Origin of the sequence: Methylobacterium sp. 22177, assembly GCF_052045615.1 — a bacterium.
Taxonomy (GTDB): domain Bacteria; phylum Pseudomonadota; class Alphaproteobacteria; order Rhizobiales; family Beijerinckiaceae; genus Methylobacterium; species Methylobacterium radiotolerans.
Map to the genome: position 1 here is coordinate 217,330 of NZ_JBQEPK010000003.1, position 103,560 is coordinate 320,889.

The following is a 103,560-nucleotide window of genomic DNA, read 5'->3' on the forward strand; positions in this document are numbered from 1 at the left end:
GCGCTGCGCGCGGCGCTCGCGGCGGACTCGGTCGAGCGGCTCGTGGTCGTGTGCGGGCTGCAGGGGGCCGGCAAGTCCACCTGGATCGCCCGGCAGCGACCTCAGCTCGGCCGCGTCTATTTCGACGCGGCCTTGCCTGGCCGGCAGCACCGCGCGCCGATCCTCGCCATCGCGCGAGCCCGCGGTGTCGCCGCGGAGGCGGTCTGGATCCGCGCGCCGCTCGCGGTCGCCCTCGAACGGAACCGGCGGCGCACCGCCGACCGGCAGGTTCCCGAGGCGAGCGTCCGCTCCGTCGACCGACTGTTCGAGCCGCCCTCGCGCGCGGAGGGCTTCGCGGCGGTCCGGATCGTCGACGCGGCGTCCCGGGCGGACTGACGGCCCGGGACGCCGCCGTCATCCGCCGTAGCTCTGGACCAGGGATCCGGCGACGAGGGTCCAGCCGTCGACCAGCACGAAGAAGATCAGCTTGAACGGCAGTGCGACCGTGGCCGGCGGGACCATCATCATGCCGACGGCCATCAGCACCGAGGCGACCACGAGGTCGATGATCAGGAACGGGATGAACAGCAGGAAGCCGATCTCGAAGGCGCGGCGCAGTTCCGAGATCATGAAGGCCGGTGTCACGATCTCCAGGCCGACATCCTCGGGGCCCTTCGGCGCCGGCACCTTGGCGAGGTCGAGGAACAGCTTCAGGTCCTTCTCGCGGACGTTGCGCAGCATGAAGGTCTTGAACGGTGCCGAGGCGCGCTCGAACGCCTGCGCCTGCGTGATCCGGCCGGCGATCAGCGGCTCGATGCCGGCGCTGTAGGCGGCGCGGCCGGTCGGGGCCATCACGAAGGCGGTCAGGAACAGCGCGAGGCTGACGAGCACCGCGGTCGGCGGCGCCGTCTGGGTGCCCAGCGCCGACCGCAGGATCGACAGCACCACGACGATGCGGGTGAAGGCCGTGGCCATCACCAGCACCGAGGGGGCCACCGCCAGGACGGTGATGAGCGCCACGAGCTGGAGAGCGCGCTCGGTGGTGCCGCCGGCACCGAGATCGAGGGTGACGCTCTGCGCGACGGCCGGTCCGGCGGCGAGCAGTCCTCCGGCCACCGCGCCCAGTGCGGCGAGCGCGATCCGCAGCAGGCGCGGCTTCGGGACCTCGCGCGTCCGGCGCATCGGGCGTGTCGGCACGGGAAGGTCTCGGGTCACGGACGGTCGCAACTGGGTGTGGCCGCGCGCACGCCGGCGCGGCGGGCCTCGAGGTTCTGCCAGACGAGCAGGGCCGGCAGGCCGAGCACCACGTCGGGCACGCGGCGCGCGAGCGACAGGGCGAGGGCGGTCCCGGCGTCGATGCCGAACAGGCCGCAGACCAGCACGAGCCCGCCTTCCTGGACGCCGAGCCCGCTCGGAACCAGGAAGGCAGCGGCCTTGATCGCCTGGCTCAGCGCCTCGATCACCAGGATGTCGGCCCAGCCGACATGGTCCACGCCGATGCAGGCGAGGACGACCGCGACCTCGGCCGTGCCGAGCAGCCAGGCCAGGGCGTGAAGGGCGAAGGACTGGGCGAGATGGCCCCGGCGACCCGGAGCCCAGACCGCGTCCAGCGCGCCCTGGATCCGGCGGTTCGGCTCGGGGCGGGCCTCGGCCTCGCGCACGAAGCGCCGTCCGAGGGCGGCGACGCGGTCCTCGAGCACCCGCACGATGCCGGTCCGCTGGAGGGCGAAGAACGCCGCCACCGCCAGCCCGGCCACGACGAGCGTCCGCAGCGTCCAGCTGGCGAGGGCGGCCGCCTCGGCGCCCTCGACCCGGCTCAGGAGGCCGGCGCCGAGCCCGGCGAACAGGGCGAGGGTTCCGACCTGGAACAGCATGTCGGCCAGGACGGAGGCGGCCGCCAGGGAGCCGGCGACTCCCCAGAAGGTGAGGAGACGGGCGCCCAGGACGTCCCCGCCCACCGAGGCCACGGGCAGGAGCACGTTGATGCCTTCGCGGACGAAGCGCAGGATCAGGCAGGCCGGAGCCGTCGCGGGCGCCAGACCGTCGAGGATGCGCGCCCAGGCGAGCCCGCAGAGCAGGATGACCAGGATCCGCACCAGCGTGACGCCGGCGAAGCCCGCCACGCCGATCCGCCCGAAGGCCGCGGCCACGGCGGCGAGATCGTTGGTCGCCACGAGCCAGACCGCGAGGCCGAGGCCGATCAGGGTGCCGAACAGCGGCAGGCGACGCAGCGCGGCGTGGGCCGCCCGCCGCTTCCGGGAAACGCGGTCGCCGGTCACGGTGTGAGGGCCTCGCGTCGAGAGGCGGGCAAGAGCGCGCTCCAGGTTGTGCCGGTCAGCGGACCGGCGGCGATTCGTCGGGTGGTATCGCCGCTAGAGTCGTATTGGGGCCGAATTCGGGGACCGCGCGGCGCGGCAGGACGGGATTGAGCACCGCGGCGAGCGCCTCGGCGGAATCGGCCGCGGGGTCGAGCAGGACGACCCGGCCCGCGGCCAGGCTCGCGCCGGTCGCGACCGCCACGGCGCGCTTCGGGCAGGGACCGAGGCAGCCCGATTCCACGATGCGGAGCTTCTGCCGGCGCCCGGCCCCCCCGTCGCGGGCGGCCCGCTTCCCGGCCTTCTTCAGCAGCGCGCGGAGATCGCGCCCGCGCAGGCCCTGCCGCTTGGCGCATTTGGAGCAGACGACCACGATCTCGGACAGGTTGGTCTTGGCCGTGCGGCCGGCCGGGCGGCCATCCGGGGCCGCGGCACGCGGTTCTGTCATCATTCAGAGACTGTAGGACGCGATACCCGTCCCGGGCTACGGCCCCCGTCGCCGCGGTGCAGCAGCCGAGAGGCGGTCGGGCCGGGCGCCATAAAAAGGGCCTAAAAGAACGGGATCCCGGTCACCGCGCACGGGCCGCCCCTCGGCCGGCGCCGCGGCAGCGGAACCGGCGCAGACCCAGGAACAAAGAGCGGATGAGCTTCGACGACGTCAAGGACGACACGCGCGAAGGCGAGATCGTGACGTTCGCCGCTCCGACCATGACGGAGTTGCGGCGCAGTGCGGAGACGATCCGGCCGGTGCCGGAGAAGCGCACCGCGCGGGCCCTCGTGACCACGGTGCGGCAGCGTCTCGACTGGAGCCGTCTGCCGGGCCTGCGCCCCCGCGAGGAGGACACCTCGACCTACGGCGCGCGGATCATCCGCCGCGTCGGCCTGTTCGTGCTCCTGCCGACCCTCGTGGTCGGGCTCTACCTGTTCGCGTTCGCGTCCAACCAGTACGTCGCCGAAGCCCAGTTCGCGGTCCGCGGCAATGTCGAGCCGATGGAGAACATCTCGCTCGGCCAGTACACGAACCTCATTCAGAAGCACAACAGCCAGGACAGCTTCATCGTCCGCGACTTCATCAACAGTCAGACGCTGGTCGAGGCGCTCGAGAAGAGCATCGGCATCTCCAAGATGTTCTCCCGGTCCGAGGCGGATTTCTGGGCCCGCTTCGACCCCAGTGATCCCATCGAGGACCTGACCAAATACTGGCGCAAGCACGTCGAGGCGCATATCGACTCGATCTCGGGCGTGATCCGACTGTCCGTGCGCGCCTTCACGCCCGAGGACGCCCTGACCATCGCACAGGCGGTGGTGTCGCGCTCCGAGGCGCTGATCAACGACATCTCGAAGCGCGCGCAGGCCGACATGGTCGCCCAGGCCGAGGCCGACGCGAAGACCGCGCAGGACCGGCTGCGCAAGGCGCACGTGGCGCTCCAGGCGTTCCGCAACCAGTGGGGCGTGATCGATCCGATCAAGACCGCCGAGGGGACGCTGACCACGCTGACCCTCCTGCGGAAGGACAAGCTGAAGGCCGAGAACGACCTGCAGGTCCTGCGCAGCTCCAATCTCGACGAGCGCTCGCGCTCGATCCAGACGCTGGTCGCCAACATCGCGGCCATCGATCAGCAGATGAAGGCGCTTCAGGACGAGCTGACGAGCGCCAACGCCGCTGCCGGCGGCCAGAACATGACCGAGGCGCTGCTCCAGTACGAGGGCCTGCTGGTCGAGCGGACCATCGCCGAGAAGCTCGAGGAGTCGGCCCACAGCCTGCTGGACCGGGCCCGCATCTCGGCCAGCAAGCAGCACATCTTCCTGGCCACGTTCGTGCCGCCGGTCCTGCCGACCGACAGCCTCTATCCCGAGCGGGGCCACTCCCTCTTGGTGTCGTTCTTCTGCTTCCTGGTGATCTGGAGCTCGTCCGCGCTGCTGATCGCCGGCATCCGCGACCAGCGGATGTAGTCGCGGGGACCGCGGCCGCGGGATCTGGATCCCGGGGCGCGCGATCTGTAGAGGGGGGCGGCCCGGCGAACCGGGCGCCCCTGGATGAGCGAAGTCTAACGGTCCATGTCGGATTTCTCCGATCTCGTCGCGAAGGCGATCCAGCCGTCGATGACCCGTGAGGAGCGCGAGGCGGTCTACACGGTCGTGCGGCAGGCCGTGCTCCGGCTGCAGGAGCGGGAGGCGTTCCCGCCCGACGATCCGCGGGTCGCCCTTCAGCGCCACCTCGTCGAGGAGACGATCCGCGACGTCGAGGGCGACGTCGCCCGCTACGAATCCCTGCGCAAGCTCGACGCCGCCTTCGCGGCCCAGGCCGAGGCCCACAAGGCGGCCCAGGGCGGGCGGCGCTAGAGCGTCTCTCCCGCTCCGCTCCCGTCACGGCCCGGGTCCGCCCTGCGCTGGCGCGTCGGGATCCCGGGCTCCGCCGCCCGGCCCCGGGATGGCGGGGTGAAGCCGATCCCGAAGCCCCTACAGGGACACGCGCGTCAGCCGCAGGCGACGCTCGCCCGGACGCTGCCGGGCTCGGCCACGTCGAGACCGGCCGAGACGTACTCGTTGAGCTTGTTGCGCAGGGTCCGGATCGAGATGCCGAGGATCTTGGCCGCGTGGGTCCGGTTGCCGAGGCAATGGTCCAGCGTGTCGAGGATCAGGTCGCACTCGACCTGCGCCACGGTCCGGCCCACCAGCCCGCGGGTGGCGGCCTCGGCGACCTGCGCGGCGCGCGCGGCCGGCCCCTCCGCCGCGAAGGTCTCGCCCTCGGGCGAGAGGATCGCCTCCGGGCCGATCGCGTCGCCCGAGGCGAGCAGCACCGCCCGGTGCAGGGTGTTCTCCAACTCGCGCACGTTGCCGCGCCACGGGTTCCGCAGCACGAGCGCCCGGGCCTCCGCGGAGAGCGGGCGGACCGGCATCCCGTTCACGGCGGCGTATTTCCGGGCGAAGTGAGTGGCGAGTTCGAGGATGTCGGCCGGTCGCTCGCGCAGCGGCGGGAGCCGCAGCCCGACGACGTTGAGGCGGTAGAGCAGGTCCTCGCGGAACGTGCCCTTGCGGACCTCCTCGGCGAGGTTGCGGTTCGAGGTGGCGAGCACGCGGATGTCGACCCGGACCGGGGCGGTGCCGCCGACCCGGTCGATCACCCGCTCCTGCAAGGCGCGCAGCAGCTTGGCCTGCAGGCGCACGTCCATCTCGGAGATCTCGTCGAGGAGCAGCGTGCCGCCGTTGGCCTCCTCGAACCGGCCGATGCGCCGGGCGACCGCGCCGGTGAACGCGCCCTTCTCGTGGCCGAACAGCTCGGACTCGAGCAGGGCCTCGGGGATCGCCGCGCAGTTCACCGAGACGAAGGGCTTGCCCGCCCGGTTGGACTTCTGGTGGACGTGCCGGGCCAGCACCTCCTTGCCGGTGCCGCTCTCGCCGGTGATCAGCACCGAGGCCTCGGAGCGGGCGACCTGCTCGGCGAGCTTGACCACCCGCTCCATGGACGGGTCGCGCCAGACGAAGGCGGCGCGGTCGGTGGCGACTGCCTCCAGCACCGCCGCGATCATCTCGGGATCGGGCGGGAGCGGGATGTATTCCTTGGCGCCCGCCCGGATCGCCGCCACGGCGGCTGAGGCGTCCGCCGAGACGCCGCAGGCGACCACCGGCGTGCGGATCCGCTCCCCCTCCAACGCGGTGACGAGCTCCCGGATCGGCAGCCCCACGTCGATCATGATGAGGTCGGCGCCCCGCGCGCGCAGGACGGTGAGGCCCTGCGGAACGGCGTCGGCCTGCGTGACGGCGGCGCCGCGCTGCATGGCGATCTTCGAGGCGGTGATCAGCTCGCCGTTGAGCCGCCCGATCATCAGGAGCCGCATGGTTCGTCCCTCTCAAAACCCGGGCGCGGACAGCCCCCCGGCATCCGCACCGAACAATCACTCACCCTTGACGATCTCGGTCATCGTCACGCCGAGGCGGTCCTCGACGAGGACGACCTCGCCGCGGGCGACCAGCCGGTTGTTGACGAACACGTCGATCGCCTCGCCGACCTTCCGGTCGAGTTCGAGCACCGCGCCGGGCGCGAGCCGGAGCAGGTCGCCGATCGGCATCCGGGCGGAGCCCAGCACCGCCGAGACCATCACGGGCACGTCGAAGAGCTGCTCCAGGTCGGCCGCCGTCTTCGGCGTGGTGGGCGCGTCGCGGATCGAGCCCGCCGCGTAGTCGGTGTCGTGCTCGCCGAGCTGGGGCAGGCTGAAATCGTCGGACATCAGGATCTCCTCACGGGCTCGTCGGCAGGCCGAGGGCGTCGAGCACCGCCGCCTCGATGCGGGCGCGCTCCCGCACGATGCCGCCGTCCGCCCACTCGATGCGGGCGTCGCCCGCCGCCATGTCGGGATCGCCCAGCACCACGAGCCGGCCCTCGTAGCCGCGCTCGCGGGCGAGGCGCTTCACCAGGGCCTCGGCGTCCTCGACGAGGCTGTCGTGCACCCGCACCACCAAGTGCGGCACGCCGCGCAGGTGCTGGAGCGCCGTCCGGGCCGCCTCGCCGATCCCGGCGAGCGGGGCGGCGTCGAGGGCGTCGCCGGCCACCTTCCGGGCGATCAGCATGGCCACCTCGACCGCCTGCGCCTCGCGCTCGAGGTCGCGCGCGTCGGCCTGGGCGATCAGGCCCGCGGTGGCCAGCGCCAGGCGGGTCATGGCATCGGCGAGCCGGCCCTGGACCTGCGCCTCGGCCTGGACCCGGCCCTCCTGCATGCCGCGGGCGTGGGCCTCGGCCTCGGCGCGGGCCGCGGCCTCGGCGGCGCGCTGGGCCTCGGCGCTGGGGCGGGCGCTGCGGAAGTCGGTCTCGAACAGGAACGGCTTCGCGCTCCGGGCGGATTGGGCGCTCAATAGACCAGCTCCTCCTCGGCGCTATTCTTCGCGATCATGATCTCGCCCTTCTCGGCGAGGTCCTTGGCGATCTCGGTCATCTTGGCCTGCGCCTCGTCCACCTCCTTGAGGCGGACCGGCCCGAGCGAGGCCATCTCGTCCGTGAGGTTCTTGGCCGCGCGGGTCGACATCTGCCTCAGGAAGAAGCCGCGGGTGGGCTCGTTGGCGCCCTTGAGCGCGCGGCACAGGGTCTCGTTGTCGATGCCGCGCAGCAGCGTCTGGACGCTGCCCGGATCGAGCTTCAGCAGGTCCTCGAAGGTGAACATCAGCTCCCGGATCCGCTTGGCCGAGCCGCGGTTGGCCTGGTCGAGCGCGGCGAGGAAGCGGCCCTCCGTCTGCCGGTCGAAGGCGTTGAACACGTCGGCCATCATCTCGTGGGCGTCGCGCCGCTGGGTCTGGGCGATGGTCGACACGAACTCGACTCGCAGGGTCTCCTCGATGTGGCGCAGGGCCTCCTTCTGCACCGTCTCCATGCGCAGCATCCGGTTGAGGACGTCGATGGCGAAATCCTCGGGCAGGATGGTCAGCACCTTGGCGGCGTAGTCGGCCCGCACCCGCGACAGCACCACCGCCACGGTCTGCGGGTACTCGTTGCGCAGGAACGAGGCGAGGATCTCCGGATCGACCTGGGCGATCGAGGCCCAGACCCGCTTGCCGGACGCGCCCTTGATCTCCGCCATGATCAGCGAGACCTGGTCGCTCGGGAAGATCTTCAGGAGCAGCGCCTCGGTCCGCTCGAAGTTGGACGAGATGCCGCCGCTGTTGCTGAGCTTCGTCACGAACTCGATGATCAGCTTCTCGACGGTGGTCGCCTCCAGCGTGCCGAGCTGGACCATCGCGTGGCTGACCTTCTTGATCTCCTCCTCTTCGAGCATCTGCCAGATCGGCGCGCCTTCCTCCTCGCCGAGCATCAGCAGGAGCGCGGCGGCGCGCTGCGGGCCGGGCATCGACGCGAACGAATCGCCGCCCGCCGTCGCCAGCGTGTTCGCCAGACCCTGTCCCGCACCTGCCGCCATCGTGTTGCCCTCGACGCCCTACGCTTCACTCTTCCTGGATCCAGGTGCGCAGCACCTCGACGGTCTCGGACGGGCTCGCCCGGACCATGTCGACCACGCGCTGGACCGTCTCGGCCTGGACCTGGCCGTTGATCTTGGCGAACTCCATCAGCCGCGCGGTCGGGCTGTCGCGGTCGATGACCGTCACGGTCCCGCCCGGACCCGCGACCGCGGCGGCGTCGCCGGGGATCGCCAGTCCCGACGCGGTCAGGGCCGGCGCTTCCGGCACCGGCGCGAGCACCTGGCGCACCAGGGGGCGGACCACCGTGAGGAGGACGATCAGGGTCAGCAGCGCCAGGACGGCGAGCTCGGCCATGCGCAGCACGTCGTCCTTGGTGGGGGCGAGCAGCGACTCGATCAGCGTCGGCTCGGTGAATTGCGGCACGCTCGGCGCTTCCGCGAAGCGCAGGTTCACCACCTCGATCTGGTCGCCGCGGGCCTTGTCGAAACCGACCGCGCCGCGGACCAGGGCGGTGATCCGCTCGATCTCGGCGGGCGTGCGCGGGCTATAGGTCTGCTTGCCGTCGGGCGCGGCGGCGTAGACCCCGTCGAGCACCACCGCGACCGACAGGCGCTTGATCCGGCCGCCCTCGGCGATCTCGGTCTTGGTGACCCGGGAGATCTCGTAATTCGTGGTTTCCTCGTTCTTGTTGGTCGCGTCCTTGGGCGTCGGCGCCTTGTCGCCGCCATTGGCGCCGGGCAGCTCGTTGCCGACGCTGACCTGCCCCTCGGCATTGCCGGTGACCGCCGATTCGGTGCGGGTCTGGGCGGAGCGCACGACGCGGCTCTCGGGATCGAACGTCTCGGAGCGGCTCTCGACCCGGTTGAGGTCGAGTTCCGCGTTGACCTGGACGCGGGCCCGGCCCGGGCCGACGATGCCGGCGACGACGTCCTCGATCTGGCCGCGCAGGCGCCGCTCGAGGGCGACCTGCCGGTCCTCGAACCCGCTGGCGACGTCGGTCGCGGCATCCCGCGCGCCGTCCGCCAGGAGCCGGCCGCGCTCGTCGACGATCGAGATCCGCTCGGGCTTGAGGCCCTCCACGGCGGAGGCCACGAGATGGCGGATCGCCCGGACCTGCCCGGCATCGAGGTCGCCCATCAGCTTCAGCACGATCGCCGCGCTCGGGCTTTCCCGGTCCCGCTCGAACAGGCGGCGCTCCGGCAGGACGAGGTGGACACGGGCCGCCTGGACCCGGCCGATCGCCCGGATCGAGCGCGCCAGCTCGCCCTCCAGGGCGCGCAGGTGATTCACGTTCTGAACGAAGTTGGTGGACGAGAACGCGTCGCCCTTGTCGAAGATCTCGTAGCCGACGCCGCCCTGGGTCGGCAGCCCCTTGCCGGCGAGGTCCATGCGCAGCTTGGCGAGGTCCGGGCGCGGGGCCAGGATCGTCTGCCCGGCATCGCCCCGCGTCTCGTAGCGGATCCCGCGGCTGTCCAATTCCCGGACCACGGACGCGGAGTCCTGCATCGACAGGTCGGAGAACAGCACGCCCATATCGGGGCGCGAGACCCGCAGGATGATGAAGGCGAAGAAGCCGATGAGCGTCAGCGTCACCGCCGCCATGGCGGCGATTCGGGCCGGTCCGAACTTCGTGACGAGATCGAGAACCGGCTTCACGGGAGGATTCGCTGCACTCTAACGCTGGCGGACCCCGGCGGTCCGCTCGGCAGAAATTGCCCAGGTCGTGGTTAGCGGGTCGTTAATGCCGACGGTCCGGCCGGTCCGGAGGCGGGCCCGGAACGGCACGAAGCCGCGCCCGGGGTCCGGACGCGGCTTCGTGGGATCTCGGAGTCGACCGGGCCAGTCCCTGGGCGCCGTCTCGGGTCGTCGCTGCGGGCGTGAGGCCTTCGCGTCGGTCCGGGGCCGCGAGGCGAGTCCCTCGACCAGAGCCGCCGATGCGCCGGGTCTCGGCACCCTCGGTCTCGATGGGCCCCGGGATCGCCTGCGGCGTCCCGGGACGATGGCGCCCGGCAGGGGCGTCGCGTATCAGTGGCGGTAATGCTGGATCCGGGTCGTCCGCAGGCCGGCAAGGCCGTGCTGGTCGATGGAGAACTGCCAGCTCAGGAATTCCTCGGTGGTCAGCGTGTAGCGCTTGCACGCCTCCTCCAGGCTGAGGAGACCGCCGCGCACCGCGGCCACGACCTCGGCCTTGCGCCGGATCACCCAGCGACGGGTGCTCGGGGGCGGAAGGTCCGCGATCGTCAGGGGGCTGCCGTCGGGCCCGATCACGTACTTCACTCTCGGGCGGCTCGGTTCGGTCATGATACGCTCTACACTCGACTGACCTGTCGAGCATTGAAGGTACTTGTGCCCGCTTAAGAGATGTTGAAGCGAGTCACTCGGATGTGATTCGTTAAGTGCCACTTGTGGACAACCCGATGGTCTGCACGCTGGACAGCGGCACTCTCTGCGAGCCGATCACCAGCACCGGCGACGTTCCGCTGAGATCGACCTCGTCGACGGCCCCCGTCAGGCTCGTATCGACCGCGACGCTCGAGCCGGTGGCGTCCGTGGCCGCCACCTTGATCGAGTAGTTCCCGTCGGGCGCGGTCAGGCCGGCCGAGGTCTTGCCGTTCCACGTGTAGGTCTGGCTGCCGGCGCTGAGGGCGGTGGTCTGCGTGGCCACGACGTTGTTCTTCGAGTCCAGGACCGTGATCACCGCCTTCGAGGCGGCCCGGGCCGGGTTCAGCGTCCAGGAGGCGGAGCCGCCGGACAGCTGCGACGCGCTGCCGTCCGCCGTCACGGTCTTCCCGATGTAGCTCGTGGCCGAGGCCGAGCTCGCCGACTGCGACGCGCTGAGGATGCTGTCGAGGCGGTCGTTGGTCTTCAGCTGCTGCTCGACGCCGGCGAACTGCACCAGCTGCTGCGTGAACTGGTTGGTGTCCATCGGGTCGAGGGGGTTCTGGTTCTTGAGCTGCGTGGTCAGCAGCGTGAGGAACTGCGTGAAGTTGCTGGCGATCTCGGTGGCGTTGCCGCTGCTGCTCGTCGACGAACCCGTGGTGTTCGTCGTGCTGGTCAGGCTGGATATGCCGCTCGTCATGCTGATCTCTCCCGTGCCGCGTCCTGGCGCAGGGGCCGGATGCGCGCTGTGTCGGTGTCCGTGTCGGTCCGCGATGCGGGCGCCCTGCGCCCCGCCTAGATTCTCATGTCGACGCCGCCGTAGCCGCGCAGGTGGCGGATCGGGGCGATCTCTTGCGGGGCGTCCGCCTGATCGCGCGACCAGCCCGTGCCGCCCCCGCGCGGGGAATCGCCCGGCTGACCACCGCTACCGCCGCTCTGGGCGCTTCCGTCGCCCCGCAGCGACAGGTTGATGCCGCCGGCCGCGGGATCGAAGCCGGCCTGGGACAGCGCCTGCTGCAGCTGGCCGGAATCGCGCTGGAGCAGCGCGAGGGTCTCGGGCCGGTCGACCACCAAGTGGGTCATGACGCGGCCGTGCGCCTTGTCGATCTCCAGCTTGACGTCGATGCGTCCCAGTTCGGCCGGATCGAGGCGGATCTGGAACTCGTTGGATCCGCGCAGGGACCTCAGGCCGATGGTCATCGGCACCTGGCCGATCGGGATGGGCGGATCGGTCCGGACCGACGCGGCGCTCTGGTTCGGCGCGGCAGCCTCCTGAGCGGCACGCGACGTGTCCACGGCCTGGCCGGTCGGTATGGGCGGTGTCGGACCGCCCTGCGCCGCCGCGGGCATCGTCTGAAGCGGGCCTGCGCCCTGGCCCGCGTCGGTCAGAACGGTGAGGAAGTCCTGGGTCGCCGCGTCGGACGTCGCGGCCGCCGCGCCGCCGGCACCGGCCGTCGGGCCGTCGACGGGGACGCTGCCCGGCCCGACCTTGCCGGGTTCGTGACCGCCGGCCGACGCTGTGGCGGGGCCGGATCCGGCGACCCCCGAGACGGCTCCGCCCGCGCGGCCGCTGCCCCGCGCGTCCGTGCCGGGAGGACCCGCGGCCACGCCGGTTCCGGGGAGCGCCGCCGCGCCGTCCTGCGCCGGCGCGGTGCCGGTGTCCCCGTCCGCCTCGACCTTGACCGTCCCGGTCGCGGCGCCGCCCTCGGACAGCGCGGCGATGAGGGCCAGCAGGGAGGCGGACGGGCTCGACCCCGCCGGCTGCGCGGCGGTCTCGGCCTTCTGCGGCAGCGCCGCCGCGTCGATCGACGCGGCCTCGTGGTCTGCCGTGGCGGCCATTTCGGAGGCCGGAACCTCCCCGGCCGCGGCGGCCTCGGAACCCTGCCGACCGGCGGTTTCGGTCCGTCCGGTCTCGGCGGTGCGCGCACCCGCGACGGAGGGCTGCCCCTCGGCCTGCCGGGCCCGCGCCGCCGGAGCCGCCGCGTCCGCCGGAGCCGCGGCTTCCGCCGGGGCCGCGGCGTCCGCCGGCTTGGCGAGGCTGGCCTTCTTGTCTGCGGCCCTGGCCTCGCTCCGCAGCGCCGCATCCCGCGCGCGGTCGCTGGCCACCCGCGCGGCGTCGGCCTGATCGCGCAGGTCGGCCTGCCGGGCGCGGGCCGCGTCGGTGACGTCGCGCTGATCGGCGGCGCGGGCCCGCGCCGCGGCGGCGGCGTCGCGGGCCTGGGCCGCGCTCAGGGCGGCGCCGAAGCGCTCCTGCGCGGAATTGCCGGCGCGGGCCGCCACGCCCGCGGCCTCCCAGCCCGAACGCGGCGCCTGCGCGCTCCGCGCGGACGGAATCCACGTGGTGACATCCAACCGATCCGCCGCGCCGCTCGCCATACCGGACTCCTCTGAGCCGCTCCGCAGCAAGGCGCGCGCCACCGGGACGGTCCGCTAAGGTGCTGGAAACGTTCGTTCTCTTCCCGCGATGCGCGGAGCGGGCCTGATCGAAGCTGCCGCCCGCCCGGCAGGATCTGCCGAGTGTCCGGCCCGGCCGCCCTGGAAAGCCGGGCGAAGTCCCGCTATAGACGGCCCGTGCAGCCGGGGAGCTTCCGGGCCGGCGGCTGCGGACCCTCGCGATGAACGCCCTCGATCTTCCCAAAGCCCCCCACGAGACGCGCGTCGTCGTCGCCATGTCGGGCGGCGTCGATTCCTCCGTGGTCGCGGGCCTGCTGAAGCGGCAGGGCTTCGACGTGGTCGGCGTGACGCTCCAGCTCTACGACCACGGCGCGGCGAGCCACCGCAAGGGCGCCTGCTGCGCCGGCCAGGACATTCACGACGCCCGGGCGGCGGCGGAGCATCTCGGCATCCCGCACTACGTCCTCGACTACGAGGACCGCTTCCGCGACGAGGTGATCGAGAAGTTCGCCGAGAGCTACCTCGCGGGCGAGACGCCGATCCCCTGCGTCGAGTGCAACCGCACGGTGAAGTTCCGCGACCTGCTGGGCCTCGCCCGGGATCTCGACGCCGACGCGCTCGCCACCGGCCACTACGTGGCCAGCCGGGCGCTTCCTGGCGGCGGCCGGGCGCTCCACCGCGCCCTCGATCCCGCCCGCGACCAGAGCTACTTCCTCTACGCGACCACGGCGGAGCAGCTGGACTTCCTGCGCTTCCCCCTGGGCGAGATGGAGAAGACCGAGACCCGCGCGCTCGCCAAGGAACTCGGCCTGTCGCTCGCCGAGAAGCCGGACAGCCAGGACATCTGCTTCGTGCCGCAGGGCCGCTACAGCGACGTGATCGCGCGTCTGCGCCCCGACGCGGCGCGGCCCGGCGAGATCGTCGATCTCGATGGCCACGTTCTCGGCCGGCACGACGGGATCGTGCACTACACGGTGGGCCAGCGGAAGGGCCTCGGCCTGTCCGGACCCGAGCCGCTCTACGTGGTGCGGCTGGAGCCGGACGCGGCCCGGGTGGTGGTCGGGCCGCGCACGGCGCTGGCCACGACCCGGATCCGACTGTCGGACCTGAACTGGCTCGGCGAGGGGCCGGCGGAAGCCGTGCGCGACCTGCCCGTGGCGGTCCGCGTGCGCTCGACCCGGCCGCCGCGCCCGGCGACGCTGACGGTCGGGCCGGACGGCGCGGCCGAGGTCGTGCTCGCCGAGCCCGAGGACGGCGTGTCGCCGGGCCAGGCCTGCGCGATCTACGCGGATGACGGCCCCCGGGCCCGGGTCCTGGGCGGCGGCACCATCCGGCGTGTCGACGCGTTGTCGGCCCGGCCCCGCGAGGCCGCCTGATCTCAACCTCTGGAAATTGCGAACGATGCTGAGCGAGCCGCAGATGGCCGGGCCGAGCACGGCCCTGATGCGCAAGGCCTATGCCCGCTGGGCCCCCGTCTACGACGTGGTCTACGACAAGCTCACCGAGCCCGCGGCTCGCGCCGCCGTGGAGGCGGCGGCCGAGCACGGGCCGCGGATCCTGGAGGCCGGCGTCGGCACCGGGCTGGCGCTGGGCTACTATCCGAAGGCGAGCTTCGTCTGCGGCGTCGACCTCTCCGAGGACATGCTCAAGCGTGCCCGCGCCAAGGTCCGGCGCCGGAACCTGGCGCACGTGAAGGGCCTCCAGGTGATGGACGTCTGCCACCTGGGCTACGCCGACGCGAGCTTCGACGCCGTCGTGGCGCAGTTCCTGATCACCCTGGTTCCCGATCCCGAGGCCGCGCTGTCGGAGTTCCTGCGGGTGGTCCGCCCGGGCGGCGGTATCGTGCTCGCCAACCATTTCGGCCAGAGCGAGGGCCCGGTCGCGCGGGTCGAGGAGATCGTGGCGCCGCTCTGCACGAAGATCGGCTGGTCGTCGGACTTCAAGGCGACGCGGATCGAGGCCTGGGCCCGGCGCAACGGCGTCGAGGTCCTGGGCCTGAAGCCGACCTTCCCGGGCGGGTTCTTCAAGATCCTGCGGATGCGCAAGCCCGGGTGAGCGAGACCGGCAACGCGCCTGTCGCCGAGGGTCGCGCGGAGAGCCGCGAAGGACGCTGGAAGCGGCTGCGGCGCTGGCTCCCGCTCGTGCTGCTCCTGACGGTGTCGGCGGTGGTCCTGGTTTCGGGGGCCGCGCAGCTCCTCAGCCTCGACCGCCTGCTCACCTCGCGCCTCTGGCTGCGCGGCTTCGTCGAGGCCGGCTATCTCCGCGCGCTGGTCGCGGCCTACTGCCTCTATGTCGGGGCCGTCGTCGTGTCTGTGCCGGCCACGCTGATCCTGACGATGGTCTGCGGCTTCCTGTTCGGCATCGTTCCGGGGGCGCTCACCGCGGTCTGTGCCGCCACCACCGGAGCGGCCATGGTGTTCGCCATCGGCCGCGGGCCGGGCGCCGACCTCCTGCGGCGCATGGGCGGCACGCGCCTCGCCGGGCTGGCCGAGGGCTTCCGGCGCGACGCCTTCGGCTACATCGCCGTGCTGCGCCTCCTGCCGCTGTTCCCATTCTGGGTGACCAACCTCGCACCCGCCGCCTTCGGGGTGAAGATGCGGGTCTTCGTGCTCGCGACGTTCCTGGGGTTGCTGCCGGGGGCTCTCGTGTACGCCACCACGGGCGCCGGCATCGAGGACGTCGTCGCCGCCCACGAGGCCGCGAAGGCCGCCTGCCTGGCGGCGGGGTCGGGCGGCTGCGACACGGCTCTGACCCTGCGCGCCCTGGTCACGCCGAAGATGGTGGCGGGTCTCGGGATGCTGGCCGCCTTCGCCCTGGTCAGCATTCTGCTGAGCCGGCGCGCCAAGCGCGGCTGACAGGCACGGCTGACAGGCGCCGCCGGGATACGCGATCCACCGCCGGATCCGTTTTTCCGTGTCTAAGGTCACATGCAACCGCGTGGGGGTGGATATCGTATAGTGCTCGCCGCCGAGAGCCTGTATTCCCGCCTGCGAATCTGTGGCTTGCGAACATGTATCCCGCGAAGGCCGGACCCGGCTCGAGCTTTCTCAATCCTCTCTCCGCCGATCCTCATCCGCGATGCCCGCGCGGAGCGTGACCGGCGTGTCCGTCAAGTCCGATCAGGCCGCGGCACCGGCGACGCCGGCGCCCGCTCCGGCCCGCGACCTGCCCGAGCGGCGCACGGCGCGCCTCGGCCTGTCCGGGCGGCTGTTCCTCGTGACCGTCGCGTTCGTGGTGGTGGCCGAGGTGCTGACCTACGTGCCGGCGGTGGCCAACTACCGGATCGAGTGGATGTCCGACCGGCTGGCGGCCGCGCAGGTCGCCGCCCTGGTCCTCGATGGCCGGACCGGCGAGCCGGTCTCCGAGCCGCTCGAGAGCCGCCTCCTGGCCGGCGTGAACGCCCGGGCGATCGCGGTCCGCGGGGGCGGCGCCCAGCGCCTGCTCGCCATCGAGCCGATGCCCGAGCAGGTCGCCGACACCGTCGACCTGCGCGACGTCACGGCCCTGTCGGCGATCCGGGGCGCGTGGCGCACCCTCGTGGCGCCGGTCCACGAGCCGATCCGCGTGGTCGGGGAGGGCGGGATCGGCTTCGACCGTGTCGAGATCCTGCTCGACGAGGCGCCGCTGCGCACCGCCATGATCGACTACGCGCTGCGCCTGCTGGTCTCCTCGCTGATCATCGCGGCCGCCGCGGCCGGTCTCGTCTTCGTGGTGCTGCAGGTGCTGATCGTGCGGCCGGTGCGGCGCCTCGCCACCAGCATCACGGTCTTCGCGGACGATCCGGAGGATGCCGGCCGGATCATCGCCCCGTCCCGCCGCAGCGACGAGATCGGCCAGGCCGAGCGGGCGCTCGGGCGGATGCAGCGCAGCCTCGCCGACCAGCTCCGGCAGAAGCGGCGTCTCGCCGAGCTCGGCCTCGCGGTCAGCAAGATCAGCCACGAGCTGCGCAACCTGCTGACCGGCGCGCAGCTCCTGGGCGACCGCCTGGAGGGTACCGAGGATCCGACGGTGCAGCGCGTGGCCCCCCGCCTCGTCGGGACGCTGGCCCGCGCGATCCGCTTCTGCGAGGCGACCCTCGCCTACGGGCGCGTCTCCGAGCGGACGCCGCTCCTGACCAGCACGCCGCTGGCGCCGATCTTCGCGGAGCTCCCGGATCTCGCCGCGCTGGCGGCGCACCCGGTCAGCGTCCAGGTCGCGGCGGGCGATCTCTCCGTGCAGGCCGATCCGGAGCAGCTCGGTCGGGCGCTGGCCAATCTCGTGCGCAACGCCGTGCAGGCGCTGGACGGGGCCGCCGTGCCGGAGGCCACCGTGAGCGTGGTCGCCTCGCGCGCGGCGTCGGGTCGGATCACGATCCTGGTCACCGATAACGGCCCCGGCCTGCCGGCGCGCGCCCGGGAGAACCTGTTCGCGCCGTTCCAGGGATCCATGCGGTCCGGCGGCACGGGCCTCGGTCTGCCGATCGCCGCCGAACTGATCGGGATCAACGGCGGAACCCTCACCCTCGACACCTGCCAGGACGAGGGGACGAGCGGGGCGCGCTTCCGGATCGTGCTGCCGGAGGGCTGACGCGATCGCCCGCGGGCGACCGCCGTGAACCGGGAGGGGCCCGGTCGGGGGGCGAGGCCGGGCTCCGTGGCGCCGCTGAGGCGCCGCGCGCAGGGGCCGGGAAGGGCGAGACGGCGACCTGTTGCCTACTCGGCCGCGGCCCGGACGGGCTCGCCGACCCGGATGCCCAGATCGGCCAGCAGAGCCGCGTCGTCGTCCTGGCCGTTATTGGCCGTGGTGAGCAGCCGCTCGCCGTAGAAGATCGAGTTGGCACCGGCGAGGAAGCACAGAACCTGGGCCTCGCGGGTGAGGCTCTTGCGGCCGGCGCTGAGCCGCACGCGGGAGCGCGGCATCACGATCCGCGCGGTGGCGCACATGCGCACGAGATCGAACGGATCGACCGCCGGCTGATCCTCCAGCGGCGTGCCGGGCACCGCCACGAGGGCGTTGATCGGCACGCTCTCCGGATGGGGGGCGTGGTTGGCGAGCACCTGGAGCATCGCGGCGCGGTCGGTGACGCCCTCGCCCATGCCGACGATGCCGCCGCAGCACACGCCGATCCCGGCCTCGCGGACGTTCGCGAGGGTCTGCAGACGCTCGTCGTAGGTTCGGGTGGAGATGATGTCCTCGTAGAAGTCCGGGCCGGTGTCGAGGTTGTGGTTGTAGGAGGTCAGCCCGGCCTCGGCGAGGCGCCCGGCCTGCGAGGGCGTGAGCATGCCGAGCGTCACGCAGGCCTCCATGCCGAGGCCGCGCACGCCGCGCACCATGGCGAGCACCGCGTCGAATTCCGGGCCGTCCTTCGGCTGGCGCCACGCGGCGCCCATGCAGAAGCGCTGGGCGCCGGCGGCCTTGGCGGCGGCCGCCTCGGCCAGCACCGTCTCCACCGGCATCAACCGCTCGCGGGCGACGCCCGCGCCCTTGTGGTGGGCCGATTGCGGGCAGTAGGCGCAATCCTCCGGGCAGCCGCCGGTCTTGATCGACAGGAGCGACGCCCGCTGGATGTCGGCGGGGTCGTTGTGCCGGCGGTGCACCTGTGCAGCCCGGAACACGAGGTCCATCAGCGGCAGGTCGTGGATCGCGCGGATCTCCGCCACGCTCCAGTCGTGGCGGATCTCGCCGAGGTCAGGCTGCTGGGAACCGGGGAGGGAAGTCGCGCTCATCCGGTGTTTGAGCCGGATCGGCGGCCAGAAATCAAGCGGGCCGCGCGCCCGAACGCCCGACCGAGGGGTCGGTCTGGACGATCATGCCGTACCAGCCCAGCCCGCGATACGTCTCGTAGCCCGGTGTCCGATGGAACGCCGTGACCGTGCCGGTCCGCGGATCCCGCGCGACGCCGCTCGTCTGGCCGTCCATCCGGCAGGAGACCCGTTCGGTCAGGAGCCCGGCCTGGTCCGAGGCGGCCAGCACCCGGCCGCCGGCGTCGACCAGCAGCGCGCGGGTGCGGTCGCGGTCTTCCGGCGCGACGCGGATCCCGGAGACGATCGCGTGCGCCTGCGGCGCCCAGTCGAAGTGAATCGCCAGGACGCCGAGCGGGGCGCCGTTCGCCCGGCCGTCCGCCCGCACGCTCGCCGCGTAGGTGGCCACCTGCGCGCCGCCCAGCGCCTCCTCCCGACGCACGTCGGCGCACACGAAGGCGTCGCCGCTCTGCAGGGCGAGCGCGTCCCGGAACCACGCTTCCCCCGCGACGCTCCGGCCCCGCAGGCCGGGATAGCGATCGGCGCGGCCGGTCGCGAGGATGCGGCCGTCCAGGTCGCAGACCCAGAGATCGAGATAGACGGTGTAGGCCGAGAGGATGATGCCGAGGCGCTCGCCCGCGAGGGCCGCCGCGGCCGGGCCGGGATCGGCCGCGCAGGTCACGATGGCGGCGTCGGTCGCCCACCAGCGCACGTCGCAGGTGCGCTCGTAGAGATTGCGATCGATCAGCTCGACCGCGTTGAGCGCGAGATCGACCAGCCGCTCACCCTGGACGCGGCCCGCCATCGTCTCGACGGTGCGTTGCAGCTCGACGATGCGGCCCGCCAGGTGAAGCTCCAGCTCGCCGGCGATGACGTCCACGGACTCGCCGAGGGCGCGCACCTCCTGGGCAACGACCGCGAAGCCGCGTCCCTCGTCTCCCGCCCGTGCGGCCTCGATGAGGGCGTTGAGGGCGAGGATCTTGGTCCGCGCCGTGATCCGCCGGATCCGACCTGTCTTCTCCTGAGCCGCCTGCTTCACGGCATCGGCCAGGATCTCGATCGACCTGAGCGTCGGCGGCTCGGACTCCGATCTGAACGTCCGGCCTCTTGAAAAATCAATCTTGGTCGTCATGTCGGGCCCGATCGGCGATGCGGGCATTTTACATCGATGCTATAACGCTGTCTTAATTGGCCGATGTTCCTGATCTAACTTGCAATGTTAAAATAAAATCAGAATTCAATCGAGGGTATGTAGAAACCCGTCCGGACCCGGCGTCGGGCGATCACCGATATCGGTGGGGTGTCCCGGAGAACAGGCCGCCGCCCGGGCGCAGGCGGCGGCCCAGCCTGTCAGTCCGTCGGCTCCCCGGCCGAGACCTTGGCGGTCCAGTCGTCGAACGCGATGACCTTCTGGCGCTGCTCGCCGAGCCGGTCGATGCGCAGGACCATCTCGTCCCCGGCCTTGAGGTAGCGCGGCGGCTTCATGCCGAGGCCGACGCCCGGCGGCGTGCCGGTGGTGATCACGTCGCCCGGCTCCAGCAGCATGAAGTGCGACGTGTAGGCGACGAGCTGGGGAACGTCGAAGATCATCGTGGCGGTCGAGCCGGTCTGCCGGCGCTCGCCGTTCACGTCGAGGCTCATGGCGAGGTTCTTCAGGTCGGGAATCTCGTCGAGCGTCACCAGCCAGGGCCCGAGGGGGCCGAAGGTCGGCGCGCTCTTGCCCTTCGTCCAGGTCGGACCGCGGTTCATCTGCCATTCGCGCTCGGAGACGTCGTTGCAGATGCAGGCGCCCGCCACGTAGCTCAGCGCCTCGTTGGCGTGGACGTAGCTGACGCGCCGCCCGATCACCACGGCGAGCTCCACCTCCCAGTCGGTGCTGTGCGACCCCTTCGGGATGATGACCGTGTCGTTCGGCCCGCACAGGCTGGACGGGGCTTTGTTGAAGATGATCGGCTCCGCGGGGATCGGCGAGCCGGTCTCGGCGGCGTGATCGGCGAAGTTCAGGCCGATGGCGACGACGTTCCGGGTGCCGCCGACGCAGGGGCCGAGGCGCACGTCCGGAGGCAGCTTCGGCAGGGTCTCGGGATCCAGCGCGCGCAGCCGCGCGAGCGAGTCGGGCGCGAGGGCCGGCCCGGCGATGTCGCGCACGATGCCCGACAGGTCGCGCAGCCCCCCGCTGGCATCCACGAGGCCGGGCTTCTCGTCGCCGCTCGGGCCGTGCCGGAAGAGCTTCATGGTCGCACTCCTCATCCTTCCCTGAACCGGTCTGCGCCGGACGCCGGGACCATGGCCGGGCCTCGACCCGGGTGCAAGGCCGGCCGCGGCTACGGGTCCGCCCATCGGGTGTCGCAGCCGGGCCACAGGACGGCGGAAAAGTGCAGGGTCGGCGACATCTGGATATATTGTTCCTGCCGCCGTCTCGGTGCGAGACCCCGGATCAAGACTGAAGAGTCTCGATGATCGCGCGCTTTCGCTTGTGAAGGTGCCGTTTACCGATCGTAATCTACTGTTATTCCTCTCGGTGCCGAAAATGATCAGGGTCATTGCGGTCCTGCGCCCGAAAACGGCACCATGCACGAAAGGTCGCCGCATAACGGGTCTCGAACAATCGACGGCGCCCAGCAGAACGAAGGCTTGGGGGAACAGATGGGCGGGACGGTTCGCGCTGCGATGCTGGCGGCGACGGCGGTGATCCTCGGCGCCGGGCAGGTGCAGGCGGGGGCGTTCGGGATCCGGGAGCAGAGCACCGAGGCCCAGGGACTGGCCTTCGCGGGCGCGGCGTCGGGATCGGGCGGCGTCTCGTCGATCTTCTGGAATCCCGCGACGATCACGATGAACCCGGGCTTCGTCGCGGAGCAGAACTTCACCTATATCGGCCTCTCCTCGGAGATCCGGCCCGCGCCGGGCACCAATCCGGGCTTCGCGCGGCTGGGCGGCTCGGGTGAGCTGGGCCAGGGCGCCGTCGTGCCGGCGGGCGCCACGTCCTATCAGCTCAACGACCGCCTCTGGCTCGGCCTCTCCACCGGGGCCCCGTTCGGCCTCGTGACCAAGCCGCGCGACGTGTGGGCCGGCGAGGTCTACGGGCGCTCGTCGCGGATCTTCTCGCTGGCGATCAACCCGGTCATCGGCTTCAAGGTCAACGAGTGGCTCTCGATCGCGGCCGGCCCGAACATCGAGTATTTCCGCCTGACCCTCCGGCAGGCGCTGCCGATCCCCGGCATCCTGCCGACCTCGTACCCGAGCTCCTTCCTCAAGGGCGAGTCCTGGGGCGCGGGCTTCACCGCCGGCGCCACGCTGACGCCCCGCGACGGGACCGTGCTGGGCATCGGCTACCGCTCCTCGGTGCACCACGACATCGACGGCTCGATCGGCGTGCCGCTCGTCGCCCTGGCGCCGCTGGCCGGGCAGGTCCGCGCCAAGCTGAACACGCCCGACAAGCTGAGCGTCGGCCTGACCCAGGCGGTCTCGCCGGTGGCGCGGGTGAATCTCGGCTTCGAGTGGGACAACTGGTCGAGGCTCGGCACCATCGGCATCGTGTCGAAGACGATCGGCCTGCCGGTGAACAACCTGCCGCTCAACTACAAGGACGGGTTCACCTACGCGATCGGCGCCGAGTACGACGCCTCGCCGAACCTGACGCTGCGGACCGGCTTCGCCTACGAGACCTCGCCCATCGACTTCCGGAACCGCTCGGTGCGCCTGCCGGACGGCGACCGGTACAACGTCTCGGTCGGCGCGAGCTACCGCTGGAGCCAGCAGCTGACGCTGAACCTCGCCTACTCGCACTTCTTCCTGGACCGCTCGCGGATCCTCGCGGGCATCGGCCGCGACTACAACATCAGCAACATCGCCTTCGCGGGCGTGGTGGATTCCAGCGCCGACATCGTCTCGGTGGGCTTCCGCTACGTCTTCGGCGCGCCGCCGGCCCCGGCTCCGGCGCCGCTCGTGCGGAAGTACTGACAGCCAGCTCAGGTTGCGTGCTTCGCTGCCGCCGTCGTTGCGAGCGCAGCGAAGCGATCCAGGGCAGCGCCGCGCTGACAGGTGTCGCGCTGCCCTGGGTGACGTCGCTCCGCTCGTGATGGCGGGGCGGCTCCGTGATCGTCGCGGCCGATCACCCGTCGACCCGCGCGCGCCGCGCGCCTCAGGCGCGCATCCGCACGTAGGTCCCGGGCGCGGGGCCCAGGGATTGAAGAGCGTCGCCGCCCGGCTGACGGGCGGGCACCCGCTCCGGAGCCTGCGCCTCGATCCACTGGAACCAGTAGGGCCACCACGAGCCCTTGGTCTCGACCGCGGCCCTGATCCACTCTTCGAGCGTCCCCTTCACGGGGCCGCCGGTCCAGTAGCCGTATTTCGGCTTGGACGGCGGGTTGATCACGCCGGCGATGTGGCCCGAGCCCGCGAGCACGAAATCGACCTTGCCGCCGAACACCTTCGAGCCCTCGAAGACCGACAGCGCCGGCGCGATGTGGTCCTCGCGGGTGGCGAGGTTGAAGATCGGAACCTGCACCTTCCGGAGGTCGAGGCGGACGTTGCCCAGCACCATTCGGCCCTGCGCCAGCGTGTTGTTGAGGTAGCAGTTGCGCAGGTAGAAGGAATGGTTGGCCGCCGGCATCCGGGTGGCGTCGGAATTCCAGTACAGCAGGTCGAAGGCCGAGGGCGCCTTACCCTTGATGTAGTTGTTCACAACATAGGGCCAGATCAGGTCGTTCGGCCGGAGCATGTTGAAGGCGTTCGCCATCCGGGCGCCCTCGAGATAGCCCTGCTCGGCCATGCGCGCCTCGACCTGGCGGATCTGCTCCTCGTCGGCGAAGACCTTCAGGTCGCCCGCGTGGGTGAAGTCGACCTGCGTGGTGAGCAGCGTCGCGCTCTTGATCCGGCGGTTGCCGGTCGCGGCCTGCATGGCGAGCGTCACGGCGAGCAGCGTGCCGCCGACGCAGTAGCCCGCCGCCGTGACCTCGTTCTCGCCGGTGGCGACGCCGATCGCGTCGATGGCCGCCTCGATCCCCTCGCGCATGTACGACTCGAAGTCCTTGTCGGCGTGGCGCGTATCCGGGTTCACCCAGGAGATGCAGAAGACCGTCAGCCCCTGATCGACCATCCACTTGAAGAAGCTCTTCTGGGGGTTGAGATCGAGGATGTAGAACTTGTTGATCCAGGGCGGGACCATCAGGAACGGGCGCCGCAGCACGGTCTCGGTGGTCGGCGCGTACTGGATCAGCTCGATCAGGTCGTTGCGGAACACCACCTCGCCGGGGGTGACCGCCATGTTGCGGCCGACCTCGAACCCGCTCGGGTCGGTCTGGCGTACCCGCAGCTGCCCGCCGCCGGCCTGCAGATCCTCCTCGTACATCTTGAGGCCGCGGACGAGGTTGGCGCCGTTCTCCTGCAGGGTGTGGCGGATCAGCTCCGGGTTGGTCGGCAGGAAGTTCGAGGGCGACAGCATGCTGGTGAGCTGGCGCAGGTAGAACTGCGCCTTGTGGCGGGTATGCGCGTCGAGACCCTCGGCCTCGTCCACGAGGCTCTCGGCCCAGCGGGTTGCGAGCAGGTAGGCCTGCTTGATGAAATCGAAATACGGGTTGGTCGACCACTCGGCATGGGCGAATCGCGCGTCCCGGGGCTCGGGCAGCGCCACCGGATCGGCGGGCTGGCCCTGCAGGCGCAGGTAGGTGGAGCCCCAGAGCGACAGGAAGGCCTGCGCCAGGCGGGCCTGCGCCTCGGCGCTGCGGTTCGGGTCGGCGAGCCAGGCCTCGGCCACCTGACCGAGCACCTTGGCCGCCTCGTTCATCTCGCTGCCGGGCGCGCCCGCTTGGCCCTCGGGCCCGAGGAGGCGGGCGACGTTGCGCCCCATCGCCTCGACGAACTGCCCGGCATTTCGGGAGAGCGCCTCGAAATCCGGCATCGGGGCGACCGTGCCGTCCGGCATCGCGCCGTTCGAGACCGACTTCGGAGGGGCGGTCCGATCCGGCGCCTGCGGGCTCGTCAAACGTGCCTCCCTGTGCTTCATCTGTTGACCCGATGGCGCGGGCCTCGTTTCCGACAAAATAAGGAGCGAGCCAGAGTTTTCGCCAGCCCGGCTCAGGACGTCGCCGAAACATCCGGCCGATCTTTTCATACGCATGTGACGATGGATCGTGCCATTTTGAACCCCGCCGTCCGCCCGCGTCGCGCCGGTCCGCTGCGCCGCCTGACGCGCGTGGCCGGCCTGGGCGTGCTGGTCGGCGCGCTCGGGGCCTGCTCGGGCGACGTCGTCCGCTCGCTGGCCTCCGATGCAGGCTACGGGCCGCGGGTCGTCGCGGCCCCGGATTTCGTCGCGGACACGCGCAGCAAGGTGCAGCCCGACTTCATGCCGGTGGGCGTCGACGCGCCGAAGCGGCCGGTCCGGGCCAAGTCGGTCACGGGCCAGAAGGCCCTGGAGGCGGAGCTGGAGGGCGCCCGCGGACGCAACGAGGCCCGGGGCCGCGCCGCCGCGAGCGCCGGGCGGGGCGCGGCCGCCACCATCAAGCCGGCCCCGGCGGCGCCGCAATAGCCGGCCCTTTTTCTGGGTCGGCGGCGGCCCGCAACTCTGCTAGAGCAAGTGGTTCGCCCGACCGGCCCAGACGAGAGACGCCGGATCCGGGACGCGCCGATGGACACGCCCATGACCGACTTCCACCGCATCAAGCGACTGCCGCCCTACGTCTTCGAGCAGGTCAACCGGATCAAGGCCGCCGCCCGAGCGCAGGGCGCCGACATCATCGATCTCGGCATGGGCAACCCGGATCTGGACGCCCCGAAGCACGTGATCGCCAAGCTGTGCGAGACGGCCGGGCGGCCGCGCACGGATCGCTACTCGGCCTCCAAGGGCATCGCGGGCCTGCGCAAGGCCCAGGCGGGCTATTACCAGCGGCGCTTCGGCGTGACTCTGAACCCCGACACCCAGGTGGTGGCGACCCTCGGGTCGAAGGAAGGGTTCGCCAACATGGCCCAGGCGATCACCGCGCCGGGCGACGTCGTGCTGGTGCCGAACCCGAGCTACCCGATCCACGCCTTCGGCTTCCTGATGGCCGGCGGCGTCATCCGCTCCGTGCCGGCCGAGCCGACTCCCGCGATGTTCCCCGCCCTGGAGCGGGCCATGCGCCACTCGATCCCGAAGCCGGTGGCGCTGGTCGTGTGCTACCCGTCGAACCCGACCGCCTACGTGGCGAGCCTCGACTTCTATCGGGACCTCGTGGCCTTCGCGAAGCAGCACGAGCTGATCCTGCTGTCGGACCTCGCCTACGCGGAGGTCTACTTCGACAACAACCCGCCGCCCTCGGTCCTGCAGGTGCCCGGCGCCATCGACTGCACGGTGGAGTTCACCTCGCTGTCGAAGACCTACTCGATGGCCGGCTGGCGGATGGGCTTCGCGGTGGGCAACGAGCGCCTGCTCGCGGCACTCACCCGGGTGAAGTCCTACCTCGATTACGGCGCCTTCACGCCGATCCAGGTCGCCGCGACCGCCGCGCTCAACGGGCCGGACGACTGCATCCACGAGATGCGCAGCATCTACAGGAAGCGCCGCGACGCGCTGGTGGAATCCTTCGGCAAGGCCGGCTGGACCATCCCGTCGCCCGCCTCCTCGATGTTCGCCTGGGTCCCGATCCCCGAGCGCTACCGGGAGCTGGGCAGCCTCGAATTCTCCAAGCTGCTGCTGGAGAAGTCCGACGTGGCGGTCGCGCCCGGCATCGGCTTCGGCGAGTTCGGCGACGAGTACGTCCGCATCGCCCTCGTGGAGAACGAGCAGCGCATCCGGCAGGCGGCGCGAAACATCCGGCGGTTCTTCGACGGCACCGACAAGACGCTGCACAACGTCGTGCCGATGGCCCGGGCCGGGTAGCCGGGCCCGCGCAGATTGTTGCCGCGGGGCGACAGACCCGGTCAAAGGTGTCGGCGCCCCGCGCCGGCGCTTGTCAGGGCGGGGCGCGATGGCCAGGGTCAGGTGCGGGGGTCTTCCCGCGTCCCGAGTGTCGCATGCGCCGCCTGAACCTGATTGCCGCCCTGCTGCTCGCCGCCGCGGCCTCGGCCTGCGCGCCGAACCCGATCATCGCCCGGGATCCGATCCCCGCGCCGGGACCGGCGGACGTGTACGCGTGCGACTCGAAGCCGTTGCCGGTCAACGCCTTCATGACGGATTGCCGCCCCGTTCCGGCGAGCCCGCAGGTCGTGCTGCGCGCGCGCGGCTGATCCCGCCCGGGATTTCGGTAACCGGTCGATTCGGATCCGACGGACAAGCCGCCCGCGATCAGCTAGACTGTAGGCCAGATGCCGGCTCGTCCGGCCCCCTGACGGAGCATCGCGTGAGCACCAAGATCCTGATCGCCGCCGGACTCCTCGCCCTCCTTGCGGGGCAGGGCGCCTCGGCCTCGGACGCCGCCTACCCGGCGGCGCCCTTCCAACCTCGCGCCTTCGTGTTCACCGCCCCGAACGGCCCGACCGTCCTGGAGACCGACGGCTGCTGCCAGGTCGTCGTACCGCCGGGCCGGCCCGACCTCGCCCAGCCGGCGGTCCCGGTGGCCGAGGTGATGAACGGCGGCGGCTTCGGCTACACCGGGTTCGATTACTACAACGACCAGATCACCGAGGGCCGGTTCGGCGCGCGCAAGCGGCCGCGGGAGTACGTGATCGCCCCGTCCTACATCGTGCCGCCGCGGTACTGAGCCGCCGGGCGCTCCGGGGCCTCAATCCTTGTGCGGATCGTGGCCCCAGTTCATCAGCGACACCCGCCAGGGTGAGTCCGGATCCTTCCGGGCCGCGCCGCCCTGCTTGAGGTGGCGGTGGACGTAGCCCACGACCTTGCGCATGGCAGTGTAGTCGTCGTCGGTCAGATCCGCTTTCTTCTTGTCCTTGATGGCCAGGATGCGCCGGCCCATCTCGTGGCCGGTCGATTCATCGCCGTCCTTCTTCTGGCCGACCTCCTTGCTGGCGTCGCTGTCGAGGTGCTTCTTCAGCGCGGCCGGCGTCATGTTGACGGCCTCGTTGAAGTCCTTCCACGTCGCCGCGTGATCGTCATCCGCCATCTACAAGCCTCCTTCGTCCGTGCCCGACAACGCGCCCGGCGCGGACCGGCTCGCGCGCATCCCTGCGGTCGGGCGCCGCACGGGGGGAGGGTTGGACGGCCTGGCGGCGTTTACAGGTCGGTCCCCGGGGGCTATCACCCCCGCCCGACACCAAACCCCTTCCCCGCACCCCATCCCCGAAAAACCAGATGCGCGCCGAGATCGAGCAAGCCTCGGATGCCGCCAAGCAGTCTATAGGGCTGCTGAGGAGGCATCTTTGACTGGGACACAGTCGATAAACGCCTCGCGGAGCTGAACGCAGCCTCCGAGGACCCCGACCTCTGGAACGATGCCGAGGCCGCCCAGAAGGTCATGCGCGAGCGCCAGCAGCTCGACGAGGCCGTCACGGCGATCAAGAAGCTCGAGCGCGACCTCGAGGACGGCGCCACGCTGATCGAACTCGGCGAGATGGAGGGTGACGAATCCTCGATCCGAGAGGGCGAGGCGGCGATCCTGGCCGTCGAGAAGGAGGCCGCGAGCCGGCAGGTCGAGACCCTACTGTCCGGCGAGGCCGACGGCTTCGACACCTATCTCGAAGTGCATGCGGGCGCCGGCGGCACCGAGAGCCAGGACTGGGCCAACATGCTCCAGCGCATGTACGCCCGCTGGGCCGAACGCCGGAAGTACAAGGTCGAGGTCGTCGAGATGACCGACGGCGAGGAGGCCGGGATCAAGGGCGCCACGCTCCTGATCAAGGGCCACAACGCCTACGGGTGGCTCAAGACCGAGTCCGGCGTGCACCGGCTGGTGCGGATCTCGCCCTACGATTCCAGCGCGCGGCGGCACACCAGCTTCGCCAGCGTCTGGGTCTACCCGGTGATCGACGACCGGATCGAGATCGAGATCAAGGAATCCGACTGCCGGATCGACACCTACCGGTCGTCCGGCGCCGGCGGCCAGCACGTGAACACCACCGACTCGGCGGTGCGCATCACCCACAATCCCACCGGGATCGTGGTGGCGTGTCAGCAGGAGCGTTCGCAGCACAAGAACCGGGCGACCGCCTGGAACATGCTGCGCGCCCGCCTGTACGAGCTGGAGCTGAAGAAGCGCGAGGAGAAGGCCAACGCCGAGGCCGCCGCCAAGACGGATATCGGCTGGGGCCACCAGATCCGGTCCTACGTGCTGCAGCCGTACCAGCTGGTGAAGGACCTGCGCACCGGCACCCAGTCCACCGATCCGGACGAGGTGCTCGACGGCGACCTCGACCCGTTCATGGAGGCCTCGCTGGCCCAGCGGGTCTACGGCGGCGGCGAGGCGGTCGAGGATATCGACTGATCGGCGGTCTCGATCCGCAACGCCGTCATCACGAGCGGAGCGAAGTGGCCCAGGGCAGCACGCGATCGCTCAGCGTGGCGCCACCCGGGATCGCTTCGCTCCGCTCGCAAAGACGATGTGCTGACAAGGCTCGCCGTTGCCCGCACCGAAGGATGAGCGCCGGAGGCGCCCATCCTCACACACGCATCAATACCCCAGCGCCGCCCCATCCTTGCGCGGGTCCGAGCCCGCCGCCAGCGTGCCGGCCTTCCGGTCGATCCAGATGATCTGGCCGCCGCCGAGCGGCAGCGGCGCGCGGATCGCCGGGTGGCCGCGCTCCTTGAGCCCCGCCATCACCGCGTCGGGGATCCCGCCCTCCACCTCCAGGCTGCCGCCATAGGCGAAGCTGCGCGGGGCATCGAGGGCCTCCTGCACGTCGAGGCCCCGGTCGAGCAGACCGGAGAGCAGCTCGACATGGCCCATGGCCTGATAGTGGCCGCCCATGACGCCGAAGGGGGCGACCGCCTGCCCGTCCTTCATCAGCATGCCCGGGATGATCGTGTGCATCGGCCGCTTCCCCGGCCCGACACTGTTCGGGTGGCCGCCCTCCGTGCGGAACGACAGGCCGCGATTGTGCAGCAGCACGCCGCTCTCGGGCGCCAGGATGCCCGAGCCGAACCCCTGGAAGATCGAGTTGATCAGCGACAGCGCGTTGCCGTCCCGGTCGACCACGCAGAGATAGACCGTATCCTTGTGGGCGCGGCCCTCGGCGATCTCCTGCTTGATCTCGGGGTAGATCACCGGCTCGCGCGCCCGGCCCATGTCGATCGCCCCGTGGGCGGCGGCCTTCCAGGCGTCGGAGAGCAGGTGCTCGATCGGCACGTTGGCGAGGGCGGCGTCGCCGAACAGCACGTCGCGATGGTGGTAGCCCTGCTTGCACACCTCGGCGAAGAGGTGGAGCCGGTCGAGGTCCGAGAGCGCCCCGACGTCGTAGTGCGAGAGCACGTTGAGCATCATCAGCGCCGCCAGTCCCTGGCCGGCGGGCGGGCACTCGTAGACGTCGTAGCCGCGGTAGCGGGTCGAGACCGGCACGACCACGTCGGGCCGGGCGGCGGCGAAGTCGTCCAGGGTGTGCAGGCCGCCGAGGGCGTTGAGGCGGCTCACCATGTCCTCGGCAACCGGGCCCGTGTAGAAGGCGCGCGCACCGTGCTCGGCGATCTTCCGGAGTGTCGCCGCGAGCTTCGGCAGACGGACGACGCTGCCGATCGCCGGCGGTTTCCCGCCGGGCAGGTAGGTCTCGGCGGCGTGCGGGTCCGCGGCGACGCGTTCGGCGCCGCGCAGCCAGTCCCATCCGACCCGCTGCTGGACGACGAACCCGTCCTCCGCGTAGCGGATTGCGGGCTGAAGCAACTCGCCGAGGGAGCGGGTGCCGTGCTCGCGCACCAGCAGGTCCCAGGCCGCGACCGCGCCCGGCACCGTGACGGCGTGCGGCGAGGCCGGGGTGATGGTGACGCCGTGCTCGGCGTACCAGTCGGGCGTCGCGGCGGCCGGGGCCCGGCCCGAACCGTCGAGGGCGATGGGCTTGGTGGCGCCCGCGGGCGCGTAGAGGGCGAAGCAGTCGCCGCCGATGCCGGTCATCAGCGGATCGACCACGCATTGCACGGCCACCGCCGCGATGCCGGCATCGACGGCGTTGCCGCCCGCGCGCAGCACCTCGACGGCGGCGAGCGTCGACAGCGGGTGCGAGGTCGCGACGGCGGCGTTGGCGGCGTAGACCGGGGAGCGGCCGGGGGCGGAGAAGTCTCTCACGGGATGTCCTGCTGTGATGACCGCCTCAGGGAGACGGGATGGCTTGATCCAAGACGCGACCTCATCCTGAGGTGTAGGAGCGCAGCGGAGGCCTCGGAGGAGGGCCCCAGGGATCCCAAGGCCGGCCTGAGCTATCCCGCGAGGCTCGCTGCGCTCGCACCTCAGGATGAGGGAGGAGGGCGGGAAAGAGAATGTAAGCCTGTCACGCGTGCTGCCCCGCGGGCAGCGCCACCCAATGCCCCGGCGCGACCTCGGTGAGCGGCCCGTCCGGCGGCTGGTCGTGGCCGGCGAGGTCCCGCGCGGCGAGGCGGGCGCGCTCCTCGGCCGGGTGCGGGACCGGCACCGCGGCGAGCAGGCGGCGGGTATAGGGATGGCGCGGATCCTCGTAGAGGGCGTCCGCCTCGGCCAGCTCGACGATCCGCCCACGCCAGAGGACCGCGACCCGGTGGCAGAGGTAGCGCACCATCCGCAGGTCGTGGGAGATGAACAGGTAGGAGAGGCCCATCTCGTCCTGCAGATCCTGCAGCAGGTTCACCACCTGCGCCTGGATCGAGACGTCGAGGGCCGCGATCGGCTCGTCGGCGACGATGAAGCTCGGCTTGAGGGCGATCGCCCGGGCGATGCAGATGCGCTGCCGCTGGCCGCCCGAGAACTGGTGCGGGTAGCGCCCCATGAAGCGCGGATCGAGTCCGACCCGCTGGAACAGGGCCGCGACCGCCTCCCGCCGCTCCGGACCCCGCATATCCCGCCGGTGCAGCTTGAAGGCCTCCGCGACGTACTCCCCGGCGCTCATCCGCGGGTTGAGGGCCGCGTAGGGGTCCTGGAACACGGTCTGGATGCGCGCGCGCATCCTCCGCATCGCCCCCGCCGAGAGCTTGGCGAGGTCGGTGCCCTCGAAGGCGATCGTGCCCGAGGTCGGCGGGTTGAGCATGGTCACGGCCCGGCCGATGGTCGACTTGCCGGACCCGGATTCGCCGACGAGGCCGAGGGTCTCTCCGGGGCGGATGTCGAAGCTGACCCCCTCGACGGCGCGGAACACCGAGGCCTTGCCGCCCCACCACGAGCGGAGGGGATAGTGCTTGGACAGGTCGCGCACCGAGACGACCGGGTAATCCTGCCCGCTCATCGTGCGGCCTCCCGGCTCAGGAGCTTCGGCAGGTCGTACCAGGCGGCGACGAGGTGGCCCGGAGCGGCACCGGGCGCCTGCGCCAGGGGCGGCATCTCGGCCCGGCAGCGGGGCGTGGCGAAGGCGTTGCGCGGCGCGAAGGGATCGCCCGGCGGCGGGTGGCGCATGTCCGGCGGCGCGCCCTCGATCTGGTGCAGGCGCCGCCGCCCGGCCCGGCCGCCGGACAGGTCCGGCAGGGAGCGCAGCAGCCCCAGCGTGTAGGCGTTGCGCGGATCCGAGAAGATGTCGTCGACCGGGCCGCGTTCCAGGATCCGGCCGGCATACATCACCTGCACGGTGTCGCTGATGCCGGCCACCACGCCGAGATCGTGGGTGATCCAGATGATCGCCATGCCGAGCTCGCGCTTCAGCTCCTGCACCAGGGCGACGATCTCGGCCTGGACGGTGACGTCGAGGGCGGTGGTCGCCTCGTCGGCGATGAGCAGCTTCGGGCGGCAGCTGAGACCGATGGCGATCATGACCCGCTGGCGCTGGCCGCCGGAGAACTCGTGCGGGTACTGGTCGAGGCGGGCGGCCGCGTTCGGGATGCGCACGAGATCGAGCAGGTCCTTCGCCCGGGCGCGGGCCGCGCGGGCGTCGAGGCCCAGATGGATGCGCAGGGGCTCGACGATCTGCGCCGCCACGGTCATGCCGGGGTTGAGCGAGCTCATCGGGTCCTGGAAGACGAAGCCGATCGCGCCGCCGCGGATCTTTCGGAGTTCCCGCTCCTTCAGGGCGAGGAGGTCGCGGCCCTCGAACAGCACCTGCCCGCCGGTGATGCGGCCGGGCGGGCGCGGGATCAGGCCCAACATGGCGAGCACGTGCACGCTCTTGCCGGAGCCCGACTCGCCGACGATCCCCAGCGTCTCCCCCTCGTGCAGGGTGTAGGACACGCCGTTGACCGCGTGGACCGCGCCGCCGTCGGTGTCGAAGGCGACCGCGAGGTCGCGGACGTCGAGGAGGGGCTTGGTCATGTGCGCTGCCTCGGGTCGAGGGCGTCCCGCAATCCGTCGCCGAACAGGTTGAAGGCGAGCACCGCCAGGAAGATCGACAGGCCCGGCCAGATCGCCATCCAGGGCGCCTCGTCCATGAAGTTCTTGGCGGTGTTGAGCATCGCGCCCCAGGACGGTTCCGGCGGCTGCTGGCCGAGACCGAGGAAGGACAGGCTCGCCTCCGCGATGATCGCGGCCGCGATGGTGAGGGTCGCCTGGACGAGGATCGCCGGGACGATGTTGGGCAGGATGTGGACCCGGGCGATCCGCCAGGGCGGGTTGCCCATGGCGCGGGCCGCCTCCACGAACTCCTCCGCCGCCACGGCGCGCACCTGCGCCCGGGTCAGCCGGATGAAGGTCGAGGTCGCCGACAGGCCGATGGCGATCATCGCGTTGACGAGGCTCGGGCCCAGGAAGGCGGCCAGCGCGATCGCCAGGATCAGGAACGGGATCGCCAGGAGCGCGTCGGTGAGCCGGGAGATCGCGCCGTCGATCCAGCCGCCCGCGTAGCCGGCGAGCAGGCCGAGGGGCAGGCCGAGGGAGACGGCCAGCGCCACCGAGACGAGGCCGGCACCGAGCGAGGCCCGGGCGCCGAAGATGATCCGCGAGAGCACGTCGCGCCCGACCTCGTCGCCGCCGAACGGGTGCGCGAGGCTCGGCGCGCCGCGGACGTTGCCCCAGTCGGTGGCGGTCGGGTCGTAGGGGGCGATCCAGGGCGCGAACACAGCCATCAGCACCAGCAGGCCGACGATGACGAGACCTGCGACGGCGCTCTTGCGCGCGCGCAGGCGCCGCCAGAAGGCCGCGAGGGTGCCGGGTTCCTGAAGGATGGCGTGGGCGGGGGTACCGGACGGGGCGGACTCCAGGCCGACCGCCTCGGCGCGGGCGATCTCGCTGCCGGTGCTCATGCCCGCCTCAGCTTCGGATTGACGGCGGCCGAGAGCAGGTCGGCGGCGAGGTTCAGGGCGATGTAGGTGGCGGCCGTGCAGATCACGACGCCCTGCACGGTGGCGAAGTCCCGGTTGAAGACGGCATCGACCATCAGCTTGCCGAAGCCCGGCACGGAGAACACTTGCTCGGTGAGCACCGCCCCGGACAGGAGCTGACCGAACTCCAGCGCGCCGAGGGTGATGATCGGGATCGCGGCGTTGGGCAGCGCGTGCCGCAGCGTGACGCGCAGGGGCGAGACGCCCTTGGCGCGCGCGGTGCGAACGTAATCGGAGCCCAGCACGCCCAGCATCGCCGCGCGGGTGTGGCGCATCATCACAGCCGCGATGGCGTTGCCGAGCACGAAGGCCGGCATCACCATGGCGGCGAGGTTCTCCGACAGGCTCTCGAAGGGCGAGACGTAGCCGGAGGCCGGCAGCCAGCCGAGTTCCACCGAGAACAGCAGGATCAGCAGGATGCCGAGCCAGAAGTTCGGCACCGACAGCCCCCAGAGGGCCACGCCGTTGGCGATCGTGTCGGCGGCCTGACCGCGCTTGACCGCCGAGAGCACGCCCATGGGCACGCCGATGGCGAGCGCCACCAGCATGGCGAGGCAGGCGAGTTCCAGCGTCACCGGCAGCTTCTCGACGATCAGCTCCGAGACCGGCTTCTGCAGCCGGATCGACTCACCGAGATCGCCCCGCAGCACGCCGCCGGCCCAGTAGGCGTAGCGCACCGGCAGGGGCTCATCGAGGTGGTACTTCTCGCGGATGAAGGCGATCACCTGCGGGTCGCGCTCCTCGCCGGTCAGCGCGGTGGCGACGTCGCCCGGCAGCAATTGCTGCAGGGCGAAGATGATCATCGAGGCGAGGATCAGGGTCGGGACCGCCAGGGCGAGGCGACGCGCCAGGAACCGCAGCATCAGTTGAGCTTCAGCCCGGTGAAGCGCACCAGCCCGTCCGGGTAGGGCACGAAGCCGGTGATCTTCTGGCTGTAGGCCCAGAGCAGCTTGCGGTGCAGGATGTAGATGCCCGGCCGGTCCTTCAGCACCTGATCGGCCAGGGCCTTCCAGGCGGCCTTGCGCTTGGCCGGATCGACGGTGCCGCGCTCGGCCTGGAGCGCCGCGTCGGCCTCGGGGCTGCAGTACTTGGGATAGTTCAGCGCCGCCTTGCAGGCCAGGAAGCTGAACGTGTTGCCGTCCGGGTCCGAGCGGCCGCTCCAGGAATAGAGCTGCGCCTCGTAATTGCCCTTGTCGGCGGCATCGAGCGCGGTGGTGAAGTCCACGGCCTGGATCTTCACGTCGAAGCCCGCCTCCTTGGTCATGGCCTGGATCACCTGGCCCACCTGCGGCGACTCGCTGTTGGCGTAGACGGTCAGGGTGATCTGCGGGTTCGGCTTGCCGGCTTCAGCGAGCAAGGCCTTCGCCTTGGCGACGTCCCGCTTGGGGATCGGGTACTCGCTGACGTAGTTCGGGTTCTTCGGGTTGACCCACTGGTTCCCGGCCAGGAACTCGCCGTTATAGACCACCTGATTGATGGCGTTGCGGTCGATGGCCGCCTCGAAGGCGGCGCGCACCTTCGGGTCGGAAACCGGCGAGCCGGCCTTGTTGGGGTTGAACAGGATCTCCTGGAAGCCGAGCTCGGTGGTCGAATCGAGCTTCAGCTTGGCGTCGCGCTTCACCTGCGCCACGTCCGTCGGGGCGAGCCGCTCCAGCAGGTCGAGCTGCCCGGCGCGCAAGTTCGTGAGCCGCACGGTGGCGTCGGGGATCGGGCGGAACTCGATCCGCTGGATGTGGATCGCGTCCTTGTTCCAGTAGTCGGGGAAGCGCTCGACCACGATCCGGTCCTGCGGCACCCGCTCCACGAACTTATACGGACCGGCGCAGACCGGCGCGGTGGCGAACTTGTCGCCGAGCCGCTCGGCGGCCTTGGGCGAGACCATCATGCCGGCCCGGTCGGTGAACTGCGCCAGCAGCGGCGCGAACGGCTGCTTCAGGTTGATCCGGAAGGTCAGGTCGTCGACGACGTCCACCGAGTCGACCGGCGCGATCTCCGAGCGGCGCTGCGAGCCCGGCATCTTCATGTGGCGCTCGATCGAGAACTTGGCCGCCGCGGCGTCGAGCTTCTCGCCGTCGTGGAACAGGACACCCGGGCGCAGGTGCATGGTCAGCGCCTTCTCGTCGGGCGACAGCTCCCAGGAGGTGGCCAGCTGCGGCACCGGCTTCAGATCGGGCCCGATATCCACGAGCTTGTCGCAGAGCGCGGCGAACACCATCCGGCTCGCGAAGGTCCGGGCGAGCGTCGGGTCGAGGGCGTCCGGATCCTCCATCATGCCGTAGCGCAGGGTCTGCGCGGCGGCGGGGCCGGCGAGGACGAACCCGGCGAGGAGACAGGCGGCGAGACGCAACATGAGACCGGTCCGGATGGAGGCGGGAGGAGCGGTGCGGATCGGCCGCGTCCGTTCCAGGGGCGACCGGCAGTGTTGCGCGGCCGTGTGGCATGCACAATCCCAAGGCAGCATCCGTGCCATAGGTTCAAGATGCATCTTGTATTCAGTTGGTGGCGCGATCGCACCGCCGCGGTCGGCGGCCCTCGGAGCGCGGCGTTCGCGCAACCCGCGCCGATCGCCCAGGTGGGACGGAAAGGTTGGTTCCGCGCCGTGCGGCCCGGCATCGGGAACGCGGCCCGCCGGAGATCGGGATCAGGCCAATTTTACGGTTTGCCTGAACAGCCCGGAAAAATCTCGGGCCCCAGAAGGTCACCGATGTCTTCTTCATGATGATACGGGTGCGATGGTTCGGCGGCACATCGTCATGTTGCCTGCTCTGTGCTGGAACCAGCGGCGTCGCGATTTCTACGCCGTGACCGCCGACGTCTCGACCGAGGGCATCCGGTTCCGATCCTCCTCGCTCCTGGCGCCGGGTGAGGATCTCACCTGCAGCATCCGCCATATCGGGACACTCGAGGCCCGCATCGCCCGCGTGGCCGGCCAGGAATTCATCGTCTGTGTCCGGGGCGGGCGCGCGATCCTCACCGATCTCGCCCGGCAGTTCGTGACGCTGGCGCGCGCCCAGGATCTGCAGCCCGAGCCGGTCCGGGCTCACCGGCGAATCGTACCGAGGCAGAAGATCGTCCAGGTCACGACCGCGACGGGCGAGGCCTTCCAGGGCCACGTCCTCAATGTCTCGGCCTCCGGCGTCGCCCTGCTCGTCGACCACGAGCTGGAGATCGGAGCGATGATCCGCGTCGGGCGAAAGACCGCCACGGTGATGCGCCACTTCACCCACGGCGTCGGGGCCGCCTTCTCGGAGCCGTTCGCCCCATCCGCGGTCCACGAGGCGATGTCGCTCTGAGGCCCCGGCTCGCGGCGCCGCCGCGCGGCCGCATCATCGTTCGCCGGCCCCTCGCAGCGGCGGCGGAAGGGCGCTACATCTTCGCGGGTCCAGCGAAGGATCCTCGATGAAGCGCCTGCTCTCCTCCCGACCCGCCGCGTCCCTGGCGCTCCTGCCGGCGGCACTCATCCTGCTGCCCCAGGCGGCGCTCGCCCACCCGGGCCACGGCGCCGCGACGGGCGCGGAGGCGGGCTTCCTCCATCCGCTTCTGGGCGCCGACCACGTGCTCGCGATGGTCGCGGTCGGCCTCCTCGCCAGCCTGCGCGGCGGGCGGGCGCTCTGGGCGCTGCCCCTGTCGTTCCTGGCGCTGATGAGCGTGGGGGCGGGCCTGGGCCTGGCCGGCGTGGTGCTGCCGCATGTCGAGATCGCGATCGCGCTGTCCATCGTCGTGTTCGGTCTCGCCGCCGTCGTCGGCCTCCGCGCGCCGGTCGCCCTGCTGGCCGCCCTGGTCGGCGTCTTCGCGGTGTTCCACGGCTACGCCCACGGGGCCGAGATGCCGGAGACCGCCTCCGGCCTCTCCTTCGGCCTCGGTTTCCTCGCGGCCACCGCGCTCCTGCACGCCGCGGGGATCGGCGTCGGCGTCGCGGCGTCGCGGATCGGAGCGACGCGGGCCGCCCCGGCCCTCGGCGTCGGCCTCGCCGCGGCCGGCCTCGCGCTGCTGGCGCTCCCCGCCTGAGCGCCTCACCCGGCCCGCTCCGGAGCCCCGCCCCGGCCGCGGGCGAGGCGCCCCGGCTCAGCATCCGCATCGATCTCGGACCGGGGCACCGCCTCGGTCCCGGCAAGGTGCGGCTTCTCGAGATGATCGCCGAGCACGGCTCCATCGCGGGCGCGGGCCGCGCGCTCGGCATGTCGTACCGCCGGGCGTGGCTGCTGGTGGAGGCGATGAACACCGGCTTCGGCCGGCCCTTGGTCGAGGCGCAGACCGGCGGCCGGGCCGGCGGCGGCGCGCGCCTCTCCGCCCTGGGCGCCGACGTGGTGCGCCGATACCGCGCTGTGGAGGCGGCCGCGGAGGCGGCGGCCGCGCCGTTCCTGAGTCGCCTGGGAGAGGCCGGGGACGCGTAACCGGGCCGGGCGCGGGCGCGAACCCGGGTGCGATGTCACAGGCCCTCGAGGGCTGACGTCACGCGATCCCGCCCCACGTCCCGCCGGTCGCGACGATCCCGGCAGCGAGAAGAGATAATACCCATGGCAAAACTCACGACGCTCGCCCTGATGAGCTTGCTGGCCGTCACCACCGCTGCGCAGGCGGCGCCGAAGGTTGAGCGCCTGCGCGGCACCGTCGAGGCGGTCGCGGGCGGCGGCTTCACGCTGAAGACGATCGACGGCGCGTCGGAAACCGTGGGGCTCGCCCCCGACGCGAAGGTCTCCTGGGTCGTTCCGTCGAGCCTCGACGCGATCAAGGACGGCGTCTTCATCGGCACCGCCACGAAGGGCGAGCCGCCGGTGGCCCTGGAGGTGGTGCTGTTTCCCGAGGCGATGCGCGGCACCGGCGAGGGACACTACGACTGGGACATGATCCCCGACCGCACCGCGGGCGGCGCGCCGGTGAAGAGCGCCATGACCAACGGGACGGTGAAGACGGACATGCGCTCGACCGCGCCGGACGCGCCCCGCGTGAAGAGTGCGATGACCAACGGGACGGTGAAGGCGAGCGGCGGCGGGGCGGAGCGGACCCTCACGGTCGATTACGGCCAGGGCCAGTCCCTGCAGATCCTGGTGCCGCCGCAGGCGCCGGTCGTCAGCTTCGAGCCCGCCAGCGCCTCGGCCGTGACGCCCGGCGCCAAGGTCTTCGTGATCGCCGCGCGCGGGGATGACGGGCGCATCACCGCCCGGCGCGTCGCCGTCGGCAAGGATGGACTGACGCCGCCCATGTGAGTCGGTCCATGGTGAGGCCGCCGCCCGACACATCCACGAGCGGCGGCCTTCCGGTGCCGCCGCGCCGGCGAATCGCCTGAGACGGCGAGAGCCCGCCCGGACCCGGATCGGGTCCGGGCGGGCCGCTGCCCGTCGGAGCGGCAGGTCAGCCGCTCAGGACAGCATTCGTGCACATTCGGCGAACCATTGCCGACTAAAGCACCCCGAGAATGTTGCCAGGCCGCAACATCGCGCTGGAACTGCCGAGGCGGCCGCGAATCCTCGTTGCTCGCAGAAACCCGTTCGCACATGGTGATCGTGCACGGGGGCATCGCCAAGCGAGAGCCCGCAGGAGCCTGCCACTTAAGACGCGGGCCAAACCTACAGAACGTGCGGCTAGACCCGGATAACCGGGCACGTCCGCATCATTGGGTCTCGAAGCTTTGGAGATGTCTATGAAGCTCTTGAAGAGCTCATTGCTCGGGTCTGCTGCTGCGTTCGCGGCGGTGGGTGCTGCTCATGCCGCCGACCTGCCGGTCAAGAAGGCGGTCCCGATCGAGTACGTCCGCGTCTGCGGCGCCTACGGCGCAGGCTTCTTCTACATTCCCGGCACCGACACCTGCCTGCGTCTCTCCGGCCGCGCCCGGTTCGAGGGCGGCTACATGACCAGCTACTCGCGTCAGGGCAGCAACGGCGACACGTCGGGCTACCAGGGCCGGATGCGCATCAACCTCGATGCCCGCACCCAGACCGCCTACGGCACGCTGCGCGCCTTCGTCCGCCTCGATGCCGGCTCACGCACGGGCTACTCCGGCGTCGGCACCTCCGGCACCCAGCAGCGTATCGGCCAGGCCTTCCCGGGCCTCGGCATCGATCAGTTCGGCCGCGCCCAGCAGTTCGTGAACGTCGACAAGGCGTTCATCCAGTTCGCCGGCATGACCGCCGGTCGCGCCTCGTCGTTCTTCGACTTCTACGCCCACGACTTCGAGTTCGCCGGCGCCACGCTCGGCTCCGACATCGCCTCGACCAACCTGCTCGCCTACACGGCCACGCTCGGCAACGGCCTGTCCGCGACGATCTCGGCCGAAGATCCGGTCTTCCGCCGCAGCGTGATCTTCTCGCAGACGAACAACCCGGGCGGCGTGACGGTCAACGCCAACATCGCGAACTTCGCACAGTCCCAGTCGCCGGCCGAGGTGTTCATCGGCTACACCAACGGCGTGCCGACCCGGTACAGCTTCGTCGACGTGATCCAGCGCTCGCGCATGCCCGACTTCGTCGGCGCCCTGCGCCTCGACCAGGCCTGGGGCTCCGCTCAGGTCTCGGCCGCCGTCCACGAGCTGAACGTCGGCAACGTGGCGAACGGCGCCGGCACCGGCACCGGCTCGAACGTCAGCATCCCGCACACCAGCAACTCGTACGGCTGGGCGGTGCAGGGCGGCCTGAAGATCAACACGCCGTTCATCGCGCCGGGCGACGCCCTCTACCTGCAGGGCGCCTACGGCTCCGGTGCGCAGATGTACACCGGCTACTGCGCCTTCAGCGGCTGCTACTCGCAGAACCCGGCCACCATCCAGGGCCAGAAGTTCGCGCAGTACATGAACGACGCGACGCTCAACCCGTTCACGGGGCAGCTGGAGCAGTCCACGAGCTTCACCGCGACGGCCTCGTACCTCCACTACTGGTCGCCGGAGTGGCGCTCGGCCTTCTTCGGGTCGTACGGTGAGATGAGCTACAGCAGCGGTGCCCGTCTTGCCCAAGGCGCGGCCTTCGCGCTCGCCAACCCGACCGGTAACTCCTTCGGCGTGAACGGCGTCGGCGTGCCGGGCACCCGGTTCTTCCAGCTCAGCGAGGCGCTGCGCGACACCTACCAGTTCGTGGCGGGCGGCAGCATCATCTGGTCGCCGGTGAAGGACCTCGATATCGGTGTCGAGGGCTTCTACACCCAGATCGGCGTGAAGAACGGCCGCGTGATCGACCGCGACAAGAGCCCGACGGCCTACGCGAACGTCGCCGGCATCAACAACGGCACCTTCGTGCCGCGGACCACGACGGCGGACAGCGTCTCCACCTTCCGCTTCCGCGTCCAGCGCGACTTCTAAGCCACTCCACCGGCGCCGGGGCTCCGGCCTCCGCGCCGGTCCCCGTGCTTCAGAAACCTCAAGGCTCGGCTTCTGCCGGGCCTTTTTCGTTGTGTCGGGCCGCTCCCGGCCCGTGAGGCGGTCTGCCCGCGGACGAGGTCGCCGACGCGATCCGGCGCGACCGCCGCCGCGCCGTCGTGGTGTCGCGCGGAGCGGTGACCGGGCACGGGTCCGCTGACGGAACCTCCGTTCCCGGGCGGGCACGGTCCGGCGCCCGGTCGGGCGACTCGCTGCGCGTGCCCCGGTCGATGACCTGCCGGTGAGGAGCGCCGGCGCCGCTCCGCGCCGCGCGGGCAGCTGACGCTGCGCGGCCTCGTTCGCCCGGCGCCACTGTCCGAGCATGCTCCGCTTCTATTCAGCCGGAACGGTGCCGCCACGTCGTGCGGCGCACGCCATCCGAGGGATGATCCGGTCTTCAGGCCGACGAGCCGGACAAGCGCGGCACGCGCTTCGAATCGATTGCCGGCGGCCGCAGGTCCGCTGCGGGACGCCGAGCCGGTTTCGACCGCGGCCGCGATGACTCACTGGCCGGATGCGGCCCGCGCGACAGCCCTGACCCGCCTTCCGAACCGGCGCCCATCGATTGGTGGGGATCGCTCGAGAGAGCTTGAAATAACACTATCTGACCTGCGCCTTTTATCTTCAGGTCGGCTGATAAAATCAGTAATGATCGATTTTCTTGGTATTATTGTGGCGCGTTTTGTTGCGATCGTACAACATTATCTTGGCAGATCGGAAAAAATATCGAATCTTTGTTGCGCGCACGACGGCCGATGCACAGTGTATCCCGGCAAATGGGCCACAGAACCGTCGTAGCAAGCTAGAACTACCCAGAAGTCCGTGAGATAATCACAGATTATACTTGGAATTTCCGGTCTTGCTCATCCGTTTGCGAGATTTGAGCTTCAAAATCCGGAGACGTCGATGCCGTTACTGAGATCATCGCTGTTGGGGTCTGCTGCCGCGTTCGCGGCCGTGGGCGCTGCACACGCCGCCGACTTGCCGATCAGGAAGGGTGTGCCGGTCGAGTACGTCCGCGTCTGCGGCGCGTACGGCGCAGGCTTCTTCTACATTCCCGGCACCGATACCTGCCTTCGCATCTCCGGCCGTGCCCGGTTCGAGGGCGGATACATGACAGCGTCGACGCGGCAGGCCGGAACGAACGCCGGTGACAGTGCGGGCTATCAGGGCCGTCTGCGCATCAACCTCGATGCCCGCACGCAGACCGCCTACGGCACGCTGCGCGCCTTCGTTCGCCTCGATGCCGGGTCCCGCACCGGGTACGCGCGCTCGGGGACCCAGGCCCGCATCGGGCAGGCCTACGACGCCACGGGCGTCGACGAGGCCGGGCACGCGCAGCAATTCATGAATGTGGACAAGGCGTTCATCCAGTTCGCCGGCCTCACGGCCGGTCGCGCGTCGTCCTTCTTCGACTTCTACGCCCACGACTTCGAGATCTACGGCGCGACCTCCGGCTCGGATGTCTCCTCCACCAACCTTCTCGCCTACACGGTGACGGCCGGCTACGGCCTGTCGGCGACGCTGTCGGTCGAGGACCCGGTCTTCCGGCGCAGCCCGATCTACGCGCCGGCCGGCACCGCGTCGCCGGCGAGCCCGGTCTTCGTCGGCTACTTCGGAGGTGCCCCGATCGGGGTCGGCAGCATCGACAGCGTTCAGCGCGAGCGGTTGCCCGACGTCGTCGGCGTCCTGCGCGTCGATCAGGGCTGGGGCTCGGCGCAGCTCTCCGCCGCGGTGCATGAGCTGAATGTGGGCAACATCGCGGCGACGCCCGCGGCGGGCGCCAATGTCAGCGTCGCGCACACCAAGAGCGTCGAGGGCTGGGCCGTGCAGGGCGGCCTGAAGATCAACGCACCCTTCGTCGCGCTGGGGGATGCCCTCTATCTCCAGGGCGCCTACGCCGACGGGGCGCAGATGTACACGGGGTACTGCGCCTTCACCGGCTGCTACACGCAGCTCAACAACGGCTTCCATGGCCAGAAGATCTACCAGAGCTTCTCGGACGCGACGGTCAACCCGTTCACCGGCCAGCTGCAGACATCGCAATCCTTCTCGGCGGTCGCGTCGTTCCTGCATTACTGGACGCCGGAATGGCGCTCGGCGGTCTTCGGCTCCTACGGAGAGCAGGATTTCTCCCGCAATGCCCGCCTCGCCCAGGGCGCGCTCTACAACGTCCTGAACTTCAACGGCGCCGCCAATTTCGGCTCCAACGCGGTCGGCGCGCCCGGAACGCGCTTCTACCAGTTGAGCCAAGCTCTGCGCGACACCTACCAGTTCGTCGCCGGCGGCAGCATCATCTGGTCGCCCGTGCGCGATCTCGATATCGGCGTCGAGGCCTTCTACACCCAGATCGGCGTGAAGCACGGACGCGCCATCGACTCCGACAAGAGCCCCACCGCCTACGCCAACGTCGCCGGCATCAACAACGGCACCTTCGTCCCGCGCACCGTGACGCAGGACTCGGTCTCGCAGGTCCGCTTCCGCGTCCAGCGCGACTTCTGATCGACGATCCCGGCGGCGGGGCCTCGGTCCCGTCGCCTGTCCCCGCGCGATGCCGTCATGGCCCGGTCGACGCCGTCATGGCCCGGGCGACGCCGGGCCATCTCCGTGCCCGGTGACCACGACGGAGCCGGGGTCTTAATCCCGGCCGACGGGACAGGTCGCGTCCTTTGTTCCCTGGATCGCGTTGCCGCCCCTTATCCGCGCTGCTACGCCGGAGATCACTCAATCGCCGCCAATCGTGCGGGACTCGACGAATCGCGGTTCAGGCCGCGGTCGCGAGGGCGCGGCGAAACGGCCCGCAAGCGGTCAGAGATCCGGGGGGACGCCATGACCAGCACCGCATCACCGAGCCCGATCCCCTCGCCGGCAGAGGGGCGGGTGGAGAACGGGCGCGCGGCCCGGTTCTGGCCGGACGTTTGGTGGCGCCTGATCGACTTTAAGATCGGCATCATACCGCTCCCGATCTTCGTCATTCTGGCGATCCTCCTCACCGTCCTGGTTCAGGAGGGCGAGATCAAGCCCGACGGGCCGACCATGATCGCCGTGCTGGTGATGGGCGGCTTCACCTGCGCGGAGATCGGCAAGCGGATCCCCATCCTGAAGAACATCGGTGCCGGCGCGATCTTCGCGACCTTCATCCCGTCGGCGCTGGTCTACTACGCGCTGGTGCCGCCGCAGATGGTGAAGGCGATCACCGATTTCACCAAGTTCACCAACTTCCTCTACATCTACATCGCCACGATCATCGTCGGCTCGATCCTCGGCATGGACCGCGAGGTCCTGATCAAGGGCTTCCTCAAGATCTTCGCGCCGCTCGCCCTCGGCTCGGTGGCGGCGGCCCTGGTCGGCACGCTGGTCGGCACACTGCTCGGCCTCGGCCCCTACAAGACGTTCTTCTTCATCGTCGTGCCGATCATGGCCGGCGGCGTCGGGGAGGGAGCGATTCCGCTCTCCATCGGCTACGCGGCGATCCTCGGCCTGCAGCAGGGCGTGGTCTTCGCCCAGGTGCTGCCGCCGGTGATGCTGGGCTCCCTGACCGCGATCATCCTGTCGGGAGCCCTGAACTCCGTCGGCAAGCGCTACCCGCACCTCACCGGCGAGGGCCGTCTCCAGCCCGATTCCGACGGCATCAAGTCGAGCGACGCCCAGGCCAGGGCCGAGGCCGCCAAGGGCCAGATCGACCCCGCGACGATCGGCGCGGCCGGGCTCACGGCGATCACCCTCTACCTGCTCGGTGTCATGGCCCATCACCTCGTCGGCCTGCCGGCGCCGGTGGCGATGCTGTTCCTCGCCGTCCTGGCGAAGCTCGCCAGCGCGGTGTCGCCCCACCTCCAGGCCGGCGGCTTCGTCGTCTACAAGTTCGTGCAGGTCTCGATGACCTACCCGCTGCTCTTCGCCATCGGCGTGGCGCTCACCCCCTGGCACGAGCTGATGGCCGCCTTCACCCTGGTCAATCTGATCACGATCGTGTCGACCGTCGTGACGCTGATGGCCGTCGGCTTCTTCGTCGGCCGCTGGCTCGGGATGTACCCGATCGAGACCGCCATCGTGAACGCCTGCCACAGCGGCCAGGGCGGCACCGGCGACGTGGCGATCCTCACGGCGGCGAACCGCATGGCGCTGATGCCCTTCGCGCAGATCGCCACCCGCATCGGCGGCGCGCTGACCGTGACCGGCACGATCGTCGCCATGAAGTGGATCGGTGCCTGATGGGCACCCGGAAAGGACGTCGTCATGGCCGGTGATCCCGGGGCCGTCGGGGCCACGCTCCAGTCGAGGATCGGCGCGATCCTCCGCTCGACGAGCGGCAACTTCCTGGAGATGTTCGACTTCTTTCTGTTCGGGTTCTACGCCACCTACATCGCGCGGGCGTTCTTCCCCTCGGGCAACGAGACCACCGAGCTGCTCCTGACCTTCGGCACGTTCTGGCTCGGGGCGCTGATGCGGCCGCTCGGGGCGATCGTGCTGGGCGCCTATATCGACCGGATCGGTCGCCGGAAGGGCCTGATCATCACGCTCGCCATCATGGCGAGCGGCACGGTGCTCATCGCCTTCTGCCCGAGCTACGACACGATCGGCGTCGCGGCCCCGCTGATCGTCCTCGCCGGGCGCCTGCTGCAGGGCTTCTCGGCGGGCGTCGAGATCGGCGGCGTCTCGATCTACCTGTTCGAGATCGCCACGCCCGGTCGGCGCGGCTTCTACACGTCGTTCCAGTCGGCGAGCCAGCAGGTGGCGATCATGTTCGCCGCCCTGATCGGCTACGGGCTGAACGCCTTCCTGACCAAGCAGCAGATCGGCGATTTCGGCTGGCGCATCCCGTTCCTGATCGGCTGCCTGATCGTGCCGTTCATCTTCTTCATCCGGCGCTCGCTCCAGGAGACGCAGGACTTCGCCAAGCGGACCCACCATCCGAGCACCCGCGAGATCCTGACCACGGTGGCGGCCAACTGGCGGATCGTCCTGCTCGGCATGATGCTGACCACGATGACGACGGTGACCTTCTACATGATCACCGTCTACACCCCGACCTTCGGCAGGAACGTCCTCAAGCTCACCGAGACCGACAGCCTGATCGTCACGCTGTTCGTGGCGATCACGAACTTCATCTGGCTGCCCGTGGGCGGGGCCCTGTCGGACGCCGTCGGCCGGAAGCCGGTGCTGCTGACGATCTCGACCCTGTCGCTGCTGACGACCTACCCGGCCCTGCACTGGCTCGTGGCCGACCCGACCTTCGGCAAGATGCTCGCCGTCGAGCTGTGGTTCTCGTTCTTCTTCGGCGTCTACAACGGCGCGATGGTGGTCTCGCTCTCCGAGGTGGTGCCGCCGCACGTCCGCGCGAGCGGCTTCTCGCTGGCCTACAGCCTCGCCACCGCGCTGTTCGGCACGGCCACGCCGATGGTCTCGACCTTCCTGATCGAGAAGACCGGCGACCGGGCGGCGCCGAGCTACTGGCTGATGGCGGCGGCCGCCTGCGGCATCGTCGCGACGCTCGCCCTGTTCCGGGGCCGGGCGGGACTGGAGCGCGTGCCCGCCCACGCCTGAGGGCCGGGGCCGCTCAGCTCTCCTGCCAGATCCGGATCCGCGCCTTGAAGGCGGCGCGGATATGGGCCCGGGCGGCGGCCTCGGCGGCATCCCCGTCGTGGACCCGGATCGCCGCCACGATGGCGGCGTGCTCGGCGAGCGACTCCGCGGCGCGATCCGGGGCCGCCAGGGTTGTGGCGCCCGGCAGCAGCACCAGCGACAGCCGCATCGTCTCCAGCGTGCTCTGCAGGAAGCGGTTGCGCGCCGCCCCGTGGATCTGCCGGTGGAACAGCCGGTTGGTCCGGGCCAGCGCGGGCGCGTCCCCGAGCAGCGTCCGGTCCCGGGCGACCATCTCCTCCAGGATCTCGGTCTCGACCGCGCTGGCGTGGATCGCCGCGAGGCGCGCGGCCGTCCCCTCCAGCACCTCGCGCAGGTCGTAGAGCTCGCTCACCTGGCCGTAGTCGAGCTGCGCCACGCTGGCGCCGCGATGCGGCTCGTGGGCGACGAGTCCCTGCGCCTCCAGCCGGCCGAGGGCTTCCCGCACCGGCGTGCGGCTGATCTGGAACCGCTCGGCGAGTTCGGCCTCGCGCAGGCGGCTGCCGGGCGCGAGTTCGCCCTCCTCGATCGCCCGCAGCAGCCGCTCATAGGCGCCGGCGCCGCTGGAGCGCTCCGCTTCGCTGGCCTTCATGTCCGGCTCTCCTCGCTCGGCCATAGCGCGAAACCGAGGGGGCCGAAACGCTTGCCGCCAATTGCATGCAGTCGTATACAATGAGGCTAGAGAGGCCGGTGAGAGGAGGCAGGGATGCAGCGTCCGGACGATGCGCGGTGGGATGTGGTCGTGGTCGGGTCGGGCAACGCCGCCATGAGCGCCGGTCTCGCCGCTCTGGAGCGCGGCGCCTCGGTGCTGATGATCGAGAAGGCCGAGCGGGACCTCGCCGGCGGCAACACCGCCTACACGGCCGGCGCCATGCGCTTCGTCTACGCGGGCAACGACGACCTGATTCCGCTGCTGGTCGATCCCGAGGATCCGCGCCTGCCGCGGACCGATTTCGGCGCCTACACGGCGCAGAAGTTCGAGGAGGACCTGCTCGGCTTCAACGACGGGCGGCCGCTCTCGCGCGAGCAGCGCATCCTGATCGACGAGAGCGGCGCGGCTCTGCGCTGGCTCGCCACGCAGGGGGTGAAGTTCGAGCCGATCTATTCCCGCCAATCCTTCGAGAAGGACGGGCGCTTCGTGTTCTGGGGCGGCCTGACGCTCGCCACGCACGACGAGGGCTTCGGGCTCGCACGGGCCGAGCTGGAGGCCTTCACGAGGGCCGGCGGCGAGATCCGCTACGGCTGCCCGGCCCGGGGTCTGATCGTGGAGGACGGGCGCGTCGTCGGCGTGGAGACGCCGCAGGGGCCGGTCCGGGCGGCGTCCGTGGTGCTGGCCTGCGGCGGCTTCGAGTCGAACGCCGCCCTCCGCACGCGCTTCATCGGCGCGGGCTGGGACAGGGCGCGGGTGCGCGGCACGCCCCACAACCAGGGCGACGGGCTCCAGATGGCCCTGGACCTCGGCGCGAAGGCCCACGGCTTCTACGGCGGCTGCCACGCCACGCCGATGGACCTGCACACCCCCGATTACGGCAACCTCGACCTGCCGCACGGCGAGCGCAAGCACTACCGGAAGATCTGCTACTTCCTGGGTCTGATGCTGAACGCGAACGGCGAGCGCTTCGTCGACGAGGGCAAGAATTTCCGCAACTACACCTACGCCCAGTTCGGCCGCTCGATCATGGAGCAGCCCGGGCACGTGGCGTGGCAGATCTTCGACGCCAAGGTCGATCACCTGCTCTACAGCGAGTACCGGTTCCACGACGCGCACTACGTCGAGGCCGACACGCTGGACGGGCTCCTCGAGCGGCTCGAGGGCATCGACCGGGCGGCGGCGCGGCGGACCATCGCGGCGTTCAACGCCGCCGTGGACGAGAGCGTGCCGTTCGATCCGACCGTGAAGGACGGGCGCGGCACACGGGGGCTCGCCCTGCCGAAGTCGAACTGGGCGCAGAAGATCGAGACCGGGCCGTTCAAGGCCTACCCGGTCACGGGCGGCATCACCTTCACCTACGGCGGCGTCGAGGTCGGCGACGACGGCGGCGTGGAGCGCGCGGACGGCGGCGCGATTCCCGGCCTCTACGCCTGCGGCGAGATGGTCGGCGGCGTCTTCTTCAACGGCTATCCCGGCGGTTCGGGGCTGACCTCCGGCGTCGTGTTCGGCCGCCGCGCCGGCTACGGCGCCGCCGCGAGGGCGAAGGGCTGAGGTCCGCGGCGGAACGCGCCCGGATCCCTGACCTTCGCGGGGGTGGGGGGAGCCGCGCGATCGTTTCCCCAGCGGCCCATCGCCCCCTGTCCGCGGGCCCGGCGGGGGCGTAGAAGCCCCCATGCCCGCCCGACAGGCCGTCTTCACCATCTCCCGCGGCGTTCCGTTCCTGCCGACGCTCGCCGAGGCGCTGCTCTCCGGCCGCCTCGTCGGTCCGGTGGCGGGCGATCCGCTGGCCCTCGCCGCGGTCACGATCTACCTGCCGACCCGCCGCGCGGCCCGGGCCCTCGGCGCGATCCTGGCCGAGAGGGTCGGCCGGGACGCGCCAGGCCGGGCGACGCTGCTCCCGCGGATGATACCCCTCGGCGAGGCCGACGAGGCCGAGCTCGACCTCGCCGCCGAGCCGCTGCTGGAGGAGAACGCCGACCCCCTGAGCATCCCGATGCCGCCGCTGGAGCGTCGTCTGATCCTGGCCCGCCTCGTCCAGGCCTGGGCCAAGACCGTCGACCGGACGCTGCTGCCGCTGGATGCCGAGGTGCCGTTCCTCGTGCCGTCCTCCCCCGCCGACGCCGTCGGGCTCGCCGGCGATCTCGAGCGCCTGATGGACGCGCTCACCGTCGAGGGCCTGCCCTGGTCGGAGATCGGCGCGGCCGTCGAGGCCGAGTATTCCCGCTATTTCGGCCTGACCCTCGACTTCGTGAAGATCGCCGCCGAGAACTGGCCGAAGCTCCTGGCCGAGCGGGGACTCGCCGATCCGGTCGCCCGCGCCCGCGGGCTCGTCCTCGCTGAGGAGCGGCGCCTGTCGCGCAGCGCGACCCAGGACCCGGTGATCGTCGCCGGGTCGCTGGGCTCCGTGCCGGCCACGGCCCGGCTCATCGCCGCCGTGGCCAAGCTGCCCCACGGCGCCGTGGTCCTGCCCGGGCTCGATCTCGACCTCGACGCGGCCGGATGGGACGGCATCGACACCGGCGAGGGCTTCTCCCGCGTGATCGCGCACGGCCACCCGCAGGCGGTGCTGCACCGGCTGCTCGGGCCGGAGAACCTCAACATCGGCCGCGCGGAGGTCGTCGCCCTCGGCGAGCCCGATGCCGGCCAGGCGGCGCGGGCCGCGCTCCTGTCGCAGGCTCTCCGTCCGGCCGACACCACCGATGCGTGGGCCGCCCTCGACCCGGCCGAGCGCGACACCGTCGCCCGCCTGGGCCTCGACGGGCTCGCGCTCGCTGAGGCGGCCGACGAGCGCGAGGAGGCGCTGGTCGCGGCGCTGGCGCTGCGCGAGACCCTCCAGACCCCCGGCGCCACCGCGGCCCTCATCACGCCCGACCGCGGGCTCGCCGGCCGGGTCGCCGTCGAACTGCTGCGCTGGGGCATCGTGGCGGAGGATTCCGCCGGATTGTCCCTCGCCGGAAGCGCCGCCGGGCGGCTCGCCCGGCTCGCGGCGGAACTCGCCGCCGACCTCGCGCGCGATCAGGCCGACGCGATCCCCGCCCGGCTGATCGCACTGCTCTCCCATCCGATGGTCCATCTCGGGCTGCCGCGCCCCGACGTGGTCCGGGGCGCCGCGGCCCTGGAGATCGGGTTGCTGCGCGGCCCGGTCCCGGCCCCGGGCTTCGACGGCCTGCGCAAGGCCCTCGCCGCCGAGCGCGCCGGACCGCCCGAGCACCGGCCCCGGGCCAAGCGCCGCCTGAAGGACGTCGACTGGGAGCTGGCGGCGGACCTGCTGGACCGGCTGGATCTGGTGTTCCGGGATTTCCCGGGCCCGGACGGGGCCGGGGATTGCGACCTCGTCACCACCGCCACGGGGCACCGGGAGGCGTGCGACCGCCTGATCGCCGGACCGGAGGACGCTTCCCCGGCGGAGACGGACGGATCTCTGTCCTGCCTCGACGCGCTGTTCGACGACCTGGAGATGGCCGAACCCGGCCTGATGCCGGGGCGGTTCGACGATTACGCCACCTTCTTCACGTCGCTGGCCCGGGAGCGCAAGGTCGCTTGCTCGGGCGAGGCGCCGCATCCGCGCCTGCGCATCCTCGGGCTGCTGGAGGCGCGCCTGCTCTCGGTGGACCGCGTGGTGCTCGGCGGGCTGGACGAGGGCGTCTGGCCGGTGCGCACGCTGACCGACTCGTTCCTCAACCGGCCGATGCGCGAGCGGGTCGGCCTCAACCCGCCCGAGCGGCGGATCGGTCAGATGGCCCACGACTTCGTGCAGGCGCTCGGCTGCCGCGACGCGGTGATCACCCGGGCGCTGAAGCGCGAGGGCGCGCCGACCGTGCCGTCGCGCCTGATCCAGCGCCTGCGCGCCCTCTCGGGCGATGCCCGCTGGGACGCCGTCCTGCGCGCGGGGCGCCGGCTCACGGGCCTCGCCGCGCGGCTCGACGCGGCGCCGCCGGAGCCGCGGCTGAAGCGCCCCGCGCCGAAGCCGGACCCGGCCCTGTTCCCGCGCTCGCTCAGCGTCACCGAGATCGAGACGCTGGTGCGCGATCCCTACAGCATCTTCGCCCGCCACGTTCTCGGGCTCGATCCCCTCGATCCCCTGGCGGCGGCGCCGGGCGTCGCCACCCGCGGCTCCCTGGTGCACGACGTCTTCGCGGAGTTCGCCGCACGCCACCCGGCGGACCTGCCGCCGGACGCGGCGGAGCGTCTGCTGAACCTCGCGGTGAACGCCTTCGGCGAGATCGAGGCGGAGTACCCGAACCTCTACGCCGAGTGGTGGCCGCGCTACGAGCGCATGGCCTCGGCCTATCTCGATTGGGAGGCGCAGCGCCGGCCCGGCCTGACCCGGGTCTACCCGGAGGTCTCCGGGCGCTGGGTGATCCCGATGGGGCGCGAGACCTTCACGCTGCGCGCCCGGGCCGACCGGATCGAGCTGCGGCCGGACGGCACCGCCTGCATCGTCGACTACAAGACCGGGACGCCGCCCTCGGCGAAGATGATCTTCACCGGGTTCTCGCCGCAGCTCACCCTGGAGGCGGCGATGCTGATGCACGGCGCCTTCGCGGACCTCCCGGCCGCGAAGACGACGCCGGACCTGCTCTACGTCCACGCCTCGGGCGGGCGGAAGCCCTTCGTCCCGATCCCGGTGAAGCCGCCCCGGGGCGAGGAGCGCGGCGTGGAGGCGATCGTGGCCGAGCACGCCGCGCGGCTCAAGGGGCTGGTGGCCCGGTTCATGACCGGCGAGGCGGCCTACACGGCGCGGCCCTACCCGCAATATGCCAGCAAGTACGGCGCCTACGATCACCTGGCCCGGGTGCTCGAATGGTCGCTCGCCGGCGACGAGGGCGGGGAGTAAGCCCACCCCAGCGCTGCGGTGATATCCCGCCCGCACCTCAGGATGTGGGTGCGGGTGGGAGGCGCGTTCCTGGATCTCAGAAGAACGCCTGCAGCCCCGTCTGCGCCCGGCCCAGGATCAGGGCGTGGACGTCGTGGGTGCCCTCGTAGGTGTTCACCGTCTCGAGGTTCTGGGCGTGGCGCATCACGTGGTACTCGCCCATGATGCCGTTGCCGCCGTGCATGTCCCGGGCGGTGCGGGCGATGTCCAGCGCCTTGCCGCAATTGTTGCGCTTGACCAGCGAGATCATCTCCGGGGCCATCCGGCCCTCGTCCATCAGCCGCCCGACCCGGAGCGAGGCCTGGAGGCCCAGCGCGATCTCGGTCTGCATGTCGGCGAGCTTCTTCTGGACGAGCTGCGTCTGCGCCAGGGGCCGGCCGAACTGCTTGCGCTCCAGGGTGTAGCTGCGGGCGCGGTACCAGCAATCCTCGGCGGCGCCCATCGCGCCCCACGAGATGCCGTAGCGCGCCCGGTTGAGGCAGCCGAACGGCCCCTTGAGCCCCGAGACGTTCGGCAAGAGCGCGTCCTCGCCGACCTCGACGCCCTCCATGACGATCTCGCCGGTGGTCGAGGCGCGCAGGGACAGCTTGCCCTTGAGCGTCGGTGCGGACAGGCCCTTCATGCCCTTCTCGAGGACGAAGCCGCGGATCGCGCCCTCGTGCGCGTCGGACTTCGCCCAGACCACGAACACGTCCGCGAAGGGCGCGTTCGAGATCCACATCTTGGCGCCGGAGATCCGGTAGCCGCCGTCGATCTTCTCGGCCTTGGTCTTCATCCCGGCCGGGTCCGAGCCGGCATCGGGCTCGGTCAGGCCGAAGCAGCCGATCCACTCGCCCGAGGCGAGCTTCGGCAGGAACTTCTGCCGCTGCTCCTCCGAGCCGTAGGCGTGGATCGGGTACATGACGAGGGAGGACTGCACGCTCATCATCGAGCGGTAGCCGGAATCCACCGCCTCGACCGCCCGCGCCACCAGCCCGTAGGCCACGTAGGAGGCGCCCGCGCAGCCGTACTCCTCGGGGAGGGTCACGCCGAGGAGACCGAGTTCGCCCATCTTCCGGAACAGGCCGGGATCGGTCTTCTCGGTGGCGTAGGCCTCGACGATCCCCGGGAGAAGCTGCTCCTGCGCGAAGCTCTGGGCGACGTCGCGGATCGCCCGCTCGTCCTCGGTGAGCTGATCCTCCAGCAGGAAGGGATCGTCCCAGACGAAGCGGGCCGAGGCCGGGGCCGACGGTGAGGCGCTGCCCGGAGGGCGCATCGGAGCGTTCATCGAAATTCCTCGCCTGCAGGGAAGCGCGGGTCCTCGCGGCCCGCGCGCTTGGGCCTACCCTAGACCCGCGCGGCGCCCGGTCCAACGCGCGCGGTGACGCCGGGGCGTTGCCGTCACGCCCGGCCGAGGAGCGTGAGCCAGGCCAGCGTGGTGAGCGGCGCCAGGAGGGTCGAGACCAGGACCGAGGCCGCGACCATGCCGGTCTCGGTCCGGTAGCGCGCCGCCAGCAGGTAGGCGTTGATCCCCACCGGCATGGCGGCGAACAGGGTGGCGACGCCCGCGTAGGCGGCCGGCATGGCGAAGACGTGGAAGGCCAGGATCCAGACCGCGAGCGGGTGGAGGAGATTCTTCAGGAGCGCGATCACCAGGGCACCCTTGAGGTCGAACAGCACCCGGTAGCGCTTCAGGCCGGCGCCGAGCGCCACCAGCGCGCAGGTGGAGGCGGTGCCCGCGAAGGCGTCGATCAGCGACCGGGCGATGCCGGCCGGCGCGAGGCCGAGGGCCTTCATGGCCATGCCGATCAGCAGCGCCACGAAGATCGGGTTGCGCAGGAGCACCAGGGCGAGACCGCGGATCCGCGCCAGGACCGGCAGGCCGGAATCGGACTCGATCAGGAAGGTGGCGCTGCCCATCATGAGCGGCAGGTGGACGGCGAGCAGCATGAACAGCGGGAAAGCACCCTCCTCGCCGTAGGCCTGGAGGATCATCGGGACGCCCACGAACACCGTGTTCGACTGGCTCGCCGCGAAGCCGTGGAGGATCGCGCCGCGCCGCTCGATCCCGGCGCGCCGCCGGGCAATCAGCGTGCCGACGAACCACGAGATCGCCGCGCCGCCGAAATACGCGACCCAGTAGGACCACGCGACGGTCCCGCTCATCCCGGGCTTGGTCAGCGTGGCGATGATCAGCGCCGGGACCGCGACGGCGAAGACGTATTCCGACAGCCCGTCGCTGACCTTGTCGGAGAGGAGCCCCGCGAGGGCGGCAGCCCAGCCGATCAGGACGATCCCGAAGATCGGGGCGATGATGGCGAGGGCGTTCACGGGGCCGGCGGGAGAAGGGTCTGGTGCGCGGGGGGCGACTCGGCCCATAGCACGCCGTCGCGCCGCGTCGCGCACCGTCGGGAGCTGTGCTGGCATGTCGGACGAGAGGGGATCGGCGATTCACCGCGCCGCCGCGCAGGGCTACGGTGCCGAGGCGGACACCTACGTGACGGGCCGCCCCGATTATCCGGCGGCCGTGACCGGCTGGCTCGCGGCGGATCTCGGTCTCGGGCCGGGGCGGCGGGTGCTCGACCTGGGCTCGGGCACCGGCAAGTTCCTGCCCACCCTGCGCGCGACCGGAGCCTCCGTCGTCGCGGTGGAGCCCGTCGACGCCATGCGCGCGCGGATCGCGGGCGCGCATCCGGAGGTCGAGGCCCTCGCCGGGACCGCGGAGGCGATCCCGCTGGACGCGGCGAGCCTCGACGCGGTGGTCTGCGCCCAGTCCTTCCACTGGTTCGGCACGGCCGCCGCGCTCACCGAGATCGCCCGGGTGCTGCGTCCCGGCGGCCGGCTCGGGCTGATCTGGAACGTGCGCGACGAGACTGTGCCCTGGGTCGCCGCCCTGTCGCGGATCACCGATCCGCACGAGGGCGGCGCGCCGCGCTACCGCACCGGCGCGTGGCGGGCCCCGTTTCCCGCGCCGGATTTCGGGCCGCTGCGCGAGCGGCGCTGGCGGCACGCGCACAGCGGCACGCCCGAGGCCGTGATCCTCGACCGCACGCTCTCGGTCAGCTTCATCGCGGCGCTTCCCAGCGCCGAGCGCGCCCGCGTCGCCGCGGCGGTGCGGGCCCTCATCGCCGACACGCCCGAACTCGCCGGCCGAGCGACGCTCGACTTCCCCTACGTGACGACGGCCTACAGCAGCGTGCGCGCCTGACGGCGTCGAGGTCGGCCTACTTGTTCTCCAGCACCTTGATCGGATCCGTGCGCTGACTCGCGGGCGGCTCCTTGGTCAGATTGGCGCCGCCCTCCCGCTGCACCTTGACGTCCTGCGGCGCGCCCGGCCCGCCGACGGCGCGGCCGCCCTCGGTGCTCTGCGTCGGCACGGTGCCGGAGGCGAGTTCCAGACAGGTCACCATCTCGACGTAGGATGGGAAGCCGCCCGCCTTGAACTGGTTCTGGCACTGGCGCTTGGCGGCGGGCGTGTAGCTGCTCCAGTGCCGCTCGGCCTCCTTCTTGGCGTCGCGCTCGGAGCGGATGCAGCCGTCGTAATTCGCCTTGTCGCTGATGGTCGTGTTCGTGACCTGGGCCGACTGGCAGGTGCGCTCGACGTCGAGATCGGGCACCGCGTCGGCCCGGGCGGGGGCCGACGCGAGCGCCAGGGTGAGCAGCGCGAAGGTGCCTGGGACCATCGTGCGGAAACGGGTCGTCATGTCGTCAGACTCGCGATCTGTGGCGGTTCGCGCCGCCGGAACTGCCGGCACAACGCGCCAGGAACCCGTTCGGCACCAAGCGCCCGCGACGATCACCCCGCGTGGGCGCCGCGCAGGGCCTGATCGAGATCGCCGTACAGGTCGTCCGTGTCCTCGATGCCGGTGGACAGGCGCAGCAGGTCCGGCGGGCAGGGACTGCCCGGGCCTTCCACCGAGGCGCGGTGCTCGATGAGGCTCTCGACGCCGCCGAGCGAGGTCGCCCGCTTCCAGAGCCGCACCCGCGCCGCCGTGGCGATGGCGCCGGCCTCGCCGCCGGCCACCCGGATCGACAGCATGAAGCCGAACCCGTCCCGCATCTGCCGGCAGGCGACCGCGTGGCCGGGATCGTCCGGGAGACCCGGGTAGAGGACGCGGGTCACGTGGGGGTGTCCGCTCAGGCGCCCGGCGAGGCGCAGGGCGCCCGCCGCCTGCGCGGCTGCCCGGAGATGCAGGGTCCGGAGCGAGCGCATCAGCAGGTAGGCCTCGAAGGGCCCGAGGATGCCGCCGCTGCCGGCGCGGATCCCCCGGATCCGCTCCCAGAACGCGTCGGCCCGCGCGCCCGCCAGCACGCCCGCCACCACGTCGGAATGGCCGTTGAGGATCTTGGTGGCCGAGTGCATCACGATGTCGGCGCCGAGTTCCAGGGGCCGGGTGTGGACCGGCGAGGCGGCCGTGGAATCCACGGCGAGCCGCGCCCCCGCCGCGTGGGCGATCTCGGCCGCAGCGGCGATGTCGGTGACCGTCCAGAGCGGGTTGCCGGGTGTCTCGATCCAGACGAGCTTGGTCCGGCCGGGCTCGATCGCGGCGCGCAGGGCGTCCGGATCGTCCGTGTCCGCGAAGGTCAGTGTGAGGCCGCGCCGGGGCGCCTCCTCGCGCAGCCAGCGCTTCAGCGCCCAGTACATGACCGTGCCGGCGACCACGTGGTCGCCGGGCTCCAGCGCGCCGAACACCGCGGTCGCCGCCGCCATCCCGGAGCCGAACAGCAGCGCGCCGGCGCCGGCGCCCTCCAGCATCGCCAGGACCGACTCCGCCTCACGCACCGTGGCGTTGTCGGGCCGCGCGTAGCTGTAGCCGGAGCTGTAGCCATTGTCGGGATCGCGGATGAAGGTGGTGGCGACGTGGAGCGGCATGACCACCGCCCGCGTCTCAGGCTCGATCCGGCCCATGGCCTGGGCCGCGAGGCTCCGGCGCGTGAAGTCCGGCTCGGCGTCGCTCCGGGTATCCGACCGACCCTGCGGCGCGTAAGGCTGTGACATCTGGCGATTCTCGGCGGATGGAGACGGGCGCGTGCCACGGCGCGTGGCCCCCGGCAAGCCGCGCCACACGCCGCGCCCGGTGGAGACCGACGATCATGACCGCCGCCACACACGTCCCCGGAGGATCGCCACTGCCGCGCTGGCTGCGCCTCGCCGCCGCGATCCTGCCGGTGGCGGCCACCGCGGCCGTCGGCTCGATGGCGACCCAGGCCGAGATCCCGGGCTGGTACGCGAGCCTGAACAAGCCGGCCTTCAACCCGCCGAACTGGGTGTTCCCGGTCGCCTGGACGATCCTCTACACGATGATCGCGGTCTCCCTCTGGCGGCTGCTCGGCGCCATGCCGCGCACCGGGCCGAGCCGCGAGGGCTGGTGGCTCGCCCTCGCGGCGTTCCTGGTGCAGATCGCCCTCAACGCCGCCTGGACCCCGGTCTTCTTCACCGCGCACGCGATCGGCGCCGGGCTAATCGTCGTCGCGATGCTGCTGGTGATGGTGCTCTGGACGATCCGGCTGACCTGGCGCTTCGACCGGCTCGCGGCCTGGCTCCTCGTCCCCTACGCGGCCTGGGTCGCGTTCGCGACGCTCCTCAACGCCGCGATCCTGCGGATGAACTGACCGCCCATCCCGCCGGCGCCCGACCGCGCGCCGGCGCGGCTGTCAGGACACGTGTTCGGGCTTCTCCTCGCCCGCGGGCCTGCCGTCGTCGCGGGCGCGGTGCAGCAGGAAGATCGCGAACACCATCGTGAGGATCAGGCCCGCCAGCACGCCGAGCTCGATCATCGAGGCCTGGAACAGCGCCTGCTTCTCCGGCGACCAGTCCTTGGCGTGCATGATCTCCGACGATTGCAGGGTGATGACCAGCACCCGCCGGATCGAGGCGATCAGCCCGACGATCAGGAACGGCTCGCAGGTCAGCGTCCCCGACCGCATCGAGACCCGCACCGTGTGCAGGATCTCGATCAGCATCAGCAGGAAGAGGAGCCGGTCGATCACCTCCAGGATCTGCTGCGCGCCGCCGAGCGCCCGCATCGCCTCCCAAGTCATGCCGGCGGCCTCGATCAGCGCCACGAGGGCGGTGAGCGCCAACAGGATGCCGAGCGCCGCGTAGATGGCGTGCTCGGTGTGCAGGAAGATCGCGCTGGCGATCTTCGTCAGGCGGCCCTGATCTTCTGAGTGTTCGGACATCATTCCCCCCTGGAATGCGCCGAGACGATCAGCTTCCGAACCGCGCGTCCAGCCCGGCGGCGCGCGGGTTCAATCGATCGGGAACGGGAGTGGCGTTACGTCGCTGCCGGTGGCCGACGCCGATCAGTGGAAGAACGGCAGGGCGTGCGGCGCGAGGTAGCCGAAGCCGAGCAGCGCCGCCCCGGCGAGGCCCAGGAATCCGCCGGCGAAGACCAGCAGGCTGATCCCGGTGATCACCTCGGCCGACGCCAGCACGATGCCGATCTGGAAGGCCGCCGAAGCCAATTCGTAATGGTGGTAGCGCAGCAGCGCGAGGTCGCGCCGGCCCTCAGACGCGCGGGCCTTCTCGGACAGTTCCTTGCGGCCCTCGCCGGTCGACGGCTCGGAATCCCAGCGCGCCAGGGTCTTGGACCACTCGGCGCGCTTGGCGGCGATCGCGTCCTGGTTCGGCCCCGGGGGCACCAGCGCCAGGGCCTCGTCGGCGGTCTTGAGCACCGTCGCGCGGATCGTGCGGGCCTGGAAATAGGCCCACTGGTTCGCGGCCTCGACGTTGGCGCCGATCGAATCCGTCTGGGACGCCTTGCCCAGCGTCTCGCTGAACGCGAGGAACAGCGCCAGCACCGAGATCAGCAGCGCCACGCGCTTGTTCGACCCCTCGATCGCCCCGTGACCACCCGACATCGTCTCGCTCGTCTCCGTTGATTCGGCGGGGCCGAGTCACAGCCCATCGCGGCGCGCGACGCAATGCGCCGCCGGTCGACAGGGGCCCGGATCCGGGTTCCCGCGCGGCGCTCCTCCGGGACAGCGTGCGCGTCCCGCGCTGAACCGCTCTACTCCGCGGCGATCCGTGGCGGCGGGTGCCCGTCGTTGGCCGGATGGGCCGGATCGTAGACGGGGGCATCCTCCGGATCGTCGCGCTCGCCCACGAAGCGGCCGAACAGCCGCGTCAGCAGGCGGGACAGGTCGTCCATCAGCACGAAGATCGCCGGCACAAAGACGAGCGACAGCACCGTCGAGACGATCAGCCCGCCGATCACCGCCACCGCCATGGGCGCGCGGAACTCGCCGCCGATCCCGTAGGCCATCGCGGACGGGACCATGCCGGCCGCCATGGCGATCGTGGTCATGACGATCGGCCGGGCGCGCTTGCGGCCGGCATCGACGATCGCGACGTTCCGGTCGACGCCGGCCCGGATCTGCTCGACGGCGAAATCCACCAGCATGATGGCGTTCTTGGTCACGACGCCCATCAGCATCAGGATGCCGATCACCACCGGCATCGAGATCGGCATGTGGCAGATCAGCAGTGCCAGGATCGCGCCGCCGATGGAGAGCGGCAGCGAGAACAGGATGGTCAGCGGCTGCAGGAAGTTGCCGAACAGCAGGATCAGCACGCCGAACACCATCATCAGGCCGGCGCCCATGGCCAGCGCGAAGCCCTCGAAGACCTCGCCCATCACCTCGGCGTCGCCGGTCTGGCTGATCGTGACCCCGGGCGGCAGGTTCTTGGCGGTCGGCAGGTTCATCACCTGGGCGATCAGCTCGGCCAGCGCGTCGCTGCCCTGCATGTCGCCCTCCAGGGCGACGCGCACGGCGCGGTCGTAGCGGTCGATGCCGGTCGGGCCCTGGCCCAGACTGATGTCGGCCACCGTCGCGAGCGGCACGGCCGTCCCGCCCTTCACCGGCACCTTCAGAGTCGCGAGGTCGGAGAGCCGCCCGCGCACGCTCTCGGGGAGCTGCACGCGGATCGGGATCTGCCGGTCGGTGGCGTTGAACTTGGCGAGGTTCATGCCGATGTCGCCGATCGTCCCGACCCGCACGGTCTCGGCGATGGTGTCGGTGCTGACGCCGAGATCGGCCGCCACGGCGGGCTTCGGCCGGATCCGGACCTCGGTCCGGTCGAGGGGCGCCGTCGACATGACGTTGACGAGGTGCGGGACCTGCTGGGCCTCGCGCTGGAGCTTTGCGGCGACCTCGGCCACCACCGCCTTGTCGGGACCGGCGATGATCAGCGCGAGGTCGCGCTGGCCGCCCTCGCGCAGCGCCCAGAAGCGCAGGTCCGGCTCCTCCCGCAGGATCGCCGCGACCTCGGCGTCGAGCTGCTTCTGGGTCCTGTGGCGGGTGTTCTTCGGGACGAGGTTGATGGTGAGGCTCGCGAGCCGCACCTCCTTCTTCGCCGGAAGCTGGCGGCCGCCGTCCACGAACACGCTCTTCACCTCGGGCAGCGCGCGGATCTTCTCCTCGATGCGGTCCGTGACCCGGACCGTGTCGGCGAGGCGGGCTCCCGGCGGCAGCTCGACCACGAACAGGGTGCGGGCCTGGTCCTCCGCCGGCAGGAAGCCCGCGGGCAGCAGGCCCGTGGAGGCGATCGAGGCGGCGAAGCACGCGATGCCGAGCACCAGCGTGATGAACTTGTGCCGGACCGACCACGCCACCAGGCGGGTGTAGCCGCGCATCACGAGGCCGTCCCGTTCGTGGTCCGGCCCGTGATCGCGCAGGAAGTAGGCCGCGAGCAGCGGCGTGATCAGGCGCGCCACGAGCAGCGACATGAACACCGCCGCCGCGATCGTCAGGCCGAACTGCTTGAAGTACTGGCCGGCGATGCCGCCCATGAACGACACCGGCGAGAAGATCGCGATGATCGTCGCCGTGATGGCGATGACCGCGAGGCCGATCTCGTCCGCGGCCTCCAGGGCGGCGCGGTAGGGCGATTTCCCCATCCGCATGTGCCGGACGATGTTCTCGATCTCGACGATCGCGTCGTCCACCAGGATGCCGGTGACCAGCGTGATCGCCAGGAGGCTGACGGCGTTGAGCGAGAAGCCCAGCGCGCTCATCACCCAGAAGGTCGGCAGCACCGAGAGGGGCAGCGCCACCGCGGCGATCAGGGTCGCGCGCCAGTCCCGCAGGAACAGCAGCACCACCACGACGGCGAGGATGGCGCCCTCGATCAGGCCCATCATGGCGGAGTGGTAGTTGCCGATCGTGTTGTCGACGCTGGTGTCGATCAGGTCGAACCGCACGTTGGGGTTGGCCGCGTGGAGCGCCGCGATCTTCTTGGCGACGCCCACCGACACGTCCGCGTCGCTGGCGCCGTTGGCGCGGGAGATCGCGAAGGCGACCACCGGCTCGCCGTTGAAGCGCGCGAAGGTGCGGGGCTCCTCGGCGGTGTCCGACAGGGTCGCGAGCTCGTCGAGGCGGACCTTGCGGTTGCCCGGCACCACGATGGAAGTCTTGGCCAGTGTCTCGAGGCTCGCCGAGGCGGCGAGCGCCCGGATCGACTGCTCCTGGCCGCCGACCTCGGCGCGGCCGCCCGCCATGTCGGCCGAGGTCAGGCGCAGCTGCCGGTTCACGTCAGCGGCGGTGATGCCGAGCGCGAGCAGGCGGTCGGGCTTCAAGGTGACGCGGATCTCGCGGGCGACGCCGCCGAGCCGCTCGACGCCGCCGACGCCCTTCACGCTCTGCAGGCCGCGGGCGACGACGTCGTCCACGAACCACGACAGGTCCTCGGGCGTCATGGCGGGCGCGGAGGCGCCGTAGACCATGATGGGCAGGCCGGCAATCTCCACGCGCGAGACGATCGGCTCGTCGATCGTCCGCGGCAGGTTCTGCCGGATCTTGGCGATGGCGTCCTTGACGTCGTTGGTCGCCCGATCCTGGTTCACCTCCAGGCGGAACTCGATCGTGGTGGTGGAGATGCCCTCCGTGATCGTCGAGAGGATGTGCTTGACGCCCTTCACGCCGGCGACCGAGTCCTCGACCCACTTGGTGACCTGGGTCTGAAGCTCCGCGGGCGCGGCACCCGACTGGGTGATCGTCACCGACACGATCGGGATGTCGATGTTGGGGAACCGGGTGATCGGCAGCGAGCGGAAGCTCACCAGCCCGAGGATCATCAGGACCAGGAACAGGACCACCGAGGGCAGGGGTTTGCGGATCGCCCAGGCGGAGACGTTGAGGCGCATGGCCGGATCCTTCGACTCGTCCTACCGCGGCGCCGCGTCGGCGATCGGCGTGCCGGTGGCGGCCGGTACGGGGCGCACGCGGTCGCCGTCGCGCAGGAAGCTTCCGGCGCGGGCCACGACGCTCTCGCCGGCCGCGACGCCGGAGCGGAGTTCCGTGAAGCCGTCGGCGGAGAGGCCCGTGGTCACGGGCCGCGCCTCGACGCGCCCGTCCCTCGCCACGAGCACGCTGGCGCGGCCGTCGGCCGCGTAGAGCAGGCTGGAGACCGGGACGGCGATGCCGGTGCGGCGCGCGATCTCCACGCTGCCGCGCGCGAAGGCGCCGATGCGCAGGGCCGGATCATCGCCGAGGCGGATGCGCACCTTGCCGAGCCGCGTCGCCCGGTCGACCTCCGGGTAGACCCGGCGCACCTTGCCGGCGAGGCGGCGACCGTCATCGAGGTCGAGGCTCGCCGGATTGCCGACGTGGATGCGCGCCAGCGACGTCTCGGGCACCTCGCCCTCCAATTCGATCTCGCCCCGGGCGATCAGCCGGAACAGCGGCTCGCCCGCCGCCGTGGCGGTGGCGCCGATCCGGGCGGTGCGGCGGTTGACGATCCCGGCTTCGGGGGCGCGGATGTCGGTGCGGGCGCGCCGCAGGGCGATCTCGGCCCCGGCGGCCCGCGCCGTGGCGAGGTCGGCCTGGGCCGATTGCAGGCCGCCCCTGGCGGCGGCGAGGCGGCCTTCCGCTCCCTGCGCCGCCGAGACGCGCTGTTCCAGCACGGCCGCGGTGGCGTTGCCGGTCTTGGCGAGCGCCTGGGCCCGCTCGAGCGCCTGCTTGGCCTCCAGGTTGGCGGCCTCCGCCTGGACGATCTGGCTCCGGGCCTGGACGATGGCCGCCTCGGCGCGGGCGATCGCCGCCGCGTTCGAGGCCTCCTGGGTGACGATCATCTCCAGCGACAGCTTGGCGAGAACCTGTCCCTTGGTGACGCGGTCACCCTCCTCGACGAGGAGATCGGTGATGCGCAGACCCTCGACCTCGGGGGAGACGAGGATCTCGTCCCGGGGGACCAGTGTGCCGGTGACGACGGCCCGCTCGACGATCTCGCGGCTCTCGGCCGGCACGACCGTGACCGCGGGCGCGATGGCGGCGGCGTCGGGAACGGCGGCGGTCTCGACCGCCCGGGCCGGCGCCGCCGCGAGCATCGCGAGCCCGCACAGGAGACTGAGGCGAGACGCGCGCCAACGGACGGAGTTCACGGCGGGGACCTCGCAGTCGGCGCTGGACGGGTATTGCCTCTCCCTCGCTGGGCAGGTCGGCGTTTTCATGGCGAGCCATCCTGGACGGTGCCGAGCATAGCGCCGTCGCGCGAGGCCGTCGCCGGGCCTCGCGCCGCAGGTCATCGTGGCGGCCGGAGCGCGGCGGTTTAGATCGATCCAGCTGCAACCCGCCACGAATAGCGACGTTAATAGATCGATGGTCTTCTCGGGACCGGGGAGGGATCGATGAGCATTTTCCAGATTAGACAGAAAAAGAGCGGCGCGGTGCTCTGGACTGGCGCGGCTGCCGATGAGCAGACGGCCCTCGACGCCATGGCGCGCGAGGCGGGATATCGCGATTTCTCGTCCCTGCCGGACGCGATCCGCGCCGACGGGATCGAGGCGGCGAAGCTCGACCTGATCTCCTGATCTCGGACTGCGCTACCCGCGCCGGAGCGGATCCCGCTTCGGCGCTGCCGACGTTCGGATCTTCGCTGGCCGACCGATCAGAGGCGCCGCAATAGATCGTCGATCGTCGCGGCGCAGGTCCGGACCGCGTCCGGATCGTGCAGGCCGCCGATAAACGCGGGGTCGAGGGCGAGGCCCGCCGCGATCAGGCCCGGCCACGCCGCGGGCGAGGGCCAGCCGGGATGCACGACCGCGGCCCCGAGCCGGGCCAGCGCCTCGGCCTTCTCGGTCTGCTCGCCATAGGCCCGCTCCTCCGGCAGGCAGAGGAAGCGTTTCCGCTGCGCGGCGGCCAGGGCAACGACGCCGTCGCCGCCGCCGCCCACCAGCAAAGCCGCCCGCGCGACCCGCGCCTCGACGTCGGGGACCCAGCCGTGCAGGTGCAGGTTGTCTGGCACGGGGCCCGAGCCCGAGACCGGTCCCAGGACGTGCCACGGCCGGTCCGGTACCGCCCGCGCCGCCGCGGCGAGCTCCGCGAGGCTGCCGCCCGCGCCGCCCCGGCCGAACACCACCACGATCTCGCGCCCCGATTCGGTCGGGGCCTGCGCCGGCGCGCCGAGGAACCCCGCGTAGAGCGTCTTGGCCCGGACCCAGTCCGGCACGGCCGCGCCGTCGAGCGCGGCGGGGAAGGGGGCGAGCAGCCGCGTTGCGCTGCGGAAGGCTTCCAGATGCGGCCGGTCGGTCCGTGTCCCCGCGAGGCGCACCACCAGGGTCGGCACCGACAGGAGACGCGCCAGGATCGCCACCTCCACCGAGACGTCGACGACCAGGAGGGCCGGGTCGGCCCGCTCCGCCCAGGCGGCGATGCGCGCCATCCGCGCGCGGACCCCCGGATGCTTGAGCGGCGCGTAGTGCAGGGCCTCGGGCCGCTCGATGGCGCCGTCCCGGCCGTCGAAGGCCGCGTCGCCGAGGGGGCGGTCGTCGGGCAGGTCGACGATGTCGAGGCCTGCGGTGTCGAACCCGGCAAGGGTGCCGAGGACGGTGCAGGGCCGGTTCAGGGCGCCCGCGACCGCCCGGGCCCGCTGGAGATGGCCGGCGCCCTGGTGGTGGACGTACCAGCCGATGCCGCGGGTCACGCGGCGTCCCTCAGGGACAGGGCGAGGGCGTCGAGATCGGCGACCGCCAGATCGAGGGCGCATTCCCGCGCGGGCGGGCTGCGCGACTCGAGGATCCGATCGGCCCGCTCCACGAAGGCGATATCGTTCGGACAGGCCCCGACGGCGGCGAGATCCTCCGCGTCGAGCCCGAGCCGCGCGCAGGCCGCGGCGCGGGCCTGGGGGTCGAGGTGGAAGGCCCGGCGCAGGGCCGCGCGGCGCAGGATCAGCGCCTGCCAGTGGGCCGCCTCCGGCAGCAGGTAGGCCTCTCCGTCGAGGACGCGGGTCCGGCGGAGCATCTCGGTGGCCATGCCGCCCGAGACCCGTCCCTGATGGCGGGACGAGACCAGGACCTGCACGTCCGGGCAGTGGCGCAGGCGCGCACCGTTGGCGCGCAGCAGCCCGACGAGGGCGTTGTCCTCGCCGCAGGGCAGCGCCGGCAGTCCGCCCACGGCCCGGTACAGGATCGCGGGAACGGCGAGGCTCGCGCCGGTATGGTCGCCGTGGCGGGGGGCCGGGTCGTAGGGCGGCGGGTCGAGCAGGTCCTCCAGGCGGCGGACGCCGGACCAGTAGCGCTCGATGCGCGCGTGCAGGTCTGCGAGGGCGGGGTCCGGGGTGCCGTCGTCGTCGATCACCAGCCGGCCGCCCACGATGTCCGCGGCCTCCAGCGCGCGGAGATTGGCCGCCACCCACTCGGCCGGCAGGCGGGCATCCGCGTCGGTGGTGAGAAGGATGCCGTCCGGCTCACCGTCGGCCTCCAGCCAGTCGGCACCGGCATCGAGCGCCATGCGCCGGGCCGTGCCGACATGGGCGTCCGCGCCGACGAGGTCGACCGCGATCAGCCGGAGGGTCAGCGTCGCGAGGATGCCCGAGGCCTCGACGTCCCGCACCGCCTGGACGGTCCCGTCCGTGCAATTGTTGGCCAGCACCACGACGCGCAGCGGCGCCCGCGCCGAGACGCCGTTCTGCGCCGCCAGGGAGGCGAGCAGGCGGGGCAGGCGCTCGGCCTCGTTCCGGGCGGGAATGCAGACGACGCAGGGCGGTGGGGCCGGGTGGTCGGCGTCGGTGGTCATGGCAGGTCTCCCGTGGCACCCTCGTGCGCCGCGGAGGTCGAGGGCGGCCCGTCATGCCGCCGGGCTCCGGGCTCGGGTGCGGATTGCGGCGCGCGGATCCGCGCCGTTCAGCCGCGTCCTCCGGCGACGCGCAGGGCCGGCCGCGCCCGCTCGGCGCAGCGCGCGATCACGGCGTCGTAGGCTTCCAGATAGCGCCCGGTCATGGCGGCGGCGTCGTAGAGCGCCTCGGCGCGGTCGCGGCAGGCCCGGCGCGACAGGCCGGCGGCTTCCCGGATCGCCACCGAGAGATCCTGCGGATCGTCCGGGCGCCCGAGGCGGCCGCAGGACGCGTCCAGGATGTCGGGCATGGCGCCGCGGCGGAAGGCTGCCACCGGGGTACCGCAGGCGAGCGCCTCCGCCACGACGAGGCCGAAGGGCTCCTCCCAGCGCGGCGAGACGATCGCCACGCGGGCCCGGCCGAGATGGTGGGCGAGGTCCCGGTGGGAGAGATGACCGAGATGCGTCAGGTCCGGACCGAGGCGCGGGGCGATCTCGGCGGCCCAGTAGCCGGGATTGAGCTTGGGACCCGCGAAGGTGAGCGGCAGCCCGGCGGCCCGGGCCGCGTCGATCGCGAGGTGCAGCCCCTTCTCGGGCACGATCCGGCCCGACCAGAAGGCGAAGGGCGGATCGTCGGCAGCGTGTGAGAACGCGAAGGTCGAGAGGTCCACCCCGTTGTCGACCACCTGGGCGCCGGGCACGAGATGCGCCCATTCCTGCGCCAGGGACGGCGAGACCGCCAGGAAGGCCATGTCGGGATCGGCCTGGACCACGCCGCTGACCAGGGACTCGAAGGGCGGCGTGTGCAGCACGGTCACCCAGGGCAGGCCCAGCCGGGCGCTCTCGCGCAGCGGCAGCGCGTGCAGGGAATTGTTGTGGACGAGATCGAAGCCGCCGGCCGCGACCATCTCCATCATGCGCCGGTAGGCGTCCTCCTCGGTGCGGTCGATCACCTCCTCGCGCTCGGGATCGAGGAGCGCGTCCCCGGTCGGATCGCAGAGCGTCACGGGATCGAGCGCCGGGTCCGACCCGCGGCTGGCGAACAGCGTGACGTCGTGCCCGTGCCGCTTCAGCGCGACGGTCAGGAGGTGCGTGTGCATCTCCAGGCCGCCGGCATAGGGCTGGCCGATCGGGTATTTCAGATGTGCGAGGACAGCGATCTTCACGCGCGCACCGAGTCCGGTTGGGTGGGGATTTCTGCCGCCCGCAGCGGCGTGAAAGGACTTCTTTCCGCGGCGAGGGTGGCGGGGATCATGCCGAATGTTTCTTCAACAAGCGTTGCTTCGACGGGGTCTGAGCGACGACGAACGCGACGCTTGCCGGCTTCGTAAGCGCGGCGGCCTGAACCATTGATGATCGAGATGAGCGGGTGGCCGTTCACGCCGCGGCGCGGCACGCCCCCGGGCGCCCCTGCGTCCGCGGTCGCGGAGCCCGGAGCGGCCTGTTAGGCTGCGGGCCGCGCCGGCCGCGCCGGCCGTGGCGTCGGCAGGGGAGGGGTGTCGATGGGGCTTCCGTTCGGGCTCAGCGTGTTCGCCGTGGGCGTGGCGGCGCTGGTGATCGTCACCCTGGCCGCGGGCGTGAAGATCGTGCCCCAGGGCTACGTCTACACGGTGGAGCGCTTCGGCCGCTACGCCCGCAGCCTCGACGCCGGCCTCGGCCTGATCACGCCCTTCGTCGAGCGCGTCGGCCGCAAGGTCAACGTGATGGAGCAGGTCATCGACGTGCCGAGCCAGCAGGCCTTCACCCGCGACAATGCCGGCGTCACCATCGACGCGGTCGTGTTCTACCAGGTCCTCGACGCCGCGCGCGCATCCTACGAGGTCTCGAGCCTCGACCTCGCCGCCACGACGCTGACCATGACCAATATCCGCACCGTGGTCGGCTCGATGGATCTCGACCAGCTCCTCGCCCACCGCGACGAGATCAACGAGCGCCTGCTCCGGGTGATGGATGCGGCGGCCTCGCCCTGGGGCGTCAAGATCAACCGGATCGAGATCAAGGACATCGTGCTCCCGGCCGATCTCGCCGGGGCGATGGCCCGGCAGATGAAGGCCGAGCGCGAGAAGCGCGCCTCGATCCTGGAGGCGGAAGGGCAGCGCGCCGCCGAGATCCTGCGGGCCGAGGGGCGCAAGCAGTCGGCGATCCTGGAGGCAGAGGGCCGGCGCGAGGCCGCCTTCCGCGACGCGGAGGCGCGGGAGCGCTCCGCCGAGGCCGAGGCGACGGCGACCGGCATGGTCAGCCGGGCGATCGCCGAGGGCGACATCGCGGCGGCGAACTTCCTCGTGGCCGAGAAGTACGTCGACGCCGTGCGGGCGATCGCCACCGCGCCGAACCAGCGGGTCGTGGTGGTGCCGATCGAGGCTGCGGCGCTCGCCGGCACCCTCGGCGGCATCGGCGAACTCACCCGCTCGGTCTTCGGCGACGGCGCCGCCGCGCCCCGGCGCACCGGGACGCCGCCGAACGTCGCTGCGCCGCGGGCCTGACGCCGGTGACGATCGCCTCCCTCGCCGGAACCTTCGAGGCCCTCGGGGCGGCCTGGAGCTGGGTGATCGCCGGCCTCGTGCTGGCCGGTGCCGAGATCCTGCTGCCCGGCGTGTTCCTGATCTGGCTCGGGCTCGCCGCCGTCGCGACCGGCCTCGCGGCGGCGGCGCTCCCCATGCCCTGGCAGGGCCAGACCCTGCTGTTCGCCGGTCTCGCCGTCGCCCTGGTGGCGCTCGCGACGCGCCTCCAGCGGCGCGGCAAGGGTACCGGGCCGGAGCTGAACCGGGCCGACCGGGGCCTGATCGGGCGCGAGGGGGTGCTCGACGAGCCGATCGTGCGGGGCGCGGGCCGGATCCGCTTCGACGACACGCTGTGGCGGGTCGAGGGGCCCGACCTGCCGGCGGGCCGGCGGGTGCGCGTCACCGGGATCGGCGGCACGGTCCTGCGCGTGGAGGCGGCCTGAGGGCCGCGCCTACCCGAACGCCCCGACCTCGTGCTGGATCATCCCCGAGATTTCCCGCACCTGATCGAACATCCGGCGAATCGGCTGGAACAGGTTGGCGTGCTCGGACTCGTAGGTGCCGACGTCGCGCGGGCCGGCCGGCTCGCCGAAATTGAGGCCGAGCGTCGGGTCCGGCGTGACCGGGAAGATCGCGTCGAGGAGCTTCAGGCAGCCGTCGATGTCCAGCCGCAGGAAGCGCTCCAGCAGCTGCTCGCGGGAGATGCCCGCCTGCGGCCGGAAGCCCGGGATGTGCACCGCCAGGAACCAGATCCGGTGGATCAGCGCGAGGCGCAGGGCGTGGAGCAGCGTCAGCCGGGCCGACATGGCGGGCAGGTCCGGGGCGGCCGCGCTCAGGGCGAGCCAGTCCCGGGTCAGGCGTCCGAACAGGTTCCGCAGCGCGGGGGCGAGGTCGAGGCGCTCCAGCGCGCCCGAGATCACCACGAGCTCGTCCCGGCGGAAATCCTTCTGGGTGCGCCGCGCCCGCTCCAGCCACACGGCCGGGTCGAGCGTGTCGATGTAGGCCCGCAGCACGTCGAGGTCGCCGACCGAGGCGGCGTGCTGGACCAGCCGGAAGGCCCGGGAGAAGCGCACCGAATCGCGCCGCATGTCGCGGAACAGGTCCGGGCCGCGCTGGGCGGCCCGTCCGATCCCGTGGAGGGAATTCGCCAGGAAGCCGAGCTGGTGCAGGATCGCGTTGTTGGGGATCGCCCGCATCTGGCGCGGATGGGTGATCCGCGCCGGGCCGCCGTTGTCGGTCTGGCGCGCCACCGGGCGCGACCCGGTCCGGTCGATCAGGCTCGGGCCGAAGGTGCCGAGCAGGGCGGCGTAGCCCGGGTCGTCGACCAGCGCCTCCATGTCCTGGCGGGCGGCGGTGAAGAACTCGAGGGCGAAATCCGGCTCGGCGTAGATCGGATCGACCCTGCCGTCGGAGGCCTTCGGCCGGTCGTTCAAGGCGTAGTCCGGGAACGAATCCTCCTCCGTCACGTCGAGCGCGTAGACGTGCTCGGCGATGCGGGCGACGCTGGCGCGCGCCAGCGCCTCGGTGCCGTACAGCAGGTAGCCGTCGGTGCCCTGGAAGCTCGATTCGAGCCTGACCCGGATGCCGGCCTTTCGGGCCCGGTCCCGCGCATCCTCCGGGGCGAGGTAGGCGAGGCGGTCGCGCAGGGAGGTCGGATGGGCGCCGCGCCCGATCGACTCGCCGTGCGTGTCGAAGATCGCGAGCTCGACGTCGGACAGGCCGTTCTGGACCAGCATCTCGGTGATGCGCAGCCGCAGCCGCTCGATCCAGAAGGTCGCCGCCAGCTGGCCGACGTAGCGGCCCGAATCGGAGTAGCCGAACTGCACGGTGAGCCGGCCGATGCGCTTCAGGTACTGCCGCCAGTGCGGGTTGCGCAGGGCGTCGTCGAGCACCCGGATACCCTGCTCGAGGGCGCTCGCCGTCTCGAACAGCGGCGTGATCTCGAGCTTGTCGGCGATGCCGTAGTGGCGCGCGAGCCAGAGGGCCGCGAGCAGGGTGTAGCCGGTCTCGGTCTCGGCGATGAGGAAGCGCACCGGATGGGTGCCGTCCACGTGCTTGAGGATCTGGGCGATCGTCATCATCAGCCGCGCCGCCGAGGCCCGCTCGGCCGCGAGCGCCCCGAAATCGACGGCCACCGGGCGGACGTCGTTCAGCAGGGTGTGGATCGTCGCGAGGTGCGAGCGGCGCCGGGCCGCGTCGGTGGGCTCGCCCTCCAGGTCGATCACCCGCCGCACCGCGTTGTGGATCTGGCTGGCGTTCAGCCGGAAATGCGGCAGGGCGTTCGACAGGCCGTGCGTCGCGACGCCCGCGCGCAGGATGGCGATCCGGCGCTGGTCGCCCGCGTCGTCGGCGGCCTCGAGGGCCTGGGTCAGCCCGGCGACGAGGGCGCCGGCATCGGTCTGGGCGCGCTCGCGCTCGATGATGAGCGCCAGGGCGAAGCGGTGCACCGCCTCGAGGGAGGGCTGGTCGCCGAGGCGCGGCGCCACGGTGAGCTGGCGGTTCACCGCCGCCAGGGCGTTCTCGGCGAGGGCCCGGACCTCCCGGCAGGCGGGGATCTCCGGCAGGTCGCGCATCACCCGGTCGAACTGCATGCGCTTCGAGATCAGCCGGTAGCGCAGGGTGTCCCACCAGCCGATATCGGTCCGTCCGTCGGTGTCGCAGCCGACCCAGCTGGCGATGGCGAAGGGGCGGGGCGTCAGCTCCGTCCAGCGGTCCGGCCAGCGCGCGCGGGCGGCGTCGAGCAGGGCGCCGTTGAAGGCGTCGAGGGCGAGCCGGCCGTTATTGGCCGCCGCGCAGGCCTGCTCGAACTCGACATCCAGGGTGATCGGCGCGTCCGGCCGCGTCGACAGGGCCGCCGCGCGCGCGATCAGCCCGGCGCGGTCCTTGGCGTCGGGCAGGCTCGCGGCCTCGGCGAGGAGGCCGGCGACGGCCCGGGGCATGCCGAAGGTAGGGTGGGCCGTGAACACCACCGCGAAGGCGGTGCGGTGGATCAGGGCCGCGAAGGTCTCGACGCTGTCCGCCCGGTCGGGGGCCGCCGCCACGAGCCGGGCGGGAATTCCCGCCTGCGGGTCGTCCGGGCCGGCGTCGAGCCCGACATAGGCGCGCAGCCGCTCCGCCCGCGCCGCCAGGGCCGCGGCGCGCAGGCGCACGAACAGCCCGTCCAGGTCGCCGGTCGAGATCTCGTCCCGGTCGAAGCGCCGGGTGATCGCCAAGGTCACCGCCAGGACGGGATTGCGGAACGGATCCTCCCGGGCCTGCTCCCGGGCGGCCTCGATCAGGCCGAGGAGGTGCGCCTCCAGTTCCTCGGGCTCGCGGCTCGGCTCGTGCTGCATCGGTCGGTCCCGGCTCCGGTCTGCCCGCATCTACCCGGTCCGACGGCCCACGCAAGGAGCGTTCCGCGCGCGATCGGGGACACGGCCGCGACGCGGCGGGGAGACATCGAGGCCTGGATGGGGTGGCGGTGGCCCGAACCGCAGGTTAGAGCTGGCCTCCTGATGGAGCGCCTGTTCATCATCCTGGCTATTCTGGTCTTCGCCGTCGCCATCGTCGCGGTCGCCGCGATGGCGGCGCGCGGCCGGCGCGAGCCCCTGCGCATGGGTTCCGAACTCGACATCGAGGACGAGGACCTGCTCATCGGCTCGGTCGGACCGCGCAAGAGCCCGATCGACCGCAGCGCACAGGTGCTCGACCCGCGGGTGCTCGATCTGGAAGCGATTGAATTGGAGCCGATCCGAGCTCTCGACCGGACGCAGCGCAACCAGCCGCTCCGCGGGGATCCGCCGGGAGCCGCGCGATGAGGCTGCGCGCGCGCGGGGTGGCCGGGCTGCTGCTCGCCAGCCCTCTCTGCCTGTCGATGATGCAGAGCGTTCCGGCGGCGCCCGCCGGCAAGCCGGCCGTGCCTGCCCAGGTCGCGCCTGCCCAGTTCGCGCCTGCCCAGGTCGCGCCTGCCCAGGTCGCGCCTGTCCCTGCGGCGCCCGCGGCGGCGCCGGCAACGCCCGGTCAGATCGACCCTCGGGCGGCGAGCTCCACGCCGGCCGCCGGTCCGACTCTCGAGCAGCCCTGCGGCACGCAGGCGGCCCGGTTCGAGAGCGCCAAGGGGTTCAAGATGGTGATCACGCGGGCCGGGCAGGTCCGCACGACGAACCCGCTCAGGCCGCTGACGACCGAGGTGAACGAGGTTCTCCAGGTCGTGATCGCCGGCAAGGTCGCCACCGCCTACGGGCCGGACTTCACGACGCTGCGGCGCGGCGGCGCCGCGTCGGGCGTCGAGGCGATGCTGGGCAGTCCGATCCAGTGGGAGCCGACGCTGCCGACCTTCCCCGATCCGATCGCGATCGTCACCGAGGAGGGGACGCCCCTGGCGCAGCTCACGTTCCGCGCCTGCGAGGCGCCGCCCGCCGTCAAGGCGCCGAAGGTGCCGAAGGCCGAGGCCCGCAAGAAGGCGCCCCGGCACGCGGCGCCGAAGGCCGCCGCGGCCCCGAAGACGCCCCCCGGCTTCTCCATGCCTCAGGGGGCGATCGCCGAGTAGCGGCTACTTCTGCTTGGCGATGACCTTGTCCTTGATGCCGTCGTAGACGTTCTTCGGGATGATCTTCTTGGAGACGAGGTCGTCCTTCCCGCGATACGGCCGCCCCTTGATGATCGCGGCCGCGCGGGCCGCGCCGATGCCGGGCAGGGCGTCGAGCTCCTCGGCGCTGGCGCTGTTGAGGTCGATGAGTGCCCCCTTGGCGGCGTTCGGCGATCCGGCGACCGGTGCGCTCGGCGCCGCGGGCTTCGCGGGGGCCACGGGAGCCGCGGTCGTCGGCGCCTGGGGCGCCTGCGCCAGGGCGGGAGCCGCGACGAGGCTCGACAGGAGGGCGAGGAGGGCGAGGGTCTTGGTGGAGGAGGCCATGGCGTTCTCCCGAGAGGCGCGGCCCGCACCGCGGTGCCGTCGCGTCAGAACTGCGCCGCCCCGATTGAACCCGCGCTTAACGGTTGTGGTCCGGCACCCCTAGTCACGGGCCGGCGCCGGAGCTATAAGCCGGCCCTCATCCGTATCCCGCGGTGTGCGTGGCGATCCTCGATCGAGGAGCCGCCCGCGCGCCGCTTTGTCCGCGGCGTCACGAAGGATCCAGCCATGGCCGTTCCGAAGCGAAAGACCTCCCCCTCCCGCCGCGGCATGCGCCGCTCGGCCGACGCCCTCAAGGCGCCGACCTACGTCGAGGACAAGGATTCCGGCGAGCTGCGCCGCCCGCACCACATCGACCTGAAGACCGGCATGTACCGCGGCCGTCAGGTGCTGAAGGTGAAGTCCGCCGAGGCCTGAGCCTTCGCGAGGGCGGCGCCTCAGGCGAGGCGCCGCGCCGCCTCCGCGTAGCGCGCGGCGGCCATCCGGGTCCGTTCCAGGCGCGACGGCAGCAGCGTCGGATCACCCGCCGTCAGCAATTGCGCGATGAAGCCGGCGCGGGGTCTCCCCGCGGCCGCGCGTTCTGCTGTCCGGGGGGCGGGCGACTCGTCGGACCGGCCCCCGTCGATCAGGGCGAGAGCCTGGACCTCCGTCCGCGCCGCCTCGGGGGATCCGTCCGCGTCCGGGACCGGCGCGCGCCGGGTGGGCCGGACCTGTGTCGGGCCGAGACGGCTGACTGTTCCGATCCGCACCATGCGCACATTCTCCGCACGTTTCCGTGCCCGTGTCGCAAAGGTGGGGCCGACGTTTACGGATCGTCAACCCTTCGACCGGCCGGTCCGGCCGAATTACTTTTTCGCGAGCGCCTCCAGGCGCTGCTGCATCTCCAGCATCTGGCGCTTGAGATCGTCCAGCTCGCCGCCCCCGTATTGCGCGGACTGTGTCGGGGCCGGCGCCGTCGGCTGGGCTCCGGGCGCGGGCGGCGCGAAGCCCGTGAACATCTTCATGGCGTCGCCGAAGAAGTTCATGTTGGTGCGCACCTGCTGCTCGATGGCGTTCTGGAACGCTGCCGGACCGAAGCTCTGGGCGAACTTCTCGCGCAGGCCGTCCTGGTCCTTGGCGAAATTCGCCATCGAGAATTCGAGGAAGCTCGGCACCATCGTGCGCATGCTGTCGCCGTAGAAGCGGATCAGCTGGCGCAGGAACGCCACCGGGAGCAGGTTCTCGGCGCCGGCCTTGTTCTCCTGCTCGAAGATGATCTGCGTGAGGACCGAGCGGGTGATGTCGTCGCCCGTGCGCGCGTCGTAGACGACGAAATCCTCGCCGTTCTGCACCATCGTGGCGAGGTCCTCCAGCGTCACGTAGGTCGAGGTGCCGGTGTGATAGAGGCGCCGGTTGGCGTACTTCTTGATGACGGTCTGGGTGGCCTTGACGGTATCCGCCATCGGGAACGGCCTTTCTGGACTCGGGACCGGGGGGCGTTGCAGACGCGCGGTGCTGTCTGGCGGGGGCTGTCTTCGCGCCCGCAACACGATCCTTAAAGCCTTCCCCGGGCGCAGAAAACAGCAAACTGCAGCTCTTCAACGCAGAATAATGCAGAGTGGTCGGGGCGGCCGCGCCATTTCAGTCTCGCGGTCGCGTCATCGGCGCGTTTGGCGCATCGATGCACAACCTTGACTTCGCCGACCTCAAGCCCTTCATCCCAGAGCCGGCACAGAGCGCGCCCCGGGACGTGGAGGCGCGCCGGCTCGCGAGAGGAGAACGTTCACATGGCAGGCAGCGAAGAGATCGTCATCGTCGGGGCGGCGCGCACGCCGGTCGGCTCGTTCGGCGGCGCCTTCGGGGCGGTGCCGGCCCACGAGCTCGGCGCGACGGCGATCAAGGCCGCCCTGGAGCGGGCCAAGGTCTCGCCCGATGAGGTGGACGAGGTGATCTTCGGGCAGGTCCTCACCGCGGGCGCCGGCCAGAACCCCGCCCGGCAGGCCGCCATCAAGGCCGGCATCCCCGAGAAGGCCACCGCGTGGGGCCTCAACCAGGTCTGCGGCTCGGGTCTGCGCACGGTCGCGATCGGCATGCAGCAGATCGCCAATGGCGACGCCAAGGTCATCGTGGCCGGCGGTCAGGAATCGATGTCCCTGTCGCCCCACGCGCAGTACCTGCGCGGCGGCCAGAAGATGGGCGACGTGAAGCTCGTCGACACCATGATCAAGGACGGGCTCTGGGACGCCTTCAACGGCTACCACATGGGTCAGACCGCCGAGAACGTCGCCCAGGCCTTCCAGCTCACCCGCGAGCAGCAGGACCAGTTCGCGACCCGCTCGCAGAACAAGGCCGAGGCAGCCCGCAAGGAGGGCCGGTTCAAGGACGAGATTGTCCCCGTCACCGTGCCGGGCAAGAAGGGCGACACGGTCGTCGACACCGACGAGTACATCCGCGACGGCGCCACCATCGAGGCGATGGCCAAGCTGAAGCCGGCCTTCACCAAGGACGGCACCGTCACGGCCGCCAACGCCTCGGGCCTCAACGACGGCGCCGCCGCCCTGGTGCTGATGTCGGCCTCGGAGGCCGAGCGCCGCGGCCTGACCCCGCTCGCCCGGATCAAGTCCTGGGCGACCGCCGGCGTCGATCCGAAGGTCATGGGCACCGGCCCGATCCCGGCCTCCCGCAAGGCCCTGGAGAAGGCCGGCTGGAAGCCGTCCGACCTCGACCTGATCGAGGCCAACGAGGCCTTCGCGGCCCAGGCGCTGGCCGTGAACAAGGACATGGGCTGGGACGACGCGAAGGTGAACGTCAACGGCGGCGCCATCGCCATCGGTCACCCGATCGGCGCCTCGGGCGCCCGTGTGCTCGTCACCCTGCTGCACGAGATGAAGCGCCGCGACGCCAAGAAGGGCCTCGCCACGCTCTGCATCGGCGGTGGCATGGGCGTGGCGATGTGCGTCGAGCGGACCTGATCGGTCTGTCACGACAGTATCGGCTCACAACATAGACTTAAGGCCGAAGTCAGAAAAAATCGCGTGCGGACGCCATCCGCACGCGGCATCAAGTGATGCGAACAGGAGGAAACAATGGCTCAAGGACGCGTCGCCCTCGTGACGGGCGGCACCCGCGGCATCGGCGCGGCGATCTCGAAGCGGCTCAAGGTCAAGGGCTACAAGGTCGCCGCCAACTACGCCGGCAACGACGAGGCGGCCAACGCCTTCAAGGCCGAGACCGGCATCCCGGTCTTCAAGTTCGACGTGGGTGATCTCGCGAGCTGCGAGGCCGGCATCAAGGCGATCGAGGCCGAACTCGGCCCGGTGGACATCCTGGTGAACAACGCCGGCATCACCCGGGACGGCGCCTTCCACAAGATGACGTTCGAGAAGTGGCAGGCGGTCATCAAGACCAACCTCGACTCGATGTTCACCTGCACCCGTCCGCTGATCGAGGGCATGCGCAGCCGCAACTTCGGCCGCATCATCATCATCTCGTCGATCAACGGCCAGAAGGGCCAGGCCGGGCAGACCAACTACTCGGCCGCCAAGGCCGGCGTAATCGGTTTCGCCAAGGCCCTGGCGCAGGAGAGCGCCTCGAAGGGCATCACCGTCAACGTGGTGGCGCCGGGCTACATCGCCACCGAGATGGTGATGGCGGTGCCCGAGGACATCCGCAACAAGATCATCTCGACGATCCCGACCGGCCGCCTCGGCGAGTCCGACGAGATCGCCCACGCGGTCGAGTATCTCGCCAGCGACGAGGCCGGCTTCGTGAACGGCTCGACACTGACCATCAACGGCGGCCAGCACTTCGTCTGATCGCCGCGGGCGCGCCGGATCGAACCGGCGCGCCTGCCCTGTGGGCAAGTAGCCCCACCGCGTCGGGCGCGCATCTCTCCGTCCGAAGAGCGTTCCTTCCCACACGCCGCGCGGCCGAGCCCGACGACGGCGCTCCCCGCGCCGGGCCCCGCCTGCCGGCGATCGTCCCGGGCCGCGCCGCTCCGGCCCACGCGCCGCGCGTGCCGCCGGCCGCGGGCCCGCACCATCCGAACCATCAAGCGTGACGAAAGTCCTTCCCCGCGTGCGGAATCGCGCGTCGGGCGGGATAGCGGGCATTGCGGGCAGCGATCGGCGCGCCGGCCCGCGTGTTCTGAGACACGAACAATTCGAGCGGCCTCGTATAGATCTCCTTCCATCGGCTCACGGATGGTCCCGCCGATAGAAATCGAGGTCCCGAGGGTCATGAACAACTGGTTTCACGGTAAATTCGGCGTTCAGTTTATCGGCGCGAGCCAGGATTGTTCTTCCCGCACGACAGAGACGCGTGACGACCGCTCGGCCGTGCGCCGCGGCCGCGCGCTGCCCGCCGCCGCGAAGCTCGGCCTCGCGGCGGCCTGTGCCCTGGGGCTGGCGGCCTGCGTCACGCCGCAGGAGCGCCACGCGCTGGATCAGAACCAGTGCTACGCCTTCGGCTTCGAGCCCGGCACCGACGGCTTCGCCGAGTGCATGATGGGCCTTCACCAGCAGCGCGCCGTCGCCCAGTCCAACAGCAACCTGTACTGGCAGGCTCAGCTCGCCGAGCAGAACCGCCGCCGCGAGGCCCAGCAGGACCTCTACAGGGTGATGAGCCTGCAGCGCACCGGCGACCCGCGCTTCCCCGTCTGCGGCGCCTCCTCGGACGGCGGCATGGATCGCCGGACCATGACTTGGTACGGCCCGAACTGCCGCGCCCGCTGATCCGGATCGAGGGAGGTCCCCATGTCCGACATGACGACGCGCGGCCCGCGCAACCCGAGCCGGATCATCTTCGTGACGGTGGCCCTGTTCGGCAGCACCGTCGGGTTCGCGACCGCCAGCCTGGCCTGGTTCACGCTGGCTGTCCTCGGCTCCGCCGCGCTGACCTGCGCGGGCTACGGCCTGATCCGGCGGCGGCTCGGCTGGAAGCCGCTGAGCGGCGAGTACCTGTCCAACCTCGTCTACGTGCTGATCCCGTACTAGGCGGACACCGCGCACGCCCCGCGGACGCGCCGCGGGGTCCGTCGGCGGGCGGCGCAGGTCCACGAAGGCCTGGCCGCGCCGCGCCCCCATCCCCCATACCGCTCCGCCTCCGAGGCCGCCATGACGCTCGCCCTCATCATCACCGGCTTCCTGATCGTGAACTTCGCGATGGCCGGCTTCTTCTCCCTCGTGGCCCTGTGGGCCGACTGAGCCGCGTCGCTACGGCGCGCCGACGCAGTTGGCGTAGAAGGTCGTGGTCGCGGGCCAGTCGGAGAAGACCCCCAGCACGCCGACCTGTCCGTGCAGGACGTCGAGCAGCCGCAGGATGTCGCCGTCGCCGGTGACCACCGGCTTGATCGACTGGTAATAGTACCCGCCGCCGCCCTTCAGCGGGCCGGAGCGCTCCAGCGACCACGCGATCAGCCCCAGCCCGGCCGCCTTGGCCTCCCGGGCGTAGGTCGAGGGCTCGATCGTCCCGTCCGGCCCCGGCCGGACCAGCATCCACAGCGGCGGCGCCAGGATCTTCACGCCCTTCCGGGCGAGTTCGGCCATGCCGGGCTGCCACGTGGCGGGCTTCTCCGGGTCGAAGCCCTTCGCGGTCTCGTCCCGATCGTCGAGGAAGACCGCCTGACGGCCGAACTCCGGATCCTTCTCCAGCCAGTAGAGGATGTCGCGCAGCTGGAAGCTCTGCGGGTAGACGTCGGAGGCCGGGACGCCGGCCTGCCTGTACTCGTCGATCAGCTGCTGGGCGTACATGTCCTGCGTGTAGGTGCCCTGGAACGGCATCGGGACCTGGGGCGCCTTCAGCTCGGGGGTGAACTTCCGCCCCATCCCCTTCACCAGCGCGATGTACTCCCTGTGCGACATCAGCGTGCCGCTGCCGGCGTAGAGGTCGGTGCGCCAGCGCGGCGTCGCGTTCATGTAGGCCGCCACCGTGGTGGCGTCCGGGTCGGACGCGTCCATCTTCCCGTTCAGCGACTTGAACTCGTCCAGCGTCAGGTCGCTGGTGCAGCACTTGGCCGAGGCCTTCCGCCCGGTGGCCGGATCGGCCGGCGTGAAGCCCTGCGTGCACTTCGCCGCGAGGTCGGGTCGGGCCAGGATATCGGTGGTCGTGTGCAGGTCGCACTGGCTGTGGCGGCAGACGAGCTGGCGGTCCCTGGTGAAGGCCACGTCGCACTCGATGATCCCGGCACCCATCCGGTACGCGGCGAGCAGGCCCTCCCGTGTGTGTTCGGGGAACATCAGCGGCGCGCCGCGGTGCGAGATCGAGAAGGTCCGGGGCGTGTAGGTCCGGTCGACGCCGCAGGCGGCGAGCCTGTCCTTGAGCGGCCCGGGCTTCAGCTGGTCGACGAGGTAGAAGGGCCGGGGACCGAGCTGGGCGGCCTCGCCGGCGAGCGCGGGGCCCGCCCCCAGAAGCAGCCCCAGCCCCAACATCATCGCACGCATCGCGAACCTCCCGTTTCAGGCCGCCGGTAGAGGGGGACGGTGACAGGGGCGTGACCCTCGACCTCGCCGACTCGGGCGGCCGCATGGTAGCGGACGCCGATGACCGCGCCTGCAGGAATCCCGTCCCGACCGACGCCCCGTTCCGCCGCGACGATCGCGGGCGTCGGCGCGATCGCGCTTTGGTCGCTGCTCGCCCTCTTCACCGCCGCCTCGGGCGCGATGCCGCCCTTCCAGCTCGCCGCCACGACCTTCCTGATCGGCGCGGTCTGCGGATGCGTTGCCTGGATCGCCCGGCCCGCCCGCGCCCGCGCGCTGATCCAGCCCTGGCCGGTCTGGATCCTCGGGGTCGGCGGCCTGTTCGGCTACCACGCCCTCTATTTCAGCGCCCTGCGCCTCGCGCCACCGGCCGAGGCCGGGCTGATCAGCTACCTGTGGCCCCTGCTCATCGTCCTGTTCTCGGCGCGCCTGCCCGAGGCCGGCGGGCTGCGCCCGGGTCATCTGATCGGTGCGCTCCTCGGCCTCGCCGGGATCGCGGTGCTGTTCGCCGGCCGGGGCGATCTCGGCTTCGCCGCGGGAGCCCTGCCGGGCTACGCCGTCGCCCTGGCGGCGGCGTTCGTCTGGGCCGGTTACTCGGTCCTTTCGGCCCGCGTCGGGCAGGTCCCGACCGACGCCGTCGCGGGCTTCTGCCTGGTCACCGCGGCGCTGAGCCTCGCCTGCCACCTGGCTTTCGAGACGACGATCTGGCCCGCCGACGCCGCGCAGTGGGGCGCCGTGCTGCTGCTCGGACTGGGGCCGGTCGGCGCCGCCTTCTACCTCTGGGATATCGGCTGCAAGCACGGCGACGTCCGGCTGCTCGGCGTCATCGCCTACGCCGCGCCGGTCCTCTCGACGCTGATCCTGGTGGTGACCGGCTATGCCAGCCCCGGACCGGGCCTCGCGCTCGCCTGCCTGCTGATCGTGGCCGGCGCGCTGACGGCGGTGCGCGCCTCGCGGGCGTCGCCGAAGCCGGTCTAGCCCCGCGGCGTCGGCCGCCAGTCGGGCGGCGCCATCTCGAAGCCGGCGAAGTCGAACCCCGGCGAGACCGTGCAGCCGACGAGGGTCCAGGCGCCCAGGCTGGTGGCGGTCTGCCAGTGGCCGGCCGGCACGACGCATTGCGGGCGCTGCCCGGCGGCGAGGTCCGGCCCGAGATGCTGCGCCGCCGCGTCGTGACCGTTCGGGCTGGTGGTGATCACAAGCGGCGCGCCGGCATGCCAGTGCCAGATCTCCGCGGCGTCGACCCGGTGCCACGCGGAGACCTCGCCGAGATCGAGCAGGAAGTAGATCGCTGTGCCGACCGAGCGCCCGTCGACGGTGCGGGGATCGCGGAACGTCTCGCGATAATGGCCGCCCTCGGGATGGGGCTTCAACCCCAGGGTCGCGATCACCTCGGCTGCCGTCATGTCCAGCTCCCTGTCGGTCCCGGCCGCGCGAATCGTCCGCGGCTTGCCGGCACTTGGCACCGATGCTACCGGCCGAAAACCCCGCAAGGTCCGAGAACGATGCCGAGCCCGACCGTCCGTCTTCACCGCGGCGACCTGCCCGCCAGCTACGACGCGGGCCGGGCGGTGGCCATCGACACCGAGACGCTCGGGCTCAACCCGCATCGGGACCGCCTCTGCGTGGTGCAGCTCTCCACCGGCGACGGCACCGCCGACGTGGTCCAGATCCCGCAAGCCGGGCCGGAGCCGGTCGTGCTCAAGCGGGTCCTGGCCGATCCCGGCATCCTGAAGATCTTCCACTTCGCGCGGTTCGACGTGGCGGTCCTGTACAGGGCCCTCGGCGTGATGCCGAGCCCGGTCTACTGCACCAAGATCGCCTCGAAGCTCGCGCGCACCTACACGGACCGCCACGGGCTGAAGGACGTGGTCCGCGAGCTGGTCGGCGTCGACCTGTCGAAGCAGCAGCAATCCTCGGACTGGGGCGCCGAGACCCTGTCGCAGGCCCAGCTCGACTACGCGGCCTCGGATGTCCTCCACCTCCACGCGGCCCGGGAGCGGCTCGACGCCATGCTGGCCCGGGAAGGCCGCACCGATCTCGCGGCCGCCTGTTTCGGCTTCCTGCCGACGCGGGCGCGCCTCGACCTCGACGGCTGGCCCGAGACCGACATCTTCGCGCACACCTGAGAGTCGCGAGGATCCCGCACACTTCCTGTGCGGGGTGAGACTTTCCTGTCACCGCACCGCGATGTGTCGCTGGTAGGTTGTGGCTGCCTGGGCTTGCGAGCCCCGGCCAGGCCCTCCTCGCCGGTCACCCACCCGATCAGGCCGGCGAGGAGGGTCCGTCGCCGTCAGGTCAGGCTCCGCGGGCCCGACGGCGTCGTGATCCGGGCGGTCCAGCGCGGGCCCGGGCCCACCACGACCCGCGGCGGGTCGACGAGGCCGAGCGCGGCGTGAAGCCCCGCGACGGCGTCGGGATCCGGGTGCGTCAGGACGAGCGCCTCCAGATTGGCGCCGAGATCCGGCATCGTCGCGGCGGGGTTGCCGCGCGGCCCCCAATCCATCGCGCAGGGCGCGGCGCCGTCCGCCGGCCACGCCCCGCCCGGGGGTACCGCGAAGCGCCAGGACAGGTCGCCGCGGGTCATCGTCGCCGCCGCGCCGAGGAGCGCGCCGTGGGCGGCGAGAACGCCGTCGAGATCGTCCGCGCGGGCGACGAAGCCGCGCAGCCGCCGGCCCGCATCCCAGTCCGCCCGCACCCGTGCGGCGTCGCCGAGGCCGAACCAGCGGGCGCCCGACGGCGGCGGCGCCTCGGGATCGACGGCGATCACCTCCAGGAACAGGGCGTCGCCGAGGCGCAGGAGGTGGTTGCGCGTGCCCATCTCGCGGTGGCGGCCGCCCTCCGGCATGGCGAGGCCGAGGCAGTTCCGGACATGCGCCACGCCCTCCGCGAGATCGGGCGCGACGACGACGAGGTGGTCGAGGGTGAGCATCGGGCGGGCTCCGCGTGACCGCCGGCGTCGGCGCGGTCGCCGGACCTTCCCCCGGGCCGCGCGGGTCCCGAGCCGGCCTTCGCGCTGACGGGCGCATCGGGATCGGGCGGGGATGGATAACGCCGGAGTGGCCGCAAGAAGAAGGCCGGAGCCCCCTGCGAGAGGCCCCGGCCCGGGAGAGGGTGCCGGGCCGGGCGTCGCGCCCGGCCCCTGTCACATCACAGCGAGTAGTACTGCACGAACTCGATCGGGTGCGGGGTCATCTCGTAGCGCAGCACCTCGGTCATCTTCAGCTCGATGAACGAGTCGATCTGGTCGTCCGAGAACACGCCGCCCTCCTTGAGGAAGGCCCGGTCCTTGTCGAGGCTGTTCAGGGCCTCGCGCAGCGAGCCGCACACGGTCGGGATCTTCTTGAGCTCCCGCGGCGGCAGCTCGTACAGGTCCTTGTCCATGGCCGGGCCCGGGTCGATCTTGTTCCGGATACCGTCGAGGCCGGCCATCAGCAGCGCCGAGAAGGCGAGGTAGGGGTTGGCCATCGGGTCGGGGAAGCGGACCTCGACGCGCTTGGCCTTCGGGCTCTTGGTCCACGGGATGCGGCAGGAGGCCGAGCGGTTGCGCGCCGAGTAGGCGAGCAGCACCGGCGCCTCGTAGCCCGGCACGAGCCGCTTGTACGAGTTGGTCGACGGATTGGTGAAGGCGTTGAGCGCCTTGGCGTGCTTGATGATGCCGCCGATGTACCAGAGGCACTCCTGGGACAGGCCGGCATACTTGTCGCCGGCGAAGACCGGCTTGCCGTCCTTCCAGATCGACTGGTGGACGTGCATGCCCGAGCCGTTGTCGCCGTAGACGGGCTTCGGCATGAACGTCGCCGACTTGCCGTAGCTCTGCGCGACGTTGTGGATGCAGTACTTGTAGATCTGCATGTGGTCGGCGAGCAGGGTCAGCGTGTCGAACTTCATGCCGAGCTCGTGCTGGGCCGAAGCCACCTCGTGGTGGTGCTTCTCGACCTTCACGCCCATGGACTGCATGGCCGCGAGCATCTCGCCGCGCATGTCCTGCGCCGAATCCTGCGGCGGCACCGGGAAATAGCCGCCCTTGGTCTGCACCCGGTGGCCGAGGTTGCCGCCCTCATAGTCGGTGAAGCCGTTGGTCGGCAGCTCGGTGGAGTCGAGCTCGAAGCCGGTGCGGTACGGGTCGGCGCCGAACTTGACGTCGTCGAACACGAAGAACTCGGCCTCGGGGCCGACATAGATCGTGTCGCCGATGCCGGTCTGCTGCAGGTAGGCCTCGGCGCGCTTGGCGGTGCCGCGCGGATCGCGGCCGTAGGGCTCGCCGGTCGCCGGCTCGAGCACGTCGCAGACGATCGACATGGTCGCGGCCGAGAAGAACGGGTCCAGCGTGGCGGTCACCGGATCCGGCATCAGCAACATGTCGGACTCGTTGATCGCCTTCCAGCCGGCGATCGAGGAGCCGTCGAACATGGTGCCTTCGTCGAAGATCTCCTCGTCGATGAGCGACACGTCGAACGTGACGTGCTGCCACTTGCCGCGCGGGTCGGTGAACCGGAAGTCCACGTAACGCACGTCGTTGTCCCGGATCGTCTTCAGCACCTCGGCCGCAGTGGTCATCGTGGGCATCCTCCAGGGATCTCTGAACCGTCTCTCGTGGCGCACCCGAACGCGGTCGCTCGCGCCGGCCGGCGGCGCTTGATATCCGGCGCGGGCGTGCCTTGCCACCCGCCGGGGATCGGAATCGGTTGCCGGATAGAGCGATCAGTCTGTTCTCGCGCCCGATCTCGCAAGCGTGATCGGGCCGCACCGTTTCTAGGGCACCGTTGTTCTCCGGCAATGGCCTTCCTGGCACGATCCATGCAAAGGCGGCTGCGGCCGTCTGAGAGGCGGCAAGCCGTTCGCGTTGCCCAGGGTTACCCCGGTCGCGCATCGATACGGACGAGAGAACCGGAATGACCAAATATAAGCTCGAGTACATATGGCTCGACGGGTACACGCCGACCCCGAATCTCCGCGGTAAGACGCAGATCAAGGAATTCGACAGCTTCCCGACCCTCGAGCAGCTCCCGATGTGGGGCTTCGACGGCTCGTCCACCAAGCAGGCCGAGGGCGGCAGCTCCGACTGCATGCTGAAGCCCGTGCGCCACTTCCCCGACCCGGCCCGCAAGAACGGCGTGCTGGTGATGTGCGAAGTGATGATGCCGGACGGCGTGACCCCGCACGAGTCCAACAAGCGCGCCACCATCCTGGACGATGCCGGCGCCTGGTTCGGCTTCGAGCAGGAGTACTTCCTGTACAAGGACGGCCGCCCGCTCGGCTTCCCGGCCTCCGGCTACCCGGCGCCGCAGGGCCCGTACTACACCGGCGTCGGCTACTCGAACGTCGGCGACGTCGCCCGCAAGATCGTCGAGGAGCACCTCGACCTCTGCCTCGATGCCGGCATCAACCACGAGGGCATCAACGCCGAGGTGGCCAAGGGCCAGTGGGAATTCCAGATCTTCGGCAAGGGCTCCAAGAAGGCCGCCGACGAGATGTGGATGGCCCGCTACCTCCTGCAGCGCCTCTGCGAGAAGTACGGCATCGACGTCGAGTACCACTGCAAGCCGCTCGGCGACACCGACTGGAACGGGTCGGGCATGCACTGCAACTTCTCGACCGCGTTCATGCGCGAGCACGGCGGCAAGGCCTATTTCGAGAAGCTCATGGAGGCATTCAAGAACGCCCGCGAGGAGCACATCGCCGTCTACGGTCCGGACAACCACATGCGCCTGACCGGCAAGCACGAGACCGCCTCGATCCACGAGTTCTCGTACGGCGTGGCCGACCGCGGCGCCTCGATCCGCGTGCCGCACTCCTTCGTCAACAACGGCTACAAGGGCTACCTGGAAGACCGCCGTCCGAACTCGCAGGGCGACCCCTACCAGATCGCCTCGCAGGTGCTGAAGACGATCGCTTCCGTGCCGACCGAGGCCGCCGCAGCCGCGTAAGACGCGGGGGGAGGCGCCAAGTCTCCCGACAGAGCTAGCGGAGCCGGGCCCTCGGGTCCGGCTTCGCCGTTTCCGGGGCGATGGACTCCCGGGCTAACGCCCTCATCCCGAGCTGCCTGAGCGCGCCCCAGGCCTCGAACGAGGCCTCAGGGGCCGGACTGCTCGGCAGAGTGCTCCTTCGCGGCCCCCTGGCGCGGGCACCTCGGGATGGGGAGGTTGGGCAGGCGGCCCGGTCGAGCTTGTTCGAGGGTTGCGGGGGGCGGCGCCATCGCGCCCCACGCCTCCGCCTCAGGGACGTCGCGGGCGCTCGTCCTCGCGGATGGCGGCTTCGTGGTACCAGGCGCCCCCGCCGAAGCTCGGCACGGACGCGGGTTTCGCGTTCGGAACCGCCCGGGCGGTCTCGCGCGCGCGTCGGAACGCGGACAGATCGTAGATCTTGGCGGTCTCGCGCGGGTCCGTGGCGGCCATCGCACTTCCTCCTGCATCGGGTTCAAGCGGCCGATCGGGCCGACCGTTCCCGATGATGTGGGGTGCGGAAGACGGCGCTCCAGAGTCGGAAGCGCCGATGCCGGACATTCGCGCAGTGCGAAATCTTGGGCAGGTGTCGTGGAATAACGGGTCGCCGGCGGTCCCGGGACCGCGCGGGGATCTGTCAGATCGCGTCCGTGCCGGTCTCGCCGGTGCGGATGCGGATCGCTTCCTCGATCGTCGAGACGAAGATCTTGCCGTCGCCGATGCGGCCGGTCTGGGCCGACTTGCGGATCGCCTCGACGGCGCCCTCGACCAGAGCGTCGGACAGGACGATCTCCAGCTTCACCTTGGGCAGGAAGTCGACCACGTACTCGGCGCCCCGGTAGAGCTCCGTGTGGCCCTTCTGACGGCCGAACCCCTTCGCCTCGATGACGGTGATGCCCTGGAGACCGACCTCCTGGAGCGCCTCCTTCACTTCGTCGAGCTTGAAAGGCTTGATGATCGCTTCGATCTTCTTCATGCCGCTCGGGCCTGCGCTGCGGTGCCTGGCATTTCTAACATCCTCGTGACGCCTTCGCCATGCCGTTTTCGCGGCGTGTCCGACCTTAGTGCCTATTTGCTGTGCGTTTCACGCACATCCTTAGGGCGCTTCGCCGGAATCTGGCGCGGTTTTGGTCAGGTCTGATCGGTGCACGGGCACACTCGGAGGCGGACATGCGCTTGCTGACGGTCGCGGCAATGAGGCGGGTCGATGCGGCGGCAATCGACGGCGGCGTCCCGGGCCTGACCCTGATGGAGGCGGCCGGGGCCGCCGTGGCCACCCGCGCCCGGGCCCGCCTGCCGGCGGGCGGCCGGGTCGTCGTCCTGTGCGGGCCGGGCAACAACGGCGGCGACGGCTTCGTGGCCGCGCGCCTGCTGGCCGAAGCCGGCTACGCCGTCGACCTCCTCTGCCTCGGCGCGGTGTCGGCGCTGACAGGCGACGCCGCGCTGGCGGCCGAGGCCTGGACGGGGCCGGTGCGCGCGGCCGAGGGCGGCGCGCTGCCGTCCTGCGACCTCGTGATCGACGCCCTGTTCGGGGCCGGCCTGTCGCGCGACCTCGACGGTGCCGCCCGCGCCCTCGTCGAGACGGTGAACCGCGCCGGGGTGCCGGTGCTCGCGGTCGATGTGCCGAGCGGGGTCGACGGCGACACCGGCGCGGTGCGCGGCGCCGCCATCCGGGCGGTGGAGACCGTGACCTTCGTGACCTTCAAGCCGGGACACCTGCTCCAGCCCGGGCGGAGCCTCTGCGGCCAGCTCAGCCTCGCCGATATCGGGACCGGCCTGGCGGCGCTGGAGGCCGGCCTGGCCGCCTGCGCGCCCCTTGACCGGAACGGGCCCGCCCTGTGGGGCCGGGACTTCCCGCACCTCACCGGCGCGAGCCACAAGTACACCCGCGGCCACGCCCTGGTCCTGTCCGGGCCCGCCACCAAGACCGGCGCCGCCCGGCTCGCCGCCCGCGGTGCCCTGCGGGTCGGCGCCGGGCTCGTCACCGTCGCGTCCCCGGTCGCCGCGCTGGCTGAGAACGCCGCCCACCTCACGGCGATCATGCTGCGGCCCTGCGAGAGCGCCGACGACCTCGACGACCTGCTCACCGACGAGCGGCTGAACGTGATCCTGGCCGGACCCGGGCTCGGCACCGGCGAGCCGACCCGGGAGCGCGTTGCCGTGGCGGCGGCGGCCGGGCGCGGCCTCGTCCTCGACGCCGACGCGCTGACGAGCTTCGCCGGGAAGGCGCCCCTGCTCGCCGCCCATCTCGCCGACGGCGATGCGCGGGCCGTGCTGACACCGCATGCCGGCGAGTTCGCGCGGCTCTTCGACGGGACGGACGCGGTGGTGGAGGGGGCCGACAAGGTGGCGCGGGCCCGCGCGGCGGCCGCGCTCACCGGCGCCGTGGTGGTCTTCAAGGGGGCCGATACGGTGATCGCGGCCCCCGACGGCCGTGCGGCCATCAACGACCACGGCAGCCCCTATCTCGGGACGGCCGGGTCCGGGGACGTCCTCGGGGGCCTGATCGCCGGCCTGCTGGCGCAGGGCATGGAGCCCTTCGCGGCCGCCGCGGCCGGCGTCTGGCTCCACGGGGATGCCGGCCTGCGCCACGGGCCGGGCCTGATTGCCGAGGATATCCCCGAGCTGATGCCGGCGGTGCTGCGCGACCTCGTCGCGTCGACCGGCGGCTGACCGCTCAGGTGACCTCGAACATCGTCCAGAGGCCGGTGTCGAACCGCTCCAGCACCGTGGCGCTGATCAGCCAGCGCCCCGGATTGTCCGCCAGGAACCCGATCCGGGCTGTGCGGCCCTCCAGCAGCTGAAAGGTGTCGAGCCAGTAGGGCTCCCAGCCGTCGTCCAGGGGATGGAGCAGGCGGAAGCAGTGGCCGTGCAGGTGCAGGGCCTGCGGGAAGGCGGTCTCGTTGCGCAGGGCCAGCACCACCACCTGGCCGCGCTTCACCGAGAAGATCGGCGCGAGGCCGGCGGCGCCGCTCGCGCCGTTCACCGACCAGATCTTCTGCGGGTCGCCCGTGTAGACGGGGTCGGGCGCGGGGGCGTCCTTGGCCCCGTCCTTACCCTTCGGCACGAAGGCGCCGCCGGTGATCACCACGTCGCGGCGCAGGGCGTTCTGGAGCTTGATCTCGGCCGGCAGGCGCTTGTTCTCGCCGATCGGCCCGATCGGGGGCCGCTTCTCGGTGATCCTGGCACCCTTGGTGACGACGCTCGCCAGGACCAGGCCCTTGCCGATCAGCGCGTGGATCTCGCAGGTGGCGCCTTCCTCCTCCGGCAGGTCGACGAGCAGGTCGTAGCGGGTGCCGGGCGGGAAGGGGAGGGTGGCCCGCAGGGGCTCGAACGTGTCGGTGGGCTGGCCGTCGACCGCCGCCACGTAGACCTTCACGCCCTCGAACTTGATGCGTGTCGCCCGGGCGTTGCAGGCATTGCCGAGGCGCAGGCGGATACGGGACCCCGGCCGGGCCTCGAAGGCGCCCGGCACCGGCTTGCCGTTGACGGTCACGAGGTTGCCGAGGCGGCCGTGCGCGGCGGCGAGCGCCGTCTGCCCGAACGGCATCAGGGTGCCGTCGTCCTGGAGCCGCCAGTCCTGCAGCACGACGCTGACGTCGGCGTCGACCGCGGGCGGGTTCGTCTCCTCGACGACCAGCATGCCCGCGAGCCCGCGGCCCGACGGCTCGCTCGCCCCGCCGACGACCAGGGGCCGGATCAGGTAGGAGCCGGCATCCGGCGGCGTGAAAGTGTAGAGGAAGTCGCCGCCCGGCGGGATCGGCGCCTGGGTCACCCCGCCGACGCCGTCCATGGCGTTGACGTTGCGCACCCCGTGCCAGTGCAGCGACAGCGCCCTGTCGGTCCGGTTCTCCACCTTGAGGCGTACCGCCTGCCCGAGCTTCTCGCGGATGACGGGCGGCAGGGCCTTGCCGTCGAAGCACCAGACCGGCGTCTCTGGCGCCGGTTCCGGCCTGAACCGCGTCCTGCCGGGCGCCGCCGGCAGGGCCGCCGGCGCCGCCGCGGGCTCCGGCTGCGCGGAGGACGGCGCCGGCGCCCCTGGCGCGGCGGCCGGCGCTTGGGCCCGCGCGGCCTCCGGCGCGAGCCCGAAGGCCGCCGCGGCGGCGAGCAGGGTCCGGCGCGACGGCGTGCCGGCACGCGAATCGGTCGGCGGCACGGTGCGGGATGGCGGCATGGGATCTCGGCTGCGGCTCGCGGTGGGCCCGCTCCTTAGCGGCGCGCGGGCTGCCGCGCCACAGGGGCAAGTTTTTTGCTGCGGGCCCGCCGGCCCATGCTATAGGGCGCGCTTCCGGCGGTCGGCGATGCGCCGGATGTCGGCGCGCGCGGGCGTGGCGGAACTGGTAGACGCGCTGGATTTAGGTTCCAGTGTCGCAAGACGTGGGGGTTCGAGCCCCTCCGCCCGCACCAGGACCTCTGCTGAGGTTGCGGTCCCCTCGGGACCCTCCGCCCCGTACCCGACATCTCGGCATCCCGGTCCGCGCGAGCACGACGCCGGCCCGGCCGGCGACCCCAGGTTTCTTTGAAGAGCGACGACGACGATGCAGGTGACCGAGATCAACGCCCAGGGGCTGAAGCGCGAGTTTCAGGTTCTGCTGGCCGCCCAGGAACTCGAGGAGCGCCTGACCAACGAGCTGTCCGGCATGAAGGACAAGGTGCAGCTCAAGGGCTTCCGTCCCGGTAAGGTGCCGGTCGCGCACCTGCGCAAGGTCTACGGCCGCTCCGTGATGGCCGAGGTGGTGCAGAACGCCGTCAACGAGGCGAACCGCCAGATCGTCACCGATAACGGCCTCAAGCTCGCCCTGGAGCCGCAGGTCGAGTTCCCGACCGACCAGGCCGAGGTCGAGAAGGCGCTGGACGCCAAGGGCGACCTCGCCTTCAAGGTCGCCCTCGAGGTGATGCCGAGCTTCGAGCTCGCCGACCTCTCCGACGTCAGCCTGACCAAGCTCGTCGCCAAGCCGTCGGACGCGGAGGTCGACGAGGCCCTCGACCGCATGGCCGGCCAGAGCCGCCCGTTCACCGAGCGCGAGGAGGGCGCCGAGGCCCAGAGCGGCGACCGCGTCACGATCGACTTCGTCGGCCGCATCGACGGCGAGGAGTTCCAGGGCGGCAAGGGCGAGGGCATCGACCTCGAGCTGGGCTCCGGCTCGTTCATCCCGGGCTTCGAGGATCAGCTCGTCGGCGCCAAGGTCGGCGACAAGCGCCTCGTGAAGGTCACCTTCCCCGAGTCGTACGGGGCCGAGCACCTCGCCGGCAAGGACGCCGAGTTCGACGTGACCGTCACGAAGATCCAGGCGGCGGGCGAAGCCAAGATCGACGACGAGTTCGCCAAGTCGATGGGCATGGAGTCGCTGGAGAAGCTCCGCGAGGCCGTGTCCGAGGCGATCGGCCGGGACTTCGAGGCCGCCTCGCGCCGCCGGCTCAAGAAGGAGCTCCTCGACGCGCTGGACGGCAAGTACGCCTTCGAGCTGCCCCCGTCGCTGGTGGCGCAGGAATTCGCCGCGGTGTGGGCGCAGGTCGAGCAGGACCTCAAGACCCGCGGCAAGACCTTCGAGGACGAGGACACCACCGAGGAGAAGGCCCAGGCCGAGTACCGGAAGATCGCGGAACGGCGCGTCCGTCTCGGTCTCGTGCTTGCGCAGGTCGGCGAGAGCGCCGATATCAAGGTCTCGGACGAGGAGGTGAACCAGGCCCTCATCGCCCGGGTCCGGCAGTTCCCGGGCCAGGAGCAGCAGGTCTGGGACTTCTACCGGAAGAATGCGCAGGCGCTCGCGGAACTCCGCGCGCCCCTGTTCGAGGAGAAGGTCGTCGACCACGTCCTCGGGCAGGTCAAGCTCGTCGAGGAGCCCGTCTCGAAAGAGGCGCTTTTCGCCGACGAAGATGACGACGACACGACCGGCGGGAAGCCGGCAGACAAGGCCGAGGCCAAGGACGAGTCCAAGACCGAAGCCAAGGCCGACTGAGTCCCGCTCTGTCCCAGGACGGCGGGCAAGGGTTAGGCGATGGTTAAGCATCGCCGGTGTTCGCTGACATGCCCGGGGCTGCCCTGATTCGCGGCAGCCCCGGGCCTCACTCCGGGGCAGGACGAGATGAGAGATCCGATCGACGTCTACAACAACGCGCTCGTGCCGATGGTCGTCGAGCAGTCGAGCCGCGGCGAGCGCGCCTTCGACATCTACTCCCGCCTGCTCCGCGAGCGCATCATCTTCCTCACCGGCCCCGTGGAGGATTACGGCGCGTCGCTGATCGTGGCGCAGCTGCTGTTCCTCGAGGCGGAGAACCCGAAGAAGGAGATCTCCTTCTACATCAACTCCCCCGGCGGCGTGGTCACCTCCGGCCTGTCGATCTACGACACGATGCAGTTCATCCGCTGCCCGGTGACGACCCTCTGCGTCGGCCAGGCCGCCTCGATGGGCTCCCTGCTGCTCACAGCCGGCGAGCCGGGCCACCGCTTCGCCCTGCCGAACGCCCGGATCATGGTCCACCAGCCGTCCGGCGGCTTCCAGGGCCAGGCGACCGACATCCTGATCCACGCCCGCGAGATCGAGGCGCTGAAGCGGCGCCTGAACGAGATCTACGTGAAGCACACCGGGCGCGACTACGACACGATCCACACGGCGCTGGAGCGCGACAACTTCATGACCGCCGACGCGGCCAAGGAGTTCGGGCTCATCGACGAGGTGATCGAGAAGCGTCCCGAGCCGGCGGCCGCCTGACCGCCCCGCGTCGCCTGACCGCCGCGGCGCGGCCTTGATCCCGCCGCGGCAGCGTGTTTGCATCGAGGTTCGGGCCCTTCGGTCAAAGGCGCGCAGCACACTGTTTCTTTAAACGGGCCCCCTACATTCATGCGATGCGCGTCCGCCCCTTGCCGGCTGCGGACGCGAGGAATCGGAGACCGATATGAGCAAGACTGGCGGCAACGACTCGAAGAGCACGCTGTATTGCTCGTTCTGCGGCAAGAGCCAGCACGAGGTCCGCAAGCTGATCGCCGGCCCCACGGTGTTCATCTGCGACGAGTGCGTCGAGCTGTGCATGGACATCATCCGCGAGGAGTCGAAATCCTCGCTGGTGAAGAGCCGCGACGGCGTGCCGACCCCCAAGGAGATCCGCCGCGTCCTCGACGACTACGTCATCGGCCAGGACTTCGCCAAGAAGGTCCTCTCGGTCGCGGTGCACAACCACTACAAGCGGCTCGCCCACGCGACGAAGCACAACGACGTCGAGCTGGCCAAGTCCAACATCATGCTGATCGGGCCGACCGGCTCGGGCAAGACCCTGCTCGCGCAGACGCTCGCCCGCATCCTGGACGTGCCGTTCACCATGGCGGACGCCACGACGCTGACCGAGGCCGGCTACGTCGGTGAGGACGTCGAGAACATCATCCTCAAGCTGCTCCAGGCCTCGGACTACAACGTCGAGCGGGCGCAGCGCGGCATCGTCTACATCGACGAGATCGACAAGATCTCCCGCAAGTCCGACAACCCGTCGATCACCCGCGACGTGTCGGGCGAAGGCGTGCAGCAGGCGCTCCTGAAGATCATGGAGGGTACGGTCGCCTCCGTCCCGCCCCAGGGCGGACGGAAGCACCCGCAGCAGGAATTCCTGCAGGTCGACACGACCAACATCCTGTTCATCTGCGGCGGCGCCTTCGCGGGGCTGGAGCGGATCATCTCCCAGCGCGGCAAGGGTACCTCGATCGGCTTCGGCGCGACCGTCCAGGCCCCGGACGACCGCCGCACCGGCGAGATCTTCCGCTCGGTCGAGCCGGAGGACCTGCTGAAGTTCGGCCTCATCCCCGAGTTCGTCGGCCGCCTGCCGGTCCTGGCGACGCTGGAGGACCTCGACGAGGCCGCGCTGAAGAAGATCCTGCAGGAGCCGAAGAACGCCCTGGTGAAGCAGTACCAGCGGCTGTTCGAGATGGAGAACGTCGACCTGACCTTCCAGGACGAGGCCCTGTCGCTCGTCGCCCGCAAGGCGATCGAGCGGAAGACCGGCGCCCGCGGCCTGCGCTCCATCCTGGAGACGATCCTGCTGGACACGATGTACGACCTGCCGGGCCTCGAGTCCGTGGAGCAGGTGGTCATCGGCCCGGAGGTGGTCGAGGGCAAGTCGCGCCCCCTCTACATCCACGGCGACCGCAACAAGGACGCGCCCGCCAGCGTCAGCGCGTAGGCGCTCGGTAGGGTTGCATGAGGCGCCCGGCTCTGGCCGGGCGCGCTGCGGGGGCCGCCTTGAAAACGCTCCCCCCCGCAGCCACCTCAGGCTCAGCGCGGTGGCCGCACGCTCCTTCGAGGTCCGGTCCGCGTCGCCAGCCGCAAAGTTAGCGAAATCCGACCCTCGCGGCCCGGTCGGCACCTGGCTGTAGGCGCGCTCCGTGCATGGGGGCGCCGAACCCGGCGTCCCTGAGAGGAAGTCAGCATGTCACAGTCGAAATCGCGCCAGCCGGTGGTCCCGGGTTCGACGGGCTCCTACGCCGTCCTCCCCCTGCGCGACATCGTCGTCTTCCCGCACATGATCGTGCCCCTGTTCGTGGGCCGCGAGAAGTCGATCCGCGCCCTCGAGGAGGCCGTCCGCACCGACCGCCACATCCTGCTCGCCACCCAGATCAACGCGGGCGACGACGACCCGGCGACCGACGCGATCTACAAGATCGGTACCCTCGCCTCGGTGCTCCAGCTGCTGAAGCTGCCCGACGGCACCGTGAAGGTGCTGGTCGAGGGCGTCGGCCGCGCGAAGGTCGTGGACTTCACCCGCTCGGACGAGTTCTACGAGGCGACCGCCGAGGCGCTCCACGACGAGCTCGGCGACCGCGTCGAGGCCGAGGCGCTCGCGCGCTCCGTGCTCTCGGAGTTCGAGAACTACGTCAAGCTCAACAAGAAGATCTCCCCCGAGGTCGTCTCCGCCGTGACGCAGATCGACGAGCCGTCGAAGCTCGCCGACACGATCGGCTCGCACCTGCTCGTCAAGATCTCCGACAAGCAGGGCATCTTGGAGACCCCCACGGTGGCGCAGCGCCTCGAGCGCGTGCTGTCGCTGATGGAGAGCGAGATCTCCGTGCTCCAGGTGGAGAAGCGCATCCGGACCCGCGTCAAGCGGCAGATGGAGAAGACCCAGCGCGAGTACTACCTGAACGAGCAGATGAAGGCGATCCAGAAGGAGCTGGGCGACTCCGAGGATGGCCGCGACGAGCTGGCCGAGCTGGAAGAGAAGATCGAGAAGACCAAGCTCTCCAAGGAGGCCCGAGACAAGGCCACCGCCGAGCTGAAGAAGCTGCGGCAGATGTCGCCGATGTCGGCCGAGGCGACCGTCGTGCGCAACTACCTCGACTGGATGCTCGGCATCCCGTGGGGCAAGCGCTCGAAGATCAAGAAGGACCTGCTCGGCGCCCAGGCGCTGCTCGACGAGGACCATTTCGGCCTCGACAAGGTCAAGGAGCGGATCGTCGAGTACCTCGCCGTGCAGCAGCGGGCGAACAAGCTCACCGGCCCGATCCTGTGCCTCGTCGGTCCCCCCGGCGTCGGCAAGACCTCGCTCGGCAAGTCCATCGCCAAGGCGACGGGTCGCGAGTTCGTCCGGATGTCGCTCGGCGGCGTGCGCGATGAGGCCGAGATCCGCGGTCACCGCCGGACCTATATCGGTTCGATGCCCGGCAAGATCGTGCAGTCGATGCGCAAGGCCAAAACCTCGAACCCGCTCATCCTGCTCGACGAGATCGACAAGATGGGCATGGACTTCCGCGGCGATCCGTCGGCGGCGCTCCTCGAGGTTCTCGACCCTGAGCAGAACAGCACCTTCAACGACCACTACCTGGAGGTGGATTACGACCTCTCGAACGTGATGTTCGTGACCACGGCCAACACCCTCAACATCCCGGGCCCGCTCATGGACCGGATGGAGGTGATCCGCATCGCCGGTTACACCGAGGAGGAGAAGGTCGAGATCGCGCGCAAGCACCTGATCCCGAACGCCCTGAAGAAGCATGGCCTCGGGACGCACGAGTGGTCGATCGATGCCGACGGGCTGATGATGCTGGTCCGCCGCTACACGCGGGAAGCCGGCGTCCGCAACCTGGAGCGCGAGCTGTCCAACCTGATCCGCAAGGCGGTGAAGGAGATCCTGATCACCAAGACCAAGTCGGTCGCGGTGACCCCGGAGACCCTTCCGGTCTTCCTCGGCCCGCCGAAGTTCCGCTACGGCGAGATCGACGCGGACGATCAGGTCGGTGTGGTGACGGGTCTGGCCTGGACCGAGGTCGGCGGCGAGCTGCTGACGATCGAGGGCGTCATGATGCCCGGCAAGGGCAAGATGACGGTCACCGGCAACCTGAAGGACGTGATGAAGGAGTCGATCTCGGCGGCGGCGAGCTACGTCCGCTCCCGGGCGATCGATTTCGGGATCGAGCCGCCGCTCTTCGATCGGCGCGACATCCACGTCCACGTTCCGGAGGGGGCGACCCCGAAGGACGGTCCGTCGGCCGGCATCGCCATGGCCACCGCGATCATCTCGACGCTGACCGGGATCCCGGTCCGCCGAGACGTCGCGATGACCGGCGAGGTGACGCTCCGCGGCCGGGTCCTGCCGATCGGCGGCCTGAAGGAGAAGCTGCTCGCCGCGCTCCGCGGCGGCATCAAGACGGTGCTGATCCCCGAGGAGAACGCCAAGGACATCGCCGAGGTGCCCGACAGCGTGAAGAACGGCCTGGAGATCATCCCGGTCTCGCGGATGGATCAGGTGCTGGAGAAGGCGCTGGTCCGCCAGCCCGAGGCGATCGAGTGGGAGGAGCCCCTGCCGGTGGCCAAGCCCGCCCGCACCGAAGAGGACGGCGCGGCCTTCGTGGCCCACTGAGCGTCCTGACTGAGTGAGACGAGCCCCCGGCGCCCTGAGCCCCGGGGGCTTTTTCGTGCGCGGATCCAGGCACGGAGGACCGGATGCGTATCCTGCTGATCAACCCGAACACCAGCGCGCACGTCACCGACCTCGTCGCCGATCATGTCCGCCGGCAGCTCGGCGGCCGGGCGGAGCTGCGCGCCGTCACCGGCCGTTTCGGCGCGCGCTACATCGCGAGCCGGGCCGCAGCGGCGATCGCCGGCCACGCGGCCCTCGATGCCCTCGCGGAGCACGGGGGCGCGTGCGACGCGGTCTACCTGGCCTGCTTCGGCGATCCGGGTCTTCTCGCGCTGCGCGAGCTGTCGCGGGTGCCGGTGATCGGCATGGCGGAGGCGGCCTGCCACGAGGCCGCCGCGGCCGGCCGCTTCGGCATCGTCACCGGTGGGGCGGCCTGGGAGGGGATGCTGCGGGAATTCGTGGCGGCACTCGGGCTGTCCGACGCCCTCGCGGCGCTCCGTACAGTGGCTCCGAGCGGCGGCGCCATCGCCCGGGATCCCGACGCGGCCCTGGCGATCCTGGCCGAGGCCTGCCGTGCCTGCGCGGCGTCCGGCGCGGAGACGGTCATCCTGGGCGGTGCCGGTCTGGCGGGGCTCGCGGCGCGGATCGCCCCGCAGGTTCCCGTTCCGGTGATCTGCTCGGTCGAGGCCGGGACCCGCGCGGTTCTCGCTTCGGGCGCGTCCGCGTCGATTCGATCCAGGCCCGATCCCGTGGAGAGCGTCGGCCTCGGACCGGCCCTGGCGGCGCGGCTCATCGATCCCTGACGCGGATCCGGGGCGCGGACCCTTGCACCGGACCAGCGCCATGCCGTAACGGTCGCCGGCCGGGCGGTTAGCTCAGTTGGTAGAGCGTCTCCTTTACACGGAGAGGGTCGGGGGTTCGAGTCCCTCACCGCCCACCAGCGCTCCGGCGCCGCGCACCGTCGACGGTAAGGGTAACCGGCTACCGGTAGCCGCCGTTCGGCAGTCGGCCGTGATACGGCGTGTTGCGGCAATGGCCCCACGGTCCGCGCCAGTAGCCGGGCGGGCAGCCGTTCCCCGCCCGCACTTGGTACCAGCCGCCGGGCAGCGGCCCGACATAGGGCGTGCGGCGGCAGTGGCCCCAGGGTCCGCGCCAAGCTCCCGGCCCGCATCCTCCCGCCACCAGGGTGATCGGCGCCGCGAGGCCCGGATCGGCCGGGAGCGGCATCGCCTGCGCGCCCGTCACGCACATTGACCCCGGCAACGCCGACACGATCGCGACCGCAGCAGCTTTCATTAAAATATTCATGATCTCTCTCCGAGCAACCGATGCGTATTTATCGTCGTCATCGCGCATTGAACGCGTAAAGATGCCTGTGAGACGCATTAAATATTGGACATGAAAGGAAACAGTTTCGGGAATGCCATCAATGCGATGCACCGGCGTGAGGAAGCCGCGCGGCCGACCGCGGCGCCCGCCCGGTACGAGCAAGACGTGCCGCCGGAAATCTCAACTGGAGGTGGTGGGCGGCAAAGATGAAGACAAATGCATGAGACTGGAATGGGCAGTCATACCTAGGAATAGGTACTGTAGGCATCGGACTAAACGCGGGCATCCTCGCGGGATCATCTCGAAGCGGAGGGTGCGATGCGAGCAACGATTCCGGATCGCCTGGGTCTCGGCGTCCCCGATGCCGGGAACGGCCTCTCCGCCCGCGTGGCCGTGGCGCGGTCGCGGCTCGTCCGCTGGATCGCGGGCAGCCGGGCGGCCGGGCGCGTCCCGACCCGGCTCCTGACCGAGGACGAGATCGCCGCGTTCCGGCGCGACGGCTTCGTCACCGTCCCGGCGATCACCACCGCGGAGGAGCTCGACACGCTGCGCGGCGCCTACGACCGCCTGTTCGAGGAGGCGCGCGGCTGGAAGGACGGGAGCCTGTTCGACCTCGTCGACATCGACCGCGGCGCCGGCGAGGCGCGCTCCCCGCAACTTCTCAATCCGTCCCGCTTCGAGCCGCTTCTCCGGGACATCCTGTTCCGGGCCAACGCCTTGGCCATGTCGCGCCAGCTCCTGGGAAGCCGCGCGGCCCTCGTCTTCGAGCACGCGATCCGCAAGCCGCCGAAGATCGGTGCGGCGACCGCGTGGCATCAGGACGAGGCCTTCTACGCCGCCTACACGAATTACCGGGCGATCACGGTCTGGATGCCCCTGCAGGACGTGTCGCCGGAGAACGGCTGCATGCTCTACGTCCCGGGGAGCCACAGGGGGCCGCTCCTCACCCATCGCAGCATCGGCGGCGACCCGCGGATCCACGGCCTCGAGGCCCTGGGGGTTCCGGTGGAGCGCGCGGTCCCCTGTCCGCTGCCGGCGGGCGGCGCCACCTTCCACGATTGCCGGACCCTGCACTGCGCCGGGCCGAATCTCAGTGCCGGACCGCGGCGCGCCTACGCCCTCGGCTTCGGGGTCCGCGCGCCGGAGCATACCCTCCGGCACGAGCATCCCTGGAACGCCGAGAAGCGCACGCTGCGACAGGAGCGCGAGCGGCAGGCCCGCGGCGGGCTCGCCCGGCTGAAGGCGGGCGCCAAGCAGCAGATCAAGGCGCTCATCCGCTGAGTTGTGGCCCCCGCGCGGGGGCCGTCAGGCGGCCGCGTGCACCGCCAGCGCCGCGCGGACGACCGCGTCGGTCTGAAGGTGATGCAGCATGTGGCCGGCCCCCGCCAGGCGCTCGAACCGCGCCCCGGGGATCAGGCCGGCCGCGCGCCGGCCGTGCAGGTCGGTGTTCACCACCAGGTCGGCGCTGCCGCCCAGGATGCGGGTGGGCCGGCGCAGAAACGGGTAGTTGAGGACGCTGCGCGTGAGACCCGGCCAGAGCCAGCCCGCATCCTCGCCCTCGGCGGTGATCTGCGCGGGGCGGCCCGCGAGGGCGAAGGGGAAGTCCCGGGCGAAGCGCGGCGGCATCGCCTCCGGGAAGAACATCGCGTTCCACAGGAGCGGCAGCAGCGCCCGGTCGCTGCTGGCGCCCAGGAGCGCCGACAGGGCGTCGCCGCCGAACGGCAGCGCCCGCGGCCCGAACAGCACCTGCTCCAGCCGCGGCTCGGGGAAGCAGATCGGCGCGAGGGCGACGATGCCGGCCACCTCGTCCGGATGGAGCATGCCGTAGGCGAGGGCGACGGCGGCCCCGAAGGAGTGGCCCAGGATGACCGGGCGCTCCAGGCCGAGGCGCCGCACGGCCTCCCGGATGGAGGCCGCCTGATCCCAGATGTCGGCCGCGCCGCCGCGCGGCCGCCGGCTGAAACCGTGGCCCGGGCGGTCGACGGCCAGCACGCGGAAATGCGCGGCCAGCGCCGGCACGGGGCCGAGCCAGACGTCCTCCAGGCACATCAGCGTGCCGTGGATCGCCACGAGATCCGGCCCGGCGCCGGTCTCCGCGTAGGCGATCGTCCGGTCTTCGGCCAGGGACACGATTCGGCGCGGCACGATCCGGGGATCGGCCTCGGCGCCGGTCCCGCTCCCGGCCTCCCGTGCCGCCCGGGCGGGGCCGGGCAGGGTCTCCATCGCGCCTCCCCCTACAGGCGCCGTCGGCGTCCGGACGAGGTGCCGAGCACCGCGAAGGCCGTGGCCGCGCCGACGCCCAGCAGACCGGCCGCGGCCGCGAGGGGGTGCAGGGTCGCGCGGGTATAGGCGCTGGTCCGCATGACCGGGACGGGCGGGTCGCCCCGCGTCTCCCCCGCCGCGACCGGCGCGTGCAGCGCGCCGTCCGGGTTGCGCGGCGCGCTCCCGCGCTTCTGCAGGGCGATGATCGCCGGGGTGAGATAGTCGTAGGCGCCGGGGGCGAATTCCTTGCCGGCCACGAAGGCCTTGCCGGCGCCGCCCACGAAGATGTCGCGCTGCGGGTGCACGGCCGCGTGCAGGATGGCGTTCGCCACCTCCTCCGGCGGGTAGATCGGCGGCGGCAGGCTCGGCTCGCGGTCCATGTAGTTGCGGGCCCGCTGGGGCAGGGGCGTGTCGATCGAGGCCGGCTTGATCAGCGTCACCGAGATCGGCGCGTTCTCGTCCATCAGCTCCATGCGCAGGGCGTCGGTGAAGCCCTTCACGGCGTGTTTCGAGGCCGCGTACATGCCCTGGAACGGGAAGGCGAGGTCGGAGGCGATACTGCCGACGTTGATGAGGGCGCCGCCGTGCTGGCGCAGGTGCTCGGTCGCCACGAGGGAACCGTAGACGGTTCCCCAGAAATTCGTCTGGATCAGGCGCTCGTGGTCGGCATCGCTGATCTCGCGCAGCCGGCCGTAGATCGAGCCGCCGGCCACGTTCACCCAGGTGTCGAAGCCGCCGAAGGTCGCCTCGGCCCGGTCGGCCACGGCCTGCACGTCGGACCGCCGGCCGACATCGGCGACGACGTCGATCGCCTTGCCGCCGACGCCCTCGATCTCGGCCCGGATGCGCGCCAGGGCGTCGCCGCTGCGCGCCGCCAGCACCACCCGGGCGCCGCGCTCGGCCGCCATCCGGGCCGTGGCGAGGCCGATACCCGACGAGGCGCCGGTGATCACGATGACCTGCTCGCGGAGCGGCTTGTGCTTCATGCGATATCCCCGACGCTGCGGCGCGGCCGCACGGGAGCGGCCACACGCTAGGCTATCGATCGGGGCGGCCGCATGTTCCGGGCGCACCCGCGGGTGATCGGGTCGCAGGCTGGCCGCCCGGGCACTCAGCGTCCGTAGATGTCCTCGACGCGGATGATGTCGTCCTCGCCGGTGTAGGAGCCGACCTGGACCTCGATCAGCTCCAGCGGGATCTTGCCCGGGTTGGCCAGCCGGTGCATCGACCCGATCGGCAGGTAGACCGCCTCGTTCTCGTGGACCAGCACCACCCGCTCGTCGATCGTCACCTCGGCGGTGCCGCGCACCACCACCCAGTGCTCCGCCCGGTGGTAGTGCTTCTGCAGCGACAGCCGCCCGCCCGGCACAACCTGGATCCGCTTCACCTGGAAGCGCTCGCCGATGTCGATCCGCTGGTACCAGCCCCAGGGCCGGTACATCCGCAGATGCGCGTCCGCCTCCGGCTCCCCGCGGGCCCGCAGCGCGCCGACCAGCTCCTTCACTTGGCCCGAATGCGCCTTGGAGGCCACCAGCACCGCGTCGGGGGTCGAGACCACCACCACGTCCTCCAGGCCCACCACCGCGGTCAGGCCCTCGCCCTGGCTGTGCACGAGGCTGTTCTTCGTGCCGATCAGCGACACCCGGCCGCGCACGGCGTTGCCGGCCTCGTCGTGGTCCAGCACCTGCCAGACCGCGTCCCAGGTGCCGACATCCGACCACGCGAACGACACCGGCAGCACGCCGGCCCGGGCGGTCCGCTCCATGACCGCGTAGTCGATCGAGATCTTCGGCGCCTGGGCGAAGGCCGTCGCGTCGAGGCGCACGAAGTCGAGGTCGGTCACCGCCGCCTCCAGGGCCGCGCGCGCGGCCGCCAGCACCTCGGGGACGAACGCTTCCAGCTCGGCCAGCATCAGGTCGGCGCGGAACAGGAAGTAGCCCGAGTTCCACAGGGCGCCGTCGGTGATCAGCGCCTCGGCGCCGGCCCGGTCGGGCTTCTCGACGAAGCGGGCGACGCGGGCCGCGCCCGGGGCCTCGGCGATCGGCTCGCCGCGGCGGATGTAGCCGTAATCGGTGGCCGGCCGGTCGGGCTCGATGCCGAGCGTCATCGTGTAGCCGGCGCGCGCCCCGGCGGCCGCGCGCTGCACGGCGTCCACGAAGGCCGCCGTGTCGGGCACGACGTGGTCGGCGGCCATGATCAGCACCACGGCCTGCGGGTCGCTGGCGGCGGCGTGCAGGGCTGCGACCGCCACGGCGGCGGCGGAGTCGCGGCCCTGCGGCTCGAGCAGGATGTCGGCGGAGAGACCGAGCTGGTCGCGCTGCTCGGCGACGATGAAGCGGGCCTCGGCCGAGGCGATGACGGTGGGCGTCGCGAAGACGGTGGCGTCCGACACGCGCGCCAGCGTCGCCTGGAAGGTCGAGCGCTCGGCGTCGACCAGCCGGGCGAACTGCTTGGGCATGCTCTCCCGCGACGCCGGCCACAGCCGCGTCCCCGTCCCTCCGCACAGGATCATCGGGTGGATCTGGATCGAAGGTCGGGACATGGCGACGTCTCCCGAGAAGGCTCGGCGGGGTTGGCGTGGCCGAGCCCGCCCCGCGCGGGTGCGATGGACTCTCGGGCGCCGATTTCAGGATCTGCCCTTACCGTCGGGCCGGGACCGGAACAACCTGCGCGCATTATCCGCGCGTCGACGGGCTGGCTCCGTGCAGCGGGATGGTTATCTCTGGCCTGACATGAACGGACCCGCCCCCACCCCTCAGGCCGTCGACCCGGCGCCGTCCCCGCGCCGGATTCCCTCGGTCGAGCGCCTCGTCGGCGGCGCGCCGCCCGCCGATCTCGAGA

Annotated in this window: 95 protein-coding genes and 2 tRNA genes (1 of these 97 only partly in view); 47 read left to right on the forward strand and 50 right to left on the reverse strand. The window is 71.3% G+C overall.

Going from position 1 to position 103,560, the window contains the following annotated elements:
- Positions 1 to 375, forward strand: partial view of an AAA family ATPase gene (locus tag ACTJK8_RS05560; RefSeq protein WP_012321955.1) — the 3' portion only. Its footprint begins 105 nt before the window's first position; the window shows 375 of its 480 coding nt (coding positions 106–480); the start codon falls outside the window, past its left edge; it ends in the stop codon at positions 373 to 375.
- An 18-nt stretch (positions 376 to 393) separates the two neighbouring features.
- On the opposite strand, the gene fliP is transcribed toward ACTJK8_RS05560, so the two are convergent.
- The 3 genes from fliP to ACTJK8_RS05575 are packed head-to-tail and all read right to left on the reverse strand — an operon-like array spanning position 394 to position 2,742.
- Positions 394 to 1,161: a flagellar type III secretion system pore protein FliP gene (fliP, locus tag ACTJK8_RS05565; RefSeq protein ID WP_012321956.1), complete on the reverse strand. Its 768-nt coding sequence runs from the start codon at positions 1,159 to 1,161 to the stop codon at positions 394 to 396.
- Positions 1,162 to 1,190: 29 nt separating this feature from the next.
- Entirely contained in the window at positions 1,191 to 2,258 is a 1,068-nt protein-coding gene (locus ACTJK8_RS05570) for a lysylphosphatidylglycerol synthase domain-containing protein (protein ID WP_012321957.1), read from the reverse strand.
- Positions 2,259 to 2,313: 55 nt separating this feature from the next.
- Positions 2,314 to 2,742 carry a hypothetical protein gene (locus ACTJK8_RS05575; RefSeq protein ID WP_106427940.1) on the reverse strand — a complete coding sequence of 143 codons (429 nt, stop codon included), beginning with the start codon at positions 2,740 to 2,742 and terminating at the stop codon, positions 2,314 to 2,316.
- A gap of 194 nt (positions 2,743 to 2,936) precedes the next feature.
- Between ACTJK8_RS05575 and ACTJK8_RS05580 the strand changes: the two genes are divergently transcribed.
- Both ACTJK8_RS05580 and ACTJK8_RS05585 read left to right on the forward strand, forming a co-directional pair.
- Positions 2,937 to 4,247, forward strand: a complete 1,311-nt coding sequence (locus ACTJK8_RS05580) for a capsule polysaccharide transporter (RefSeq protein ID WP_012321959.1) — start codon at positions 2,937 to 2,939, stop codon at positions 4,245 to 4,247.
- A gap of 105 nt (positions 4,248 to 4,352) precedes the next feature.
- On the forward strand, positions 4,353 to 4,637 hold the full coding sequence (locus ACTJK8_RS05585; RefSeq protein WP_012321960.1) for a hypothetical protein: 285 nt from the start codon (positions 4,353 to 4,355) through the stop codon (positions 4,635 to 4,637).
- Positions 4,638 to 4,771: 134 nt separating this feature from the next.
- Here ACTJK8_RS05585 and flbD read toward each other — a convergent pair whose 3' ends face one another.
- The 8 genes from flbD to ACTJK8_RS05625 all read right to left on the reverse strand — a co-directional run bounded on the left by flbD (position 4,772) and on the right by ACTJK8_RS05625 (position 12,860).
- Positions 4,772 to 6,133 carry a sigma-54-dependent transcriptional regulator FlbD gene (flbD, locus tag ACTJK8_RS05590; protein WP_012321961.1) on the reverse strand — a complete coding sequence of 454 codons (1,362 nt, stop codon included), beginning with the start codon at positions 6,131 to 6,133 and terminating at the stop codon, positions 4,772 to 4,774.
- A 57-nt stretch (positions 6,134 to 6,190) separates the two neighbouring features.
- Positions 6,191 to 6,523 (reverse strand): flagellar motor switch protein FliN, encoded by a 333-nt coding sequence (gene fliN, locus ACTJK8_RS05595; RefSeq protein ID WP_012321962.1) that lies wholly within the window; start codon positions 6,521 to 6,523, stop codon positions 6,191 to 6,193.
- A 10-nt stretch (positions 6,524 to 6,533) separates the two neighbouring features.
- Positions 6,534 to 7,145: a FliH/SctL family protein gene (locus ACTJK8_RS05600; RefSeq protein ID WP_024828322.1), complete on the reverse strand. Its 612-nt coding sequence runs from the start codon at positions 7,143 to 7,145 to the stop codon at positions 6,534 to 6,536.
- The gene (gene fliG / locus ACTJK8_RS05605; protein ID WP_012321964.1) at positions 7,142 to 8,200 is read right to left on the reverse strand and encodes a flagellar motor switch protein FliG; all 1,059 of its coding nucleotides are present in this window, start codon (positions 8,198 to 8,200) and stop codon (positions 7,142 to 7,144) included. The genes ACTJK8_RS05600 and fliG overlap by 4 nt, the downstream gene beginning before the upstream one ends.
- 25 nt (positions 8,201 to 8,225) lie before the next feature.
- Complete coding sequence (fliF, locus tag ACTJK8_RS05610; protein WP_071000422.1) at positions 8,226 to 9,857, reverse strand: flagellar basal-body MS-ring/collar protein FliF; 1,632 nt, start codon at positions 9,855 to 9,857, stop codon at positions 8,226 to 8,228.
- Between the two features lie 369 nt (positions 9,858 to 10,226).
- Positions 10,227 to 10,502 (reverse strand): CtrA inhibitor SciP, encoded by a 276-nt coding sequence (sciP, locus tag ACTJK8_RS05615; RefSeq protein ID WP_007569077.1) that lies wholly within the window; start codon positions 10,500 to 10,502, stop codon positions 10,227 to 10,229.
- Between the two features lie 91 nt (positions 10,503 to 10,593).
- Positions 10,594 to 11,280 carry a flagellar hook assembly protein FlgD gene (locus ACTJK8_RS05620; protein WP_043074908.1) on the reverse strand — a complete coding sequence of 229 codons (687 nt, stop codon included), beginning with the start codon at positions 11,278 to 11,280 and terminating at the stop codon, positions 10,594 to 10,596.
- Positions 11,281 to 11,375: 95 nt separating this feature from the next.
- Positions 11,376 to 12,860 (reverse strand): flagellar hook-length control protein FliK, encoded by a 1,485-nt coding sequence (locus ACTJK8_RS05625; protein ID WP_440761629.1) that lies wholly within the window; start codon positions 12,858 to 12,860, stop codon positions 11,376 to 11,378.
- Between the two features lie 335 nt (positions 12,861 to 13,195).
- Between ACTJK8_RS05625 and mnmA the strand changes: the two genes are divergently transcribed.
- From mnmA to ACTJK8_RS05645, 4 genes are all read left to right on the forward strand, one after another.
- Positions 13,196 to 14,350, forward strand: coding sequence for a tRNA 2-thiouridine(34) synthase MnmA (mnmA, locus tag ACTJK8_RS05630; RefSeq protein WP_440761630.1), 1,155 nt, complete (start codon positions 13,196 to 13,198; stop codon positions 14,348 to 14,350).
- A 25-nt stretch (positions 14,351 to 14,375) separates the two neighbouring features.
- Entirely contained in the window at positions 14,376 to 15,029 is a 654-nt protein-coding gene (locus ACTJK8_RS05635; RefSeq protein ID WP_012321969.1) for a class I SAM-dependent methyltransferase, read from the forward strand.
- Positions 15,026 to 15,829 (forward strand): TVP38/TMEM64 family protein, encoded by an 804-nt coding sequence (locus tag ACTJK8_RS05640; RefSeq protein WP_440761631.1) that lies wholly within the window; start codon positions 15,026 to 15,028, stop codon positions 15,827 to 15,829. Before ACTJK8_RS05635 ends, ACTJK8_RS05640 begins: the two co-directional genes overlap by 4 nt.
- 223 nt (positions 15,830 to 16,052) lie before the next feature.
- On the forward strand, positions 16,053 to 17,540 hold the full coding sequence (locus tag ACTJK8_RS05645; RefSeq protein ID WP_043373450.1) for a sensor histidine kinase: 1,488 nt from the start codon (positions 16,053 to 16,055) through the stop codon (positions 17,538 to 17,540).
- A 125-nt stretch (positions 17,541 to 17,665) separates the two neighbouring features.
- On the opposite strand, the gene bioB is transcribed toward ACTJK8_RS05645, so the two are convergent.
- The 3 genes from bioB to ACTJK8_RS05660 form a co-directional block, all read right to left on the reverse strand.
- Positions 17,666 to 18,679, reverse strand: coding sequence for a biotin synthase BioB (gene bioB / locus ACTJK8_RS05650; RefSeq protein ID WP_012321972.1), 1,014 nt, complete (start codon positions 18,677 to 18,679; stop codon positions 17,666 to 17,668).
- A 31-nt stretch (positions 18,680 to 18,710) separates the two neighbouring features.
- Entirely contained in the window at positions 18,711 to 19,826 is a 1,116-nt protein-coding gene (locus ACTJK8_RS05655) for a methyl-accepting chemotaxis protein (protein WP_440761632.1), read from the reverse strand.
- Positions 19,827 to 20,044: 218 nt separating this feature from the next.
- The gene (locus ACTJK8_RS05660) at positions 20,045 to 20,929 is read right to left on the reverse strand and encodes a fumarylacetoacetate hydrolase family protein (protein ID WP_440761633.1); all 885 of its coding nucleotides are present in this window, start codon (positions 20,927 to 20,929) and stop codon (positions 20,045 to 20,047) included.
- A gap of 435 nt (positions 20,930 to 21,364) precedes the next feature.
- Between ACTJK8_RS05660 and ACTJK8_RS05665 the strand changes: the two genes are divergently transcribed.
- Positions 21,365 to 22,654, forward strand: a complete 1,290-nt coding sequence (locus ACTJK8_RS05665) for an OmpP1/FadL family transporter (protein WP_244413137.1) — start codon at positions 21,365 to 21,367, stop codon at positions 22,652 to 22,654.
- A gap of 181 nt (positions 22,655 to 22,835) precedes the next feature.
- Here the strand turns inward: ACTJK8_RS05665 and ACTJK8_RS05670 are convergent, their stop codons facing one another.
- Positions 22,836 to 24,617 (reverse strand): PHA/PHB synthase family protein, encoded by a 1,782-nt coding sequence (locus ACTJK8_RS05670; RefSeq protein ID WP_041372857.1) that lies wholly within the window; start codon positions 24,615 to 24,617, stop codon positions 22,836 to 22,838.
- Between the two features lie 216 nt (positions 24,618 to 24,833).
- Here ACTJK8_RS05670 and ACTJK8_RS05675 point away from each other — a divergent pair, with 216 nt between their 5' ends.
- From ACTJK8_RS05675 to ACTJK8_RS05690, 4 genes are all read left to right on the forward strand, one after another.
- Complete coding sequence (locus ACTJK8_RS05675; protein WP_106427872.1) at positions 24,834 to 25,220, forward strand: hypothetical protein; 387 nt, start codon at positions 24,834 to 24,836, stop codon at positions 25,218 to 25,220.
- A 111-nt stretch (positions 25,221 to 25,331) separates the two neighbouring features.
- Complete coding sequence (locus ACTJK8_RS05680) at positions 25,332 to 26,549, forward strand: LL-diaminopimelate aminotransferase (RefSeq protein WP_024828312.1); 1,218 nt, start codon at positions 25,332 to 25,334, stop codon at positions 26,547 to 26,549.
- Positions 26,550 to 26,683: 134 nt separating this feature from the next.
- Positions 26,684 to 26,896, forward strand: a complete 213-nt coding sequence (locus ACTJK8_RS05685) for a hypothetical protein (RefSeq protein WP_012321979.1) — start codon at positions 26,684 to 26,686, stop codon at positions 26,894 to 26,896.
- A gap of 113 nt (positions 26,897 to 27,009) precedes the next feature.
- Positions 27,010 to 27,369, forward strand: coding sequence for a hypothetical protein (locus tag ACTJK8_RS05690; protein WP_440761634.1), 360 nt, complete (start codon positions 27,010 to 27,012; stop codon positions 27,367 to 27,369).
- 21 nt (positions 27,370 to 27,390) lie between these two features.
- Here ACTJK8_RS05690 and ACTJK8_RS05695 read toward each other — a convergent pair whose 3' ends face one another.
- Complete coding sequence (locus ACTJK8_RS05695; protein ID WP_287081879.1) at positions 27,391 to 27,729, reverse strand: DUF3140 domain-containing protein; 339 nt, start codon at positions 27,727 to 27,729, stop codon at positions 27,391 to 27,393.
- 188 nt (positions 27,730 to 27,917) lie between these two features.
- On the opposite strand from ACTJK8_RS05695, the gene prfB reads away from it, so the two are divergent.
- A protein-coding gene (gene prfB / locus ACTJK8_RS05700) for a peptide chain release factor 2 (protein ID WP_106427873.1) occupies positions 27,918 to 29,046 on the forward strand; the annotation gives its coding sequence in 2 pieces (ribosomal slippage) (positions 27,918 to 27,986 and positions 27,988 to 29,046; 1,128 coding nt in all).
- A 186-nt stretch (positions 29,047 to 29,232) separates the two neighbouring features.
- Here the strand turns inward: prfB and ggt are convergent.
- From ggt to ACTJK8_RS05730, 6 genes are all read right to left on the reverse strand, one after another.
- A complete protein-coding gene (gene ggt / locus ACTJK8_RS05705; RefSeq protein WP_440761635.1) occupies positions 29,233 to 30,834 on the reverse strand; it encodes a gamma-glutamyltransferase in 1,602 nt (533 codons plus the stop codon).
- A 202-nt stretch (positions 30,835 to 31,036) separates the two neighbouring features.
- Positions 31,037 to 31,960: an ABC transporter ATP-binding protein gene (locus tag ACTJK8_RS05710; RefSeq protein ID WP_043074913.1), complete on the reverse strand. Its 924-nt coding sequence runs from the start codon at positions 31,958 to 31,960 to the stop codon at positions 31,037 to 31,039.
- The gene (locus ACTJK8_RS05715; protein ID WP_043074914.1) at positions 31,957 to 32,973 is read right to left on the reverse strand and encodes an ABC transporter ATP-binding protein; all 1,017 of its coding nucleotides are present in this window, start codon (positions 32,971 to 32,973) and stop codon (positions 31,957 to 31,959) included. Before ACTJK8_RS05715 ends, ACTJK8_RS05710 begins: the two co-directional genes overlap by 4 nt.
- Positions 32,970 to 33,899, reverse strand: a complete 930-nt coding sequence (locus ACTJK8_RS05720) for an ABC transporter permease (protein WP_043074915.1) — start codon at positions 33,897 to 33,899, stop codon at positions 32,970 to 32,972. The genes ACTJK8_RS05715 and ACTJK8_RS05720 overlap by 4 nt, the downstream gene beginning before the upstream one ends.
- Positions 33,896 to 34,840 (reverse strand): ABC transporter permease, encoded by a 945-nt coding sequence (locus ACTJK8_RS05725; RefSeq protein WP_024828306.1) that lies wholly within the window; start codon positions 34,838 to 34,840, stop codon positions 33,896 to 33,898. The genes ACTJK8_RS05720 and ACTJK8_RS05725 overlap by 4 nt, the downstream gene beginning before the upstream one ends.
- The gene (locus ACTJK8_RS05730) at positions 34,840 to 36,327 is read right to left on the reverse strand and encodes an ABC transporter substrate-binding protein (protein ID WP_440761636.1); all 1,488 of its coding nucleotides are present in this window, start codon (positions 36,325 to 36,327) and stop codon (positions 34,840 to 34,842) included. The genes ACTJK8_RS05725 and ACTJK8_RS05730 overlap by 1 nt, the downstream gene beginning before the upstream one ends.
- A gap of 403 nt (positions 36,328 to 36,730) precedes the next feature.
- Between ACTJK8_RS05730 and ACTJK8_RS05735 the strand changes: the two genes are divergently transcribed.
- The 8 genes from ACTJK8_RS05735 to ACTJK8_RS05770 all read left to right on the forward strand — a co-directional run bounded on the left by ACTJK8_RS05735 (position 36,731) and on the right by ACTJK8_RS05770 (position 46,866).
- Positions 36,731 to 37,270 carry a PilZ domain-containing protein gene (locus ACTJK8_RS05735; RefSeq protein ID WP_012321989.1) on the forward strand — a complete coding sequence of 180 codons (540 nt, stop codon included), beginning with the start codon at positions 36,731 to 36,733 and terminating at the stop codon, positions 37,268 to 37,270.
- 106 nt (positions 37,271 to 37,376) lie between these two features.
- Positions 37,377 to 37,985: a HupE/UreJ family protein gene (locus tag ACTJK8_RS05740; protein ID WP_053622325.1), complete on the forward strand. Its 609-nt coding sequence runs from the start codon at positions 37,377 to 37,379 to the stop codon at positions 37,983 to 37,985.
- Positions 37,986 to 38,092: 107 nt separating this feature from the next.
- Entirely contained in the window at positions 38,093 to 38,371 is a 279-nt protein-coding gene (locus tag ACTJK8_RS05745; RefSeq protein WP_440761637.1) for a winged helix-turn-helix domain-containing protein, read from the forward strand.
- 123 nt (positions 38,372 to 38,494) lie between these two features.
- Complete coding sequence (locus tag ACTJK8_RS05750; protein ID WP_440761638.1) at positions 38,495 to 39,184, forward strand: metal ABC transporter permease; 690 nt, start codon at positions 38,495 to 38,497, stop codon at positions 39,182 to 39,184.
- 434 nt (positions 39,185 to 39,618) lie between these two features.
- Positions 39,619 to 41,265: a porin gene (locus tag ACTJK8_RS05755; RefSeq protein ID WP_043074916.1), complete on the forward strand. Its 1,647-nt coding sequence runs from the start codon at positions 39,619 to 39,621 to the stop codon at positions 41,263 to 41,265.
- Positions 41,266 to 42,228: 963 nt separating this feature from the next.
- On the forward strand, positions 42,229 to 43,824 hold the full coding sequence (locus ACTJK8_RS05760; protein WP_440761639.1) for a porin: 1,596 nt from the start codon (positions 42,229 to 42,231) through the stop codon (positions 43,822 to 43,824).
- Between the two features lie 327 nt (positions 43,825 to 44,151).
- Positions 44,152 to 45,534, forward strand: a complete 1,383-nt coding sequence (locus ACTJK8_RS05765; protein ID WP_024828299.1) for a 2-hydroxycarboxylate transporter family protein — start codon at positions 44,152 to 44,154, stop codon at positions 45,532 to 45,534.
- Between the two features lie 24 nt (positions 45,535 to 45,558).
- Positions 45,559 to 46,866 carry an MFS transporter gene (locus ACTJK8_RS05770; protein ID WP_024828298.1) on the forward strand — a complete coding sequence of 436 codons (1,308 nt, stop codon included), beginning with the start codon at positions 45,559 to 45,561 and terminating at the stop codon, positions 46,864 to 46,866.
- Positions 46,867 to 46,879: 13 nt separating this feature from the next.
- Here ACTJK8_RS05770 and ACTJK8_RS05775 read toward each other — a convergent pair whose 3' ends face one another.
- Positions 46,880 to 47,533, reverse strand: a complete 654-nt coding sequence (locus tag ACTJK8_RS05775; protein ID WP_012321996.1) for a GntR family transcriptional regulator — start codon at positions 47,531 to 47,533, stop codon at positions 46,880 to 46,882.
- A 114-nt stretch (positions 47,534 to 47,647) separates the two neighbouring features.
- On the opposite strand from ACTJK8_RS05775, the gene tcuA reads away from it, so the two are divergent.
- On the forward strand, positions 47,648 to 49,144 hold the full coding sequence (gene tcuA / locus ACTJK8_RS05780) for an FAD-dependent tricarballylate dehydrogenase TcuA (RefSeq protein WP_043074920.1): 1,497 nt from the start codon (positions 47,648 to 47,650) through the stop codon (positions 49,142 to 49,144).
- A gap of 121 nt (positions 49,145 to 49,265) precedes the next feature.
- Positions 49,266 to 52,430, forward strand: coding sequence for a double-strand break repair protein AddB (gene addB, locus ACTJK8_RS05785; RefSeq protein ID WP_059408847.1), 3,165 nt, complete (start codon positions 49,266 to 49,268; stop codon positions 52,428 to 52,430).
- Positions 52,431 to 52,506: 76 nt separating this feature from the next.
- Here the strand turns inward: addB and ACTJK8_RS05790 are convergent, their stop codons facing one another.
- Positions 52,507 to 53,736, reverse strand: a complete 1,230-nt coding sequence (locus ACTJK8_RS05790) for an acyl-CoA dehydrogenase (RefSeq protein WP_024828295.1) — start codon at positions 53,734 to 53,736, stop codon at positions 52,507 to 52,509.
- Positions 53,737 to 53,849: 113 nt separating this feature from the next.
- Positions 53,850 to 54,779: an AEC family transporter gene (locus ACTJK8_RS05795; protein WP_053622323.1), complete on the reverse strand. Its 930-nt coding sequence runs from the start codon at positions 54,777 to 54,779 to the stop codon at positions 53,850 to 53,852.
- A 94-nt stretch (positions 54,780 to 54,873) separates the two neighbouring features.
- Here ACTJK8_RS05795 and ACTJK8_RS05800 point away from each other — a divergent pair, with 94 nt between their 5' ends.
- Positions 54,874 to 55,656, forward strand: coding sequence for a class I SAM-dependent methyltransferase (locus tag ACTJK8_RS05800; protein ID WP_053622322.1), 783 nt, complete (start codon positions 54,874 to 54,876; stop codon positions 55,654 to 55,656).
- 16 nt (positions 55,657 to 55,672) lie between these two features.
- Here ACTJK8_RS05800 and ACTJK8_RS05805 read toward each other — a convergent pair whose 3' ends face one another.
- Entirely contained in the window at positions 55,673 to 56,152 is a 480-nt protein-coding gene (locus ACTJK8_RS05805) for a hypothetical protein (protein WP_053622321.1), read from the reverse strand.
- 92 nt (positions 56,153 to 56,244) lie between these two features.
- Positions 56,245 to 57,447, reverse strand: coding sequence for a trans-sulfuration enzyme family protein (locus ACTJK8_RS05810; RefSeq protein ID WP_012322003.1), 1,203 nt, complete (start codon positions 57,445 to 57,447; stop codon positions 56,245 to 56,247).
- Positions 57,448 to 57,542: 95 nt separating this feature from the next.
- Between ACTJK8_RS05810 and ACTJK8_RS05815 the strand changes: the two genes are divergently transcribed.
- The gene (locus tag ACTJK8_RS05815) at positions 57,543 to 58,061 is read left to right on the forward strand and encodes a TspO/MBR family protein (RefSeq protein ID WP_012322004.1); all 519 of its coding nucleotides are present in this window, start codon (positions 57,543 to 57,545) and stop codon (positions 58,059 to 58,061) included.
- 42 nt (positions 58,062 to 58,103) lie between these two features.
- Here the strand turns inward: ACTJK8_RS05815 and ACTJK8_RS05820 are convergent, their stop codons facing one another.
- From ACTJK8_RS05820 to ACTJK8_RS05835, 4 genes are all read right to left on the reverse strand, one after another.
- Positions 58,104 to 58,631 carry a phosphate-starvation-inducible PsiE family protein gene (locus ACTJK8_RS05820; protein WP_012322005.1) on the reverse strand — a complete coding sequence of 176 codons (528 nt, stop codon included), beginning with the start codon at positions 58,629 to 58,631 and terminating at the stop codon, positions 58,104 to 58,106.
- Positions 58,632 to 58,754: 123 nt separating this feature from the next.
- Positions 58,755 to 59,312, reverse strand: a complete 558-nt coding sequence (locus tag ACTJK8_RS05825; RefSeq protein WP_012322006.1) for a DUF4337 domain-containing protein — start codon at positions 59,310 to 59,312, stop codon at positions 58,755 to 58,757.
- A 149-nt stretch (positions 59,313 to 59,461) separates the two neighbouring features.
- Complete coding sequence (locus ACTJK8_RS05830; protein WP_440761640.1) at positions 59,462 to 62,596, reverse strand: efflux RND transporter permease subunit; 3,135 nt, start codon at positions 62,594 to 62,596, stop codon at positions 59,462 to 59,464.
- Between the two features lie 21 nt (positions 62,597 to 62,617).
- Positions 62,618 to 63,901 (reverse strand): efflux RND transporter periplasmic adaptor subunit, encoded by a 1,284-nt coding sequence (locus ACTJK8_RS05835; protein WP_058608144.1) that lies wholly within the window; start codon positions 63,899 to 63,901, stop codon positions 62,618 to 62,620.
- A gap of 177 nt (positions 63,902 to 64,078) precedes the next feature.
- Between ACTJK8_RS05835 and ACTJK8_RS05840 the strand changes: the two genes are divergently transcribed.
- Entirely contained in the window at positions 64,079 to 64,261 is a 183-nt protein-coding gene (locus tag ACTJK8_RS05840; RefSeq protein ID WP_012322009.1) for a hypothetical protein, read from the forward strand.
- A 77-nt stretch (positions 64,262 to 64,338) separates the two neighbouring features.
- Here the strand turns inward: ACTJK8_RS05840 and ACTJK8_RS05845 are convergent, their stop codons facing one another.
- The 4 genes from ACTJK8_RS05845 to ACTJK8_RS05860 form a co-directional block, all read right to left on the reverse strand.
- On the reverse strand, positions 64,339 to 65,373 hold the full coding sequence (locus ACTJK8_RS05845; RefSeq protein ID WP_287082593.1) for a glycosyltransferase: 1,035 nt from the start codon (positions 65,371 to 65,373) through the stop codon (positions 64,339 to 64,341).
- On the reverse strand, positions 65,370 to 66,464 hold the full coding sequence (locus ACTJK8_RS05850) for a glycosyltransferase (RefSeq protein ID WP_012322011.1): 1,095 nt from the start codon (positions 66,462 to 66,464) through the stop codon (positions 65,370 to 65,372). Before ACTJK8_RS05850 ends, ACTJK8_RS05845 begins: the two co-directional genes overlap by 4 nt.
- Positions 66,465 to 66,571: 107 nt before the next feature.
- Positions 66,572 to 67,666, reverse strand: a complete 1,095-nt coding sequence (locus tag ACTJK8_RS05855; RefSeq protein WP_012322012.1) for a glycosyltransferase family 4 protein — start codon at positions 67,664 to 67,666, stop codon at positions 66,572 to 66,574.
- Positions 67,663 to 67,881 carry a hypothetical protein gene (locus ACTJK8_RS05860; RefSeq protein WP_133250894.1) on the reverse strand — a complete coding sequence of 73 codons (219 nt, stop codon included), beginning with the start codon at positions 67,879 to 67,881 and terminating at the stop codon, positions 67,663 to 67,665. The genes ACTJK8_RS05855 and ACTJK8_RS05860 overlap by 4 nt, the downstream gene beginning before the upstream one ends.
- A gap of 121 nt (positions 67,882 to 68,002) precedes the next feature.
- Between ACTJK8_RS05860 and ACTJK8_RS05865 the strand changes: the two genes are divergently transcribed.
- Positions 68,003 to 68,983, forward strand: a complete 981-nt coding sequence (locus tag ACTJK8_RS05865; RefSeq protein WP_012322013.1) for an SPFH domain-containing protein — start codon at positions 68,003 to 68,005, stop codon at positions 68,981 to 68,983.
- Positions 68,984 to 68,988: 5 nt separating this feature from the next.
- Positions 68,989 to 69,444 (forward strand): NfeD family protein, encoded by a 456-nt coding sequence (locus tag ACTJK8_RS05870; protein WP_012322014.1) that lies wholly within the window; start codon positions 68,989 to 68,991, stop codon positions 69,442 to 69,444.
- 9 nt (positions 69,445 to 69,453) lie between these two features.
- Here ACTJK8_RS05870 and ACTJK8_RS05875 read toward each other — a convergent pair whose 3' ends face one another.
- A complete protein-coding gene (locus ACTJK8_RS05875; RefSeq protein ID WP_012322015.1) occupies positions 69,454 to 72,333 on the reverse strand; it encodes a phosphoenolpyruvate carboxylase in 2,880 nt (959 codons plus the stop codon).
- Between the two features lie 162 nt (positions 72,334 to 72,495).
- Between ACTJK8_RS05875 and ACTJK8_RS05880 the strand changes: the two genes are divergently transcribed.
- On the forward strand, positions 72,496 to 72,798 hold the full coding sequence (locus tag ACTJK8_RS05880; RefSeq protein ID WP_024828288.1) for a hypothetical protein: 303 nt from the start codon (positions 72,496 to 72,498) through the stop codon (positions 72,796 to 72,798).
- Positions 72,795 to 73,529, forward strand: coding sequence for a hypothetical protein (locus tag ACTJK8_RS05885; protein WP_440761641.1), 735 nt, complete (start codon positions 72,795 to 72,797; stop codon positions 73,527 to 73,529). The genes ACTJK8_RS05880 and ACTJK8_RS05885 overlap by 4 nt, the downstream gene beginning before the upstream one ends.
- A 3-nt stretch (positions 73,530 to 73,532) precedes the next feature.
- Here the strand turns inward: ACTJK8_RS05885 and ACTJK8_RS05890 are convergent, their stop codons facing one another.
- Positions 73,533 to 73,892 carry a helix-hairpin-helix domain-containing protein gene (locus ACTJK8_RS05890; protein WP_012322018.1) on the reverse strand — a complete coding sequence of 120 codons (360 nt, stop codon included), beginning with the start codon at positions 73,890 to 73,892 and terminating at the stop codon, positions 73,533 to 73,535.
- A gap of 225 nt (positions 73,893 to 74,117) precedes the next feature.
- Between ACTJK8_RS05890 and rpmF the strand changes: the two genes are divergently transcribed.
- Positions 74,118 to 74,306, forward strand: a complete 189-nt coding sequence (gene rpmF / locus ACTJK8_RS05895) for a 50S ribosomal protein L32 (protein WP_003601373.1) — start codon at positions 74,118 to 74,120, stop codon at positions 74,304 to 74,306.
- Positions 74,307 to 74,326: 20 nt separating this feature from the next.
- Here the strand turns inward: rpmF and ACTJK8_RS05900 are convergent, their stop codons facing one another.
- Together ACTJK8_RS05900 and phaR are read right to left on the reverse strand one after the other, a co-directional pair.
- Entirely contained in the window at positions 74,327 to 74,641 is a 315-nt protein-coding gene (locus tag ACTJK8_RS05900) for a hypothetical protein (protein ID WP_024828286.1), read from the reverse strand.
- A gap of 93 nt (positions 74,642 to 74,734) precedes the next feature.
- Positions 74,735 to 75,331 carry a polyhydroxyalkanoate synthesis repressor PhaR gene (gene phaR / locus ACTJK8_RS05905; protein ID WP_012322020.1) on the reverse strand — a complete coding sequence of 199 codons (597 nt, stop codon included), beginning with the start codon at positions 75,329 to 75,331 and terminating at the stop codon, positions 74,735 to 74,737.
- Between the two features lie 324 nt (positions 75,332 to 75,655).
- Here phaR and ACTJK8_RS05910 point away from each other — a divergent pair, with 324 nt between their 5' ends.
- From ACTJK8_RS05910 to ACTJK8_RS05925, 4 genes are all read left to right on the forward strand, one after another.
- Positions 75,656 to 76,840 carry an acetyl-CoA C-acetyltransferase gene (locus ACTJK8_RS05910; protein ID WP_012322021.1) on the forward strand — a complete coding sequence of 395 codons (1,185 nt, stop codon included), beginning with the start codon at positions 75,656 to 75,658 and terminating at the stop codon, positions 76,838 to 76,840.
- Between the two features lie 114 nt (positions 76,841 to 76,954).
- Positions 76,955 to 77,683: an acetoacetyl-CoA reductase gene (gene phbB / locus ACTJK8_RS05915; protein WP_440761642.1), complete on the forward strand. Its 729-nt coding sequence runs from the start codon at positions 76,955 to 76,957 to the stop codon at positions 77,681 to 77,683.
- Between the two features lie 522 nt (positions 77,684 to 78,205).
- Positions 78,206 to 78,601: a hypothetical protein gene (locus ACTJK8_RS05920; protein ID WP_024828285.1), complete on the forward strand. Its 396-nt coding sequence runs from the start codon at positions 78,206 to 78,208 to the stop codon at positions 78,599 to 78,601.
- Positions 78,602 to 78,622: 21 nt separating this feature from the next.
- A complete protein-coding gene (locus tag ACTJK8_RS05925; RefSeq protein WP_043074928.1) occupies positions 78,623 to 78,862 on the forward strand; it encodes a hypothetical protein in 240 nt (79 codons plus the stop codon).
- A gap of 219 nt (positions 78,863 to 79,081) precedes the next feature.
- Here ACTJK8_RS05925 and ACTJK8_RS05930 read toward each other — a convergent pair whose 3' ends face one another.
- Positions 79,082 to 80,308 carry a glycerophosphodiester phosphodiesterase family protein gene (locus tag ACTJK8_RS05930; protein WP_012322025.1) on the reverse strand — a complete coding sequence of 409 codons (1,227 nt, stop codon included), beginning with the start codon at positions 80,306 to 80,308 and terminating at the stop codon, positions 79,082 to 79,084.
- Between the two features lie 99 nt (positions 80,309 to 80,407).
- Here ACTJK8_RS05930 and yddG point away from each other — a divergent pair, with 99 nt between their 5' ends.
- Positions 80,408 to 81,322: an aromatic amino acid exporter YddG gene (yddG, locus tag ACTJK8_RS05935; RefSeq protein ID WP_012322026.1), complete on the forward strand. Its 915-nt coding sequence runs from the start codon at positions 80,408 to 80,410 to the stop codon at positions 81,320 to 81,322.
- Here the strand turns inward: yddG and ACTJK8_RS05940 are convergent.
- Positions 81,319 to 81,747 carry a cupin domain-containing protein gene (locus ACTJK8_RS05940; protein WP_012322027.1) on the reverse strand — a complete coding sequence of 143 codons (429 nt, stop codon included), beginning with the start codon at positions 81,745 to 81,747 and terminating at the stop codon, positions 81,319 to 81,321. The two genes, yddG and ACTJK8_RS05940, sit on opposite strands and share 4 nt — an antisense overlap.
- 99 nt (positions 81,748 to 81,846) lie before the next feature.
- Between ACTJK8_RS05940 and ACTJK8_RS05945 the strand changes: the two genes are divergently transcribed.
- Positions 81,847 to 82,470: a ribonuclease D gene (locus ACTJK8_RS05945; RefSeq protein ID WP_012322028.1), complete on the forward strand. Its 624-nt coding sequence runs from the start codon at positions 81,847 to 81,849 to the stop codon at positions 82,468 to 82,470.
- Positions 82,471 to 82,634: 164 nt separating this feature from the next.
- Here the strand turns inward: ACTJK8_RS05945 and ACTJK8_RS05950 are convergent, their stop codons facing one another.
- Both ACTJK8_RS05950 and glnA read right to left on the reverse strand, forming a co-directional pair.
- Positions 82,635 to 83,273, reverse strand: coding sequence for a VOC family protein (locus tag ACTJK8_RS05950; protein WP_440761643.1), 639 nt, complete (start codon positions 83,271 to 83,273; stop codon positions 82,635 to 82,637).
- Positions 83,274 to 83,491: 218 nt separating this feature from the next.
- Positions 83,492 to 84,901: a type I glutamate--ammonia ligase gene (gene glnA / locus ACTJK8_RS05955; RefSeq protein WP_012322030.1), complete on the reverse strand. Its 1,410-nt coding sequence runs from the start codon at positions 84,899 to 84,901 to the stop codon at positions 83,492 to 83,494.
- A gap of 335 nt (positions 84,902 to 85,236) precedes the next feature.
- On the opposite strand from glnA, the gene ACTJK8_RS05960 reads away from it, so the two are divergent.
- A complete protein-coding gene (locus ACTJK8_RS05960) occupies positions 85,237 to 86,271 on the forward strand; it encodes a glutamine synthetase beta-grasp domain-containing protein (protein WP_012322031.1) in 1,035 nt (344 codons plus the stop codon).
- A 288-nt stretch (positions 86,272 to 86,559) separates the two neighbouring features.
- Here the strand turns inward: ACTJK8_RS05960 and ACTJK8_RS05965 are convergent, their stop codons facing one another.
- A complete protein-coding gene (locus ACTJK8_RS05965; protein ID WP_024828283.1) occupies positions 86,560 to 86,739 on the reverse strand; it encodes a DUF2735 domain-containing protein in 180 nt (59 codons plus the stop codon).
- A gap of 184 nt (positions 86,740 to 86,923) precedes the next feature.
- Positions 86,924 to 87,262 carry a P-II family nitrogen regulator gene (locus ACTJK8_RS05970; RefSeq protein WP_003600526.1) on the reverse strand — a complete coding sequence of 113 codons (339 nt, stop codon included), beginning with the start codon at positions 87,260 to 87,262 and terminating at the stop codon, positions 86,924 to 86,926.
- Positions 87,263 to 87,456: 194 nt separating this feature from the next.
- On the opposite strand from ACTJK8_RS05970, the gene ACTJK8_RS05975 reads away from it, so the two are divergent.
- Positions 87,457 to 88,959, forward strand: a complete 1,503-nt coding sequence (locus ACTJK8_RS05975) for an NAD(P)H-hydrate dehydratase (protein ID WP_440761644.1) — start codon at positions 87,457 to 87,459, stop codon at positions 88,957 to 88,959.
- Positions 88,960 to 88,963: 4 nt separating this feature from the next.
- Here ACTJK8_RS05975 and ACTJK8_RS05980 read toward each other — a convergent pair whose 3' ends face one another.
- Positions 88,964 to 90,460 (reverse strand): multicopper oxidase family protein, encoded by a 1,497-nt coding sequence (locus tag ACTJK8_RS05980; protein ID WP_440761645.1) that lies wholly within the window; start codon positions 90,458 to 90,460, stop codon positions 88,964 to 88,966.
- A 148-nt stretch (positions 90,461 to 90,608) separates the two neighbouring features.
- On the opposite strand from ACTJK8_RS05980, the gene ACTJK8_RS05985 reads away from it, so the two are divergent.
- The 7 genes from ACTJK8_RS05985 (at position 90,609) to ACTJK8_RS06015 (ending at position 98,068) form a co-directional block, all read left to right on the forward strand.
- Positions 90,609 to 90,693, forward strand: a tRNA-Leu gene (locus ACTJK8_RS05985).
- 131 nt (positions 90,694 to 90,824) lie between these two features.
- Positions 90,825 to 92,246, forward strand: a complete 1,422-nt coding sequence (gene tig / locus ACTJK8_RS05990; RefSeq protein ID WP_024828280.1) for a trigger factor — start codon at positions 90,825 to 90,827, stop codon at positions 92,244 to 92,246.
- A gap of 126 nt (positions 92,247 to 92,372) precedes the next feature.
- Positions 92,373 to 92,999: an ATP-dependent Clp protease proteolytic subunit gene (locus tag ACTJK8_RS05995; protein ID WP_012322036.1), complete on the forward strand. Its 627-nt coding sequence runs from the start codon at positions 92,373 to 92,375 to the stop codon at positions 92,997 to 92,999.
- Between the two features lie 184 nt (positions 93,000 to 93,183).
- Positions 93,184 to 94,455 carry an ATP-dependent Clp protease ATP-binding subunit ClpX gene (gene clpX / locus ACTJK8_RS06000; RefSeq protein WP_010684321.1) on the forward strand — a complete coding sequence of 424 codons (1,272 nt, stop codon included), beginning with the start codon at positions 93,184 to 93,186 and terminating at the stop codon, positions 94,453 to 94,455.
- A gap of 246 nt (positions 94,456 to 94,701) precedes the next feature.
- The gene (lon, locus tag ACTJK8_RS06005; RefSeq protein WP_029358262.1) at positions 94,702 to 97,128 is read left to right on the forward strand and encodes an endopeptidase La; all 2,427 of its coding nucleotides are present in this window, start codon (positions 94,702 to 94,704) and stop codon (positions 97,126 to 97,128) included.
- An 83-nt stretch (positions 97,129 to 97,211) separates the two neighbouring features.
- Positions 97,212 to 97,931 carry an aspartate/glutamate racemase family protein gene (locus ACTJK8_RS06010; RefSeq protein WP_012322038.1) on the forward strand — a complete coding sequence of 240 codons (720 nt, stop codon included), beginning with the start codon at positions 97,212 to 97,214 and terminating at the stop codon, positions 97,929 to 97,931.
- Between the two features lie 61 nt (positions 97,932 to 97,992).
- Positions 97,993 to 98,068, forward strand: a tRNA-Val gene (locus tag ACTJK8_RS06015).
- A 41-nt stretch (positions 98,069 to 98,109) separates the two neighbouring features.
- On the opposite strand, the gene ACTJK8_RS06020 is transcribed toward ACTJK8_RS06015, so the two are convergent.
- Positions 98,110 to 98,379, reverse strand: coding sequence for a GCG_CRPN prefix-to-repeats domain-containing protein (locus ACTJK8_RS06020; protein ID WP_373866326.1), 270 nt, complete (start codon positions 98,377 to 98,379; stop codon positions 98,110 to 98,112).
- Between the two features lie 396 nt (positions 98,380 to 98,775).
- Here ACTJK8_RS06020 and ACTJK8_RS06025 point away from each other — a divergent pair, with 396 nt between their 5' ends.
- Complete coding sequence (locus tag ACTJK8_RS06025; protein WP_012322040.1) at positions 98,776 to 99,738, forward strand: phytanoyl-CoA dioxygenase family protein; 963 nt, start codon at positions 98,776 to 98,778, stop codon at positions 99,736 to 99,738.
- 24 nt (positions 99,739 to 99,762) lie between these two features.
- On the opposite strand, the gene ACTJK8_RS06030 is transcribed toward ACTJK8_RS06025, so the two are convergent.
- The 3 genes from ACTJK8_RS06030 to ACTJK8_RS06040 form a co-directional block, all read right to left on the reverse strand.
- Positions 99,763 to 100,680 carry an alpha/beta fold hydrolase gene (locus ACTJK8_RS06030; protein WP_440761646.1) on the reverse strand — a complete coding sequence of 306 codons (918 nt, stop codon included), beginning with the start codon at positions 100,678 to 100,680 and terminating at the stop codon, positions 99,763 to 99,765.
- An 11-nt stretch (positions 100,681 to 100,691) separates the two neighbouring features.
- The gene (locus tag ACTJK8_RS06035; protein ID WP_440761647.1) at positions 100,692 to 101,705 is read right to left on the reverse strand and encodes an SDR family oxidoreductase; all 1,014 of its coding nucleotides are present in this window, start codon (positions 101,703 to 101,705) and stop codon (positions 100,692 to 100,694) included.
- Between the two features lie 125 nt (positions 101,706 to 101,830).
- The gene (locus tag ACTJK8_RS06040; RefSeq protein ID WP_012322043.1) at positions 101,831 to 103,261 is read right to left on the reverse strand and encodes a mannose-1-phosphate guanylyltransferase/mannose-6-phosphate isomerase; all 1,431 of its coding nucleotides are present in this window, start codon (positions 103,259 to 103,261) and stop codon (positions 101,831 to 101,833) included.
- Positions 103,262 to 103,560 lie beyond the last annotated feature (299 nt).

Coding starts and splice junctions, on each gene's coding strand:
- fliP (WP_012321956.1), bottom strand. CDS start 1,161: ATGCGCCGGACGCGCGAGGTCCCGAAGCCGCGCCTGCTGCGGATCGCG.
- ACTJK8_RS05575 (WP_106427940.1), bottom strand. CDS start 2,742: ATGACAGAACCGCGTGCCGCGGCCCCGGATGGCCGCCCGGCCGGCCGC.
- ACTJK8_RS05580 (WP_012321959.1), top strand. CDS start 2,937: ATGAGCTTCGACGACGTCAAGGACGACACGCGCGAAGGCGAGATCGTG.
- ACTJK8_RS05585 (WP_012321960.1), top strand. CDS start 4,353: ATGTCGGATTTCTCCGATCTCGTCGCGAAGGCGATCCAGCCGTCGATG.
- flbD (WP_012321961.1), bottom strand. CDS start 6,133: ATGCGGCTCCTGATGATCGGGCGGCTCAACGGCGAGCTGATCACCGCC.
- fliN (WP_012321962.1), bottom strand. CDS start 6,523: ATGTCCGACGATTTCAGCCTGCCCCAGCTCGGCGAGCACGACACCGAC.
- fliG (WP_012321964.1), bottom strand. CDS start 8,200: ATGGCGGCAGGTGCGGGACAGGGTCTGGCGAACACGCTGGCGACGGCG.
- sciP (WP_007569077.1), bottom strand. CDS start 10,502: ATGACCGAACCGAGCCGCCCGAGAGTGAAGTACGTGATCGGGCCCGAC.
- ACTJK8_RS05620 (WP_043074908.1), bottom strand. CDS start 11,280: ATGACGAGCGGCATATCCAGCCTGACCAGCACGACGAACACCACGGGT.
- mnmA (WP_440761630.1), top strand. CDS start 13,196: ATGAACGCCCTCGATCTTCCCAAAGCCCCCCACGAGACGCGCGTCGTC.
- ACTJK8_RS05635 (WP_012321969.1), top strand. CDS start 14,376: ATGCTGAGCGAGCCGCAGATGGCCGGGCCGAGCACGGCCCTGATGCGC.
- ACTJK8_RS05645 (WP_043373450.1), top strand. CDS start 16,053: ATGCCCGCGCGGAGCGTGACCGGCGTGTCCGTCAAGTCCGATCAGGCC.
- bioB (WP_012321972.1), bottom strand. CDS start 18,679: ATGAGCGCGACTTCCCTCCCCGGTTCCCAGCAGCCTGACCTCGGCGAG.
- ACTJK8_RS05655 (WP_440761632.1), bottom strand. CDS start 19,826: ATGACGACCAAGATTGATTTTTCAAGAGGCCGGACGTTCAGATCGGAG.
- ACTJK8_RS05660 (WP_440761633.1), bottom strand. CDS start 20,929: ATGAAGCTCTTCCGGCACGGCCCGAGCGGCGACGAGAAGCCCGGCCTC.
- ACTJK8_RS05665 (WP_244413137.1), top strand. CDS start 21,365: ATGCTGGCGGCGACGGCGGTGATCCTCGGCGCCGGGCAGGTGCAGGCG.
- ACTJK8_RS05670 (WP_041372857.1), bottom strand. CDS start 24,617: ATGCCGGACGGCACGGTCGCCCCGATGCCGGATTTCGAGGCGCTCTCC.
- ACTJK8_RS05680 (WP_024828312.1), top strand. CDS start 25,332: ATGACCGACTTCCACCGCATCAAGCGACTGCCGCCCTACGTCTTCGAG.
- ACTJK8_RS05685 (WP_012321979.1), top strand. CDS start 26,684: ATGCGCCGCCTGAACCTGATTGCCGCCCTGCTGCTCGCCGCCGCGGCC.
- ACTJK8_RS05695 (WP_287081879.1), bottom strand. CDS start 27,729: ATGGCGGATGACGATCACGCGGCGACGTGGAAGGACTTCAACGAGGCC.
- ACTJK8_RS05710 (WP_043074913.1), bottom strand. CDS start 31,960: ATGAGCGGGCAGGATTACCCGGTCGTCTCGGTGCGCGACCTGTCCAAG.
- ACTJK8_RS05715 (WP_043074914.1), bottom strand. CDS start 32,973: ATGACCAAGCCCCTCCTCGACGTCCGCGACCTCGCGGTCGCCTTCGAC.
- ACTJK8_RS05720 (WP_043074915.1), bottom strand. CDS start 33,899: ATGAGCACCGGCAGCGAGATCGCCCGCGCCGAGGCGGTCGGCCTGGAG.
- ACTJK8_RS05725 (WP_024828306.1), bottom strand. CDS start 34,840: ATGCTGCGGTTCCTGGCGCGTCGCCTCGCCCTGGCGGTCCCGACCCTG.
- ACTJK8_RS05730 (WP_440761636.1), bottom strand. CDS start 36,327: ATGTTGCGTCTCGCCGCCTGTCTCCTCGCCGGGTTCGTCCTCGCCGGC.
- ACTJK8_RS05735 (WP_012321989.1), top strand. CDS start 36,731: ATGTTGCCTGCTCTGTGCTGGAACCAGCGGCGTCGCGATTTCTACGCC.
- ACTJK8_RS05740 (WP_053622325.1), top strand. CDS start 37,377: ATGAAGCGCCTGCTCTCCTCCCGACCCGCCGCGTCCCTGGCGCTCCTG.
- ACTJK8_RS05750 (WP_440761638.1), top strand. CDS start 38,495: ATGGCAAAACTCACGACGCTCGCCCTGATGAGCTTGCTGGCCGTCACC.
- ACTJK8_RS05755 (WP_043074916.1), top strand. CDS start 39,619: ATGAAGCTCTTGAAGAGCTCATTGCTCGGGTCTGCTGCTGCGTTCGCG.
- ACTJK8_RS05760 (WP_440761639.1), top strand. CDS start 42,229: ATGCCGTTACTGAGATCATCGCTGTTGGGGTCTGCTGCCGCGTTCGCG.
- ACTJK8_RS05765 (WP_024828299.1), top strand. CDS start 44,152: ATGACCAGCACCGCATCACCGAGCCCGATCCCCTCGCCGGCAGAGGGG.
- ACTJK8_RS05770 (WP_024828298.1), top strand. CDS start 45,559: ATGGCCGGTGATCCCGGGGCCGTCGGGGCCACGCTCCAGTCGAGGATC.
- ACTJK8_RS05775 (WP_012321996.1), bottom strand. CDS start 47,533: ATGAAGGCCAGCGAAGCGGAGCGCTCCAGCGGCGCCGGCGCCTATGAG.
- tcuA (WP_043074920.1), top strand. CDS start 47,648: ATGCAGCGTCCGGACGATGCGCGGTGGGATGTGGTCGTGGTCGGGTCG.
- addB (WP_059408847.1), top strand. CDS start 49,266: ATGCCCGCCCGACAGGCCGTCTTCACCATCTCCCGCGGCGTTCCGTTC.
- ACTJK8_RS05790 (WP_024828295.1), bottom strand. CDS start 53,736: ATGAACGCTCCGATGCGCCCTCCGGGCAGCGCCTCACCGTCGGCCCCG.
- ACTJK8_RS05800 (WP_053622322.1), top strand. CDS start 54,874: ATGTCGGACGAGAGGGGATCGGCGATTCACCGCGCCGCCGCGCAGGGC.
- ACTJK8_RS05805 (WP_053622321.1), bottom strand. CDS start 56,152: ATGACGACCCGTTTCCGCACGATGGTCCCAGGCACCTTCGCGCTGCTC.
- ACTJK8_RS05810 (WP_012322003.1), bottom strand. CDS start 57,447: ATGTCACAGCCTTACGCGCCGCAGGGTCGGTCGGATACCCGGAGCGAC.
- ACTJK8_RS05815 (WP_012322004.1), top strand. CDS start 57,543: ATGACCGCCGCCACACACGTCCCCGGAGGATCGCCACTGCCGCGCTGG.
- ACTJK8_RS05820 (WP_012322005.1), bottom strand. CDS start 58,631: ATGTCCGAACACTCAGAAGATCAGGGCCGCCTGACGAAGATCGCCAGC.
- ACTJK8_RS05825 (WP_012322006.1), bottom strand. CDS start 59,312: ATGTCGGGTGGTCACGGGGCGATCGAGGGGTCGAACAAGCGCGTGGCG.
- ACTJK8_RS05830 (WP_440761640.1), bottom strand. CDS start 62,596: ATGCGCCTCAACGTCTCCGCCTGGGCGATCCGCAAACCCCTGCCCTCG.
- ACTJK8_RS05835 (WP_058608144.1), bottom strand. CDS start 63,901: ATGAAAACGCCGACCTGCCCAGCGAGGGAGAGGCAATACCCGTCCAGC.
- ACTJK8_RS05840 (WP_012322009.1), top strand. CDS start 64,079: ATGAGCATTTTCCAGATTAGACAGAAAAAGAGCGGCGCGGTGCTCTGG.
- ACTJK8_RS05850 (WP_012322011.1), bottom strand. CDS start 66,464: ATGACCACCGACGCCGACCACCCGGCCCCACCGCCCTGCGTCGTCTGC.
- ACTJK8_RS05865 (WP_012322013.1), top strand. CDS start 68,003: ATGGGGCTTCCGTTCGGGCTCAGCGTGTTCGCCGTGGGCGTGGCGGCG.
- ACTJK8_RS05875 (WP_012322015.1), bottom strand. CDS start 72,333: ATGCAGCACGAGCCGAGCCGCGAGCCCGAGGAACTGGAGGCGCACCTC.
- ACTJK8_RS05880 (WP_024828288.1), top strand. CDS start 72,496: ATGGAGCGCCTGTTCATCATCCTGGCTATTCTGGTCTTCGCCGTCGCC.
- ACTJK8_RS05885 (WP_440761641.1), top strand. CDS start 72,795: ATGAGGCTGCGCGCGCGCGGGGTGGCCGGGCTGCTGCTCGCCAGCCCT.
- ACTJK8_RS05890 (WP_012322018.1), bottom strand. CDS start 73,892: ATGGCCTCCTCCACCAAGACCCTCGCCCTCCTCGCCCTCCTGTCGAGC.
- rpmF (WP_003601373.1), top strand. CDS start 74,118: ATGGCCGTTCCGAAGCGAAAGACCTCCCCCTCCCGCCGCGGCATGCGC.
- ACTJK8_RS05900 (WP_024828286.1), bottom strand. CDS start 74,641: ATGGTGCGGATCGGAACAGTCAGCCGTCTCGGCCCGACACAGGTCCGG.
- phaR (WP_012322020.1), bottom strand. CDS start 75,331: ATGGCGGATACCGTCAAGGCCACCCAGACCGTCATCAAGAAGTACGCC.
- ACTJK8_RS05910 (WP_012322021.1), top strand. CDS start 75,656: ATGGCAGGCAGCGAAGAGATCGTCATCGTCGGGGCGGCGCGCACGCCG.
- phbB (WP_440761642.1), top strand. CDS start 76,955: ATGGCTCAAGGACGCGTCGCCCTCGTGACGGGCGGCACCCGCGGCATC.
- ACTJK8_RS05925 (WP_043074928.1), top strand. CDS start 78,623: ATGTCCGACATGACGACGCGCGGCCCGCGCAACCCGAGCCGGATCATC.
- ACTJK8_RS05930 (WP_012322025.1), bottom strand. CDS start 80,308: ATGCGTGCGATGATGTTGGGGCTGGGGCTGCTTCTGGGGGCGGGCCCC.
- yddG (WP_012322026.1), top strand. CDS start 80,408: ATGACCGCGCCTGCAGGAATCCCGTCCCGACCGACGCCCCGTTCCGCC.
- ACTJK8_RS05940 (WP_012322027.1), bottom strand. CDS start 81,747: ATGACGGCAGCCGAGGTGATCGCGACCCTGGGGTTGAAGCCCCATCCC.
- ACTJK8_RS05945 (WP_012322028.1), top strand. CDS start 81,847: ATGCCGAGCCCGACCGTCCGTCTTCACCGCGGCGACCTGCCCGCCAGC.
- ACTJK8_RS05950 (WP_440761643.1), bottom strand. CDS start 83,273: ATGCTCACCCTCGACCACCTCGTCGTCGTCGCGCCCGATCTCGCGGAG.
- glnA (WP_012322030.1), bottom strand. CDS start 84,901: ATGACCACTGCGGCCGAGGTGCTGAAGACGATCCGGGACAACGACGTG.
- ACTJK8_RS05960 (WP_012322031.1), top strand. CDS start 85,237: ATGACCAAATATAAGCTCGAGTACATATGGCTCGACGGGTACACGCCG.
- ACTJK8_RS05965 (WP_024828283.1), bottom strand. CDS start 86,739: ATGGCCGCCACGGACCCGCGCGAGACCGCCAAGATCTACGATCTGTCC.
- ACTJK8_RS05970 (WP_003600526.1), bottom strand. CDS start 87,262: ATGAAGAAGATCGAAGCGATCATCAAGCCTTTCAAGCTCGACGAAGTG.
- ACTJK8_RS05975 (WP_440761644.1), top strand. CDS start 87,457: ATGCGCTTGCTGACGGTCGCGGCAATGAGGCGGGTCGATGCGGCGGCA.
- ACTJK8_RS05980 (WP_440761645.1), bottom strand. CDS start 90,460: ATGCCGCCATCCCGCACCGTGCCGCCGACCGATTCGCGTGCCGGCACG.
- tig (WP_024828280.1), top strand. CDS start 90,825: ATGCAGGTGACCGAGATCAACGCCCAGGGGCTGAAGCGCGAGTTTCAG.
- ACTJK8_RS05995 (WP_012322036.1), top strand. CDS start 92,373: ATGAGAGATCCGATCGACGTCTACAACAACGCGCTCGTGCCGATGGTC.
- clpX (WP_010684321.1), top strand. CDS start 93,184: ATGAGCAAGACTGGCGGCAACGACTCGAAGAGCACGCTGTATTGCTCG.
- lon (WP_029358262.1), top strand. CDS start 94,702: ATGTCACAGTCGAAATCGCGCCAGCCGGTGGTCCCGGGTTCGACGGGC.
- ACTJK8_RS06010 (WP_012322038.1), top strand. CDS start 97,212: ATGCGTATCCTGCTGATCAACCCGAACACCAGCGCGCACGTCACCGAC.
- ACTJK8_RS06020 (WP_373866326.1), bottom strand. CDS start 98,379: ATGTGCGTGACGGGCGCGCAGGCGATGCCGCTCCCGGCCGATCCGGGC.
- ACTJK8_RS06025 (WP_012322040.1), top strand. CDS start 98,776: ATGCGAGCAACGATTCCGGATCGCCTGGGTCTCGGCGTCCCCGATGCC.
- ACTJK8_RS06030 (WP_440761646.1), bottom strand. CDS start 100,680: ATGGAGACCCTGCCCGGCCCCGCCCGGGCGGCACGGGAGGCCGGGAGC.
- ACTJK8_RS06035 (WP_440761647.1), bottom strand. CDS start 101,705: ATGAAGCACAAGCCGCTCCGCGAGCAGGTCATCGTGATCACCGGCGCC.
- ACTJK8_RS06040 (WP_012322043.1), bottom strand. CDS start 103,261: ATGTCCCGACCTTCGATCCAGATCCACCCGATGATCCTGTGCGGAGGG.